Source organism: Amycolatopsis panacis, from assembly GCF_003600245.1.
In the GTDB taxonomy this organism is placed as follows: domain Bacteria; phylum Actinomycetota; class Actinomycetes; order Mycobacteriales; family Pseudonocardiaceae; genus Amycolatopsis; species Amycolatopsis sulphurea.
Map to the genome: position 1 here is coordinate 115,344 of NZ_QZFV01000076.1, position 114,385 is coordinate 229,728.

General features: G+C 68.8%; 105 protein-coding genes, 2 tRNA genes, 1 other RNA gene and 2 pseudogenes (2 of these 110 only partly in view). 63 read left to right on the forward strand and 47 right to left on the reverse strand.

Features of this window, described 5'->3' with window-relative positions; all coding sequences use genetic code 11:
• On the reverse strand, positions 1-485 hold the 5' end (the start) of the coding sequence (locus D5S19_RS12830; protein ID WP_120023579.1) for a CapA family protein. 583 nt of this gene lie to the left of the window's left edge; the window shows 485 of its 1,068 coding nt (coding positions 1-485); its start codon is at positions 483-485; its stop codon lies beyond the left edge, outside the window.
• Positions 486-614: 129 nt separating this feature from the next.
• Between D5S19_RS12830 and D5S19_RS12835 the strand changes: the two genes are divergently transcribed.
• Positions 615-3,122, forward strand: coding sequence for an endonuclease/exonuclease/phosphatase family protein (locus D5S19_RS12835; protein WP_325050264.1), 2,508 nt, complete (start codon positions 615-617; stop codon positions 3,120-3,122).
• A 91-nt stretch (positions 3,123-3,213) separates the two neighbouring features.
• Here the strand turns inward: D5S19_RS12835 and D5S19_RS12840 are convergent, their stop codons facing one another.
• The 4 genes from D5S19_RS12840 to D5S19_RS12855 are packed head-to-tail and all read right to left on the reverse strand — an operon-like array spanning position 3,214 to position 6,861.
• On the reverse strand, positions 3,214-3,585 hold the full coding sequence (locus D5S19_RS12840; protein WP_120023580.1) for a hypothetical protein: 372 nt from the start codon (positions 3,583-3,585) through the stop codon (positions 3,214-3,216).
• A complete protein-coding gene (locus D5S19_RS12845; RefSeq protein ID WP_120023581.1) occupies positions 3,582-6,332 on the reverse strand; it encodes an FtsK/SpoIIIE domain-containing protein in 2,751 nt (916 codons plus the stop codon). The genes D5S19_RS12840 and D5S19_RS12845 overlap by 4 nt, the downstream gene beginning before the upstream one ends.
• A 15-nt stretch (positions 6,333-6,347) precedes the next feature.
• Complete coding sequence (locus D5S19_RS12850; RefSeq protein ID WP_098512720.1) at positions 6,348-6,596, reverse strand: hypothetical protein; 249 nt, start codon at positions 6,594-6,596, stop codon at positions 6,348-6,350.
• Positions 6,597-6,600: 4 nt separating this feature from the next.
• Complete coding sequence (locus tag D5S19_RS12855) at positions 6,601-6,861, reverse strand: hypothetical protein (RefSeq protein WP_098512721.1); 261 nt, start codon at positions 6,859-6,861, stop codon at positions 6,601-6,603.
• Between the two features lie 1,731 nt (positions 6,862-8,592).
• Here D5S19_RS12855 and D5S19_RS32470 point away from each other — a divergent pair.
• The gene (locus tag D5S19_RS32470; protein WP_233573867.1) at positions 8,593-8,832 is read left to right on the forward strand and encodes a hypothetical protein; all 240 of its coding nucleotides are present in this window, start codon (positions 8,593-8,595) and stop codon (positions 8,830-8,832) included.
• A gap of 91 nt (positions 8,833-8,923) precedes the next feature.
• Here D5S19_RS32470 and D5S19_RS12865 read toward each other — a convergent pair.
• Both D5S19_RS12865 and D5S19_RS12870 read right to left on the reverse strand, forming a co-directional pair.
• Positions 8,924-9,008: transfer RNA gene (locus tag D5S19_RS12865), tRNA-Ser, on the reverse strand.
• Between the two features lie 322 nt (positions 9,009-9,330).
• On the reverse strand, positions 9,331-10,086 hold the full coding sequence (locus tag D5S19_RS12870; protein WP_120023582.1) for a PP2C family protein-serine/threonine phosphatase: 756 nt from the start codon (positions 10,084-10,086) through the stop codon (positions 9,331-9,333).
• A 78-nt stretch (positions 10,087-10,164) separates the two neighbouring features.
• Here D5S19_RS12870 and D5S19_RS12875 point away from each other — a divergent pair, with 78 nt between their 5' ends.
• Positions 10,165-11,910, forward strand: coding sequence for an HsdM family class I SAM-dependent methyltransferase (locus D5S19_RS12875; protein WP_120023583.1), 1,746 nt, complete (start codon positions 10,165-10,167; stop codon positions 11,908-11,910).
• 31 nt (positions 11,911-11,941) lie between these two features.
• Positions 11,942-12,831 (forward strand): annotated as a pseudogene (locus tag D5S19_RS12880) (serine/threonine-protein kinase).
• Here D5S19_RS12880 and D5S19_RS33090 read toward each other — a convergent pair.
• Entirely contained in the window at positions 12,828-13,037 is a 210-nt protein-coding gene (locus D5S19_RS33090) for a hypothetical protein (RefSeq protein ID WP_233573868.1), read from the reverse strand. The pseudogene D5S19_RS12880 and the gene D5S19_RS33090 overlap by 4 nt on opposite strands.
• Before the next feature lie 9 nt (positions 13,038-13,046).
• Positions 13,047-13,346 (reverse strand): hypothetical protein, encoded by a 300-nt coding sequence (locus D5S19_RS33095; RefSeq protein ID WP_233573869.1) that lies wholly within the window; start codon positions 13,344-13,346, stop codon positions 13,047-13,049.
• A gap of 215 nt (positions 13,347-13,561) precedes the next feature.
• Between D5S19_RS33095 and D5S19_RS12890 the strand changes: the two genes are divergently transcribed.
• Positions 13,562-14,167, forward strand: coding sequence for a L,D-transpeptidase (locus tag D5S19_RS12890; RefSeq protein WP_120023584.1), 606 nt, complete (start codon positions 13,562-13,564; stop codon positions 14,165-14,167).
• Between the two features lie 91 nt (positions 14,168-14,258).
• Entirely contained in the window at positions 14,259-17,072 is a 2,814-nt protein-coding gene (locus tag D5S19_RS12895) for a PQQ-dependent sugar dehydrogenase (RefSeq protein ID WP_120023585.1), read from the forward strand.
• 156 nt (positions 17,073-17,228) lie between these two features.
• On the opposite strand, the gene D5S19_RS12900 is transcribed toward D5S19_RS12895, so the two are convergent.
• A complete protein-coding gene (locus tag D5S19_RS12900; RefSeq protein WP_120023586.1) occupies positions 17,229-18,746 on the reverse strand; it encodes a 3-hydroxyacyl-CoA dehydrogenase in 1,518 nt (505 codons plus the stop codon).
• Between the two features lie 139 nt (positions 18,747-18,885).
• Positions 18,886-19,449, reverse strand: coding sequence for a hypothetical protein (locus D5S19_RS12905; RefSeq protein ID WP_120023587.1), 564 nt, complete (start codon positions 19,447-19,449; stop codon positions 18,886-18,888).
• A 156-nt stretch (positions 19,450-19,605) separates the two neighbouring features.
• Here D5S19_RS12905 and D5S19_RS12910 point away from each other — a divergent pair, with 156 nt between their 5' ends.
• Together D5S19_RS12910 and D5S19_RS12915 are read left to right on the forward strand one after the other, a co-directional pair.
• Positions 19,606-20,355 carry a response regulator transcription factor gene (locus D5S19_RS12910; protein WP_120023588.1) on the forward strand — a complete coding sequence of 250 codons (750 nt, stop codon included), beginning with the start codon at positions 19,606-19,608 and terminating at the stop codon, positions 20,353-20,355.
• On the forward strand, positions 20,333-21,877 hold the full coding sequence (locus D5S19_RS12915) for a sensor histidine kinase (RefSeq protein WP_120023589.1): 1,545 nt from the start codon (positions 20,333-20,335) through the stop codon (positions 21,875-21,877). Before D5S19_RS12910 ends, D5S19_RS12915 begins: the two co-directional genes overlap by 23 nt.
• Here D5S19_RS12915 and D5S19_RS12920 read toward each other — a convergent pair.
• On the reverse strand, positions 21,868-22,773 hold the full coding sequence (locus D5S19_RS12920; protein ID WP_120023664.1) for a serine/threonine dehydratase: 906 nt from the start codon (positions 22,771-22,773) through the stop codon (positions 21,868-21,870). The two genes, D5S19_RS12915 and D5S19_RS12920, sit on opposite strands and share 10 nt — an antisense overlap.
• A gap of 230 nt (positions 22,774-23,003) precedes the next feature.
• On the opposite strand from D5S19_RS12920, the gene D5S19_RS12925 reads away from it, so the two are divergent.
• The 3 genes from D5S19_RS12925 (at position 23,004) to ffs (ending at position 26,510) form a co-directional block, all read left to right on the forward strand.
• The gene (locus tag D5S19_RS12925; RefSeq protein ID WP_120023590.1) at positions 23,004-25,532 is read left to right on the forward strand and encodes a sensor histidine kinase; all 2,529 of its coding nucleotides are present in this window, start codon (positions 23,004-23,006) and stop codon (positions 25,530-25,532) included.
• On the forward strand, positions 25,529-25,945 hold the full coding sequence (locus tag D5S19_RS12930; protein ID WP_120023591.1) for a roadblock/LC7 domain-containing protein: 417 nt from the start codon (positions 25,529-25,531) through the stop codon (positions 25,943-25,945). The genes D5S19_RS12925 and D5S19_RS12930 overlap by 4 nt, the downstream gene beginning before the upstream one ends.
• 468 nt (positions 25,946-26,413) lie before the next feature.
• Positions 26,414-26,510: signal recognition particle sRNA small type (gene ffs / locus D5S19_RS12940), an RNA gene on the forward strand.
• Positions 26,511-26,520: 10 nt separating this feature from the next.
• Here the strand turns inward: ffs and D5S19_RS12945 are convergent.
• Positions 26,521-27,330, reverse strand: a complete 810-nt coding sequence (locus D5S19_RS12945) for a spermidine synthase (RefSeq protein ID WP_199730472.1) — start codon at positions 27,328-27,330, stop codon at positions 26,521-26,523.
• Positions 27,331-27,464: 134 nt separating this feature from the next.
• On the opposite strand from D5S19_RS12945, the gene D5S19_RS12950 reads away from it, so the two are divergent.
• On the forward strand, positions 27,465-29,540 hold the full coding sequence (locus D5S19_RS12950; protein WP_120023593.1) for a DNA polymerase III subunit gamma and tau: 2,076 nt from the start codon (positions 27,465-27,467) through the stop codon (positions 29,538-29,540).
• Between the two features lie 11 nt (positions 29,541-29,551).
• Here D5S19_RS12950 and D5S19_RS12955 read toward each other — a convergent pair whose 3' ends face one another.
• Positions 29,552-30,394, reverse strand: coding sequence for an N-acetylmuramoyl-L-alanine amidase (locus D5S19_RS12955; protein ID WP_233573876.1), 843 nt, complete (start codon positions 30,392-30,394; stop codon positions 29,552-29,554).
• Between the two features lie 97 nt (positions 30,395-30,491).
• On the opposite strand from D5S19_RS12955, the gene D5S19_RS12960 reads away from it, so the two are divergent.
• Both D5S19_RS12960 and recR read left to right on the forward strand, forming a co-directional pair.
• Positions 30,492-30,854 (forward strand): YbaB/EbfC family nucleoid-associated protein, encoded by a 363-nt coding sequence (locus D5S19_RS12960; protein WP_098512743.1) that lies wholly within the window; start codon positions 30,492-30,494, stop codon positions 30,852-30,854.
• Positions 30,855-30,857: 3 nt separating this feature from the next.
• Positions 30,858-31,454, forward strand: a complete 597-nt coding sequence (recR, locus tag D5S19_RS12965; RefSeq protein ID WP_120023595.1) for a recombination mediator RecR — start codon at positions 30,858-30,860, stop codon at positions 31,452-31,454.
• A gap of 57 nt (positions 31,455-31,511) precedes the next feature.
• Here the strand turns inward: recR and D5S19_RS12970 are convergent, their stop codons facing one another.
• On the reverse strand, positions 31,512-32,609 hold the full coding sequence (locus D5S19_RS12970; protein WP_120023596.1) for a UDP-N-acetylglucosamine 2-epimerase: 1,098 nt from the start codon (positions 32,607-32,609) through the stop codon (positions 31,512-31,514).
• An 83-nt stretch (positions 32,610-32,692) separates the two neighbouring features.
• Here D5S19_RS12970 and D5S19_RS12975 point away from each other — a divergent pair, with 83 nt between their 5' ends.
• The 13 genes from D5S19_RS12975 to D5S19_RS13035 all read left to right on the forward strand — a co-directional run bounded on the left by D5S19_RS12975 (position 32,693) and on the right by D5S19_RS13035 (position 47,433).
• Entirely contained in the window at positions 32,693-33,718 is a 1,026-nt protein-coding gene (locus D5S19_RS12975) for a glycosyltransferase family 2 protein (RefSeq protein ID WP_120023597.1), read from the forward strand.
• Positions 33,715-35,025 carry a polysaccharide biosynthesis protein gene (locus D5S19_RS12980; protein WP_120023598.1) on the forward strand — a complete coding sequence of 437 codons (1,311 nt, stop codon included), beginning with the start codon at positions 33,715-33,717 and terminating at the stop codon, positions 35,023-35,025. Before D5S19_RS12975 ends, D5S19_RS12980 begins: the two co-directional genes overlap by 4 nt.
• A 72-nt stretch (positions 35,026-35,097) precedes the next feature.
• Complete coding sequence (locus D5S19_RS12985) at positions 35,098-37,068, forward strand: DUF6541 family protein (protein WP_120023599.1); 1,971 nt, start codon at positions 35,098-35,100, stop codon at positions 37,066-37,068.
• Positions 37,069-37,128: 60 nt separating this feature from the next.
• Positions 37,129-37,833: a glycosyltransferase family 2 protein gene (locus D5S19_RS12990; RefSeq protein ID WP_120023600.1), complete on the forward strand. Its 705-nt coding sequence runs from the start codon at positions 37,129-37,131 to the stop codon at positions 37,831-37,833.
• An 11-nt stretch (positions 37,834-37,844) separates the two neighbouring features.
• A complete protein-coding gene (locus tag D5S19_RS12995) occupies positions 37,845-38,282 on the forward strand; it encodes a DUF2304 domain-containing protein (RefSeq protein WP_098512749.1) in 438 nt (145 codons plus the stop codon).
• A gap of 29 nt (positions 38,283-38,311) precedes the next feature.
• Positions 38,312-38,836, forward strand: coding sequence for a uridine kinase family protein (locus D5S19_RS13000; RefSeq protein WP_456061906.1), 525 nt, complete (start codon positions 38,312-38,314; stop codon positions 38,834-38,836).
• 387 nt (positions 38,837-39,223) lie between these two features.
• Positions 39,224-39,724 (forward strand): helix-turn-helix domain-containing protein, encoded by a 501-nt coding sequence (locus D5S19_RS13005; protein WP_120023602.1) that lies wholly within the window; start codon positions 39,224-39,226, stop codon positions 39,722-39,724.
• A gap of 1 nt (position 39,725) precedes the next feature.
• Positions 39,726-40,343: a PIN domain-containing protein gene (locus D5S19_RS13010; RefSeq protein ID WP_233573870.1), complete on the forward strand. Its 618-nt coding sequence runs from the start codon at positions 39,726-39,728 to the stop codon at positions 40,341-40,343.
• A gap of 1,243 nt (positions 40,344-41,586) precedes the next feature.
• Complete coding sequence (locus D5S19_RS13015; protein ID WP_199730474.1) at positions 41,587-43,263, forward strand: ABC transporter substrate-binding protein; 1,677 nt, start codon at positions 41,587-41,589, stop codon at positions 43,261-43,263.
• Between the two features lie 98 nt (positions 43,264-43,361).
• Positions 43,362-44,363 carry an ABC transporter permease gene (locus tag D5S19_RS13020; protein ID WP_120023604.1) on the forward strand — a complete coding sequence of 334 codons (1,002 nt, stop codon included), beginning with the start codon at positions 43,362-43,364 and terminating at the stop codon, positions 44,361-44,363.
• Complete coding sequence (locus D5S19_RS13025) at positions 44,360-45,295, forward strand: ABC transporter permease (RefSeq protein ID WP_120023605.1); 936 nt, start codon at positions 44,360-44,362, stop codon at positions 45,293-45,295. The genes D5S19_RS13020 and D5S19_RS13025 overlap by 4 nt, the downstream gene beginning before the upstream one ends.
• Before the next feature lie 6 nt (positions 45,296-45,301).
• Entirely contained in the window at positions 45,302-46,297 is a 996-nt protein-coding gene (locus D5S19_RS13030) for an ABC transporter ATP-binding protein (protein ID WP_120023606.1), read from the forward strand.
• Complete coding sequence (locus D5S19_RS13035) at positions 46,294-47,433, forward strand: ABC transporter ATP-binding protein (RefSeq protein ID WP_120023607.1); 1,140 nt, start codon at positions 46,294-46,296, stop codon at positions 47,431-47,433. The genes D5S19_RS13030 and D5S19_RS13035 overlap by 4 nt, the downstream gene beginning before the upstream one ends.
• 37 nt (positions 47,434-47,470) lie before the next feature.
• Here the strand turns inward: D5S19_RS13035 and D5S19_RS13040 are convergent, their stop codons facing one another.
• Positions 47,471-47,893, reverse strand: coding sequence for a YybH family protein (locus D5S19_RS13040; protein ID WP_120023608.1), 423 nt, complete (start codon positions 47,891-47,893; stop codon positions 47,471-47,473).
• A gap of 200 nt (positions 47,894-48,093) precedes the next feature.
• Between D5S19_RS13040 and D5S19_RS13045 the strand changes: the two genes are divergently transcribed.
• Positions 48,094-48,741: a DedA family protein gene (locus D5S19_RS13045; RefSeq protein ID WP_120023609.1), complete on the forward strand. Its 648-nt coding sequence runs from the start codon at positions 48,094-48,096 to the stop codon at positions 48,739-48,741.
• A gap of 279 nt (positions 48,742-49,020) precedes the next feature.
• Here the strand turns inward: D5S19_RS13045 and D5S19_RS13050 are convergent, their stop codons facing one another.
• Positions 49,021-49,572, reverse strand: coding sequence for a DedA family protein (locus D5S19_RS13050; protein WP_120023610.1), 552 nt, complete (start codon positions 49,570-49,572; stop codon positions 49,021-49,023).
• 179 nt (positions 49,573-49,751) lie between these two features.
• Between D5S19_RS13050 and D5S19_RS13055 the strand changes: the two genes are divergently transcribed.
• A complete protein-coding gene (locus tag D5S19_RS13055; RefSeq protein ID WP_120023611.1) occupies positions 49,752-50,669 on the forward strand; it encodes an SDR family oxidoreductase in 918 nt (305 codons plus the stop codon).
• Between the two features lies 1 nt (position 50,670).
• On the opposite strand, the gene D5S19_RS13060 is transcribed toward D5S19_RS13055, so the two are convergent.
• Together D5S19_RS13060 and leuA are read right to left on the reverse strand one after the other, a co-directional pair.
• A complete protein-coding gene (locus tag D5S19_RS13060) occupies positions 50,671-51,639 on the reverse strand; it encodes a helix-turn-helix transcriptional regulator (protein WP_120023612.1) in 969 nt (322 codons plus the stop codon).
• Between the two features lie 10 nt (positions 51,640-51,649).
• Positions 51,650-53,434, reverse strand: coding sequence for a 2-isopropylmalate synthase (leuA, locus tag D5S19_RS13065; protein ID WP_199730475.1), 1,785 nt, complete (start codon positions 53,432-53,434; stop codon positions 51,650-51,652).
• A gap of 30 nt (positions 53,435-53,464) precedes the next feature.
• On the opposite strand from leuA, the gene D5S19_RS33100 reads away from it, so the two are divergent.
• From D5S19_RS33100 to D5S19_RS13090, 6 genes are all read left to right on the forward strand, one after another.
• A complete protein-coding gene (locus D5S19_RS33100; protein ID WP_233573871.1) occupies positions 53,465-53,608 on the forward strand; it encodes a hypothetical protein in 144 nt (47 codons plus the stop codon).
• A gap of 69 nt (positions 53,609-53,677) precedes the next feature.
• Complete coding sequence (locus tag D5S19_RS13070; protein ID WP_120023613.1) at positions 53,678-54,055, forward strand: hypothetical protein; 378 nt, start codon at positions 53,678-53,680, stop codon at positions 54,053-54,055.
• Between the two features lie 63 nt (positions 54,056-54,118).
• Positions 54,119-54,475: a hypothetical protein gene (locus D5S19_RS13075; RefSeq protein ID WP_147397379.1), complete on the forward strand. Its 357-nt coding sequence runs from the start codon at positions 54,119-54,121 to the stop codon at positions 54,473-54,475.
• A 431-nt stretch (positions 54,476-54,906) separates the two neighbouring features.
• Positions 54,907-55,230: a beta-ketoacyl-[acyl-carrier-protein] synthase family protein gene (locus D5S19_RS13080; RefSeq protein ID WP_120023615.1), complete on the forward strand. Its 324-nt coding sequence runs from the start codon at positions 54,907-54,909 to the stop codon at positions 55,228-55,230.
• A gap of 72 nt (positions 55,231-55,302) precedes the next feature.
• Complete coding sequence (locus tag D5S19_RS13085; protein WP_158605524.1) at positions 55,303-55,992, forward strand: TetR/AcrR family transcriptional regulator; 690 nt, start codon at positions 55,303-55,305, stop codon at positions 55,990-55,992.
• Positions 55,993-56,327: 335 nt separating this feature from the next.
• The gene (locus D5S19_RS13090; RefSeq protein ID WP_158605525.1) at positions 56,328-56,723 is read left to right on the forward strand and encodes an MFS transporter; all 396 of its coding nucleotides are present in this window, start codon (positions 56,328-56,330) and stop codon (positions 56,721-56,723) included.
• 19 nt (positions 56,724-56,742) lie between these two features.
• Here D5S19_RS13090 and D5S19_RS13095 read toward each other — a convergent pair whose 3' ends face one another.
• A complete protein-coding gene (locus tag D5S19_RS13095; RefSeq protein ID WP_120023667.1) occupies positions 56,743-57,333 on the reverse strand; it encodes a nitroreductase family protein in 591 nt (196 codons plus the stop codon).
• A 233-nt stretch (positions 57,334-57,566) separates the two neighbouring features.
• Between D5S19_RS13095 and D5S19_RS13100 the strand changes: the two genes are divergently transcribed.
• Positions 57,567-58,832: an aspartate kinase gene (locus D5S19_RS13100; RefSeq protein ID WP_098512764.1), complete on the forward strand. Its 1,266-nt coding sequence runs from the start codon at positions 57,567-57,569 to the stop codon at positions 58,830-58,832.
• Entirely contained in the window at positions 58,832-59,869 is a 1,038-nt protein-coding gene (locus D5S19_RS13105; RefSeq protein ID WP_199730476.1) for an aspartate-semialdehyde dehydrogenase, read from the forward strand. Before D5S19_RS13100 ends, D5S19_RS13105 begins: the two co-directional genes overlap by 1 nt.
• Positions 59,870-59,917: 48 nt before the next feature.
• Here the strand turns inward: D5S19_RS13105 and D5S19_RS13110 are convergent, their stop codons facing one another.
• Positions 59,918-60,409 (reverse strand): hypothetical protein, encoded by a 492-nt coding sequence (locus tag D5S19_RS13110; RefSeq protein ID WP_147397380.1) that lies wholly within the window; start codon positions 60,407-60,409, stop codon positions 59,918-59,920.
• A 143-nt stretch (positions 60,410-60,552) separates the two neighbouring features.
• Between D5S19_RS13110 and D5S19_RS13115 the strand changes: the two genes are divergently transcribed.
• Both D5S19_RS13115 and D5S19_RS13120 read left to right on the forward strand, forming a co-directional pair.
• Positions 60,553-61,743, forward strand: a complete 1,191-nt coding sequence (locus tag D5S19_RS13115; RefSeq protein ID WP_120023620.1) for an RtcB family protein — start codon at positions 60,553-60,555, stop codon at positions 61,741-61,743.
• Between the two features lie 58 nt (positions 61,744-61,801).
• On the forward strand, positions 61,802-62,179 hold the full coding sequence (locus D5S19_RS13120) for a hypothetical protein (RefSeq protein ID WP_120023621.1): 378 nt from the start codon (positions 61,802-61,804) through the stop codon (positions 62,177-62,179).
• A gap of 11 nt (positions 62,180-62,190) precedes the next feature.
• Here D5S19_RS13120 and D5S19_RS13125 read toward each other — a convergent pair whose 3' ends face one another.
• Positions 62,191-63,402 carry an MFS transporter gene (locus D5S19_RS13125; RefSeq protein WP_233573877.1) on the reverse strand — a complete coding sequence of 404 codons (1,212 nt, stop codon included), beginning with the start codon at positions 63,400-63,402 and terminating at the stop codon, positions 62,191-62,193.
• A 656-nt stretch (positions 63,403-64,058) separates the two neighbouring features.
• Here D5S19_RS13125 and D5S19_RS13130 point away from each other — a divergent pair.
• Complete coding sequence (locus tag D5S19_RS13130) at positions 64,059-64,589, forward strand: hypothetical protein (protein ID WP_120023622.1); 531 nt, start codon at positions 64,059-64,061, stop codon at positions 64,587-64,589.
• Positions 64,590-64,647: 58 nt separating this feature from the next.
• On the opposite strand, the gene D5S19_RS13135 is transcribed toward D5S19_RS13130, so the two are convergent.
• The gene (locus tag D5S19_RS13135) at positions 64,648-65,709 is read right to left on the reverse strand and encodes an alpha/beta hydrolase (RefSeq protein ID WP_120023623.1); all 1,062 of its coding nucleotides are present in this window, start codon (positions 65,707-65,709) and stop codon (positions 64,648-64,650) included.
• Between the two features lie 178 nt (positions 65,710-65,887).
• Between D5S19_RS13135 and D5S19_RS13140 the strand changes: the two genes are divergently transcribed.
• The 3 genes from D5S19_RS13140 to D5S19_RS13150 all read left to right on the forward strand — a co-directional run bounded on the left by D5S19_RS13140 (position 65,888) and on the right by D5S19_RS13150 (position 68,466).
• Positions 65,888-66,460 (forward strand): NADPH-dependent FMN reductase, encoded by a 573-nt coding sequence (locus tag D5S19_RS13140; protein ID WP_233573873.1) that lies wholly within the window; start codon positions 65,888-65,890, stop codon positions 66,458-66,460.
• A gap of 117 nt (positions 66,461-66,577) precedes the next feature.
• Positions 66,578-67,000, forward strand: coding sequence for an organic hydroperoxide resistance protein (locus D5S19_RS13145; protein ID WP_120023624.1), 423 nt, complete (start codon positions 66,578-66,580; stop codon positions 66,998-67,000).
• Positions 67,001-67,074: 74 nt separating this feature from the next.
• A complete protein-coding gene (locus D5S19_RS13150) occupies positions 67,075-68,466 on the forward strand; it encodes a glutamate decarboxylase (protein ID WP_120023625.1) in 1,392 nt (463 codons plus the stop codon).
• A gap of 73 nt (positions 68,467-68,539) precedes the next feature.
• On the opposite strand, the gene D5S19_RS13155 is transcribed toward D5S19_RS13150, so the two are convergent.
• Positions 68,540-70,387 (reverse strand): S9 family peptidase, encoded by a 1,848-nt coding sequence (locus D5S19_RS13155; protein ID WP_120023626.1) that lies wholly within the window; start codon positions 70,385-70,387, stop codon positions 68,540-68,542.
• Positions 70,388-70,426: 39 nt separating this feature from the next.
• Between D5S19_RS13155 and D5S19_RS13160 the strand changes: the two genes are divergently transcribed.
• Positions 70,427-71,170 (forward strand): methyltransferase domain-containing protein, encoded by a 744-nt coding sequence (locus D5S19_RS13160; protein ID WP_120023627.1) that lies wholly within the window; start codon positions 70,427-70,429, stop codon positions 71,168-71,170.
• A gap of 360 nt (positions 71,171-71,530) precedes the next feature.
• Here the strand turns inward: D5S19_RS13160 and D5S19_RS13165 are convergent.
• Positions 71,531-71,604: transfer RNA gene (locus tag D5S19_RS13165), tRNA-Pro, on the reverse strand.
• Positions 71,605-71,636: 32 nt separating this feature from the next.
• Complete coding sequence (locus tag D5S19_RS13170) at positions 71,637-72,617, reverse strand: metallophosphoesterase (RefSeq protein ID WP_233573874.1); 981 nt, start codon at positions 72,615-72,617, stop codon at positions 71,637-71,639.
• 797 nt (positions 72,618-73,414) lie between these two features.
• Between D5S19_RS13170 and D5S19_RS13175 the strand changes: the two genes are divergently transcribed.
• Complete coding sequence (locus D5S19_RS13175) at positions 73,415-77,524, forward strand: golvesin C-terminal-like domain-containing protein (protein WP_147397381.1); 4,110 nt, start codon at positions 73,415-73,417, stop codon at positions 77,522-77,524.
• A gap of 451 nt (positions 77,525-77,975) precedes the next feature.
• Positions 77,976-78,353 (forward strand): hypothetical protein, encoded by a 378-nt coding sequence (locus D5S19_RS31665; protein WP_147397382.1) that lies wholly within the window; start codon positions 77,976-77,978, stop codon positions 78,351-78,353.
• Positions 78,354-78,458: 105 nt separating this feature from the next.
• Here D5S19_RS31665 and D5S19_RS13180 read toward each other — a convergent pair whose 3' ends face one another.
• Positions 78,459-80,606, reverse strand: a complete 2,148-nt coding sequence (locus tag D5S19_RS13180; protein WP_120023629.1) for a transglycosylase domain-containing protein — start codon at positions 80,604-80,606, stop codon at positions 78,459-78,461.
• Positions 80,607-80,956: 350 nt separating this feature from the next.
• Here D5S19_RS13180 and D5S19_RS13185 point away from each other — a divergent pair, with 350 nt between their 5' ends.
• A complete protein-coding gene (locus D5S19_RS13185) occupies positions 80,957-81,250 on the forward strand; it encodes a WhiB family transcriptional regulator (protein WP_098512776.1) in 294 nt (97 codons plus the stop codon).
• Positions 81,251-81,329: 79 nt separating this feature from the next.
• On the opposite strand, the gene D5S19_RS13190 is transcribed toward D5S19_RS13185, so the two are convergent.
• Genes D5S19_RS13190 through D5S19_RS13200 form a run of 3 tightly spaced genes read right to left on the reverse strand, consistent with a single transcriptional unit; the run spans position 81,330 to position 83,720 of the window.
• Positions 81,330-82,445, reverse strand: a complete 1,116-nt coding sequence (locus D5S19_RS13190; protein WP_120023630.1) for an ArsA family ATPase — start codon at positions 82,443-82,445, stop codon at positions 81,330-81,332.
• Entirely contained in the window at positions 82,445-83,449 is a 1,005-nt protein-coding gene (locus D5S19_RS13195) for an ArsA-related P-loop ATPase (protein WP_120023631.1), read from the reverse strand. The genes D5S19_RS13190 and D5S19_RS13195 overlap by 1 nt, the downstream gene beginning before the upstream one ends.
• Before the next feature lie 22 nt (positions 83,450-83,471).
• Complete coding sequence (locus D5S19_RS13200) at positions 83,472-83,720, reverse strand: hypothetical protein (protein ID WP_120023632.1); 249 nt, start codon at positions 83,718-83,720, stop codon at positions 83,472-83,474.
• A 170-nt stretch (positions 83,721-83,890) separates the two neighbouring features.
• Between D5S19_RS13200 and D5S19_RS13205 the strand changes: the two genes are divergently transcribed.
• The 7 genes from D5S19_RS13205 (at position 83,891) to D5S19_RS13235 (ending at position 88,578) form a co-directional block, all read left to right on the forward strand.
• Positions 83,891-84,052: a DUF4177 domain-containing protein gene (locus tag D5S19_RS13205; protein ID WP_098512780.1), complete on the forward strand. Its 162-nt coding sequence runs from the start codon at positions 83,891-83,893 to the stop codon at positions 84,050-84,052.
• Between the two features lie 10 nt (positions 84,053-84,062).
• Entirely contained in the window at positions 84,063-84,518 is a 456-nt protein-coding gene (locus D5S19_RS13210; protein ID WP_120023633.1) for a RidA family protein, read from the forward strand.
• Positions 84,518-85,150 carry a hypothetical protein gene (locus tag D5S19_RS13215; protein ID WP_098512782.1) on the forward strand — a complete coding sequence of 211 codons (633 nt, stop codon included), beginning with the start codon at positions 84,518-84,520 and terminating at the stop codon, positions 85,148-85,150. Before D5S19_RS13210 ends, D5S19_RS13215 begins: the two co-directional genes overlap by 1 nt.
• Before the next feature lie 37 nt (positions 85,151-85,187).
• The gene (locus D5S19_RS13220; RefSeq protein WP_120023634.1) at positions 85,188-86,333 is read left to right on the forward strand and encodes a hypothetical protein; all 1,146 of its coding nucleotides are present in this window, start codon (positions 85,188-85,190) and stop codon (positions 86,331-86,333) included.
• Positions 86,334-86,728: 395 nt separating this feature from the next.
• Positions 86,729-87,553 carry an NUDIX hydrolase gene (locus D5S19_RS13225; RefSeq protein WP_120023635.1) on the forward strand — a complete coding sequence of 275 codons (825 nt, stop codon included), beginning with the start codon at positions 86,729-86,731 and terminating at the stop codon, positions 87,551-87,553.
• Positions 87,554-88,327, forward strand: coding sequence for an MBL fold metallo-hydrolase (locus D5S19_RS13230; RefSeq protein WP_120023636.1), 774 nt, complete (start codon positions 87,554-87,556; stop codon positions 88,325-88,327).
• Entirely contained in the window at positions 88,324-88,578 is a 255-nt protein-coding gene (locus D5S19_RS13235) for a glutaredoxin domain-containing protein (protein WP_120023637.1), read from the forward strand. Before D5S19_RS13230 ends, D5S19_RS13235 begins: the two co-directional genes overlap by 4 nt.
• A gap of 366 nt (positions 88,579-88,944) precedes the next feature.
• Here D5S19_RS13235 and D5S19_RS33105 read toward each other — a convergent pair.
• From D5S19_RS33105 to D5S19_RS13255, 4 genes and pseudogenes are all read right to left on the reverse strand, one after another.
• Positions 88,945-89,208: pseudogene (locus D5S19_RS33105) on the reverse strand (DNA polymerase III subunit beta); the annotation flags it as partial.
• A gap of 105 nt (positions 89,209-89,313) precedes the next feature.
• A complete protein-coding gene (locus D5S19_RS13245; protein ID WP_120023638.1) occupies positions 89,314-90,579 on the reverse strand; it encodes an MFS transporter in 1,266 nt (421 codons plus the stop codon).
• A gap of 1,935 nt (positions 90,580-92,514) precedes the next feature.
• Positions 92,515-93,189, reverse strand: coding sequence for a Crp/Fnr family transcriptional regulator (locus tag D5S19_RS13250; protein WP_003081747.1), 675 nt, complete (start codon positions 93,187-93,189; stop codon positions 92,515-92,517).
• 159 nt (positions 93,190-93,348) lie between these two features.
• The gene (locus tag D5S19_RS13255; RefSeq protein WP_098512788.1) at positions 93,349-93,600 is read right to left on the reverse strand and encodes a hypothetical protein; all 252 of its coding nucleotides are present in this window, start codon (positions 93,598-93,600) and stop codon (positions 93,349-93,351) included.
• Positions 93,601-93,818: 218 nt separating this feature from the next.
• On the opposite strand from D5S19_RS13255, the gene nth reads away from it, so the two are divergent.
• The 4 genes from nth to D5S19_RS13275 are packed head-to-tail and all read left to right on the forward strand — an operon-like array spanning position 93,819 to position 96,995.
• Positions 93,819-94,502 (forward strand): endonuclease III, encoded by a 684-nt coding sequence (gene nth, locus D5S19_RS13260; protein ID WP_120023639.1) that lies wholly within the window; start codon positions 93,819-93,821, stop codon positions 94,500-94,502.
• A complete protein-coding gene (locus D5S19_RS13265) occupies positions 94,499-95,098 on the forward strand; it encodes a TlpA family protein disulfide reductase (protein WP_120023640.1) in 600 nt (199 codons plus the stop codon). The genes nth and D5S19_RS13265 overlap by 4 nt, the downstream gene beginning before the upstream one ends.
• Positions 95,095-95,811 carry an NUDIX hydrolase gene (locus D5S19_RS13270; RefSeq protein ID WP_120023641.1) on the forward strand — a complete coding sequence of 239 codons (717 nt, stop codon included), beginning with the start codon at positions 95,095-95,097 and terminating at the stop codon, positions 95,809-95,811. The genes D5S19_RS13265 and D5S19_RS13270 overlap by 4 nt, the downstream gene beginning before the upstream one ends.
• A complete protein-coding gene (locus tag D5S19_RS13275) occupies positions 95,808-96,995 on the forward strand; it encodes a MarP family serine protease (protein WP_120023642.1) in 1,188 nt (395 codons plus the stop codon). The genes D5S19_RS13270 and D5S19_RS13275 overlap by 4 nt, the downstream gene beginning before the upstream one ends.
• 80 nt (positions 96,996-97,075) lie before the next feature.
• Here D5S19_RS13275 and D5S19_RS13280 read toward each other — a convergent pair whose 3' ends face one another.
• From D5S19_RS13280 to nhaA, 3 genes are read right to left on the reverse strand one after another with little or no spacing between them, the layout of a single operon-like run.
• Positions 97,076-98,008, reverse strand: coding sequence for an alpha/beta fold hydrolase (locus D5S19_RS13280; RefSeq protein WP_120023671.1), 933 nt, complete (start codon positions 98,006-98,008; stop codon positions 97,076-97,078).
• Positions 98,009-98,040: 32 nt separating this feature from the next.
• Complete coding sequence (locus D5S19_RS13285) at positions 98,041-98,538, reverse strand: phage holin family protein (protein ID WP_098512793.1); 498 nt, start codon at positions 98,536-98,538, stop codon at positions 98,041-98,043.
• A gap of 59 nt (positions 98,539-98,597) precedes the next feature.
• Positions 98,598-99,785 carry a Na+/H+ antiporter NhaA gene (gene nhaA, locus D5S19_RS13290; RefSeq protein ID WP_120023643.1) on the reverse strand — a complete coding sequence of 396 codons (1,188 nt, stop codon included), beginning with the start codon at positions 99,783-99,785 and terminating at the stop codon, positions 98,598-98,600.
• A gap of 304 nt (positions 99,786-100,089) precedes the next feature.
• Here nhaA and D5S19_RS13295 point away from each other — a divergent pair, with 304 nt between their 5' ends.
• The gene (locus D5S19_RS13295; RefSeq protein ID WP_120023644.1) at positions 100,090-101,547 is read left to right on the forward strand and encodes a peptide MFS transporter; all 1,458 of its coding nucleotides are present in this window, start codon (positions 100,090-100,092) and stop codon (positions 101,545-101,547) included.
• On the opposite strand, the gene D5S19_RS13300 is transcribed toward D5S19_RS13295, so the two are convergent.
• The 4 genes from D5S19_RS13300 to D5S19_RS13315 form a co-directional block, all read right to left on the reverse strand.
• On the reverse strand, positions 101,544-102,272 hold the full coding sequence (locus D5S19_RS13300; RefSeq protein ID WP_120023645.1) for a VIT1/CCC1 transporter family protein: 729 nt from the start codon (positions 102,270-102,272) through the stop codon (positions 101,544-101,546). The genes D5S19_RS13295 and D5S19_RS13300 overlap by 4 nt on opposite strands.
• A 208-nt stretch (positions 102,273-102,480) precedes the next feature.
• Positions 102,481-102,975, reverse strand: a complete 495-nt coding sequence (locus tag D5S19_RS13305; RefSeq protein WP_120023646.1) for a DUF6319 family protein — start codon at positions 102,973-102,975, stop codon at positions 102,481-102,483.
• A gap of 139 nt (positions 102,976-103,114) precedes the next feature.
• The gene (gene acs / locus D5S19_RS13310; RefSeq protein WP_120023647.1) at positions 103,115-105,100 is read right to left on the reverse strand and encodes an acetate--CoA ligase; all 1,986 of its coding nucleotides are present in this window, start codon (positions 105,098-105,100) and stop codon (positions 103,115-103,117) included.
• Positions 105,101-105,189: 89 nt separating this feature from the next.
• The gene (locus tag D5S19_RS13315) at positions 105,190-105,771 is read right to left on the reverse strand and encodes a GNAT family N-acetyltransferase (RefSeq protein ID WP_120023672.1); all 582 of its coding nucleotides are present in this window, start codon (positions 105,769-105,771) and stop codon (positions 105,190-105,192) included.
• A 113-nt stretch (positions 105,772-105,884) separates the two neighbouring features.
• Here D5S19_RS13315 and D5S19_RS13320 point away from each other — a divergent pair, with 113 nt between their 5' ends.
• Positions 105,885-106,382 carry a phosphoribosyltransferase gene (locus D5S19_RS13320; RefSeq protein ID WP_120023648.1) on the forward strand — a complete coding sequence of 166 codons (498 nt, stop codon included), beginning with the start codon at positions 105,885-105,887 and terminating at the stop codon, positions 106,380-106,382.
• Positions 106,379-107,101 carry a Fic family protein gene (locus D5S19_RS13325; RefSeq protein WP_120023649.1) on the forward strand — a complete coding sequence of 241 codons (723 nt, stop codon included), beginning with the start codon at positions 106,379-106,381 and terminating at the stop codon, positions 107,099-107,101. The genes D5S19_RS13320 and D5S19_RS13325 overlap by 4 nt, the downstream gene beginning before the upstream one ends.
• Positions 107,102-107,104: 3 nt before the next feature.
• Here the strand turns inward: D5S19_RS13325 and D5S19_RS13330 are convergent, their stop codons facing one another.
• The gene (locus tag D5S19_RS13330; protein ID WP_120023650.1) at positions 107,105-107,674 is read right to left on the reverse strand and encodes a TetR/AcrR family transcriptional regulator; all 570 of its coding nucleotides are present in this window, start codon (positions 107,672-107,674) and stop codon (positions 107,105-107,107) included.
• A gap of 92 nt (positions 107,675-107,766) precedes the next feature.
• Between D5S19_RS13330 and D5S19_RS13335 the strand changes: the two genes are divergently transcribed.
• Positions 107,767-108,657, forward strand: a complete 891-nt coding sequence (locus D5S19_RS13335) for an aldo/keto reductase (RefSeq protein ID WP_120023651.1) — start codon at positions 107,767-107,769, stop codon at positions 108,655-108,657.
• On the opposite strand, the gene D5S19_RS13340 is transcribed toward D5S19_RS13335, so the two are convergent.
• Positions 108,654-109,520 carry a sigma-70 family RNA polymerase sigma factor gene (locus tag D5S19_RS13340; protein WP_120023652.1) on the reverse strand — a complete coding sequence of 289 codons (867 nt, stop codon included), beginning with the start codon at positions 109,518-109,520 and terminating at the stop codon, positions 108,654-108,656. The genes D5S19_RS13335 and D5S19_RS13340 overlap by 4 nt on opposite strands.
• A 75-nt stretch (positions 109,521-109,595) precedes the next feature.
• On the opposite strand from D5S19_RS13340, the gene D5S19_RS13345 reads away from it, so the two are divergent.
• Positions 109,596-110,048, forward strand: a complete 453-nt coding sequence (locus D5S19_RS13345) for a carboxymuconolactone decarboxylase family protein (protein WP_120023653.1) — start codon at positions 109,596-109,598, stop codon at positions 110,046-110,048.
• Positions 110,049-110,370: 322 nt separating this feature from the next.
• Here the strand turns inward: D5S19_RS13345 and nicT are convergent, their stop codons facing one another.
• From nicT to D5S19_RS13370, 4 genes are all read right to left on the reverse strand, one after another.
• Entirely contained in the window at positions 110,371-111,477 is a 1,107-nt protein-coding gene (gene nicT / locus D5S19_RS13355; protein WP_120023655.1) for a Nickel transporter NicT, read from the reverse strand.
• 100 nt (positions 111,478-111,577) lie between these two features.
• Positions 111,578-112,507, reverse strand: a complete 930-nt coding sequence (locus D5S19_RS13360) for an N-acetylmuramic acid 6-phosphate etherase (protein WP_120023656.1) — start codon at positions 112,505-112,507, stop codon at positions 111,578-111,580.
• Positions 112,508-112,523: 16 nt separating this feature from the next.
• Positions 112,524-113,525 (reverse strand): MurR/RpiR family transcriptional regulator, encoded by a 1,002-nt coding sequence (locus D5S19_RS13365; protein WP_199730477.1) that lies wholly within the window; start codon positions 113,523-113,525, stop codon positions 112,524-112,526.
• Positions 113,526-113,735: 210 nt separating this feature from the next.
• Positions 113,736-114,385, reverse strand: the final stretch of a protein-coding gene (locus D5S19_RS13370) for a serine hydrolase domain-containing protein (RefSeq protein ID WP_120023673.1). Its footprint extends 1,063 nt past the window's final position; only the last 650 of its 1,713 coding nucleotides appear in the window; the start codon falls outside the window, past its right edge; its stop codon occupies positions 113,736-113,738.

Below are 114,385 nucleotides of genomic sequence, written 5' to 3' on the forward strand. Positions count from 1 at the left end.
GGGTCGGGCTGGTACGCCGTGTACGCGCCGGCTGCGGCGACGCCGGGCGAGTTCTCCAGTGCTTCCTGGCCCACCGGCCAGCACAACGATGTGTACGCGAGGAACGCGATGCGCTGTCCGAACCGTTCGACTACGGCGGGTGCGTGCGCTTCGGCGACGTTCGCTCCCGCGCCACAGTGCGCGATACCCGCGCGGTCCAGCACGGCCAGGCTCGCCAATGCGGCGCGTGGCGGATAGGTGACGTCATTCGCCACCGAAACCACGTCGATTTCGGCCGCGGTCAGCGCGGTGATCATTTCCGGTGGAGAATGCCGCCAGTTCGGCTTGTGCGGAATATCCACTCCCGAAGATCCGGAAAGCGGGCCTTCGAGGTTCACAAACCGCAGGTCGGCGTCGTTCAGCAGCGAGGAAAGCGGGGTGAGGGCTGCTTCCGGCTCGGTTCTGCCCTGCAGATTAACGTCGCCGCCGAGCACGACCGTGATCATTGAGTCAACCTCCAATAGGGGGAAAGAAATTAAGTCGAGCTTGTTACGAATTGTTGCCCTTTTGTCTTCCTGCCCTTCGCTTGTCCGGGGGACGATGCCTCGACTGTTCGCGCCCAGAGGGGACTCACGGTGACCATATCCCGTCGTCGTACCGGGAGAACTACTCCCAGCCGAAGAGCACTGACCAGCGCCGCCGCGCTGACCACCGCGGTGGTGGCCGGCGGCCTCGTCGCTCCCGCCGCGTTCGCCGCACCCAGCGCCGACGCGGTCATCGCCGAGGTTTACGGCGGGGGCGGCAATGCCGGTGCCACGCTGACGAACGACTTCGTCGAACTCGCGAACCGTGGGGGCGCGCCGTTCGCGCTCGACGGCTTCAGCGTGCAATACCTGCCCGGCTCGGCCAGCGCGTCGAGCACTTGGCAGGTCACGAAACTCGGCGGTGCGGTCGCGGCAGGCAGCCGCTACCTCGTCGCCGAGGCGAAGGGCAGTGGCGGGACTGTCGCACTGCCGACGCCCGACGCGACCGGGACCATCGCGATGTCCGCGACCGCCGGCACGGTCGCCCTCGTCTCCGGAACAGACGCGCTCACCTGCAAGACCGCCGCCGACTGTGCAGCTGACCCGCGGGTCAAGGACCTGGCCGGTTTCGGTGGTGCGGTCGTCCGCGAAGGTACTTCCGCCGCCGCACCGTCGAACGGCACGTCGATCGCGCGCGCCGCTTCGCTGGCCGACACCGACGACAACGGTGCCGACTTCACCGTCGGTGACCCGACGCCCACGAACGCGAAGGGCGAGACGACCGGCACCGGGCCGGAGGAACCGCCGACGGCCGCGAAGATCCACGACATCCAGGGCGCCACACGGATTTCCCCGTTCAAGGACAAGAAGGTCGGCGACGTCACCGGTGTCGTGACCGCGGTGCGCACCTTCGGTTCGTCGCGTGGTTTCTGGTTCACCGACCCGAAGCCGGACAGCGATCCGCGTACCAGCGAGGGTTTGTTCGTGTTCACCGGCGCCACCACGCCGTTGGTCGCGGTCGGTGACGCCGTCACCGCGCAGGGCACGGTGAAGGAGTACTACCCGGACGCGCCGACGACCTCGAACTACCAGTCGCTCACCGAACTCTCCAGTGCACAATGGACGGTCGAATCGCACGACAACCCGCTGCCGCCGCCCACCGTGATCACTGCCGACCAGGTGCCGGACGTGCTCGCTCCGAACGCCGGCGGCAACATCGAGTCGCTGCGGCTGGAGCCTTCGAAGTACGCGCTGGACTTCTGGGAGTCGCACGAGAGCGAGATCGTCAGCATCTCGGACGCGCGGGTGGTCGGCCCGAGCAACTCCTACAACGAGTTGTACGTGACCACGAAGCCGAAACAGAACCCGAGTTCGCGCGGTGGCGCCGTGTACCTCGACTACGACAAGATCAACACCAGTGTGCTGAAGGTGCAGTCGCTCATTCCGTTCGACCAGCAGCCTTTCCCGAAGGTCAACACCGGCGACGTCCTCACCGGCACCACCTCCGGCCCGGTGGAGTACAGCAGCTTCGGCGGCTACACGCTGCTCGCTTCGCAGCTCGGTGCGGCGAAGGACAACCACCTGCAGAAGGAGACCACGCGCCGGCAGCGGCCGGGTGAACTCGCCGTGGCGACCTATAACGTGGAGAACCTGTCACCGTCCGATTCGGACACCAAGTTCGCGCAGCTGGCACACGGCATTGTGGACAGTCTGACCTCCCCGGACATCGTTACCCTGGAAGAGATCCAGGACAACAACGGGCCGACGAACGACGGCGTGGTCGCCGCGGACGTCACCCTGGCGAAGTTCACCGACGCGATCGCCGCCGCGGGCGGGCCGCGCTACCAGTGGCGGGAAATCGACCCGGTGAACGACCAGGACGGTGGCCAGCCCGGCGGGAACATCCGGGTGGGCTTCCTGTTCAACCCGTCCCGAGTGTCCTTCGTGGACCGTCCGGGCGGCGGCCCGACCACCGCGGTCGGCGTGCGGACCGTGCACGGCAAGGCGCACCTGACCCAGTCGCCCGGTCGGGTCGACCCGGGCAACGAGGCGTGGACCGACAGCCGCAAGCCGCTGGCCGGTGAGTTCGTCTTCCGCGGCCGCACCGTGTTCGTGCTCGCCAACCACTTCAACTCCAAGGGCGGCGACCAGCCGACGCACGGCCGTTACCAGCCGCCGACGCGCAGCTCCGAAGGGCAGCGCCTGAAGCAGGCCACCGTCGTGCAGGGCTTCATCAAGCAGCTGCTCACCGCCGACCCGCGGGCCAACGTCGTGGTCGCGGGCGACCTGAACGACTACCAGTTCTCGCCCGCGCTGGCGAAGCTGACGGCAGACGGGGCGCTCAAGGACCTGATCGCCACGCTGCCGCCCGCCGAGCGGTACAGCTACGTGTTCGAGGGCCAGTCGCAGGTGCTGGACCACATCCTGACCTCCGCGGCGCCGCGCGGCGTGGACTACGACGTGGTGCACATCAACGCGGAGTTCGCCGATCAGGCCAGCGACCACGATCCGCAGGTGGTGCGGTTCCGGCCGTCGAACGGGAACCCGCCGGCGGACCAGGCCAACGACCTCGCGGACGCCGTGGACCAGCTGCTCGGCCAGCTCGCGCCACCTGTCTAATCCGCGGGTGCGTCGCATTCCGAAGCTGTGAAGGGCACCTTCACGGACCCAGCGTCCGTGAAGGTGCCCTTCACCGGCTTTGGGTCGCCGGTCAGCGCTTCGCGCGCCAGCCCAGCGCCAGCACCGCCTGCACGAGTTCCTGATAGCTCGGCTTCACTTCCTCCAGGTACCGATCCAGGTACTGCGGCCGAGCGGTCGTCACCGGCTGCGGATCGTCGAGGGTTTCGATGAAGTTGAGCCGGGTGATGTTGTGCAGAGCCATTTTCCACCAGCGCGCGGCACGCTCACGGGCCTTCTCCTCGCGATCGACGGCCTCGGCGACCGCGGCGTGCGCATCGGCCAGCCGGCGTTCGATCTCGTCCGCGCGCGCCAGCTCCCAGGCGCGCAGGTTCTCCGCCGAACCGCGGGCGAGCCCGACGATCTCCTTGTACCGCATGGCCGGGCTGACGTTTTCCTCGCTCATGCTGGTCCTCCTGCCGGCAGTTCGGCGTCCGGGCGCTGGAACGGGATGATGACCTCCGGTGCCCCGTGCGTGGTGCGGTCGAAGAACAACGCCCGCCCGGGGCGGGGCGACCAGTGCACGACCTGGCCCGCGGCGAACGGCGTCAGCTCGTTGCCCTGCACGTCGAGCGCGGCCCAGGTGCCGACGTCGTCGGTGCCGTTGAAACCGAGCGTGTCCTTGAGCCGGGCGATGCTGCGCCACCAGCCGATGGTGTGCACGCCGTGGCCGGGCCCGTTCTTCAGCAGCGTGCGAAGGTGGTCGAGCGCGCTCTTCGGCTGCCCGATCTCCTTTGCCTCCAACGCGGGCAGCGCGGCGTCCACCCCGTAGAGCAGCAGGATCCGTGGCGGACCGCCGTCCAGGGACTCGGCCATCGCGGTCAGCTCCGCGGGGAGGTCGTCGGCGAGCGTGGCCCGGTGCCCCTCGGCGACGAGCCGGTCCTTGAGGTCCAATACCGCCGGGGCGCACGCCTCGATCGGGCAGCTGAACAGGAATTCCACTTCGTCCACGGCGAACTGGCGGGCCAGCGAGCGAGCCGAAGAGTCCATAATGGATAGTGCCTCGGCGGTCGCGCCGCCGAGGACCGCGACGTTGCGCCCCGGCGCGCGGGGCAGATCGACCCCGCACGCGGCCTCGGTGACGTCGATGGACTGACCGAGCAGCGCCTTCGGCCGGGAGCCCGGCTTCAGTTCGGTGTAGGCCGGGAACTGTTCCAGCACCGGCGAATGCGCACCGTCGAACAGCCGCGGCCGGGTGAACCGTCCGGAGTAGAGCTCCCACAGCTTGTGCTGCAGATCCACGAACACGTTGCGGCTACTGGCATCGGGCACGTGGACGAGCTGGTTACCGTGCGAGATGCCGGAATCGTGGTTGATCACCGCATGCCACTTCGGCGCCGACACGGCGGCGTTGTTCGTCTCCGATAGCACCCGGCGCGCCTTCGGCATGGCGATCCGCAGCGTGCACTGCTCGAACACGGCCGGCTTGCCCCAGAACGCCTCGATGCCCGCGACGTCCTGGCTCGCCAGCACCATGTGGATACCCTGCGAACGGCCCCGCCGCGCGATGTCCTCCAGTAGCTGGGTGGCCTGCGCGGTGACCTGGTCGCGGCCCGCGAACAGGTACTGGAACTCGTCGACCACCGCGACGATCCGCGGCCAGTGCCCGCCCGGATCCTGCTCGCGCAGATCCGCCAGGTTCGTGACCTCGTGCTCCTTCGCCGCGGTCGACCGGCGACGCAGCTCGTCGGCGAGGAACCGCAGCAGCGCCAGCCCGAATTCGCGGTCGGTGTTCACGTTGACCCCGACCAGCTTCGCGTGTGGCAGCCAGCTGGCGTCCTTGCGGCCGGGGGCGAGGCCCGCGAAGGACACGCCCTCCTTGAAGTCGAGCAGGTACAGCGCCAGCTCGTCCGGGGTGTAACGGGCGGCGAGGCTGCCCAGCAGCGCGTAGAGGAAATTCGTCTTGCCCGAACCGCTGGGCCCGCCGATCAGCGCGTGCGGGCTCGCGTCGCCGATCACCACCTCGACGGCTTCGCCCTCGTAGAACCCGACCGGCGCCCGCAGCTCCCGCGCGGAACTGTCCTTGCCCAGCTCGGTCGGCAGCAGGTCGGCGAACGAACGCGGCCCGCCCTGCTTGGCGATCAGCGCCTCGGCGATCCGGCCCGCGGCGCGGATCACCTGGCCAGAAGGCAGCGGCGGATCGAGGTCGACCGCCAGGTCCGTGCCGGTCATGCTGCTGATCGCGCGCCGCTCGTCGAGCAGGCTGAGCGTCTCCACGGACGCGCTCACCGTGGTCGGCACGTCCACCAGGATCAGGCAGATCCCGGCCGCCAGCGCGCCGCTGGCCACCCGCTTGAGATCACGCGCTCGTTCCGGCTCCAGGGTTTCGCCGTTGCCGTAGAGCACGGCGATCCGGTACGGCTCCAGCCGCTGCCCGGTGGCCTTGCGCAGCTCGCGCAACGACGTGTGCCCGGCCTGCATCCCGGTGGCGTGGATGCGCCGGATGTGCCCGGCCAGCTCGTCGAGCAGATCCTCCAGCCGGGTCGGGTCGTACAGCGACAGCGCGCTGGTGCGGCTGAGCGGATACAGGTCGGGCAGGATCGCGGTCAGCTGCCCGACATCCCACAGGTGGATCTTCACCGCGCCGGGTTCGAACGTGGACAGCACGCGCATCAGCAGCGATTGCACGATCCCGTCGATCACCGGGCGGGTCTTCGGCGCGGAGGTGATGGCCAGGTGCGATTCGTCCAGCAGCGGGAGCGCGACGTCGAACGTGCGGGAGGTGTCGCGCCCGGCCGTGGTCGCCGAGCCGACCCGCCACAACGCGGGCGCGCTGATCCCCCGGTTGTGGCCCACGCGGCCGAGCCAGTCGCCCGGCGGCCGGCCCGCCGGGCCGGGGGCATGCGTGCTGACCAGCTCGCGCAGCGTGCCCGGACCGGCGCTCCAGTCGGTGTAGAACGCGCCGCGCACCCCGCCGAGCGAGGCGAACACCTCGTGCGCGGCGGGGTGGCGGGCCCATTCCGCCTGCTGCCCGGCGTCGGCCTGGTTCATGCCGACCCGCACGATCTCCTGCTCCAGCGTCAGCCGGGCCACCTCGGTCTCCGCGGCTTCGCGGGCGCCGGCGGCGGCACCGAGCACCAGTCCGATCTGGTGCCGGACCCGGTCGAGCGCGGTCTGCACGCGGTTGCGCTGTTCGGCTGCCTTACTGGTCATCGGCGTTGCTCGTTCCTACAGACGGGACCGGTAGCCGCCCACCAGATCGTCGGCGGCGGCCAGTCGGGTGAGCACGTGATCGAGTCCCTCGTCGGCCTGCGCCAGTTGCACCGGCAGCCATGGATCGGCCTTGGCCTGCGCGTCGACGAGCGCGCGCCGGGCGTCGACGAGCAGGGCACGCGCCTGTTCGGCGTGCGCCCGCCCGTCGCCGAGGCCCGCCAGCGCGGCGGTGAGCAACTGGTGGATTTCGGCGAGTCCCGGCATCGGGTTACAGCCGCGCCGAATAGGAGTCGGCGGACGAGATCCCGGCCTGGATGGTGCTCTGCATGCCGGTGATCCCTTGCAGCGCTTCGGCGAGCAGGCCGTGCGCCTGGTTGACTTCGTGCTGGCTGCTGCCCTGTGTTGCCTGGTTGAGCGACAGCTGGGCCTCTTCGAGAGCCTGCGCCGCCTGCTGGAGGGCGGCGATGCTCGCGGACGCCTTTTCGTTCGCGAGCGCGATACCAGCGCGGATCTCTTCCACTCCGGCCATGGGGACGGTACTCCTCCGGTGCGTTGTGGGCTGGGAACGACCACCGACAAACTTAGCGTGATCAGGTGTCTTCGGTAAGTAAGTGAGAACGGGAGAATCGACGAGGCCCCGGACGCGATCGGGGAGTCCGGGGCCTCGCAGGCGGCCGCGCGCCGGTCCCCCTGCCCGCGTCCCAGCCTGGTGACCTGCGGGTTTCGGAGGCACGCGCGCTGCGTCGCGGCCAGGTCAAACCGGTATTCGTGACACCGAGAAACCTCTCCGAAGGGGTACGAACGAGTCTGCGGCGAAGCCTAGCGGGTACGGCCGTTCGGCTGACCCGAGCCCCTGCCGCTGGGGCCGGGTGCCCGGCCGCGCGATGCCGGGGCGGTTGCCGTGGCCCGGCGGGGATCCCGTTGCGGGCACGGGGGTTCTGGCTGGTCCGGTGCCTGCGGCCCGCGGGTGGCCGGACGGGCGGGGGACTGTCCGTTGTGGACTCACGGTGAGTGCCGATGGGGTCGCGGGGTGCCTCGGGCGAGTGGTTTTCGCGGCGGTTCGCGTTCACCGGCGCGTGCTCGGCTGATGCGGGGAACGCTGGTCGTCCCGAAGCCGGGCCTACCGACGTTCGCCTGGCGCGGTAGAAGGTACAGGATTCGAACCTGCGAGGGCGCGAACCCGACATACTTTCCAAGTCTGCACGTGGGTGTTCACCAGGGGTCGCGGTTTGTCACGGGCGGGAGCTCCCAGGCCCCCGCGCGATCTCCTGGGAGTTGCTGATGTGGGGTTTGCGGTGAGGCTAGCACTAGCTGTTGTGGTGCCAGTGGGGGTTGGCGTCTAGATGTGGTGTTGGCGGGTGTGACTGTGGAAGTTGTACGAACTCCCAGGTTGGGAGAAGTTGTGAGTTCGCTGGGAGTTCGCGGCACGACGTGCCGGGTTGCCCGTTCAGTTGCCCCTTGGACGTGAAAGACGGTATTGCATGAGCTCCGTAGTGAATGATCGCCTGTGAAGAGTTGCTGCTCAGGATTCCTACGCTCCTTCCGGAAGCGCTGACGGCGTAAACCGACTCCAGGCCCCCGGGTGTTGCGACAGCCTTGTCTGCTGCCTCAAGTTCGGCAGGAATTAGGTCCTGCTCAACAGCTTCCACTGTGTTGGTTCCGTATTTGGCTGCTTCCTGGAGGATGGCCGGCGGGTCGTCCGTGCCCCGAAGGTCGAAGACGTGGAAGTCGAGCCCTACGACGTCGACGAGGTCCAAAGCATCCTGGAGACCGCGAACAAGAAACGAACAGTGCCAGGTGGGCGATCGCCCTTGCACTTGGGCTTCGGCAGGGTGAGGTACTGGGGCTTCCGGCGTCCGGATGTGAACCGGGACGGTTGGGACCGATCGTGCGATGAACACGGGGCCGCGTTCTGCCCTGACTGTTTCGAGAACCATGCTCCGGAGATTGGGGTGCGGCGGAACCGGCTCCGGCCAAAGTACAAGCGGGTGTTCGGAACCGTGCGGGCGGAACGCCGGTCATTGCCCGCAGCGCGTCTCGGTGCGCAAGGAGACGGCTCCCACGAAGTCCAGGGGCCCGCGAGCGGTGGATCGGGTTGCGAAGGAACTCGCGCTGCTCCTCGTGCGGCACCCAGAAGCTCAGGACCGGGAGCGGGAGTTGTGGGTGGAAACCGGCTACATCTTCACCAAGCCCACAGGTGAGGCACTGGTGCCGAACACCGTCTACCACCACTGGAAAGCTCTGCTGAAGGAAGCGGGGGGTGGAGGAACGTCGACTCCACGATGCGCGGCACACCGCGGCCACGGTCCTGCTGCTCCTGGAAGTCCCGGACTACCCCGTGATGGCCACCACGGGGTACTCCAGCACTGCCCTGGCGGCCCGATACCAGCACGTCACCGACCGCATTCGCCGCGGCGTCGCGCGCCGCGTCAACGGGCTCCTGTGGGCACCTCCGGCCCGACCGGACAACAGGGGAGGCGAGACGCCGAAGGTGGCCTAACCGGGCCAACTGAGACTAAAAATGAGACTAGGACGAGAAACGCCGGTCGCCCCGAGTCTGGGGAGACCGGCGTTTCCGCTGATTACAGCTGCGGAGGATACAGGATTCGAACCTGCGAGGGCGTGAACCCAACACGCTTTCCAAGCGTGCGCCTTAGGCCGCTCGGCCAATCCTCCGTGGAGAAGGATACCGGACGGGTCCCGGCCCTCGGCAGGTGGTCCTGCACTGGGGAAACAGTGCTCGGTCGCGATGGTGGCGACCTGCGCCGGCGACGGATGGCCGCGGGCATCCGTCGCCGGGCGTCGATGTGTGGCCAACGAAGGGCTGTCGGTGCTCGCGGATGTGGCCGCTGAAGCCTGCCGAGATCCCCGTTGCCGGGATGCCGGCGCGCTCCGCTCTGCCAGCGCTCGCCCGCTGCGCTGCCCACCGCGGCAGTACGGCTGCCACCTCGACCCATCCCGTCGGCACACATGCCCCGTGTTCTCCGGTCAGGCTCGTTCAGTCAAAGGCCTGGACCACGTCGGCGACCACGATGGTGATGTTGTCCGGTCCGCCGCCGTCGTTGGCGAGGGTGATCAGGTTGGCGACGGTCTCCTCGGGGGTGCCGCTGGCCAGTACGTCCCGGATGGCCGGTTCGGGCGCGCCTGCGGTGAGGCCGTCGGAGCAGAGCAGGTAGCGGTCGCCGGGTTCCGGGGTGAACTCCCAGACGTCCGGTTCCGCGCAGCCGGTGCTTTGCAGTGCCTTCATCAGCAGCGAGCGGCGCGGGTGGTCGACGGCGTCCTCTTCGGTGATCCGGCCGTCTTCGACCAGGGCCTGTACGAGGGTGTGGTCGCGGGTGATGCGGCGCAGTTCGCCGGCACGCAGGACATAGCCGCGCGAGTCGCCGACGTGTGCGGCGGCGAAGTGGGTGCCGTCGAACAGCAGCACGGTGAGTGTGGTGCCCATGCCGTGCGTCGCCGGGTTCTGCTCGGCCACCTTGGCAAGGCGCGCGCCGACGCGCTGTACGGCGCCGGCGAGAACGGCGCTCAGGTCTTGCGCAGAGAGGTCGAGAGCACGCAGCTCCGCGTCCAGCGAAGCCAGCACTTCGACCGCGGTTGCGCTGGCCACTTCCCCGTGCGGCTGGCCACCGATACCGTCGGCCACGGCGAGCAGCCGCCCGGTGGCGTACACGGAGTCCTCGTTGTTGCTGCGTCGTCGCCCGGGGTGCGAGCCCGCGGCTTGGCGCAGGATGAACCGGGTCTGCTCGGTGGCCATGGGTCCCATGAAACCATTGGTTGACTGAGTTAACAAGAAAAATTCTGGAAGACGCCGTCATCGGCTATCGTGCTGGCCATGGCAGACGACGCGGCGGTGAGCGCGGCCGACATAGCGCGCCTGGCAGGCGTGCGCCGGGCCGCCGTCAGCAACTGGCGACGGCGTTACGACGATTTTCCTCGTCCGGTCGGTGGCACTGCGTCCAGCCCACGGTTTTCGCTCCCGGAGGTGCAGGACTGGCTCCGCCGCCGCGGCCGTCCGTTCGAACTGGCGCCGATCGACCAGGCCTGGCAGCGGCTACGTGCACTCGGCGACGACCTGGGGCTCGGCGCCCGCGTCGCGGCGGCGGGCGCGTATCTGGCCGACCCCGCCGAACAGCCCGACGACCCGGAGCTGCTCACCATGCTCGGCAGGCTGGCCGTGAGCGAAGGCGCGGCCTCGACGTTCGAGCAGCTCTGCGAACGCTACTTCGAGGCACACGCGCGCCGGCTTTCCCCGACCCCGCCGGAGTACGTCGAGCTGATGGCCCGCCTCGCCGGTCCGGATCCCTCCTCCGTGCTGGACCCGGCCTGCGGTTTCGGTTCGCTGCTGCTCGCCAGCGGCGCGGCCCGTGCACAGGGGCAGGACATCGACTCGGACACCGCGCGCATCGCCGGTCTCCGCCTGCGGCTGCGCGGCGTGGCGGCGGAGGTCCACGCCGCAGACGCACTGCTCGAAGACGCCTTCGCCGGGCGACGGGTGGACGTCGTACTTTGCGATCCGCCGTTCAACGAGCGCCGGTGGGGCCAGGAAGACCTGGTCGGCGACGAGCGGTGGAAATACGGCCTGCCATCTCGGGGCGAGCCGGAGCTGGCGTGGGTCCAGCACTGCCTCGCGCACGTCCGGCCCGGCGGACTGGTGGCGATCCTGATGCCCGGCGCGGCGGCCGGCCGACGCAGTGGTAAGCGGATCCGGGCCAACCTCCTGCGCGCCGGTGCCCTGCGGGCCGTGCTCACGCTCGCACCCGGCGCCGACCTCTGGGTGCTCGTGCGGCCCGAGCCCGGTCAACGGCCGCCGGCCACGGTGCTGCTCGCGGAAACGCCTGCCGCCCAAGCCGATCAGCGGTGGCGCGCGTACCTCGCCGATCCCGAGGCGAACGGGGTGCCGGTCATCGAACTGCTCGACGACGACGTGGACCTGACGCCGGCGCAACGGGTCCGCCGGGCCGATCCGGCGGACGCCTTCCTTTCGGCATCCCGGCGTTTCGAACAGATCGGGCTTGAGCTGCCACGGCTGGCGCCGGCCGCGGACGAGCCCGCGCACACCACGGTCGGCGAGCTGGTGAAAGCGGGCGTGTTGCGGATCCGGCACGCTCCTTCGCGGGTCTCCGACGGTGACGAACCGGTGCTGACCACCGACGACGTGTTCCTGGGCAGCAAGCCGACCGGACGGGCCGGGCCCGACGAAGGCGCCGTGTTCGCCCGCGACGGGGATGTCGTCGCCTCGATCACCGGAGCCGTGGTCGTCCACAGTGGACAGCCGGTGCGGCTGGGGCCCGCCCTGTCCTGTTACCGGGCCGACCCGGAGCGGCTGGATCCCGAGTTCCTCGCCGGCTGCCTGCGTGCCGCGGATTTCCCCGTGTACAGCGCGTCCACGCGGATCGACGCGCGCCGGTTGAAGGTGCCGCGGTACCCGCTCGACACACAGCGTGCGTATGGCGCTGCTTTCCGAGCCCTCGCCGACTTCGACCGGTCGATGCGGCAGACGGCGGAAATCGGCCGCGACCTGGTGCGGTTAGGCTTTGCGGCGCTCGCCGAAGGACGGCTGAAGCCCGGTGGCGGGTGAGCGTGGTGACGCCGTGAGGGGGGCTTGGCGGATGCTCATCGCGGATCGTTACGAGGTCGAAGACCTGCCGCTTGGCCGCGGCGGGATGGGCGCGGTGCACCGCGGGCACGACCGGCATCTCGGTCGGCGCGTCGCGATCAAGCTGTTGAGGCTGCCAGGAGGCGACGAAGAACTCGAAGAGCGCTTCGCGCGCGAAGCGCGAATTCTCGCCACGCTCGACCATCCTGGCGCGCCCACGCTGTACGACTTCGGTACATATGACGACCGCTGTTTCAGGTCATGCAGTTCGTCGAAGGCGTCACGGTGGCTGACCTGCTGGCCGAGCACGGTCCGCTACCGGTGCCGTGGGCGGCCGCAATTGCCGCGCAGGCAGCCGCGGTGCTCGCAGCAGCCCACACACGGGCTGTGTGCCATCGTGACCTCAAACCGGCCAACCTGATGCTCTGTCCGGACGGCAGCGTGAAGGTGATGGACTTCGGGCTGGCTGTGTTGCGTGAAGCCGACGTCGCTCGCTTCACGCGCGCCGGACAGCTGCTGGGGACGCCGTCGTACATGGCGCCGGAGCAGATCCAACGTGGACACGTCGGTCCGCGAAGCGACCTGTACGCGTTGGGTTGCGTGCTGCACGAGATGCTCACCGGCCGTCCGGCCTTCACCGGGCCGACTGCGTACGCGGTGTTGGAGAAGCAAGTAAAGGAGCCACCGTCCGCAGTGGTCGGTGCCAGTCGGGAACTCAACGCACTGCTGGCCGAGACCCTGGCGAAGGACCCCGCGGTCCGTCCATCTGGTGCCGAAGCGTTGTACGCGCGACTTGCGCCGTTTGCACGGGAACTGCCGCCGTTGCCTGGATTCCTGCAATCGGCGGCAGTGTCGAGTCCAGTCCGGATGTACGCACGCATAGTGGGTCGAGTCCCGGGTTAGCGGCGGGATCCGAGCGTCCGAGGGGCGTCCGCGACGAGGGGAAGTCCGCGCTGCTGGATGCGGTAGTAGGTGAGCGCGTTCTGCGCGCCGATGCTGACGCCGAGCGTGAGCATGATCGACGCCGAGGACAGTGCTCCGGTGACCCCGAACGAACCGCCGATGAACACGAAGGCGACCCGGGCGCCGATGGTCGCGAGCCAGAGCACGAGGGTGACTCAGGAGCCCTTCTGGAACGTGGTGTCGCCGCCAGCCGTGAGCTTGGTCGAGGCGCTGCGAAGCAGGCCGAGGACGGCGAGTACGACGATGTCGATGCCCACCAGCACCAGCTCGTCCGTGTCCGCCGTACGCAGTGCGTCGAGGGAGGTGAACACGCCGACCGCAACGAGAATGATCGGTATGGTGACGAGGCTCTTGCGAGTGAGCGTGGTGCCCCGCAGTTCCTTGTAGACGACGCGGTAGATGACGAGCACCCCTAGGGCGACGTAGAGCACCGCGTACAGCGGGTTGACGTGCATCGAGACTCCTATGTGGATCGGACTGGCTCAGCCTCGTGCACCTGGGCCGGGCTCGCATCGGCGCCAGGGCGGGCAGCGGGTGGAACTCCGGGTCAACCCGTGGGTGGAGGCCATATCGTGACCATTGCCTGGTAACCCTGCGGGGGGAACATCCGTCTAAACGGGTGATCGGGCACGTGATGAAGCGCGGCCCGCCCGGACTTGGGGGTAGTGGAGTGAAGAGGCTTCTCGCTGGTGCGGTGGTGTTGGCCGCCGGGTTCGCGCTCGCCGCGTGCTCGGGTGGCGCGGCCGGCTCGTCCGGAAACGGTGCGGCGGCCGCGGGCGCGAGCGTCCCGGGGACCTCCGCCACCACGACCCCGCCGAGCAGCACGACGAGCGCGCCGAGCAGCACCACGTCGACGAGCACCCCGGCCAAGCCGAAACCCAAGCCGAAGCCCCAGCCGGTCAGCGTCGCGAACGTGCCCTGCGCGAACGCCGCCGCGGCCTCGGGTACCAGCGCGTGCGTGGACATCTCCGCGCACCAGGCGTGGCTGTTGCAGGACGGCAAGATCAGCTACGGCCCGGTGCCGATGCTCCCCGGCCGCAAGGGAAACCCGACTCCGGTCGGCACGTTCCACGTGCTGTCCAAGGAGAAGCTGCATCTCAGCCGGGAATTTGACAATGCGCCAATGCCCAACTCGGTGTTCTTCTATCCGGGCGATGCTTTCCACACCGGCAGCCTGCGGACCTACTCGCACGGTTGCGTGCATCTGTCCGCGACCGCTTCGCAGCGGTTTTTCACCGCCCTCCGGACGGGTGACGTTGTCCAGGTCGTAGCCTGACAACAGGATCACGTTCGGGTAAACACCTGCTGAAACAGGCAACGATGCTGCCTTTCTGCGCGATCATTTATCGCCCAGAAAGGGGGCCCGAATGGCCTGGAGAAGATTCTGTTCCGTGCTCGTGGCCGCGTTGGCCGCGGCGTTCCTCCCCGTCGTCACCGCCGCGCCCGCGTCGGCTGTCGATGCACCGGTGCTGCCGAGCGGCTTCGTGCTCAGAGACATGCCGACCGGTTTGGGGAATTACCAGTTCACCGATTTCGCCTGGCTGCCGGACGACAGCGTGCTCGCGCTGGGCAAGTCCGGTGCGGTCAACTGGGTCCCGGCGGACGGCAACGGTCCGGTACGGATCGCGAACTTCCAGGTCGAGTCCCAAGGGGACGTTGGCCTCACCAGCGTCGCGCTGGCGCAGGACTACGAAACCTCGCATGAGATCTACCTCAACCGGTCGGTCAGCCAGGGCTCGGGCAAGTACGTCCAGCGCGCCTCCCGGTTCACGGTGACCTTCGACGGCGTGGGGCACCCGAACGGTCTCACCGGGGAGAAGGTGCTCCTCGAACTGCCCGGCAGCGCGTACTACATCCACGGCATCGACACCGTCTACCCCGCGCCGGACGGCACGCTCTGGTACAGCATCGGCGACAACGGGGACGCGGGGAAGACCAATCCGGTCGCGTTCGTCGCGCAGGACCTGGACTCGCCGTTCGGCAAGATCCTGCACATGACCCCGGACGGCAAGGGCCTGCCGGGGAACCCGTACTACAACGCGTCGGCGCCGGAAAGCAACCGCAGCAGGGTGTTCGCCAGCGGGTTCCGCAACCCGTTCCGGTTCACCCTCGACCCCAAGAGCGGGCTGCCGGTGGTCGGTGACGTCGGGTGGTACACCTGGGAGGAACTCGACGTGGTGCAGCCCGGCGCGAACGGCGCCTGGCCGTGCTTCGAGGGCAACCACCCCACACCCGGCTATTCGGCCGACGCGCGGTGCGCCTCCGCGGTGAACACGCCGCCGTTGTGGGAGTACCAGCACGGCACGGGCCCCGCGCAGGGCAACAGCGTGACCGCCGGAATCGTCTACGCCGGGAGCAGCTACCCCGCCGAGTACCAGGGCGCCTTCTTCTTCGGCGACTATGCGGGCCGAAAGATCTGGACCGCGCGGTACGACGAGCAGCGCAAGCTCACCCGGACGCCGAGCAGCCCCGCGCCGTTGCAGAACATCGGCGGGGTGACCCGGATTTCCTCGGCGCCGAACGGGGACATCGTGTTCAGCGATCTCAACTCGGGTCTGCTGCGCCGGTTGACCTACTCGACCGGGAACTCCGCGCCGGTCGCTTCGGCGACGTCCACAACGGACCCGGCCACCCGGACGGTCTCCTTCGACGCCAGTGGTTCCACCGACAACGACGGTGATTCACTCAGCTACGCCTGGGACTTCGGTGACGGCAGCGCCGGCACCGGGGTGAAGACGAGTCACCAGTACGGCGAAGGGACCTCGTTCACCGCCACGCTCACCGTCACCGATCCGCTCGGCGCGAAGGGGACCACCACGGTCGCCGTCGTGCCGGGCAATCACTCACCGGAGCTGACGCTGTCCACACCGGACCAGGAGTTCGCGGTCGGCGAGCAGGTCACCCTGTCCGCCAAGGCGACCGATGCCGAGGACGGCGTGCTGCCGGTCACCTGGACCTCGTTCATCCGGCACTGTCCGGAGGTCGGCGCGTGCCACGTGCATCCGGCGGAGGGCGGGACGGGGCCGGAGTTCACCGTGCCGTTCACCGATCACACGGACTCGCGGATGGAGTTCACCGCGACCGTGACCGACAGCGCCGGTGTGCGGGCGTCACAGTCCTATGTGGCGATGCCGAGACGGCACCGGCTCACCCTGAACAGCACTCAGCCGGCTGCGCTGAGCATTCCCAGCGAGGGCGGGGTCAGCACGTCGATGGTCACCGAAGGTGCGACCTTCGACGTGACCGCGGCGCCGCTGGGCACCGACGGCGCGTCGAAGTTCACCGGCTGGCAGGACGGGCCGTCCACCACCTCGTGGTCGATCAAGGTCGGCGCGGGCGACACCACGCTCACCGCGAACTACAGCACCCCGATCGACCAGCGGTATGACAGCGAACCGGCGTTGCGTACCAAGCTTGGTACACCGAGCGGCCCCGAGGTCGTGGACGGTCCGCTGCATTACCGGTCGTACGGGAGCGGAAGACTGTACTGGTCCGGGCAGACCGGCGTGCACCAGATAGGTGGCGACATTCTCGCCGACTACCTTGCGGCCGGCGGGCATCGGACATACGGCCCGCCGACCACTGATGAGACAGCGACGCCGGACGGTGTCGGCAGGTTCAACCACCTGCTCGGCACCCCGGCTTCGCAGACCGCGTCGATCTACTGGACCCCGTCGACCGGGGCCCATTCGATCCACGGCCTGATCCGGCAGAAGTGGGCTGCGCTCGGTTGGGAGCGCAGCCTGGGGTATCCGACCACCGACGAGTCGGGTACCCCGGATGGCGTCGGCCGGTACAACCACTTCAGCGGCGGGCATTCGATCTATTTCACTCCGGCGAGCGGGGCGCACCAGATCGGCGGTGAGATCCGGCAGAAATGGGCTTCGCTCGGCTGGGAACGCAGTATCGGTTACCCGACGACGGACGAATCGGTGACGCCCAACGGGATCGGCCGGTACAACCATTTCACCGGCAATGCGTCGCTCTATTGGAGTGCGAGCACCAGGGCGCACCTGGTGAAGGGCGAGATTCGGAAACGCTGGGCCGCGATGGGCTGGGAGAAGTCCTACCTGGGCCTGCCGACTTCGGATGAATACACGATCAGCGGCGGGTTCCGGAGCGATTTCCAGGGCGGTTACATTACTTATCTGGGTGGACGGGCAGTGGATCACCGCTGGTGATCGCGTAGTGGCTTTGCTGGGGTGAGGTGAGTCCCGATCCGATATCGGGACTTCACTGGGGGATAATACTGGGGATGAGTGGTCAACTTTTTGAAGATAGGCGCAGCCGGGGAATTTCTTGCCCGGTTCGCGGCTGTCGGCACCGAACCGCCCGGCTCAGCGCAGCTCGGCCGGGCGGGTTCCGATGGTGGTCAGCGGCAGCCCGAGCGCGACCCGTGCGGTGAGCCAGCCGCTCGGCCGGTACCGCGGGTCGCCGGTGGCCTGCCGGAGGCCGGTCAGGATGCGCAATACCTTTTCCGCACCAAGGGTTTCGCCCCATTCCAGCGGGCCACGGGGGTAGCCGAGGCCGAGGCGGACGGCGGTGTCGATGTCGGCGGGGCTGGCCAGTTCCTGGTCGGCCAGGTAGCACGCGGTGTTGACGATCGAGGCGAGTAGCCGCTGGGCGATCGGAGCCGGGCCGTCCCGCACGACCGTGACGGCAATTCCCGTCGCGGCCAGCGCGCCCCACGCCGCTTTGCCGAAGACCGGGTCCAGTCCGGGATGGACGGACAGGGTGAACCGCTTGTCGTAGCTCAGTGCGTCCACTCCGGACACTCGGTCCGAGGGCAGCTCCGCCTGCCGGGCAGCTTCCACAGTGGACTCTCCGCGCAACGGGACCAGTAGCGCGGCGTCCGGGTAGGCCTCCGGCACGATCTGAACGCCGGCGGAGGAGAGCATCCGGGCGAGGCGTTCGTCGGCGGTGTAGACGGGGATGTCCGGCAACGGTGGGGCGGGCGGCTCCGGCGGGACTTCCTGTTTGCCGTCGGGATAACGGTAGAAGCCCTCGCCGGTCTTGCGGCCGTACAGCCCGGCGGCCACCCGCGGGCGGGTCAGCCAGGACGGGCGCAGCCGTGGCTCGGCGTGGAAGCCGCTCCAGATGCTTTCCAGCACCGCGTGCGAAACGTCCAATCCGGTCAGGTCGAGCAGTTCGAACGGGCCGAGCCGCAGCCCCAGCACATCCCGCGCGATGCGGTCGACCTCGGCGGGCTCGGCCAGTGCCTCGGACAGGATCTGCAGTGCCTCGGTGGTCAGCCCGCGTCCGGCGTGGTTGACCAGGAAACCGGGTGCGTCCTTGGCCAGCACCGGTTCGTGGCCCCAGCGCCGGACGAGTTCGAGCGCCTCGGCGGGCAGCCACGGCGCGGTGCGCGCCCCGGGCACCACCTCGACCAGCCGCATCAACGGCACCGGGTTGAAGAAGTGCAGGCCGATCAGCCGCGCCGGATCCGCCAGCCCGGCGGCGATCTCGGTGACCGACAGCGAACTGGTGTTGGTGGCGAAGATCGTTTCCGCGCCGCAGACCCGTTCGAGCCCGGCGAACAGCCCGCGCTTGATCTCCAGGTCCTCCCGCACCGCTTCCAGCACGAGATCCACCCCCTCCGCGGGGGCCAGCGGATCAGCGACCGGGACCAGCCGCTCCTTCGCCGCACGGGCCTGTTCCCCGGTCAGCTTGCCCTTCGCGGCGAGCCGGTCGAGCATCCCGCCGACGTAGCCGATCGCCTCGCCCACCGCGCCTTCCGCCGCGTCCGCGAGTTCCACGACCGTGCCGCCCGCCGCGGCGAGCTGCACGATGCCCCGGCCCATCACCCCGGTGCCGATCACCCGGATCCTGCCAACCCGTCCGGCCCATCCCGTCACGGCGAACCACCTCCACCGGCAACCTACCTTGCGCTACAGCCCGGCGAAGTCGGCCAGCCGGCCGATCAGCTGCTCGAAGTAGGGCTGTGAAGGGACCCTTCACGGACGCAGCGGCTGTGAAGGGACCCTTCACAGCCTTTCAGCCGCGGTAGGGGCGAGGGCCAGCCCGGCCTGGACCGAAGCTCTGCTCCTGGCCGAAGGAGATCGCGGTCGCCGTACCGCCTTCGACCTTGGCGATCACGGTGCTGCTCCGGCCGTCCTGCGGATTGCCGGATTTCTCCGTGTCCGAGTTCAGGGTGTAGGTCTGCTTGTAGCCGTCCTTGCTGGTCAGCGTGACGGAAGTGGCGCTCAGCTCGGAGACGGTCCCGGTCTGCAACCGCTCGGTGACGTAGCTGCCGTTCTGCCCGGCCACTACGAAGTCGCCGTGCAGTGCGCCGCGCAGCGCGCTCATCCCGCCCGCTCCGCCGAAACCGCCGGGACCCATCATCCCGCCGGGGCCACCCTGTCCACCCGGGCCGCGCTGCTGCGCGGACGCGTCGTTCGAGCTGGTGCCCGCCCAGATCGCGATCCCCCCACCGGCCGCGATCACCACCGCGACGCCCGCCGCGATCGCGGTCTTGCGGCCCGACCACGTTTTGCCAGGAGGGGTACCGGGAGCAGGTGGTTCGCCCCACGTGGCGCCCTGTGCTGGATCGGTCGTCATGCTTTCCTCCGGGTCGTCCGCGCTGTCGGAATTCAGCGTTGCCGGGGCCGCTGTGGGGACGCTGTGCCCAGCGTGGGTGGGTCCTGTGCACCGGTACACAGGAAACGCACAGGCGCCGCACAGCTGGACCTGACTACCGCGGCCGAGGATGGCACCATGAGCAGTGTGAATGGCACGCCTGCCGGTCCTGGCAAAGCCGATCTGCGCCGTGCGGACGGCAGTCCGGTCCGGGTACTGGTGGTCGACGACGAATCGACCCTGGCCGAACTCGTCTCCATGGCCCTGCGCATGGAGAGCTGGGACGTGCGCAGCGCCGGTACCGGCGCCGAGGCGGTGCGGGTGGCCCGCGACTTCCGCCCGGACGCGGTCGTGCTGGACGTGATGCTGCCCGATTTCGACGGCCTCGAAGTGCTGCGCCGGATGCGGGCCGAGGTGCCGTACCTGCCGGTGCTGTTCCTCACGGCGAAGGACGCCGTGGAGGACCGCATCGCCGGGCTGACCGCGGGCGGCGACGACTACGTGACCAAGCCCTTCAGCCTGGAAGAGGTCGCATTGCGGCTGCGCGCGCTGCTGCGCCGGGCGAACGGGGTGTCCGGCGCGGTCGGTTCCCAGCTCGTGGTCGGCGATCTGACCCTGGACGAGGACAGCCGGGAGGTGCATCGCGGGGGTGACCTCGTGCCGCTCACCGCGACCGAGTTCGAACTGCTCCGCTACCTGATGCGCAATCCGCGGCGGGTGCTGTCGAAGGCGCAGATCCTCGACCGCGTGTGGAGCTACGACTTCGGCGGCCAGGCGAATATCGTCGAGCTGTACATTTCCTATCTGCGCAAGAAGATCGACGCCGATCGGGAGCCGATGATCCACACCATGCGTGGCGCGGGGTATGTCCTCAAGCCCGCAGGCTGAACCGCGGCGGACCCGCCGTCCGTGGTCCCTGCGCCGTCGGCTGATCATGCAGCTGGCGGCGCTGCTCGCGCTGGTGTGCGTGGTGGTCGGCGTGGTCACCGAGCTGGCGCTGCAGGATTTCCTGGTCCGCCAGCTGGACAGCCGGCTCGTCGCGGCGAGCGAGCGCGGGGTGCGCGGGGGCATCAAGCCGCCGTGGATCTATGGCGACAACCCGCCACCGGACCCGCTGCGGGTGCTCGGCCAGGGCGACGGCACGCTCGCGCTGGTCGCCCAGAACGGCAAAGTCGCGGCGGCCGTGCTCGACTTCGCCAAGAGCCGGCCGCCGCGCGCGCTGGGGAAGCGGCCGCCGCCGGGCACGCCGCCACCGCTGGAGAACGTCACCGCCGATCAGCAGCGCGTACTGCTGGGCCTGCCGCCGGACGGTTCGCGCGGCAGTGTGGATCTCGGCGGCAACCTCGGCAGCTACCGGGTGATGTCCAGCTACGCCCCGTCCGGCACGCTGACCGTGATCGGGCTGCCGCTACGCGAGGTGAACGCGACCTTGTGGCGCGTCGGTTTCATCTTCGGCGGGGTGGCGCTCGGCGGGCTGGTGGTCGCCGGATTCGCCGGCGCGATCACGATCCGCCGCACGATGGCGCCGCTGGACCGGCTCGCCGCCACCGCGGCCAGGGTGTCGGAGCTGCCGCTGGACCGTGGTGAGGTCGCGCTGTCCGAACGAGTGCCCGAGGTGGACACCGACCCGCGCACCGAGGTGGGCAAGGTGGGCGCCGCGCTGAACCGGATGCTCGGCCATATCGCCGGCGCGCTCGCCGCCCGGCACGCCAGCGAAAGCCGGGTGCGCCAGTTCGTCGCGGACGCCAGCCACGAGCTGCGCACTCCGCTGGCGGCCATCCGCGGGTACGCCGAGCTGGTCCGGCGCAGCGGTGAGCAGGTGCCGCCGGACGTCGCGTTCGCCATGCAGCGGGTGGAGTCCGAATCGGCGAGGATGACCACGCTGGTGGAGGATCTGCTGCTGCTCGCGCGGCTCGACTCGGGGCGTCCGGTGGTGCACGAGCCGGTGGATCTGACCCTGCTGGTGGCCGACGCGGTCGCGGATTCGCACGTGGCCGGGCCGCGGCACAAGTGGCTGCTGGAAACCCCCGGCGAACCGCTCACCGTGCTCGGCGACGCCCGGCAGCTGCACCAGGTGGTGCTGAACCTGCTGGGCAACGCGCGCACGCACACCCCGCCGGGCACCACCGTGACCACCATGCTGGCGCAGGACGGCGAGACCGTTCGACTGTCCGTTGTGGACGATGGGCCGGGTATTCCCGGCGAGGTGCTGCCCGAGGTGTTCGAGCGGTTCGCGCGCGCGGATACCTCACGTTCGCGGGAGGCGGGCAGTACCGGGCTCGGGCTGGCCATCGTGGCCGCCGTGGTGGCCGCGCATTCCGGGCAGGTGATGGTGAGCAGCGTGCCGGGAAGGACCGAATTCGTGGTGATTTTCCCGTTCTTGCGCGAGGAGTCCCAGGCTCACGCGTAGCTGACCGCGGTATTCGCGCCGCACAGCACCAGGCACGGGAGTTCGGCCGGAACCCGGCCGGCCAGCCAGGCGGCCAGCGGTGCCGCGGCCGCCGGCTCCACGACCAGCCGGAACTCCTGCCACAGCCGGTCGCGGGCGGCGAGCATCTCCGCGTCCGTCACCAGCACCGACGTGACCGATCGCGAGTCGAGGATCGCGAACGGGAGCGTGCCGATCCGGGTCGCGCCCAGCGCGGAGGCCGCCACCGAGTCGATCGTGACGTCCACCGGCTCGCCCGCTTCCAGCGCGGCGTGCAGGGCTTGGCACTGCTGTGGTTCCACCGCGAAGACCGCCCGCCCGTTCGCGGCGAGCACGGTGCCGGAGGCAAGCCCGCCACCGCCGACAGCGATCGCGATCGCGTCAACGTCCGGGGCTTCCGCGACGATCTCGGCCGTCACGGTGCCCTGCCCGGCGATCACGTCGGGGTCGTCGTAGGCGTGCAGGTAACGCGTGCCCGGCTGCTCGGCGACGGCACGCGCAGCAGCGGCTGCTTCGGCGTACGTCGCGCCATGCCGCACGAGCTTCACGCCGGTCGCCTCGATACCGGTGGCCTTGGCCTCGGGCACGGTCTCGGGCACGTAGACCACCGCAGGCAGGCCCAGCACCTGCGCCGCGGTGGCCACGCCGAGGCCGTGGTTGCCGCCGGACGCGGTCACCACCTGGTCCGGGCGGGGTCCGGCGAGCAACGCGTTCACCGCGCCGCGGAGCTTGAACGAGCCGGACCGCTGCAAGTGCTCGAGCTTCAGGACCAGCGGACGGCCGTCGATTTCGGTGCGTAACAGCGGAGTCCGCCGTACGTGTGGCCGGATACGTTCCGCGGCGGCCTGGACATCGGCAGGAGCAGGCGTGCTGGACATACCGATCATTATCCTCGCGACTGTGCCCCGTCGGCATCGCCAGGTGGAAATTCGCGGTGTGAACTGGGCGTGTTCCGGCGTTGTCGGGACCTTGCGGACCTCGCTAAGCTCGGTGCCAACGGTGGGTGGCGGATCTTGCGCGGACCGCGACGGGTCTTACCAAAAGTAGTGAACTCCGCTCGGCTTCCCCCTGTTCGGTGCTCTCCTCCGGGAACGGAAAGGTGACGTGAATGACCCGGTCGCTCGGACCCGGCGCACGGTGGTCCGGTCGGCTCGGTGTTCGCGGCAGGGTGCTCCTGCTGATCGCCGCTCCGCTCGTGCTGGTGGTGCTGGTGGCCGTGCCGCTGGTGCTCGGGCAGCTTTCGGCGGCCGGTGCCGCGGCAAGCACGAAGGATTCCGTCGCGCAGGCGCGGCGGGTGGGCCACCTCGCCCAGCAGTTGCAGCGGGAAGGCCTGATCACCGTGGCTTTCCTGGCCGATTCCTCGGCGACGACCCAGGAACTCGGCCAGCAGCAGCGAGCCGTCGACGCGGAGCTGAGCAATGTGCGCGGCGAGGCGACTCCGGCGGTGGCGACCGCGCTCGGGCGCGTTGCCTCGCTGACGCAGTTGCGGCAGAACGTGGTGCATCGCGGCGTGGCGATCACCGACGTCGCCGGGAGCTATCAGGCCGTGCTCACGGGGCTCGTCGATGCGCTCGGGCTCGTCTCGCACACGACATCGGACGGTGCGGGTACGCGGGAATTGGGCGCGGTGGACTCGCTGCTGCGTGCGAACGAACAGCGGGCGATCCGGCTGATCGCGCTCATCGCCGCCACCGTCTCACCTGGACAGTCCCTTGTCGACAGTTCGGGTCAGCGTGCCGCGGTCCACGCCGAGCGGTTCGCGCAGCAGGCCGAGCCGGCCGACGCGGCCGCGATCGCCGCTGTCGAGTCGGATGCGCCGGCCCGCCGGGCCGCTCGGTTCTCCGGGAGGGCGGGGTTCACCCCCGAGGTGGTCAGTACTGCCGCCCAGCTCGTCGGGCAGCGCGATACGGCGCAGAACAACGTTCTCGACGCGATCGCCGGCCGCGCGGACGACCGATCGTCCGAAGCGGCCCGCGAGGCCTGGCTGGCCACCGGCGGCTCGATCGTCCTTTTTGGACTCGTAGTGGCGCTCACCGTGGTGGTCGGCCGTTCGATCATCGGCCCGCTGCGCAGGTTGCGCACCCGCGCCGAAGCGACGGTGGTCCGCGTGGAGGCCGAGCTGGCCGAGGCCGCGGCGCTGCCGGGCGGGATGGCGTCGACGTCCGGATCAGGTGTTGCGTCCGGGGCGGCTGGTGAGCCTGGGGTGGTTGAACCGCCGGTTCGCAGGTCGGGCGAGGTCGGGGCGTTCGCGGAAGCCGAGCCGGCAGAGGCACTTCCGGGATCGCCCCTAGACCCCGGCGTGAGCAAGGTGGCCGCGCAACCGCCACGCCCGCCCGGCGGTGTGTGCGCGGAAGCTGCACCGTCGACGCCCGGACCGGCCGTTGACCTCGGTGGGGAAGCGGCCGAGGTGGCCGAGGCGCTCGACCGGCTCCGCGTCTCCGCCGTGGCGGAGGTGTCCCGGCAGGCCGCGGGCCGCCGGGCGGGGGCGCAGCTGCTCGCCGGCGCGGCCCGGCGCACCCGGAACCTGGCCGGCCGTCAACAGGAGCTGGTCGAGGAACTCCGTCGTAGCGCCACCGAACCGGTGCTGGTCGCCGACCTCGGCCGGCTCGGGCGCACGGCCGCCCGGCTGCGCCGGACCGCGGAAGATCTGCTCGTGGTGTCCGGCGAGCCGGACGAATCCCGGGTCGGCGGGCCGATCGAACTGGCCACCGCACTGCACTCGGCGGCCGCGGAGATCGACGACGAGGCCCGGGTGCGGATCGCCGAACCCGCCGAGCTGCTGCTCGCCCCGGAGCTGGGCATGGACCTGGTGCTGCTGTTCGCCGAACTGATGGAGAACGCGGCCGCGTGCTCCCCGCCGGAATCGCCGGTGGACGTGCACTCCCGCTTCCTCTCCGGCGGCGATCTGCTGGTCGGCATCACCGACCACGGCACCGGGCTGCCCGCCGGACGGCTCGCCGAGGAGAACCGGTGCCTGGCCGCGCCGGACGAGCGCGCTCCGGCGCCGCAGCTGGGGCTCGCCGTGGTCGCCCGGCTGGCCCGGCGGCACGCGCTGACCGTGCAACTGCACCCGTCCGTGGCCGGGCCCGGCCTCACCGCGCGGGTCACCGTCCCGGCCGCGCTGTTCACCCGCGACGTGGACTTCCGGCACGAACCCGAACCGGTCGGGTTGTTCGAACCGGGCCAAGTGCCGGATCCGGTGCCGGACCTGCTGCCCGCCCCCGCGATCGCCGCGCTCGGCGGGCACGCCGGGAACGGGTTCGGCTGGTTCGCCGATCCGGAACCGGCCTGGCCGGACGCCGAGAGCGAGCCGATGTATGCCTGGCCGGAGGCCGAGCCCGACTGGCCCGCCGAGGAACCGGACGACGGATTCGGCGCCTCCGTCGAGGACTGCACCGATCGGATGCCGACGCAGCGATTCGCCCCGGTCGCCCCGCAACAGCGCGATGGAGTCATGCGCCGGGTGCCCGGCGCTCAGCTGGCGCCCGAACTGCGGCTGCCGCAGTGCAGCCGTCCGCCCCAGCGCCGCGGGCTGCGCGACCCCGCCGCGGAGCGCGCCACCTTCGACGCGTTCTCCGACGGGGTGGCCAAGGCCAAGCAGGCCACCGTGATCACCGCCGAACAAGGAGGACAATGAGCCCGCCGACCGCGCAGAGCTTTGCCTGGCTGATCGACCGTTTCGCGCTGCACACCGCGGGCGCGCTCGCGGCGATCGCGGTGTCCGCCGACGGCCTGCTGATCGCCGGCTCGCAGGGGCTGGACCGGGCGGACGCGGACCGGCTGGCGGCCACCTGCTCGGCGATGCTGGCGCTCGCGCAGGGCGTGTCCGACAGTCATCCGCTCGGCGATCCGGACAAGGTGGTGGTCGAGCTGGCCCGCGGCTACCTGGTGGTCTGCACCATCAGTATCGGCTGCTCGCTCGGCGTGCTGGCGAACAAGCAGGCGAGCCTCGGCACGATCGCCTACGAGATGGCGATGTTCGCCAACCGGGCGTCCGAGGTGCTCACCCCTGCGCTGGTCGAGGAGCTCAAGAACACCGTTGGCGGGTGAACAATCCCGGCGGGCCGCACGTCCGGTGAAGATCGTGCTTGTCGGCCCGCCCGGGGCGGGCAAGACCACAGCGATCCGCGTGGTCTCGGAGATCGCCCCGCTGCACACTCCTGCGCTCGACTTCGGCCGGGTGACGCTCGATGAGTACACCCGGGTGTACCTGTTCAGTACCCCGGGCAGACGGCCGGACTTCGTGCCGGAGGCGGACTTCTTGCTGGTCGTGCTCGATCCCCGTCACCCGCACGAGGCGTATCCGGTGCTCGACTACGTCGAACGCACGCGGTTGCCGTTCGTGGTGGGCCTGAACCGGTTCGACGGCGTACTCGAACGGTCTGTCGGCGACGTGCGCTGGGCGTTGGCTGTACGCGAGCAGGTGCGGCTGTGTGTCTTCGACGCGCGCGAAGCGGCTTCAGTGCGTGCCGTGCTGCGGGTGGGCATAGGACTCCGGCGGCCGCCCGCTACACTGCATGTGGGATCCCGCGCGGCGTCCATCCTGTGAACCTCCCCAGGGCCGGAAGGCAGCAAGGATAAGCAGGCTCTGACGGGTGTGCGGGATCCCCCTTTTCCTTCAGGGGTCAGAACAGCCCGAGTACGTCCTCCGGTGGCGATGGCGCGGCCACTGCCTCGGCGTCGGTCATCGGCTCCGCTTTTCCCCGCAGTTTGTGCAGCTCTGCGCCGTGTACGCAGCGTGCGGGATAGGCCGACGACGCCGCGCGCCGGGCTAGCTCCGTGGTCGGCAGCTCGGTCCGCGAAGCGGCGAGCACGAGGTTGCCGAATCGCCGTCCGCGCAGCACACCCGGCTCGGCCAGCAGCAGCACGTAGGGGAACACCTCGGCGAGCGTCGCGAGGAACCGGCGGGCGAAGGGGAGGCCCGTCCCGTCCGTGATGTTGGCAAGCAGCGCGCCGCTTGGCCGCAGCACCCGCGCGACGTCGGTGACGAACTCGACGGTCGCCAGCCCGCTGGCGAGCGTCGCGCGTTCGAAGGCGTCGAGGACGACCAGATCCGCGGAGGCGTCGCGTCGGCTGCGTACGCCGACGCGGCCGTCTTCGATGCGTACGCGCAGCTTTGGCACGCTTCGCAGGTCGAGCTGCTCGCGGACCAGCTCGATCAGGGGCTCGTCGGCGTCGAACACCAGCTGTCGCGAACCCGGACGAGTGGCCGCGACGTACCGCGGCAGCGAGCAGCCCGCGCCGCCGACGTGGAGTGCGTCGAGCGGACCAGACGGCAGGAAGTCGACAAGATCACCGAGGCGGCGTACGTAGTTGAATTCGAGGTTCGTCGGGTCGTCGAGGTCCACGTACGACTGCGCGACGCCGCCTACGGACAACAGCCATGCGTTTGCGCGGTCGTCGTCGCGAAGCAGCTCCGCAGTGCCGAACCGCACCGGGTGTTGCCCTGGACGGGGACCACGCGGCGGCCGTCCGCGGCCGGAACGGGCGTGGCTCAACCGGCGTCCTTTCCCTGGATCACGGACAGAGCCTACGACGGCCGCGCTGTACGTCACGGTAGTCTCGGCCCGTGGCTCTAGCGCTGTACCGGAAGTACCGTCCGGCGACCTTCGCCGAGGTTGTCGGCCAGGAGCATGTGACCGACCCGCTGCGCATTGCGCTGGCTGCCGGGCGCATCAACCATGCGTATCTGTTCTCCGGGCCACGCGGCTGCGGCAAGACCTCCAGCGCGCGCATCATGGCGCGCTCGCTGAACTGTGTCGAAGGCCCGACGCCCGACCCGTGCGGCAAGTGCAACTCATGCCTCGCGCTGGCGCCCGAAGGCCCGGGCAGCGTCGACGTGACCGAACTCGACGCGGCCAGTCACGGTGGCGTCGACGACGCTCGCGAGCTGCGTGACAAGGCGTTCTATGCGCCGGCCGAATCGCGCTATCGGGTGTTCATCATCGACGAAGCGCACATGGTCACCACGCAGGGTTTCAACGCCCTGCTGAAGATCGTCGAAGAGCCGCCAGAGCACCTGATCTTCATCTTCGCCACGACCGAGCCGGACAAGGTGCTCACCACCATCCGCTCGCGTACGCACCACTACCCCTTCCGGCTGATCCCGCCGAGTTCGATGCGCGAACTGCTGGAGCGCAACGTCGCAGCCGAAGGCGCCACAGTTGAGCCTGCGGTGTACCCCCTGGTGATCCGTGCCGGTGGCGGTTCTGCGCGGGACACGCAGTCGGTGCTGGACCAACTGCTGGCCGGGTCCGGCCCGGATGGCGTCACGTACGGGCGCGCCGTCGCGTTGCTCGGCGTCACCGACGTCGCGCTCATCGACGACATGGTCGATGCGCTGTCCGCCGAGGACTCCGCGACGGTGTTCTCGACCGTGGAGAAGCTCGCCGAGGCGGGCCACGACCCACGGCGGTTCGCCACCGACCTGCTTGACCGGCTGCGTGATCTCGTGCTGATGCGTTCGGTGCCGGAGGCCGGCGAGCGCGGGCTGGTGTCCGCCCCGGCAGAGGAACTGGCCCGGATGAGCGCGCAGGCCGAACGAATCGGGCTGGGCACGCTGTCCCGCTACGCCGACATCGTCCACAATGGACTGCTGGAGATGCGGGGCGCCACTTCACCCCGGCTGGTGCTCGAACTGCTTTGCGCGCGCATGCTGCTGCCCTCGGTGACCGAGGCGGAGAAAGCGTTGCTGGCCCGGATCGAACGGCTCGAACGCCGCGCGGTGGTCGCCACCGGCGGCGAGGCGGGTGTCGAACCGCCGGTGCGCGCGTTCCAGCGGCCCTCGCAGCGAACCGCGGCGCCTGAGACCGCTCCCGCCCCGGAGCGACCTGCCCCCGCCGCGGAGCGACCCGCACCTGCCCCGGAGCGGCCTGAACCTGCCGCGGAACGGCCCGCGCCCGCCCCGGAGCAGCGGCCGGCCGAGCCCGCGAGCCCCACGCCGGCAGCGGCGGCCCGACCTGCCGAATCGGCTCCGTCACGTCCGGCGGAACCACCGCGTCCGGCCGAATCCGCGTCCCCAGCGCAGGAAAGCCCACCCGCGGCCGGTGAGGTCGACGAGGCGGGCATCCGCGCGATCTGGCCGCAACTGCTGGCCGCACTGCGCAAGTTCACCGGTGGCCGCAGCCTGGAAGCGATGCTCACCCAGGCGACCGTGGTCGAGGTGAGCGGCTCGACTGTCACGCTCACGCACAAATCCGAGCCGCTCTCCCGGCGGCTGAACGACCACGACAACGCCCGCAAGATCGCCGCCGCGCTCGCCGACGTGCTGCCTGGCGAATGGCAGGTCCGTTGCGTGCACGGGGCTGTGCCCGCCGCCCAGCCACGGGCCGCCGCGCCCCGGCCGCAGCAGCAGGCGCCGGCCCCGGAACGGTCCTTCACCCGGCCGTCGTCCGCGACCCCGCCGGCCCCCGCACCCGCCGCTGCACCCCCGCCGCCCGCGCCTGCCGCCCCCGTCGCACCGGCCAAACCCCGGGTCACGACGACCGAGCCGGACATCCCGCTGCCGCCCGAACCGTCGGACGAGGACGACGACATCTACTCCGAGGACTCCAGTCCGGTGCCGCCGCCCCCGCCGGAGGAAGACCCGGAAGTGCTCGCCCGCAAGCTGCTCTCCGACCACCTCGGCGCGCGCCCGCTGGACTGAGGCGCTCGCGGCTACGAAGCGCCGAGGTAGGCCTCGATCGCCTGCGTGATGGCTTCGGCGTACTTGCCGCGCCCGGATGCCGAGGACATCTGCGCGGCTTCCTCGGCGTTGCGCATGTTCCCGCATTCGACCAGCACCGTCGGTCGGGTAGACAGGTTGAGCCCGGCCAGATCCGAGCGTGCGGAAAGCCCGGCGGAGCCTATGTAGGTCGAGGTGGCGAACCCGTCGCCGCGCAGCGTGTCGCGCACCGTGCGGGCCAGTTTCGACGACGGCTCGCCCTGTGCGGCGTTCAACGGCGGTGCGGAATAGGCCACGTGGAAGCCGTGCGCGCTCGCCGAGGTCGAGCCGTCCGCGTGGATGGAGACCACCGCGTCGGCCTCGGCCTCGTTGCCGATCTCCGCCCGCTTGTCCACGCAGGGGCCGACGCCGGTGTCGTCGGAACGCGTGTAAACCACCTTGATTCCCTTGGCGGCCAACGCTTTCCCGACTTCCTGCGCGACCGCGAAGGTGAACGCGTGCTCGGGGTAACCGGCGTTGGTGGAGGTACCGGTGGTATTGCACGGCTTGGTCTGACCCCGCCCGGCAGGCACTTTCCGGTTGATCTCCTGGGGATTCTGCGCGTTCCCGCCGTTGTGCCCCGGATCGAGCACGACCACCTTCCCGGGACTCACCGGCGGGGCTGCCGGCTGCGACGAAGAGGTCGTGACCGGTGGCGGAGCCGGAGCCGAGCTTTGCGCGGCCACCGGTGAAGAGGACGGCGCCGCGGGCGAGGCGGCCTCGCTCCCGCCGGAACACGCGGTGAGCAGTGCCAGACCGGTCAGCAAGGGGAGCGGGTTCGCACGCACGGCGACCACGGTGCCACAGCGCCCGCATGCCGCCCGGACGGACGCGCCGGACACGCGGCTACGCTGGGGGAGCAACACCCTACAGGCGGAAGGACCGAGTGCGATCATGGTGCAACCCGGAGGCGGCGGCTTCGACCTGTCGCAGATCATGCAGCAGGCCCAGCAGATGCAGCAGAAGCTGGTGGAGGCGCAGGCGGAACTCGCGAGCACCGAGGTCACCGGCACCGCGGGCGGCGGGCTGGTCACCGCGACGGTGTCCGGCGACAGCCAGCTCAAGGGCCTCGTCATCGACCCGAAGGTGGTCGACCCCGAGGACGTGGAGACCCTGTCCGACCTGGTGGTCGCGGCGGTCCGGGACGCCTCGGCCAACGCGCAGAAGCTCACCGAACAGAAGCTCGGCCCGCTGGCCGGCGGCCTCGGCGGCGGGGGCGGCATGCCGGACCTCGGCAGCCTCGGGTTCGGCGGCTGAATTGTGTACGAGGGTGTCGTCCAGGATCTGATCGACGAACTCGGGCGGCTGCCCGGGGTCGGTCCCAAGAGTGCCCAGCGGATCGCGTTCCACCTGCTGGCCACCGACCCCGCGGACCTCGCCCGGCTGCAGGACGTGCTGGGCAAGGTCAAGGAAGGCGTGCAGTTCTGCGAGATCTGCGGCAACGTCGCCGAACAGCGGACCTGCCGGATCTGTCGTGACGAACGGCGCGATCTCACCGTGATCTGCGTGGTCGAGGAGCCCAAGGACGTGCTGGCGGTGGAGCGCACGCGCGAGTTCAAGGGCCGCTACCACGTGCTCGGCGGCGCGCTGGACCCGTTGTCCGGCATCGGGCCGGAGCAGCTGCGCATGCGTGAGCTGCTGAAGCGGATCGGCGAGGCCGACATCAGCGAGATCATCATCGCCACCGACCCGAACACCGAGGGCGAGGCGACGGCCACCTACCTGGTCCGCATGCTGCGCGATTTCCCCGGCCTGTCGGTCACCCGGCTGGCCTCGGGCCTGCCGATGGGGGGCGACCTGGAATTCGCCGACGAGCTGACCCTCGGCCGCGCGCTGTCCGGCCGGCGCACGCTGTAACAGCTGTGAAGGGACCCTTCACGGACTCTGCGTCCGTGAAGGGTCCCTTCACAGCTTTCAGCAATAACCCAGCTGTGCGAGGGAGTTCACGATGATCTCGGAGGGGTGGTACTTGTCCATCCAGGACTCTCCGCGCCGGTTCTGGTACGTGTCCAGGAAATTCTGCAGTTTGTCCCCGCGCATCTCGGTGAGCACCACCGTTTCGCCGAGGTGCTGCGGGGTTTCGGTGCGCTCGCGGTGCACCGCGCAGGGCAGGCCGAGGTAGTAGCACTCCGCGGACAGCCCGCCCGAGTCGGTGACGACGTACTCCGCGCGCGCGACCAGCGGCAGGAACTTCAGGTACCGCATCTTCGGCTGCGCGATGAACCTGTCGTCGAACAGGTGGTCCAGGCCCAGCGCGCGGATCTTCTCCCGCTCCGGCGCGCCCGCCATGTACAGGATCGGCATCTGCCTGCTCTGCTCGCGCAGGATCTCCAGCGCCTCGCGGTACTTGTCCGCGCGGGAGACCAGCTCGAAGCGGTGCAGTGTGGCCAGCCCGAAGCGCTCCGGCAGGTTCGGCACGTCCAGCGGCTGGTTGATGGCCAGGCGCATCGCGTCGATGGCGGTGTTCGCCTCGGTGTCCACGACGACGCCGCGGGCGTTGCGCAGGTTGTTCACCTCACGCGCGCTCGGCGCGAAGTGCATGTCCACGACCTTGGCCGCGATCTTGCGGTTCAGCTCCTCCGGCAGCGGCGAGAGGATGCTGCCCGACCGCGCGCCGGCCTCGATGTGCCCGACCCGCGCCTTCAGGATCCGCTTGCCGATCAGCGAGCCGTACGGGGTGGTGAACGTGTCGCCGTGCACCAGCACCAGCGGGGGACGGCCGTCCTCGGTGAGCGCGGCCCGCAGTTCGCCGCGGCGACCCCACGCGGTGCGCAGCACCTGCGCCGCCCAGCCGGGCACCTGCGCGGGGGACTCCAGGTTGTGCGCCTTCTCCTCGGGGACGAGCCACACGTCGGGCTCGGGCAGCTTGAGGTCGGCCAGCACGTCGGCCACCTCGTCCACGTGCTGTGCGGTGAACCAGATCTTCGGCCGCAGGCCGCGCTCGGCGATCCCGTGGTAGACCGGGGCGATCTTGATCAGTTCCGCAGTAGTGCCGAGAATGAAGGAAATCACCGTGGGCCCATTTCTGGTCGGTTGCGGTGAGCGCCAGGATACTGGCCACGTCCGGTTCCCCGGCACAGGGTAGCCTCGCCCTCGTGAGTGCCAACCCGCTCCTCCCGTCGCTCAGCGTCGTGATTCCGGTCCACAACGAGCAGGACTGGATCGAACGCAGCGTCGGCGCACTGGTGACCGCCGCCGAGGCCGCCCGCTGGCCCGCGGAGATCGTGGTGGTCGACGACGGCAGTACCGACGGCACCCCGGAAAAGCTCGCCCGGCTGCAGCGAACACACGGGATCACCGTGCTCACGCAGGCCAACAGCGGCCGGTTCGAGGCCCGCCGCGCCGGGCTCGCCAAGGCTTCCGGCCGTCAGGTGCTGCTGGTGGACAGCCGGGTGATCGTGGACAAGGACACTCTGGTCTTCCTGCGCGATCAGCTCGTCGGCCATCCCGAGCGCACGGTCTGGAACGGGCACATCAACGTCGCTTCCGAGCGCAACCCCTACGCCGGTTTCATGGCCGGGCTGGTCAAGATCCCGTGGCGGCGCTACTGCGCGAATCCGCGGCTGATGTCGTTCGACATCGAGGAATTCGATGTGTTCCCGAAGGGCACGGGATTCTTTTCCGCACCACGCGAAGTTCTCGAACAGGCCAGTGCCGCATTCGAATCGCTGTTCGAGGATTCCCGCTTCGCCAGCGACGACACCGGTGTGCTGCGCTGGATCGCCGAGCGGCACCGGATCTTCCTCGCCCCGCAGTTGTCCGCGACCTATCATGGGCGCGATTCGTTCCGGAAGTTCGCCGCGCAGTCCTACTTCCGCGGCACCACGTTCGTCGACTCCTACCTCGCCTCGCCCGGCCCGGCCCGCACCGGCCTGTTCGCCGCCTTCGGTGTCGGCCTGCTCGGCCTCGGCCTCGCCGCCCGCCGCCCGCGTGCCGCGGTGGCGCTCGCCGCGACCGGTTCCGCCGTCGCGGGCGCCGCGGTGACCCGATTCGGCGCCACGAAGTCCGAAGCCCGCGCGGTCGCCCTGCTCGCCCCGGTCTTCGGCGTCGGCTTCGGCGCGGGCGCGGTCCGCGGCCTGTTCTTCGCCCTGCGTGCCCGCGCACGCCGGAACGCCCGATGAGCACGCCGGTGACCGCAGAGTCCTCGGGGTCCGCAGAGTCCGCCTTGGCCCGGGAGACCGGTCGTTCGGCCGGGAAGATCGGTATCTCGCTGCTGATCGCGATCGGGCTGGGCTACGTCTTCTCCTTCCTCACCCCCCGGTTGCTCGGGCCGGTGGACAACGCCGTCTTCGCGTCGTTCTGGGGCATCCTGATGGGCCTGGGCAGCGCGCTCTCCCCACTGGAACAGGAGCTGTCGCGGCAGTCCGCGGTCGCCGCTGTGGACGGGAAGAAAGCGGGCAAACCGGCCCTGCGTGCGCTCACCGTCGGCGCGATCGGGGTCGCGGTGGTCGCCGCGATCACGCTCGCCGTGCCGGTGCTCAACGAACGGCTGTACGGCGGGCATCTCGAACTCGGCATCATCACGCTGTGCGGCGGGCTCGCCTTCGCCTGCCAGTTCGCCACCCGCGGCCTGCTGGTCGGGCACAACGCGATCCGCCCCTACTCCGGTCTCGTGATCGCCGAAGCCGCGGTACGCGCGGTGCTGCTGGGGCTGGTGGTGGTCGCCGGGGTGACCGGGATGACGTCGCTGGCGATCGCCGCGGCGGCCGGATCGTTCGCCTGGCTGCTCTTCCTGCGCCCTGCCCGGCGGCTGGTGGATCCGCACCTGGACGGCGAGGGCTGGCGTCCGGTCTCCTCCCGCATGCTGTTGCTGCTGCTCGGCGCGGGCCTCACCGCGAGCGTGATCACCGGCTACCCGGCGCTGGTCAACCTGCTCGCCCCGGGCGGCGACGAGACGAAGATGGGCGTGCTCTTCGCGACTCTGCAGGTTTCGCGGGTCCCGTTGCTGCTGCTGTCTCCGTTGCAGGCACTCGCGGTGCCCGTGGTCGTCCGGTTGTCCGGCTCGGCCGAGGGAACCCACCGCCTTCGCCGCCTCCTCGCGCTCGGCACGCTCGGCACGCTCGTGGTCGGGGCGGTCGGCACGGTGGCCGGCCTGTTCCTCGGTCCATGGCTGGTGCAACTGCTCTTCGGTGCGAAGTACGCCGGCGCGGAGGGCTGGTGGGTCGCGGGCATGGTGTGGGGCGCCGTCCTGCTGACCGCGCTGCAGTTGTTGACCGCCGTGCTCGTCGCGCGGACGCAGGCGAATCGCGTGCTGGTCACCTGGGCGGTCGTCGCGGTCACGACGGCGCTGGTCCTGACTCTGGTGCCGGGCGATACCGTGTTGCGCGCGGTGCTCGGGCTCGCCGCCGGTCCGACGGCCGGGCTCGTGGTCGCGCTGGGTTTCGTTCTGCGGAGGCCGGGCAACGTGCCGGCCCGTTCGGGCGTCTGAGTAGGGTGCATCCGGGTCGATCCGCCGAAACGGTCGGTGTGGTGTACCGGTGAGGGTTGGACAGCGAATCCGATGAATGTAGTACTGATCTTGCTCGCCTTCTGGCTGCCTGGCGTCGTCTTCGGCGCCGCGGCCGGTCTTCGCGGCTGGACGCTGGCCGCGTCGGGGCCGTTGCTCAGCTTCGGGATCGTCGCGCTGGGCGTGCCGGTCCTCGGCGGCCTCGGCATCCGCTGGGACCTGCTGAACGTGGCACTGTGGACGGTGGTGCTCTCCGCGGTCGCCTTCGTGCTCGCGTTCGTGGTGCGCCGGTTCACCGCGCGCCGGCACGGCGATTGGACCGAGGGGGAGCCCTCCACGGACCGGTCGGTGCGCGGTCAGGTGCTGATCGGGCTCGGGGTGCTGGTCGGGCTCGGCGTGGGCGCCGCGACCTTCCTGCGCGGTGTTCACTCGGTCGACCGGGTGCAGCAGGGCTGGGACGCGCCGTTCCACGCGAACCTGGTGCGCTGGATCGCCGAGCACGGCGACGCGCGTCCGTCCACTGTGGGCACCATCGCGAACCTGCCGGGGCAGACGGACTACTTCTACCCGGACACCTACCACGCACTGCTCGCGCTCGTGTTCGGCAAGGGCGGCCTCACCATGATGCCGACGCTGAACTTCGCGGCGCTCGCGGTGATCCTCTGCGTGCCGCTCGGCGTCGCCGCGATGTGTCACGCCTGGCGCATGCCCGCCCTCGGAACGGCCGCCGCAGCCGCGGTCTCCACCTGGTTCACCGCATTCCCGTACGACTCGCTGTGGCGCGGTCCGCTGTGGCCGTACGTGGCGGGTGTGGCGATGATCCCGGCGATGCTGGCGATCGCGCGTCACTTGCTGCGGCCGCGGGGAATCGCCGGTCCGGTCGCGATCGGCGTCGGCGTTGCCGGCCTCACCGGTCTGCACACCAGCATCGTATTCGTCATCGCGGTCTACTTCCTCCTGATCCTCCTCGCGGTGGTGTTCCGTTTCGAGAAGATCGAGTGGCGGCGTAGCGCGCCTTCGCTGATCGCCACCGTCGTGCTCGCGGCTGTACTCGGCATACCGCTCGTCTTGCCCTCGCTCTACAACGCGGGCGGCGTGACGAGCGCGTACTGGGCTTCGGAGGCCACGGTCTCCGGTGGGCTCGGCGAGACCCTCACTTTCTCCCCCATGGCGGCGTTCCCGCAGTGGTGGATCGGCGTGCCCGCGTTGATCGGCATCGTGCTGATGGTGCGGCAGCGCCGGATGCTCTGGATGGTCGCCTCGTACGTTGTCTTCGGCGCCCTCTTCGCGGCGACGGTCTCCCTGGAGACGCCGCTGATTCACACGCTCACCGGCATCTTCTACAACGACCACTGGCGGATCGCGGCGCTCGTACCGCTGTCCGGTGCGGTCGCCTTCGGCGTGTTCACCGAGACGACCGCCGGCTGGCTGGCCGGTAAGGTGCAGCCGCGCCTGAAGCTGCAGCCGGTCACGGTCACCCTGCTCGCGGCGGTGCTCATCGGCGCGGTCGTGACCGGGCTGAGCCGGGGCGCCTATCTGGGCCGCAACTCCTCGACCCTCGGCATCAACTACGGCGCGGACGGGCCTGCCGTGTCGCGGGACGAGATCGCCGCCTATGACTGGCTGGCCAAGCACACCGAGCCGGGTGAGCGCGTGATGAACGACAAGTCCGACGGTTCGGTGTGGATGTATGCGCTCGCCGGGGTTACGCCGGTCGAGTGGACCTACTACGGCGCCCCGCCGGACACCAAGGCCGGCTACTTGGGCCTGTGGCTGGACAATATCGACAAGTACCCGCAGGTCCGCAAGGATCTCACCGAGCTGCACGTGCGTTACGTGGTGCAGGGCAAGGGCAGGGTCACCGCGGACGCGAAACCCTCGATCGGGGTATCGCAGCTCACCGCCGGCCCGAATTTCCAGGTCGCGTTCGAGAATGCCGGGGCCACCATTTATCGGATCAAGGGCCAGGAAGACGTGGTCGCGGCCGGCGCCGCCGCCGGGTCCACCAGCCCTCACGGGCAGTGAGAAGATAGAGTGATCGCCGTGTCCACTACCCCTGTGAGCACCCGGAAAGTCCTCATCGTGATGCCGGCGCTGAATGAACAGGCCAGCGTCGGGTCGGTGCTCGCCGAGGTCAGGCGGGTTCTGCCGGAGATCGACATCCTGGTGGTCGACGACGGATCGCAGGATCAGACCGCCCGGATCGCCAGAGAAGCGGGCGCCGAAGTGGCCCGCCTGGCGGTGAACCTCGGCGTCGGCGGCGCGATGCGCACCGGCTTCCGTTACGCGGCAGCCCGCGACTACGACGTGGTGATCCAGGTCGACGCGGACGGGCAGCACGATCCGGAAGAGGTCGCCGCGCTGCTGTCGGCGCTCGACGCGGGCGCCGACATCGCGATCGGCTCCCGGTTCGCGGGCAAGGGCGCCTATCGGGCGGTCGGTCCGCGCAAGTACGCGATGGTCGCGCTCTCCCTGGTGTTCTCGCGGCTGGCCCGGCACAAGCTCACCGACGTCACCTCCGGGTTCAAGGCGATGGGCCCACGGGCGATCAAGTTGTTCGCCGCCTACTACCCGGCGGAGTACCTCGGCGACACGGTGGAGGGCCTGGTGCTGGCGATCCGGGCGAAGCTGACCATCTCCGAGGTCCCGGTGCTGATGCGCGAGCGCGCCGGGGGCACACCCAGCCACTCGCCGGTGAAATCGGCGGTGTATCTCGGCCGAGCCGGGCTGGCACTGCTGCTGGCGCTGATGCGCCGGCGTCCGTCCGTCGATTCCTCCGACGCAGCGTAAGGGGCCCGCACATGCTCGGCTGGCAGATTCTCAGCATCGTCGTCGCGTGCCTGGTGCTGTTCGTCGTCCTGGAGATGATGCGGCGGCGGAAGCTGCGCGAGAAGTACGCGGGCGTGTGGCTCGTGCTCGCGCTGGGTGTGGTGGTGCTCGCGGTGATCCCGCAGGCCGCGTCGTTCATGGCGAAGATCACGGGCGTGCAGACCCCGTCGAACTTCGTGTTCCTGCTGGCCGGCGTGGTGCTGGCACTGGTTTCGCTGCACCTGTCCACCGAGGTCGGCCACCTTGAGGAGGAGGTGCGGACGTCGGTGGAGGAGATCGCGCTGCTGCGCTGCGAGCTGGAGGACGGCAAGCGCGCCCTGGAAGCCCGCATCGCCGAACTCGAAGCCCGCACGTCGGCTCCGGACAACGTCAACGGACTGCCCGAAGTGAGCCACGCACGCGTTCGCTGATCCAGGCGCTGTTCGCCGCGCCGCCTCGCCTGGGCGACGTCCGGGTCCTCGCCATCGACGGCCCGTCCGGTGCCGGTAAGTCGACTTCCGCCCGTGCGGTGCTGGCCGCCTTGAGTACCCTGGACGCCCGCACTGCGATGGTGTCCACCGATGCTTTCGCCACCTGGGACGATCCGGTGTCCTGGTGGCCTCGGTTGGAGCAGGGCGTGCTGGCCCCGCTGGCCGCCGGCCGCCCCGGCTCGTACCGGGCGATGGAGTGGGCCGACGGCTCGCCTCGCCCCGGCCGCCTCGTACCGGTCGATGTTCCCGAGGTGCTGATCCTGGAAGGCGTCTCAAGCGGCCGGCGCGCTGTCCGTTCCCGCCTGTCGTGCCTGTGCTGGATCGATGGCGGCAGCGAAGCCGCCCGCCTGACCCGCACCGTCACCCGCGACGGCGAACACTCCCGCCTCGACCTCCACCGCTGGCAACTCTTCGAACGCGGCTGGTTCCCGGTAGATGGCACCCGAGCTGCTGCGAACATCCACCTACTGCATGCTTTGAACGCCCCCAGATGATCAAGCCATTCCGAACCGATTGAGCCGAACATGGGCACATGGCCACAACATCTGGCCCGGGTGGTGGCCGCATCATTCATCGGCTGTGGCTGTGGCTGTGGCTGTGGGTCGGGAATGGCGATGGGAGGCGGCCGGCGGAATCTGCTGACCTGGGTAGATGCTGCAGTTGGCTGGGTAGGATCCCGTGCCATCTCTTGTGCGTTCCCAGCTGTGGGCGTTGCTGATCTGGATGCGCGGGCCGAGCACAGCCGGGCAGTATGGCGCATCCGACAGTGCACCTTTCGTTTCTTTCGATTATCATCGGTTTGATGATCGTGGTGAGTGTCTCCACCGGGGACAGGTGTCCACCCGATTCAGTCGAACGACCTGACCGCGAGGGAGGCAGTCATGACGTCCGCGATCGAGCAGCACACGGTATTCCCCCCCGTCGAAGGCGAGGCCGTGGCGTCGGTGTTGCACGCTCTACGCGAGCTGCACAATCGCGGCTCCGCCGGCGCGGAGACGCCGGCGACCGCCGTGCTGCTCGGCCCCCAAGGGAAGCGGGTGGAGCTGCCTGCCGAGCTATTGGAGGTGCTCCAGCAGGTGGCCGCGGCCATGGAGCAAGGCCTTGCGATCAACATCGTGCCCAGGCACACCGAGCTGACCACCCAAGAGGCCGCAGACATGCTCAACGTGTCCCGCCCGACCTTGGTGAAACTGCTGGAAGAGGGGAAGATCCAGTTCTCCAGGCCCGGCCGGCACCGCCGCGTGCGACTCGACCATCTGGTTCAGTACCAGGAGCAGACACGTCGGCGGCGCAAGGCGTTGCTGGACGAGATGACTGCGGAGGCGAGCGAGCAGGAGGACCCGTCGGCTGACCATGTCGATCGGTTCGTCCAAACTCGCTGAGGTGCCGTTTCCCGCTCTGCTCGACGCCAACGTCCTGCTGCCGCTCAACACCGCAGACTTGCTGCTTCGCCTGGCTGCGCTCGATACCTTCCAGCCGCTGTGGTCCGCGGGCATTCTCGACGAGGTTCAGCGCAACCTCGTAGAAAGCATCGGGAAGACGCCTGCGCGGGCGCAGCGCCGGATCGGGCAGATGCGCGCCGCCTTCCCTGACGCGATGGTTACCGGCTACGAGCCGCTGACCCGGGCGATGACGAACAACGAGAAGGACCGGCACGTGCTGGCCGCGGCTGTGCGCGGGCACGCGCAGACCATCGTCAGCGACGACGTCGTCGGGTTCCCGCCCGAAAGCCGTGCACCTTACGACATAGAGACCGTTACCGCCGACGGGTTCCTGCTCGACCAGTTGGAGCTTTACCCGGACCGCGTGATGCTCGCCCTCGATCAGATGGTCACCGCACGGCGGAAACCTCCGGTGCGGCTGCGCGAGGTTCTCGAGCGCTTCGACGAACTCGCCCCGGAGTTCGCGACGGCGGTCCGCCGGCACACCGGGGACAGTGTCTCCATCACGTGGCTGCCAGTGCAAAAAGGCGCTCTTGGGCACCTGTCGCCCGACTACTGACACAGATGCGGGCGGGCGCCTGGCAGCGTGGGCGCTGGTGATGCAAGCGGATCCGGCGATGCCATGGTCTTCCCATCTCGATGGACCTGTTGAAGCAGGTACATATGGTCGGAGCGTCTCGATCCCCAAGATCGAGACGCATTCACATGGCCTGAACATCTCGATTCGAGGCGCGAAGCGTGCCCGGATCTGGTCACTGTCAGTGATTTTTGTGCAGGTGGCCCGCTGGTCCCGGTGATCGCATATGACGGCTGAGCGCGGTGGAGGCGAGAATCGTCGGTGAGCCGGCCGATGGGTGTGCCGAGGGTGCGGTGGCGGCTGTTCAGTGCACGTGCGTGCGTGTGTCGACCGTCCGGCCAGCCGGGTCGGACGTGGTTCGGAGTGCTCAGTTTGCACGTGGTTTGAACATCGCCCGACCCGGCCACGGGTGCTTGTGGTCCGGACATCGCTCGGCCCCTGAACTCGTGCGGTCCGGACATCGCCCGGCCTTGCGATCTCGGGTGGTCTGGACACCTTCCCACCCTCGATCCCGTGCGGTCCAGGTGCCCCGGTCCTTGAATTCGTGTGGCCTGGACATTGCCTGGTCACGAGTGCACATGGTCTGGGTGCCGCTTGATGTCTCACGTGGCCTGCGAGACCCGGATCACCTGACGCCTCTTGCGATGCGAGTGGCTGGACTGCTTGACACCTCTCGTGGCCCGTATCGCCCGGATGTCGCCCGTCGCCCTGTGGCATATGGCGTGGGCATCTCCCAGGGCCATCTGCGGAACGAATGGTCCAGACAATGCCCCCATCATCTCCTCAGAGCAGATGGTCCGAACATCCCAGCATGCAGACTCGACTCGCGCATGGTCTGAACCTCCATTCCGCCCGATCGTGCCAGGTCTGGACCAGGCCACGACCAGGTCACGGCCGGACTGTCCAGACCACCTCACCCGAGCGTCGGAACCCCGCCGGGATAGTCACGTTGTGTCCGAACCGCCCCCGCTGCGACGCGCCCGAAATGATCCATTCGTGCGACCACTCCGGCACTCTTCGTGTCAAACCTGCTGATTTGACTACACGCAGTGGAGATTTGCCAACACGTTGCGGTCATTCCCGGTTGTGCGTAGCGCGATCGTGATCTCACGTACTTAAGCGCGGGCCGACTTCCCGCTAGTGTCGGCGAGCACACCGACCTGTGATCAGCTCGATCGGCGGGTGCGGTGCCTTTCACCACCGAACATCTTCCAAGGGGTGCCACATGCAGCAATTGCGGCTGACCCGAACACGTCGTGCGGCCCTCGCCGGGCTCGCCGGGGTGGTCGCGGTCTCGCTGTCCGCGTGCGCGGAGTCCAAGCGTGATGAGGCCGGGGGTGGCGGCTCCGGCGGCACCATGGTCTTCGGCAACACCGGCAACCCGAAGATGTTCGACCCGACCTTCACCGACGAAGGCGAGACGTACCGCATCACCCGCCAGATGCTGGACACGCTGGTCCAGAACAAGCCGGGCACGGCCGACCTCGAGCCCTCGCTGGCCACCAAGTGGGAGCCCAGCAACGACGGCAAGACCTGGACCTTCACCCTCAAACAGGGGGTCAAGTTCAGCGACGGCACGCCCTTCAACGCGGACGCGGTCTGCTACAACTTCGACCGCTGGTTCCACATGAGCGGCGCCGCCGCCCAGAGCCAGATGATCTACTACGCCGACGTCTTCGGTGGCTTCGCGAAGAACGAGGGGTCCGCCACCGGCGACCCGGTGTACAAGAACTGCGAAGCGAAGGACCCGAACACCGCGGTGCTCAATTTGAACAAGGCCAAGGGCGCATTCCCGGCCGCGTTCACGTTGCCGGCGCTGTCCATCCAGAGCCCGTCCGCGCTGAAGCAGTTCGGCGCGGACAAGGTCACCCAGTCCGGCGATTCGTTCACCTACAGCGAGTATGCCTACAAGCACGTGACCGGCACCGGCCCGTTCAAGTTCGAGAGCTGGGACCAGGGTAAGGGCGAGATCACGCTGGTGCGCAACGACACCAGCACGATGCCCGCGCCGGCGAAGCTGGACAAGCTGGTCTTCAAGGTGATCCCGGACGAGAACGCCCGCAAGCAGGCGCTCAAGGCCGGCGACATCGACGGCTACGACTTCCCGGCGCCCGCCGACTACGGCCTGCTGCGCAAGGACGGCGACCAGGTGCTGGTCCGCCCCTCGTTCAACGTGCTGTACCTGGGCATCAACCAGTCCGGCAACCCGAAGCTCAAGGATCCCCGGGTGCGTCAGGCGCTGGCCTACGGCATCAACCGTGAGCAGTTCGTGAAGTCCAAGCTGGCCGAGGGTTCCGAGGTGGCCACCGAGTTCGTGCCGAAGGCCATCTCCGGCTACACCGACGACGTGACCAAGTACCCGTACGACCCGGAGAAGGCCAAGGACCTGCTCAAGCAGGCCGGCGCGAGCGACCTGTCGCTGAAGTTCTACTACCCGACCGAGGTCACCCGGCCCTACATGCCGAACCCGGCGGACACCTTCACCGCGATCTCACAGGACCTGAAGAACATCGGGGTCACCATCCAGCCGGTGGCCGAGCCGTGGAACGGCGGCTACAAGGACGATGTCCAGCAGTTCGGCAAGCAGGACATTCACCTGCTCGGCTGGACCGGGGACTACAACGACGCGGGCAACTTCGTCGGCACGTTCTTCGCCCGGGAGAAGAAGGAATTCGGCTTCAACAACCCCGAGCTGTTCAAGACGCTGGCGCAGGCGGACGCCTCGCCGGCGGGTGACCAGCACGCCAAGGCGTACCAGCAGGCCAACAAGCAGATCATGGACTTCCTGCCGGGCGTCCCGATCGCCTACCCGTCGCCGGCCATCGTGGTCGACGCCAAGATCAAGGGCATCGTGGCCAGCCCGCTGACCGACGAGCGTTTCAACAACGTCACCGCCGGCTGACCTGCTGCACCACCACTGAGCAGCCGGGCCGAAGGGGCAGGCACCACCGCGCCTGCCCCTTCGGCTCACGTTCCCGGGCTGTACCCAAAGGACTACTCGTGCTCCGTTTCATCGTGCGCCGGGTGCTACAAGCGATCCCGACGTTGCTGATCCTGTCCATCCTCGTCTTCGCCTGGCTGCGGTCGCTGCCCGGCGGTCCGGCGGCCGCGCTGCTCGGCGACAAGGCCACCCCGGAGAAAATCGCCGACCTGAACCATGTGCTCGGCCTCGACCAGTCGATTTTCCTGCAGTACTTCAAGTTTCTCGGCCGGGCGATCACCGGTGACTTCGGCAGTTCGCTGGTCTCCGGGCAACCGGTGATGTCCGAGATCGGCACGTTCCTGCCCGCCACCATCGAACTCGGCCTGTCCGCGATCATCATCGCGGTGGCGCTCGGCATTCCGTTCGGCTACCTGGCCGCGCGGTTCAAGGGCGGTATCGCGGACAACGTGATCATCGTGCTGACGCTGGTCGGCGTCGCGGTGCCGATCTTCTTCCTCGGCTACATCATGCAGGACCTGCTCTCCGCGCCGCTCGGGCTGCCCTCCCAGGGCAGGCAGGCGCCGGGGATCGACGCCACGGCGGTCACCAACTTCGCCGTTCTCGACGGCATCCTGACCAGCGAATGGGACGCGGTCTGGGACGCCATCAAGCACCTGATCCTGCCTGCCTTCGCGCTGGCCACGATCCCGCTCGCGGTGATCACCCGGATCACCCGCGCCTCCGTGCTGGACGTCTTCAACGAGGACTTCATCCGTACCGCCAATTCCAAGGGCCTGACCGATTCGGTGGTGCGGCAGCGGCATGTGCTGCGCAATGCGCTGCTGCCGGTGGTCACCACGATCGGCCTGCAGACCGGGGCGCTGCTCGGCGGCGCCGTGCTGACCGAGCGGGTGTTCAACTTCCGCGGCCTCGGTTTCCTGCTGGCCGAAGGGATCGAACGACGGGACTACCCGCGGCTGCAGGCGCTGCTGTTGTTCGGCGCGCTGGTCTACGTGGTGGTGAACATGCTCGTCGACATCTCGTACGGGCTGATCGACCCGAGGGTGCGTGTGCGGTGAACACTCTGCTGAACAAGAAAAAGGAACCGATCGACAAGCTCGCCGCGAGTTCGGTGAGCGGGCGGAGCCTCGGCGCCGAGGCGTTCCGCCGGATGCTGCGCAGCCCGGTGGCCATCACCGGCGGCGTGATCACCCTGCTGTTCCTGCTGCTGGCCATTTTCGCGCCGCTGCTCACCCCGAAGGACCCGCAGACGCGGTATCTGCAGGACCAGGTTCAGCTCGGCCGTGGCATCATTCCCGGCGCACAGTCCGGTTTCCCGCTCGGCGTGGACGATTTCGGCCGCGACTTCCTGTCCCGGCTGCTCGTCGGCGCGCAGCAGACGCTGCTGGTCGGAGTGCTGGCCACGGTGATCGGCGTGCTGCTCGGGGTGATCATCGGTGGTATCGCGGGCGCGTTCGGCGGCTGGGTCGACACCGTCCTCATGCGACTGGTCGACGTGCTGCTCGCGTTTCCCTCGCTGCTGCTGGCGATCTCCATCGCGGCGTTGTTCGCGAAGCCGAGCCAGTGGACGGTGATCCTCGCCGTGTCGATCATCGGCGTGCCGATCTTCGCCCGGCTGCTGCGTGGATCCATGCTGGCGCAACGGGAAGCGGACCACGTGCTGGCCGCGACCTCGCTCGGGGTCAAGCGCGGCACGATCGTGTTCCGGCACATGCTGCCCAACTCGCTCGGCCCGGTGATCGTGCAGGCCACGCTGACCCTGGCCACCGCGATCCTGGAGGCCGCCGCGCTGTCGTTCCTCGGCCTCGGCGATCCGGACCCGACCCGGGCGGAGTGGGGGCTGATGCTGGGCAACGCCTCGCGCCAGTTCCTCGACATCCGCCCGGAGCTGGCGTATTACCCGGCCGTCGCGATCATCGTGGTGGCGCTCGGGTTCACGCTGCTCGGCGAGTCCCTGCGCGAAGCCCTCGACCCGAAGAACCGGCGGTGAATCCCGATGGCACTCCTTGAAGTCCGCGACCTGGAGGTCGTGTTCCAGCGCCGGGGCGAGCAGCCGTTCACCGCGGTGGACGGCGTGAGCTTCGATGTCGAACCCGGTCAGACGGTCGGGCTGGTCGGCGAGTCCGGCTGCGGCAAATCGGTGACGTCGCTGGCGATCATGCGGCTGCTGGCCAAGCGCGGCAACCGGGTCGGCGGCTCGGTCCGGTTCGAGGGCACCGATCTGCTGACCCTGTCCGACCGGCAGATGCGCGATCGCCGTGGCCGCGATCTCGGCATGGTGTTCCAGGACCCGTTGTCCTCGCTGAACCCGGTCATCCCGATCGGGCTGCAGATCACCGAGGTGCTGGAGCGGCACCGGGACATGCCCCGCAAAAAGGCCCGGATCGAGGCCACCGAGCTGCTGGACAAGGTCGGTATCCCGGACCCCTCGCGGCGGCTTTCCGAGTACCCGCACCAGCTTTCCGGCGGGATGCGGCAGCGCGCGCTGATCGCGATCGCGCTCGCCTGCCGTCCGCGGCTGCTCATCGCCGACGAGCCGACCACCGCGCTCGACGTGACCATTCAGGCGCAGATCCTCGCGCTGCTGCGGGAACTGGTGCGCGACACCGGTACCGCGCTGATCATGATCACGCACGATCTCGGCGTGGTGGCCGGGCTGTGCGACGAGGTGAACGTGCTTTACGGCGGCCGGATCGTGGAGCGCAACCAGCGGCACGAGCTGTTCGCGCAGCCGCGGCACCCCTACACGCACGGTCTGCTCGCCTCGATCCCGCGGCTGGACGAGGGGCGCGGCGAGAAGCTGGTGCCGATCCGCGGTTCGGTGGCCGACAACATCCCGTGGCAGGGTGGCTGCGCCTTCGCGCCGCGCTGCCCGAACGCCGTGCCGGCCTGCCGGGAGGGTTCCCCGGAACTCGTTCCGGACCGCACCGGCCTGCTGCGCTGCCACAACCCGGTGGAGCCCGTGGTGGCCGCCGGAGGAGGGACCCGATGACGGTGTCGAATCCGCCGACTCCGGCCGCCCCGGCGCCCGCCGGGGAGGTCCTGCTGGAGGTCACCGACCTCAAGGTGCACTTCCCGATCAAACGCGGGGTGGTCGTCGACCGGACGGTCGGGCACGTGTTCGCGGTGGACGGGGTGGACCTGGCCATCCGGCGTGGCGAGACCTACGGCCTGGTCGGTGAATCCGGCTGTGGCAAGTCCACCCTCGGCCGCGCGATCCTGCGGCTGAACGAACCGACCGGCGGCCAGGTCGTCTTCGACGGCACGGACGTGGCACGGCTCAAGGGCGAGCAGCTGCGCAAGTCCCGGCGCCGGATGCAGATGATCTTCCAGGACCCGATGTCCAGTCTCGATCCGCGCCAGCCGGTCGAGTCGATTCTGCTCGAGGGCATGCACGCGCACGGCCTCGACCGCGACAAGGAAGCCACCGCGCGGCGGTTACGGGAGCTGCTCGCCGCTGTCGGCCTGCCGGAGTCCTCATTGCGGAAATACCCGCACGAGTTCTCCGGCGGCCAGCGCCAGCGCATCGGCATCGCGCGGGCGCTGGCGGTGGAACCGGACCTGATCGTGGCCGACGAGCCGGTGTCCGCATTGGACGTTTCGGTGCAGGCGCAGGTGGTGAACCTGCTGGAGCAGCTGCAGCAGGAGCTGGGCCTGACCTACCTGGTGATCGCGCACGATCTGGCCGTGGTGCGGCACATCTCCGACCGGATCGGCGTGATGTATCTCGGCGCGCTGGTCGAGGAGACCGGCTCGCAGGAGCTGTACGAAAATCCGCTGCACCCCTACACGCGGGCGCTGCTGTCCGCGATCCCGGTGCCGGACCCGGTGATCGAGGACAGCCGCGAGCAGATCCTGCTGGCCGGCGACCTGCCGTCCCCGGCCAACCCGCCCAGCGGCTGCCGCTTCCACACCCGGTGCCCGTGGCGGCAGGCCACCCTGTGTGACACCGACCGTCCGCAGCTGCGCGAGATCGGGGGCGGGCACCGAGTGGCCTGTCACTACGCCGAGGACGTCCGTGACGGCCTGATTCAGCCGCACAAGGTCGAACCGGAGCTGGTCGAAGCCGCTTCGGTGAACCCGGACGCCGCCGCGCCGGATGTGGGGTCGGTGACCGAGATCCTCTGATGCCGGGTGCGGGAGCCGTCCGTGCGACGGCTCCCGCTCAGGGCTGGAGGTCGACCGCGGCGCGCATCGTGCCGTCCATGTAGAACGGCGTCGAGTTGTGCTCGTGCACGATGCGCCAGCCGTCGTCACCGTGGCGCAGGACCAGTGTGCTGCGGAACCACAGCGTGAACGGTTCGCTCGCGCCCTGCGGCACGGCCGACATCTTCGCCAGCGCGGTCACCACAGCCAGCTCGCCCGAGGTGGTGATGGCTTCGTCGTGATAGGTGTAGGAAACCGGGCTCGCGAACGAGCCGAACCACTGCGTGAGGTACTCCGCCGAGGTACCGGTGTTGCGCAGCGGCGGCGCGAGGTCGAACTTCACCGCGCCGGGGTCGTAGCCGGCCACCAGCCGTGCCGGGTCCTTCGCCTGCATCGCGGCGGTGCGCTCGGCCAGCAGCTCACGGATCTCTTGCTCGGACATCCCTCTGCTCTCCTCGTGCTCGGACGGCGTTGGCTTCCGCAAGACATCCTACAAACGCCGATTTTGGGTGTTATGTCCGGAAATATCTGTCTCAAGGTGGACCCCACCCCCGACTGAAGGGTGACGCCGGTCGGTGGCGATCCCCGGTACGCTGCTCAGTACCGGCATGTAACAGGCGAAAAGCAGGGAGTTTGGCGCACGTGAGTATCGAGCACTGGCTGGAGGCGATTCCGCCCATCTCGGTCTACCTGCTGGTCGGCCTCGTGGTGATGATCGAGAGCCTCGGCGTCCCGCTGCCCGGCGAGATCGTGCTGGTGAGCGCGGCGCTGCTGGCGTCCTCGCACGCCGGCCTGAACCCGCTGTGGATCGGCGGACTGGCCACCGCGGGCGCGATCATCGGCGACAGCATCGGCTACATCATCGGGCGCAAGGGCGGCAAGCGGCTCTTCGCCTGGGCGGGCCGCAAGTTCCCCAAGCATTTCGGCCCCTCCCATATCGCGAACGCCGAACGGATGTTCCAGAAGCGCGGGATGTGGGCGGTGTTCTTCGGCCGCTTCGTCGCGGTCCTGCGCATCCTGGCCGGTCCGCTCGCCGGTTCGCTGAACATGCACTACCCGCGCTTCTTCATTGCGAACGCGCTGGGCGGGATCGTCTGGGCGGGTGGCACCACGGCGTTGATCTACTACCTCGGCGTGGTCGCCGACCAGTGGCTGAAGGGCTTCCAGTGGGCCGCGCTCGGCGTGGCGCTGGTGATCGGCGTGGTGGTCACCATCGTGCTGAAGAAGCGCATGAGCCGCGCGCACCCGGAGGAGCCCGAGACCGCGGAGAAGAACGACGTGGTCGCCTGAGTCGCAAAACTGTGAAGGGCACCTTCACGGACGCTGAGTCCAGGGTGTCGGCAAAGTCGGTGTGGAGGTCCGTGAAGGGTCCCTTCACAGACTCAGAGTCCGTGAAGGGTCCCTTCACGGACCCGAAACCGGTCCGGCGCACGCCACGAGGTGGTCGCACACACACCTCCGCATCGCCCGCTGCCGGGCCCCCGACCAACTTTGCCGGGGCCCTGGACTCTGAGTCCGTGAAGAGTTAGGTTCCCCTCACAGCATTGCCCCGGGAAAGCGGTGAAGGGGCTAGTGCGCGTGCACGCCCCGTCGGATGCCGAAGGTGATCGCCGTGCTGAGGATCGTCGCGACGCCCAGGGAGATCAGCAGGCTGTAGCCGGGTTCGGTGATCAGTTCCCCGCCTGCGTAGCCGAGGAAAGCCGCGTACGACGTCCAGAGCGTGACACCGACGGCGGACGCGGTGCGGAATACTCCGGCGGGCCAGCGCATCGAGCCTGCGAGCAGTGCGCCGATCGTGCCGCCGGAAGGTAGCCAGCGGGCGGCGACGAGCACCTGGCGCGGGTGCTGCTGTACGTGGTCGCTGAGCCAGTCGAGGCCGGTGGCGAATTTGCGGCGGCCCCGCAGCCTGGTCAGTATCCGGGCGCCGCCGAACCGGCCGAGTGCGTACAGCGCCTGATCCGACAGCACGCCCCCGGCCGCCCCGACGGCGATGACCAGAGCCAGCGAAGTGCCGCCTTGCGCCGCGGTCACGCCCATGGACAGCACGGTCGCCTCCGTGGGCAGTACGGGAACCAGCGACACGACGAACAACAGCACCAGCCCCGCGTTCGTCAGGTCCATCGCTCCGCCTTCCCTCGACCCTCTGTCTCCATTAACGGCTGAAACCAGCCGGACGAAGCCCGTTCACCGGCTTCTCACAGCAAGGCACAGCCGGGACACAGCAAGTCCGGAAACCCGGACGTAAACTGTCCGGGTTTCCGGGGAAGCTGGTGTTTCAGCCGACGAAGGGAAGCACTGAGATGAGCGGGGAACTGTCCGGCAAGGTCGCACTGGTGGCCGGTGGCACACGCGGGGCGAGCCGGGCGATCGCGGTTGAGCTCGGCCGGGCCGGGGCGCAGGTTTACGTGACCGGCCGCAGCAGCCGGGCCGGGAAGTCCGAAGTGGACCGTCCGGAGACGATCGAGGGCACGGTGGAGCTGATCGAGGCGGCCGGCGGCAAGGGCACCGCGGTGCGGGTCGATCACCTCGACAGCGCCGAGGTGGCCGCGCTCGCGGCGCGGATCGAGGCCGAGCAGGGCCGGCTGGATCTGCTCGTCAACGGGATCTGGGGCGGTGATCCCCAGCTGGAATGGGGCAAACCGGTCTGGGCGCATTCGCTGGACAAGAGCCTGCGGATGATCCGGCTGGCGATCGACGCGCACCTGATCACCAGCCACCACCTGCTGCCGCTGCTGATCCGCCGCCCGGGTGGGCTGGTGGTCGAGCTGACCGACGGCACCGCCGAGTACAACGCCGCCTACCGCAAGGGCACCGCACTTGCGTACTACCTGGCCAAAGCGGCCGCGCATCCGCTGGCGGCCGGGGAGGCGGCGGAGCTGGCGGAGTACGGCTGCCACGCGGTCGCGTTCACGCCGGGCTGGCTGCGTTCGGAAGCGATGCTCGACATTTACGGTGTCACCGAAGAGAACTGGCGGGACGCGACCGCCCGTGAGCCGCACTTCGCGATCTCCGAGACACCGACCTTCGCGGGGCGTGCGGTTGCCGCGCTGGCCGCTGATCCGGATCGTGGCCGCTGGAGTGGCCAGACTGTCTCAAGTGGACAGTTGGCGGCGGTGTACGGGATTGACGACGTGGACGGCAGCCGCCCGGATGCGTGGCGGTATGTGGTGGAGGTGCAGGACACCGGAAAGCCCGCGGACGTGACGGGCTACCGCTGAGTCACCGGTTCCGATTGGCCAGCGCCCGGCCCACCGCGGCGACCGCCGCACGGATCTCCGCGGGCGCCCGCACGATCACGCCGGGGCCGAGCGAGGTCAGCTGGCCGACCGCGATTTCCTTGTTCTCCAAGGCCAATTCGGCCTCCGTCCAGCCCTCGGAGTCCGGGCGGCCAAGGGAGACCACGACCTCGGCCAGGTATTCCTCGCCGAACACCCGGCGCAGTGCGGAAACCGCGGCGCGGTCGAGCCGGGCGGTGACGCGCAGCGGATACGACACCTTCTCGAACGCCGCCGAAGACGTGCGCCACCAATCGGCGAGCGAGAACTCCGCCGGACGCTCGAAAGCATCGCCGGTCTCGGCCACCGCCATCATCCGGGAGACGCGGTAGGTGCGGATCCCGCCCTTGCCGGCCCGGGCGACGAGGTACCAGACCCCGGCCTTCAGCACCAACCCCAGCGGGTCGAGCACGCGCTGGGCCACCGTGTCCCGCCGCCGGTACCGCACGTCGAGACGGCGCTGGGTCCAGACCGCCTTGGCCACGGCGGGCAAAGCGTCGGCCTCGTCCGGGGAACGGAACCAGGCGGTGGCGTCCAGGTGGAAGCGCCCGGCCACCATCTGCGCCTGTTCCTGCAGCTGCGCGGGCAGGCTCGCGGACACCTTCGCATGCGCCGCGGCGACCGCGGTGCCAAGGCCGAGCCCGGCCAGCGCGTCCGGCACATCGAGCGCGAGCAGCGCGACGGCCTCCCGTGAAGTGAGGCCGTCGAGCTGCGAACGCCAGCCGTCCACCAGCCGGACCCCGCCGTGGCGCCCCGGCTCGCTCCAGAGCGGTACGCCGGCCTCGCGCAGCGCGGCGAGGTCACGGCGCATCGTCCGCTCGGTCACGCCCAGCTCGCCGGCCAGCTCACCCACCGTGCCCGCGCGTTTGCGGTGCAGGATGAACAGGAGGGCCACCAGCCGTTCGGCGCGCATCGGGCGTGGGTCAGCGGTGTGCCCGGTTGACCGCGCTGACCACCGCGCGCAGCGAAGCGGCGACGATCGACGGGTCCACGCCCACGCCCCAGAACACGCGGTCGGAGATCGCGCATTCGATGTAGGACGCGGCCCGCGAGTCGTCGCCGGGGCTGAGCGTGTGCTCGCTGTAGTCCAGCAGCCGCAGGTCGTAGCCCACAGTGGACAGTGCGTCGAAGAACGCCGCGATCGGGCCGTTGCCGCGGCCGGTGATCTCGTGTTCGTCGCCCTCGACCCGCACCGTGGCCTCGATGTCGTACTCGCCGCCGCCGTTGTCGGTGACCCGCTGCTTGACCAGCTCCAGCGGGGTGGCGGGCTCCAGGTACTCGGCGGAGAACGCGTTCCACATCGTCGCCGGGGCGACCTCGCCGCCCTCGGTGTCGGTGTAGGCCTGCACCACCTTGGAGAACTCGATCTGCAGGCGCCGCGGCAGGTCCAGCTGGTGCTCGGCCTTCATGATGTAGGCCACGCCGCCCTTGCCGGACTGCGAGTTCACCCGGATCACGGCCTCGTAGCTGCGGCCGACGTCCTTCGGGTCGATCGGCAGGTACGGCACCTCCCAGGCGAACTCCTCGACCGGCGTGCCCGCCTTGCCCGCGGCGTCCTTCAGCGCGTCCAGGCCCTTGTTGATCGCGTCCTGGTGGCTGCCGGAGAACGCGGTGAACACCAGGTCCCCGCCCCACGGCGAACGCTCGTGCACCGGCAGCTGGTTGCAGTATTCGACGGTCCGCTTGATCTCGTCCATGTCGGAGAAGTCGATCTGCGGGTCGATGCCCTGGCTGTAGAGGTTCATGCCCAGCGCGACCAGGTCCACGTTGCCGGTGCGCTCGCCGTTGCCGAACAGGCAGCCCTCGATCCGGTCCGCGCCCGCCTGGTATCCCAGTTCGGCCGCGGCGATGCCGGTGCCGCGGTCGTTGTGCGGGTGCAGCGAGAGGATCACCGAATCACGGCGGGCCAGGTTTCGGCTCATCCACTCGATCGAGTCGGCGTACACGTTCGGGGTGGCCATCTCGACGGTGGCCGGCAGGTTGAGGATCACCGGCTTTTCCGGCGTGGGCTGCCAGATCCCGGTGACCGCGTCGCAGACCTCGACCGCGTAGGACAGCTCGGTGCCGGTGTAGGACTCCGGCGAGTACTGGAAGCGGAAGTCCGTGTCCGGCTGCTTCGCCGCCAGCTCGGCCACCATTTCCGCGCCCTGCGTGGCGATCTTCTTGATCCCTTCGCGCTCCTCGCGGAAGACCACGCGGCGCTGCAGGATCGAGGTCGAGTTGTAGATGTGCACGATCGCCCGTGGCGCGCTTTCGAGGGCTTGGAACGTGCGCTCGATCAGCTCCGGACGGCACTGGGACAGCACCTGGATGTGCACGTCGTCCGGGATCGCGCCCTCTTCGATGATCTCGCGGACGAAGTCGAAGTCGGTCTGCGAGGCGGCCGGGAAGCCGACCTCGATCTCCTTGTAGCCCATGCGGACCAGCAGGTCGAAGAACTTGCGCTTGCGCGCGGGCGACATCGGGTCGATCAGCGCCTGGTTGCCGTCGCGCAGGTCGACCGCGCACCACAGTGGGGCACGCTCGATGCGCTTGGCCGGCCAGGTGCGGTCGGGCAGGTCGATGTTCTCCACCAGCTGGTGCCACGGCCGGTAGCGGTGCACCGGCATCGACGTGCCGCGCTGGGAGTTCCAGGACGGCTGCCCGGCGGGCGCGGGACGGGAGGGCTTGCGAATACGGCTGGTGGACGTGCGGGGATCGGTGCTCATTGCTGGGAATTCTCCTGAGGAGGGGTGCGGTTGACCGGCACCACGAAGCCCCGCGACGAGGAGCCGGTCGGATCAGGCCCCGTCGCGGCAGCGAAGCAGGAGAGCGCAAGCCACGGGCACACCATAACCATGAGCAGGGCCGATTGGGAAGCCGGTGGTGCGATCGAACTGTGACCTCCCGGTGCACGTCCGGGGGTTACCCGCGGGTAGCAGCAGGCTCGGCGACGTGCCATGCTTCCCGGCATGGGTGAGCACACGGAGGCGGAGCAGAAGGAGGAAACCGAGGCGCGTGCGAAGCGCGCTCCGGTGAACTGGCGCCGCATCCGGGAGCAGGCGTGCGGCTTCCTCGCCTCGCTCGTGCGCTGGGCCGGCCTGGTCTTCGCCGCGATCCTGGTGCTGCACGTGATCTTCGTGATCGGCTCGGCCAACACGGCCAACGGCATCGTGTCGTTCGTCTCCAGCTGGGCCGGTGGGCTGTCGCTCGGTTTCCGCGACCTGTTCACCCCGAGCGACGAGAAGCTGCGCGTCCTGGTGAACTTCGGGATCGCGGCGATCTTCTGGCTGATCGCGAGCGGCCTGCTGGCGAGAATCCTCCGCCGCATCGGTGGCGCGGGCGCCTGAACCGGCCCGGCGATTACTTCATCGGTGCCCCGTCACCAGGGCACGCCTGTCCCTTGAACCGCCGTGCGGATTCGCGTGTTTCCCTTGGGGGACAAGGAGATCAGGTCGCCTCAGCCGTCGTGCCGCATCCGGGCGATGGCCTCGTCGCGCATCTGGAGGCGGCTGGCCCACTCGAACCGGGTCACCGAGATTCTCGACACCGCGCATCGCGCCCTCAACCAGTACGGCGCATCGCCGGACAGGGTCGGTGAACAGGTGCTGGGCGCGGTCGGGACCAATGCGCCCTACCTCGCGACCCGTGACCAGCTCGCAGACCATCTCCGCGAGCGCACCGTGGAAATCGCCGCCGCGATGACCCACGCGGAGCGCTTTCTGTCCGGAGTGGACGGATCGGACGGAGTGAAGGAGCCGGCTCAATGACCCAGCGCGTCGCGATCGTCAGTGCGGTGCGGACCCCGATCGGCCGCGCGGGCCGGTCCTACGCGGACGTGCATCGAGCAGGCGCTGGTCGGCTCCGTCTACCAGTCCGGCGACCAATCGGAGAACATCGGGCGCAGCGGATGGCTGGCCTCCGGGCTGCCGTACACGACACCAGCGTCCCACAATCGACACCCAGTGCGGATCTTCCCAGCAGGCGTTCAACCTCGGTGCGGCGCTCATCATGTCGGGTCAGGCCGATCTCAGCGCCGTCACGGCATGGGAAGCGGGCGTTTTCGACGGCCACGTCGTCCCGTTCGAAGGGACGGGCGGCCCGCTGTTCACCCGGGACGAGGGCATTCGCGGCGACAGCACGGCGGAGAAGATGGCCGGGCTGAAGACGCCGTTCGACCCCGAGGGCATCACACCGCGGGATCGGCGAGCCAGCTGGAAGGCCCGCTCGTCGCGACCAGCAGGCTCCTGGCGCCGGAGGGCTCGCGATCGGCGACCTTTCGCTGGTCGAGGTGCGCGAGGCGTTCGCCGCGGTGGTCTGTGCCTGGCAGAAGACCTACGGCGAGGCGTGGGACCGGCTCAACCTGCACGGCGGCGCGATCAGCATGGGTCACCCCTTCGGGGCATCCGGGGTCCGCCAGCTCGCCGACCTCGCGCACCATCTGCGGACGCAGCCGGGGCTGGGTCTGTCGGTGATGTGCTGCGCCGGCGGGATCGGGACCGGCACCCTGTTGGAGGCGGCTTGACGCCGTGAGCTGGTGATCGGGTAGCGCTACGGTATGCGGAGGGGAAGGAGGTGCCCGGCTAGGATGGCGAGCGTGGGTTCTCCAGGGCGGCGCCGGATCGACGAGATCGGCGACGAGAGTCGTCGGCGGATCCTTGATGCTGCCGAGGAGCTGTTCGCGGAGCGCGGGTTCGACCGCACGTCGTTCATCGACATCTCCGAGCGTTCCGGCATCAGCCGGGGCAGTATCCCGTGGCATTTCAAGAACAAGGACGGCCTGATGGTGGCCGTCGTCGAACGCGCCATGGACCGGTTCCGGGAGTCGGTGCGCTACGACGACGCGCTGCCGGAGCTGGCCGAGGTCTTCCAGGACTACGCGAAGTGGGTGCGGGGCGGCCGGCCGACGCTGCTGTTCATGATGCTGACCGAGGCACTGAGCAGCACCGGTGGCGTCCGTAACCAGTACCAGGAGTTCTTCGCACGCGGTCGCAAGGGCCTCGAACTGTGGTTGCGGGTTCAGCGGCCCAAGGGTGTCGATCCCGCGTTCGCGGCCAAGCAGGAGCAGGACTTCGCGGCCGCGGTCCAGGGGGCGACCCTGGGCATCCACCTCGGGGCGCTGATCGACCCCGACGGGGTGGACCTCGACGCATCGTTGCGCGCGATGGCAGGCCTGCTGGGCAAGAACGTCGCGGATGTGTGGCGGGATCAGCCCGCGCCCGCCAAGAGGCGCGCAGGCGCCGCGAGCAAGCGCAACGGTACGGGCTCGCGCGAACGCCGCTCCTGAGCCTTTCCGTTGGTAGCGGCGCCATTCAAGCGCGTCCGCCGGCGCTTCGGCGCGCCATTCCACCCCGGTTGCGGTACCGGGTCGGGTTGACAGCGCCACTATGTCGATCCGTTGTGTCTATGTTATTCAGCATAATACTGTCCGGTGGCATCTCAGGGCAGGCCAAGAAGAGCGGCCACTCGATGACTGAGCATCGCCAGCAGACGGAAAGAGCCGTCTCATGACCAATGACGATCACCTGACCGCAGCCGATCAGCGAAACTCGGCCTCCGTGCCCGGAGGACGGCGTCGCCCGAGAAGCCGGAGCCGTTCTCGAAACCCAGTCCACGCAGTCGGTGACCTTCAAGGAAGTGCTGACGATCGGCGGCCGGAGGACCATCGGGCTGGCACTACTCGACAGCGTGGACAACGCGCTGTTCGCCTTCTTCGCACCGGAGATCCGAGACTCGCTGCGCCTCGGCTCGACGGCCATCGCCGTCATCGGTGCCCTCGCCGGAGTCATGGTTTCGCTCGGGGCGGTTCCGCTGGGTGCCTGGGGTGACCGCTACCGACGGACCAGGATCGCCGGCCTCTGCACCCTCGCCTGGGGGTTCGCGACCCTCGCGCTCGGTGCCGTCCAGAGCCTGTGGCAGGTCGTCGTGGTCCGGATCGTCGCCGGCGTCGGCAAGGCGAAGGAGGGGCCGGTTCAAGGCTCGATCCTGACCGATGCCTATCCACCGGCCGGGCGGTGATTTCGCCGTGTGGGTGGCGTCACAACGCCGGGGTCCCCCACCCGTCCCCGAAGGCGAACTCCGCCAGCGGCAGCCGCCGCCGGGGCGCCAGCTCCCGTTCCACCCGCTTCGGGTCGTCCAGCACCGATGCGTCCGCCGCGGACCCCACCGCGATCGCGACCCGCGGTATGGCGTCCTCGGGCAGGCCGAACGACGTGCGCACCGCGTCCGGGGAGAAGCCCGCCATCTGGTGCCCGATCAGACCGAGGTCGACCGCCTGCAGCACGAGGTTTTCGCTGGCCAGGCCCAGTCCGTACTCGGCGTAGGGCACCTCGCCCTTCTCGTTCGTGGTCACCATCACCCCGACCAGCAGGGCGCTCGCGCGAAACGCCCAGGCCTGGTTGCCGGAGTTGAGCGCCGCCAGGATGCGGGCGAAGGCCTGGTCGCCGCGGCGGCCCACGAGGTAGCGCGCGGGCTGGGTGTTGCCGAAGGACGGCGCCCAGCGCGCGGCCTCCAGCAACGCGGTCAGCTGCGCGTCGGTGATCGTGGCGGTCTCGTCGTAGGCACGGGGGCTCCAGCGCTCGGCGATGGCAGTCGCGACGGGGACGCTCGTCTCGGCAGGTTTACGCACGCTGCGCACGGTAGTCCCCCGGTAGTGCTCTCTATCACTCCGGCGGAAGCTCTCCGAGTATTCCGCTGGCGTCAAGGAAGATTTACTTCCGAATGGCGCCGGCCGGGCGGCCTGCGTCACTCGATGGGGTGGCGGGTGGATGCCGCGCCGGTAGGCTTTGTCCAAATGAAGGGACGCGGGGGCTCCTCGGTGCCCGCCAAGGAGCAGACCCGGCCCGTCAAGGAGGTTCGGGCGTGGCCCTCGTGGTCCAGAAGTACGGCGGATCGTCGCTGGAAAGTGCCGACCGGATCAAGCGCGTGGCAGAACGCATCGTCGCCACCAAGAAAGCCGGCAACGACGTGGTGGTCGTCTGCTCCGCGATGGGTGACACCACCGACGAGCTGCTCGATCTGGCCCAGCAGGTGAATCCGGCGCCACCGGAACGGGAAATGGACATGCTGCTCACCGCCGGTGAGCGCATTTCGAACGCGCTGGTCGCGATGGCCATTTCCGCGCAAGGCGCGCAGGCCTGGTCGTTCACCGGTTCGCAGGCGGGCGTGGTCACCACGTCGGTGCACGGCAACGCGCGCATCATCGACGTCACGCCGAGCCGCGTCACCGAGGCGCTGGAACAGGGTTACGTCGCGCTGGTCGCCGGTTTCCAGGGCGTGGCACAGGACACCAAGGACATCACCACCCTCGGCCGCGGTGGCTCGGACACCACCGCGGTGGCGCTCGCCGCCGCGCTGAACGCGGACGCCTGCGAGATCTATTCCGATGTGGACGGTGTGTACACCGCCGATCCGCGCATCGTGCCGGACGCGCGGAAACTCGACACCATCCCGTACGAGGAGATGCTCGAACTGGCGGCGAGCGGGTCGAAGATCCTGCACCTGCGTTCGGTCGAGTACGCGCGCCGTTACGGTGTGCCGATCCGAGTCCGTTCTTCCTACAGTGACAAGCCGGGCACCACGGTGGCCGGATCGATCGAGGAGATCCCCGTGGAACAAGCGCTGATCACCGGTGTGGCACACGATCGCTCGGAAGCCAAGATCACGGTCACCGGGGTGCCGGATCACGCGGGCGCCGCGGGCAAGATCTTCCGCGTGGTCGCGGACGCCGAAATCGACATCGACATGGTGCTGCAGAACGTGTCCAGCACGTCCTCGGGCCGCACCGACATCACCTTCACGCTGTCGAAGGCCAACGGGGCCAAGGCGGTCAAGGAACTGGAGCGAACCAAGGCGGAGATCGGCTTCGACTCGGTGCTCTACGACGATCACGTCGGCAAGGTCTCGCTGGTCGGCGCGGGCATGCGGTCGCACCCCGGGGTCACCGCGACGTTCTGCGAGGCGCTGGCCACCGCGGGCGTGAACATCGAGATCATCAACACCTCGGAGATCCGCATCTCGGTGCTGATCCGGGACGCGCAGCTGGACGAAGCGGTGCGGGCGATCCACGAGGCATTCGAACTCGGCGGCGATGAAGAGGCCGTCGTCTACGCGGGGAGTGGTCGCTGATGGCCGGGCTGCGGATCGGCGTGGTCGGGGCCACCGGCCAGGTCGGCGGCGTGATGCGCAAGCTGCTCGCCGAGCGGGATTTCCCGGTCGAGCAGATCCGGTACTTCGCCTCGGCCCGCTCGGCCGGGAAGGTGCTGCCCTGGCGCGGGCAGGAGATCACGGTGGAGGACACCGAGACCGCCGATCCGTCCGGTGTGGACATTGCGCTGTTCTCCGCCGGTGGCGCCACCGCGCGGGCACAGGCACCGCGGTTCGCCGCGGCGGGCGCGCTGGTGATCGACAATTCCTCGGCTTTCCGCGGGGATCCGGATGTGCCGCTGGTGGTCAGCGAGGTCAACCCGGAGGCGATCAAGGAGGCGCGCAAGGGGATCGTCGCGAACCCCAACTGCACCACCATGGCCGCGATGCCGGTGCTCAAGCCATTGCACGACGAGGCGGGCCTGCGGCGGCTGATCGCGAGCACCTACCAGGCGGTGTCCGGCAGCGGGCTGGCCGGCGTGGACGAACTGGCCGCGCAGGTGAACGCGGTCGCCTCGCGGGCGGCCGGGCTCACCCACGACGGGTCCGCTGTGGACTTTCCGGCGCCGGCCAAATACGTCGCGCCGATCGCGTTCAACGTGCTGCCGATGGCGGGCTCGGTGGTCGGCGACGGGACCGCGGAGACCGACGAGGAACAGAAGCTGCGCAACGAAAGCCGCAAGATCCTCGGTATTGCGGACCTGCTGGTGTCCGGTACCTGCGTGCGGGTCCCGGTGTTCACCGGGCACGCGTTGTCGGTGAACGTGGAATTCGCCCGGCCGATCTCGCCGGAACGAGCCACCGAACTGCTCGCGCACGCGCCGGGCGTGCAGCTGACCGACGTGCCGACGCCGTTGCAGGCCGCCGGTGCCGACCCGAGTTTCGTCGGCCGTATCCGTGCCGATGCGAGCGTGCCGGACGGCCGGGGCCTGGCGTTGTTCCTGGCCGCGGACAACCTTCGCAAGGGCGCCGCGCTGAACGCGGTGCAGATCGCCGAACTGGTCGCCCAGAACCGTTGAGCTGAAAGCAGAACCGCCCGGCCCCGAGCGCAGAGGCCGGGCGGTTGCTCACTTCCGCGGTTTCGGCTGCCGGGGCCGGATCGGCCGCATCCCGAACGCCACCCGCATTTCCGGCTTCTGCCATGGCTTCAGCACGCTCTGCATCAGGAAGCCCCACAGGATCAGCCCGACCGGCGCACCAGCGGCACCTCCGGAGCCCTTGCTGAGGGTCAAGGACAGGATCGTGCCGATCAGCAACACCGCCATGAAGGCGCATTCCAGCCAGATGATCGCCATCGCGATCGCGCGTTCGCGCCTGCCGAGCAGCACACCGCACACCACCAGCGTGATGAGCAGCACCGTGTTCACCGAGATGATCACCAGCGGCCAGACGACGCTGCCGTCGTCCGTGCGCGTGGCCAGGTACCCGACCAGGACGGCGAGCGCGAGATAGAGCACGGCCTGGCCGGTGATGGCCAGGCGGATCGTCCGGATTCCGCGGTGCACTTCCTGTTCCGCGTCCTCACCGGACATCGGCGTGGGCTGGTTCGGCTGGACCACGACGGGGACCACCTCTCTCGGCTGTGACCGGCCAAGGGAACCACAGATGCCACGGGAGGGGTCCCGTATGCGGAAAACCCGTTGTCGCCCTCGCTCCGTCCCGGAATGCTGAGGGGGAGAATCCTAGTCAGGAAAGGGAAGTCATGTACACGGCAGTGGGCGGTGCGCGGGTCGAGATCCGGATGTGGGCGGACCCCGCGTCGGTAGAGGATCAGGCGATGCGCCAGCTCCGGAATGTGGCGAATCTGCCGTGGGTGCACGGTGTCGCGGTGATGCCGGACGTGCACTACGGGAAGGGTGCCACGGTCGGCAGCGTGATCGCGATGCGCGACGCGGTGTCCCCGGCCGCGGTCGGCGTGGACATCGGCTGCGGGATGAGCGCGGTACGCACCTCGCTGACGGCGGCCGACCTGCCCGAAGACCTCGGCAAGCTGCGTCGGCGGATCGAATCGGCCGTGCCGGTCGGATTCAGCCTGCACGAGACGCCGGTGGACCCGGCCAAGGTGCACGGCGTGGGCGGCTGGGAGCGGTTCTGGAGTGCGTTCGGGGAGCTGCACGAGGGGGTGCAGGGCCTGCACAGCAGGGCCGCGCGGCAGATCGGCAGCCTCGGCGGCGGCAACCACTTCATCGAGGTCTGCCTGGAGCAGGGCGGCGCCGACGAGGGCCGGGTCTGGCTGATGCTGCACTCCGGTTCGCGCAATATCGGCAAGGAGCTGGCGGAGCGGCACATGGCGGTCGCGCGGAAGCTGCCGCACAACCGTGATCTGCCGGACCCGGATCTGGCGGTGTTCGTCGCGGACACCCCGGAGATGACCGCCTACCGGCGAGACCTGTTCTGGGCGCAGGACTACGCGGCCCGGAACCGCGCGACCATGGTCGCGCTGGTGAAGCTCGCGGTGTCCGAAGCACTGCCGGGCACCATGTTCGACGACGCGATCAGCTGCCATCACAACTACGTCGCCGAGGAGCGATACGAAGGGGTCGACCTGCTGGTCACCCGCAAGGGCGCGATCCGGGCAGGCTCGGGGGACCTCGGCATCATCCCGGGCAGCATGGGCACCGGCTCGTACATCGTGCGCGGGCTCGGCAACACCGCGTCGTTCGAGTCGGCTTCGCACGGCGCCGGCCGGCGGATGTCCCGGACCAAGGCGCGCAAGACCTTCACCGCGGATGATCTCGCCGCGCAGACCGCGGGAGTGGAATGCCGGAAGGACGCCGGGGTGGTGGACGAGATCCCGACCGCGTACAAGGACATCGACTCGGTGTTGCGGGCGCAGACGGATCTGGTCGAGGTGGTCGCACACCTCAAGCAGGTGGTGTGCGTGAAGGGGTGAGCACGTCCTGCGGGCGAACCGGTGCCGGTTCGTCCGCAGGACCGCTACCCTTCCCCGTATGAAAAGGTGGGGAGCAGTCGCTGTAGTGGCGATCGGGGGGATGCTGCCGGCCGGGTGCGCGGAAGTGGACTCGGCGATCGATCAGGCGAATTCGGCCGTGGACAAGGTGTCCGCGTGCACCGAGGCACTGGGCCTGACGGACCTGAACCCGCTCGTGGATCCGGCGAAGCTGAAGGCCCGCGCGGAGGACAAGGAACGCCGCCTCCGCACCCTGGCCAGTGATGTAGGGGACCAGGACGTGAAGAACGCGCTGGCCGGGATGGCGGACTCGTACCTGCAGGTCCAGAAGGAACGCATCGAGGACGCCGGTGTGGTGGCCCAGTGGGCCAAGCACAGCCTGGCGAGGCTGGACACCCTGCGCAAGGTCTGCACCTGAGGGTGCCCGGATCAGCGCCGGGCGCGCACACTCGCGGCCAGCGCAGGGAACTTCACGGGGCGGTCGCGCAAGGTCCACAGCATGCCCAGCGCCGCCAGCAGCAGCCCACCCAGGCCGGCCGCGGCGAAGCCCCACGCAGGGCTTGCGTGGTCGATCGCGAAGCCGACCACCGGGCTGCCCGCGGCGAGACCGAGCCGGGTGGACGCGTCCTGCAGGCCCATCGCCTCGCCGCGCACAGCGGGCGGGGCGAGCGAGCTGACGGTCTCCGTGGTGGCGGCCAGGGTCGGCGCGCACGCCAGGTTCGTCGGGATCAACGCGAGCATCAGCAGCCACCACGGCTGTTCCAGCAGCCCGACCGGGATCACCAGCACCGTCAGCAGCAGCACCAGCACGCCTTGGGGCAGCGAGCGCCGGACCCCGCCGTGCACGATGCCGCCGAGCATCGAGGCCGCGCACATCACCACGATGACCAGGCCGGTCCAGCCGCCGTCACCGTGTGAGCGCAGGGAGGCCAGCGTTGCGACCTCCGTGCCGACCAGGCAGAACATCGCGCCCGCGGCGACCAGCAGGGTGGCCGCCAGCCGTCCGGACAGCCAGGACCGCAGCGGAGGCCGCGTCACGCCGGCCGGGGCCGGTTCGCCTTCGTCGCGGATCGGCGGGTTCTGCAGGTAGGTCAGCAGCGAGGTGAGCCCGAACAGGACGCCGAGCCCGCTCAGCACGAGTGTCGCGGGCAACGCGGTGATGGCCGCGATGCCGGCCGCCGGGCCGATCATGAAGGTGGCCTCGACCAGGATCGTGTCCAGGGAATAGGCCGTCCGCCGCTGCTGCGCGGGCACCAGCGCGGTCAGGATCTGCCGGGCCAGCGAACCGGCGGGCATGCACAGCAATCCCTCGGGCAACGCACACGCGACCAGCACCGGATACGACAGATGCGGCGCGGCGAACCAGAACGCGGCCGAGGCCGCCCCGCAGGCGGCCACGACCGGACGCAGCCCGTAGCGATCGATGCACCGCCCGAGCACCGGCGCCCCGAGCGCGGTACCGAGCGTGGAAGCCGCTCCGACGATGCCCGCTTCGCCGTAGCCGCGGCCGAGATCGCTGACCACGTACAAGGTCAGCGTGACACCGGTCATGGTCAACGGCAGCCGGGCGAAGAACATCAGGATGACGGAGGAACGGACCCCTGGCACGGCCAGGACCCGGCGGTAGGGCTGGAACGGCACGTGCCCCATGAGAGCAAGAGTTGGTACGATCGTGCAACTTATTTTCGCCGTGCGCCGGGCGCGTGACCCACTCGGCGCAGTCCGGCGGCCGGGCCTCTCGGCGAAATGCCGGCCTTCACTTCGAGGTGCACATCCGGCGGACTGCGTGTCCCGGCCGGAATGCGATCTGAAATACTCCCGTTCCGAACCGGACTTTCCCAGCTCGCCGTGGAAATCCGGAGGCCGGGAATCCGAGCCGGATCACCCGAATGTCTGCTGCGTTTCCACTCCGCCAGGTCAGCGCGGGTCGCGGTCGCGGTTTCCGGGATCGGTCCCCCGGTGGCGGTGCGTGCGTGGGGGACACCCCCACTCGGCCCAGTGGCGACACGCGGTTCTCCGGAGTGACGGGGGTTATCGGGGGCGAACTTGCCCTATGTGGGTGAGTTGGCCGGTTTATTCGGGGCTCTCGGCTACTACCAGTCAGCTTCGGCATCGATCCCGATGATCTCCGGGGGGATGCGCAAGTGATCTGCGTTCATCCCTTGCGGGCCTATTCCCGGCAGCCGGATTCGGCACGTAAGGGTTAGGAAAGCTCACTAACCGGTGATCGGGTGGTGCCGGGTCGACACGGCGGGTATCGATTTATCCGTCAGGTCCCCAGAAGCCAGGAGGTAGGAATGAAAGGCAAGATCGGGCGGATTCTCGCCGTAGTAGCCGCCGGCAGTCTGCTTGCGGTGAGTTCCTCGGGGATCGCTTCCGCGAGCCCGGCGGGCGGCAAGGGCACTTCGTCCACCCAGGCCGTCGCCGCGCAGGTGCTGCAGCTGCGCGACGACCTGACCAAGGTGGCGTACGCCGGCAACGTCGGGTTGACCAGGGGCGATCTGGAGAAACTGAGTCCGGTGCTCGGGGATCTCGCGTCCGGCAAGCGTTACCAGATCCAGTCGGAGACCCAGCAGCTCTCGTCGGCGGCCAAGGAGCGCGCGGACGAGTCCAACCGGCTGCTGGCCGACCCGACGGCCACCCCACGGCAGCTGCCGCCGCTGCCCCTGCCGCCGGTCCCGGACCTGCCCGGTCCGCTGAAGATCGTGAGCGACCTGCTCAAAGCCGTGCTCGGTGCGGTGACCGGAATCCTGGGCGGCCTGCTCGGCTCGCTGCCGGTGCCGCCGCTGCCGGTGCCCGCGCTGCCCGTGCCGGTTCCGGGCAAGTAACCCGCGAGCAGCCGAAGAACACCCCGTGGACGGTGCCGCCGGAAATCCGGCGCACTGTTCACGGGGTGTTCTTCGGTCCCGCCAAAGCCTGGCGCAGCGCGCCGGCCAGCTCGGCCACGGCCTCACGGGAACGGGTGCCGATCCCGGTGAAGCTCAGGTACCCGTGGATGAGGTCGGATTGCCTGCTCAAGGCCACCGGAACGCCCGCGCCGCGCAGCTTTTCCGCGTACGCCTCGCCTTCGTCGCGCAGCGGGTCGAACCCTGCCGTGGCCACGTAGGCGGGCGGCAGCCCGCTGTGATCGGGCGCGAGGAGCGGCGAAAGCCGCGGGTCCGCCCTGTCGACGCCTTCGGGCACGTAGTGCGCCTGGAACCAGCTGATCGATGAGTCGGTCAGAAGCAGGTCCTTGCCGAACAGCGTGCGCGACCGCCTTCGCGTGGTGAAATCGACAGCCGGGTAGATCAGCATCTGGAAGACCGGCGCCGGACCGCCGCGGCGGGTCGTCTCCAACGCGACGACCGCCGCCAGGTTCCCACCCGCGCTGTCACCGCCGACGGCGATGCGGTCCGGGTCGGCGCCGAGATCGGCGGCCTTGGCATGGGCGAAGTCGAACGCGGCTATCGCGTCGTTCACCGGCGTCGGGAAGGGGTGCTCCGGCGCCTGCCGATACTCGACCGAAAGCACCCGCACGCCGGCGTGTTTTGCGAGGTAGCGCACCGCGTTGTCGTGTGTCTCCCGGCTGCCGGCCACCCAGCCGCCGCCGTGGTAGAAGACAAGCAGTCCGGACGGTTCGGCCAGCCCGGCCGGGGTGTAAAGGGTGGCCGGCAGGGCAGCGCCGTCGGAGGGGATCGACACCTCACGGGTCACGACTCCGTCGAGCCGCTTGCCGTTGATCACCTGCTGCCCGTGTTCCATCTCGGCCCTGGCTGCCTCGATCTCGCGTTCGCCGAGCCGGGTCCCGGACAGCTTCTGCAACTTCAGCAGCACCTGCGCGTCGAGTGCGAGCTCTTGGCCGTCGAGGCGCACCGCCTGCCCGGCGAACAGCCTGCGCAACGGCCGGGGCAGGGCATACGCGAGCTGTGCGGCTGCAGCCTGGGCACGGACGAGGGGCGAGGTTGCCATGGGTCCTCCTGGAGGCCGGAACGCCGAGGTTACTACGAGTAGGTTTCCGCCCCGCGGCCCGTGTGATCCAGGACTCCGTCTCGGATACTGGTCCTCCACTTAACTAGAGCAGTTAGCCTGGGAAGGTCAGGCAGCGAGACCACTTTCGGGTGGTTGTGGCAGGAAGGAACGGTGGGCCGTGACCTCAGCCAGCCCGGTCCGGGTGCTCGGTATCGGTGGTTCGCTGCGCGACGGCTCGCAGTCGGAGCGGGCGTTGCGGATCGCGCTCGGCGCGGCCGGGGAACTCGGGGTCGAGACCGAGCTGATCCCGGGCCCGCAGCTGGTGCTCCCCTTCTACGACGCGGCCGTTTCCGAGCGGACCGAGCAGGCGGTGCGGCTGGTCGAAGCGGTGAGCCGGGCGGATGGGGTGATTGTGGTTTCGCCCGGTTACCACGGCGCACTGTCGGGGCTGGTCAAGAACGCTCTCGACTACATCGAGGACCTGCGCGAGGACACCCGCCCTTACCTCGACGGCCGCGCGGTCGGCGTGGTCGCCGTCGCCCACGGCTGGCAGGCCGCGGTCACCACGCTCGAACAGCTGCGCACGATCACGCACGCGCTGCGTGGCTGGGCCACCCCGCTGGGCGGCTCGATCAACGCGGCGGAGACCAAGTTCGACGAGGCCGGCGGCGCATCCGACGAGAAGGCCCTGCGCACGCTGCGGCTCATCGGCACGCAGGTCGCCGAGCACGCGTTGCTGCGCTCACGCTGAGGGGACCCGCCGTTCGTAGTGAGAACTGCCATGCCCGGCACTGAATCGTAGGTATGGGGCGTTGCTCTCGTTGAGACGCTTCGCAGCGAGGCGTTCCGACGAGGAGGTAGGCAACGGATGGCTGACGCGATTTACACCGCAGCGGCGACCGCACGCGGAGAAGGCCGCAACGGCGAGGTGACCTCGTCCGACGGGGTGATCGACGAGTCGCTGGCGATCCCGAAGGAGATGGGTGGTCCCGGCGGGGACAAGACCAACCCGGAGCAGCTGTTCGCGGCCGGCTACTCGGCCTGTTTCCTCAGCGCGCTGCAGGCCGTCGCCCGGCAGGCGAAGGTCCAGCTGCCCGCGGCCTCGGTGACCGGTGAGGTCAGCGTGTACAAGCAGGAGGTGGGCTTCCAGCTCGGCGTCCGGCTGAACGTGTCGCTGCCCGGACTGGCCCAGGCCGACGCGGACCAGCTCGTGGCGCAGGCGCACCAGGTCTGCCCGTACTCGAACGCGACCCGCGACAACATCGAGGTGGCGCTGAGCACCACCGTCTGACCGGGTTCGGTCCGCGGCACCCCGCACCCGTCTGCGGGGTGCCGCCCGCGGCGAGTCGCAGTACATTCACAGCCATGGTGCTGCATCACGGGAAAGCGCAACGGGCGGACCGGAAACCGGGCACGAATCCGATGTACACGGGCGCGAATCCGGCGCTCGCCGCGGAGTTCACCATGCCGCATGACAAGCTGCTCGACGATTCGCTGCCGCCGGACACCGCACTGCAGCTGGTGCGTGACGAGCTGATGCTCGACGGCAACGCGCGGCTCAACCTCGCCACCTTCGTCACCACGTGGATGGAGCCACAGGCCCGCGAGCTGATGGCTGACTGCGTCGACAAGAACATGATCGACAAGGACGAGTACCCGCAGACCGCCGAGCTGGAGCGGCGCTGCGTGAACATCCTGGCCGATCTCTGGCACGCGCCCGATCCGGCGAACATCATGGGCTGCTCGACCACCGGCTCGTCGGAGGCCTGCATGCTGGCCGGGCTGGCGCTCAAGCGTCGCTGGTCCAAACTCGGCCGCACCGGCAAGCCGAACCTGGTGATGGGCGTGAACGTCCAGGTGTGCTGGGAAAAGTTCTGCGAATACTGGGAAGTCGAGCCGCGCCTGGTGCCGATGTCGGGCGACCGCTACCACCTTTCCGCCGAGGAAGCGGTGCAGCGCTGCGACGAGAACACCATCGGCGTAGTGGCGATCCTCGGTTCTACCTTCGACGGCAGCTACGAGCCGGTGGCCGGGATCGCCGCCGCGCTCGACGAGCTGCAGCAGCGTACCGGGTGGGACATCCCGATGCACGTGGACGGTGCGTCCGGCGCGATGATCGCCCCGTTCGTGGACGAGGACCTGGCGTGGGACTTCCGGCTGCCGCGGGTCGCTTCGATCAACACCTCCGGGCACAAGTTCGGCCTGGTCTACCCCGGCGTCGGCTGGGTGGTGTGGCGGGATCGCGCGGCGCTGCCCGGGGAACTGGTGTTCAACGTCAACTACCTCGGTGGCGACATGCCGACTTTCGCGCTGAACTTCTCTCGTCCCGGCGCCGAGGTGGCCGCGCAGTACTACACCTTCGTCCGGCTGGGCCGGGAAGGTTTTCGTGCGGTGCAACAGGCTTCGCGAGATGTGGCCACGTATCTGTCCGCGGCGATCGCCGAGCTGGGGCCGTTCGAGCTGCTCACCCGTGGCGACCAGCTACCGGTCTTCGCGTGCACCACGCGGCCGGAAGTGACCGCGTTCGACGTGTTCGACGTTTCCCGCAAGCTGCGTGAGCGTGGCTGGCTGGTGCCCGCCTACACGTTCCCCGAGGACCGGACCGATCTGGCGGTGCTCCGCATCGTGGTGCGCAACGGATTCAGCCACGATCTGGCGGATCTGCTGCTCGCCGATCTCGCCCGGGTGCTGCCCGAACTGCAGAAGCAGGACGGACCGCAGCACGACCGTTCCATCTCCACGGCGTTTCATCACTGACCGTTTCGCCGGTTTTCGATCGCCGCACCGGGCCTGGGCCGTCCGGGCCGGGAAGACCCGGACGGCCCAGCGCTCAGCGCAGGCCGAGCGCCCGAAGGGCGAAGTAGACCTCGATCGAGGTCTGCTTGATCGTTTCGGCGATCACCAGCGAGCCGTGGCCCGCGTCGTAGCGGTAGAACTCATGTGGAGCGCCTCGCGCGCCGAGGCGGTCCAGGTAGTTCTCGATCTGGCGGATCGGGCAGCGGGGGTCGTTGTCCCCGGCCAGTACCAGCACCGGGGCGGCCACCGCGTCGACGTAGGTCAGCGGCGAGCAGTCCCGGTACACCGCCGGTACCTCGGCAGGGGAGCCGCCGAACAGGGCGCGGTCGAACGAGCGCAGCTGCTCCATCTCGTCCTCGTAGGCGGCCACGTAGTCGGCCACCGGCACGCCGGCCACTCCGGCCGCCCAGCGGGTGGGCTGGGTGCCCAGCGCAAGCAGGGTGAGATAGCCGCCCCAGGAGGCGCCGTTCACCACACATTTGTCCTTATTGGACAGTCCGCTGGAGACGGCCCAGTCGTGCACCGCGGCGACGTCGTCCAGTTCGGTCAGGCCGGGGCGCCCTTCGATCGCGTCGCGCCAGGCCGAGCCGTAGCCGGTGGAGCCGCGGTAGTTCACCTCGACCACGGCGAACCCGGCGTCGAGCCAGATCGAGCGATAGGCGGAGAACCGGTCCTCGTCCGCCGCGTGCGGTCCGCCGTGCAGGGAGAACACCGTGGGCAGCGGCCCGTCCGGCGCCCCGGCCGGGCGGGAGACCAGTGCGTGGATCCGGCCGCCGACGCCCTCCACGAACGCGTCGGTGACCGGCGAGGAGCCCGGGGCCGGTTCGCCGGGTGGCTTCAGCAGTACCGAATCGGCACCATCGGTGGTCCGCACCCGCACCGCGGCCGGCTCGGCGGCACTGGACCAGGAGTACTCGATGCTGCCGTCCGGACGCACCCCCGCGCCGCCGATCCGGCCCGGCGGAGTGTCTACAGAGGACAGCTCGCCGGTGTCGAGGTCGTAGCGGTACAGCGAGCTGCGGGCCTCGTGGAAATGCACCACCAGCAGTGCGCGGGCGTCCGGGTACCAGTCGGCGACGACCTCGCCGGGCAGGTCGATCTCCAGCTCGGTCTCGGTGTCCGTCCGCACGTCCCAGACAAGCAGCTCCTCGCGGCCGTGGCGTTCGTGCAGGACCAGCAGCCGCTGGTCGCCGGGCACCGGGGAGAACTCGAGCGCCTGCAGGCCCTTGCCCTCGCCATCCCACTTGTCCGCGACGGTGGTGAAACCTTCTGTGGACAGCACCCGCAGCGCCGGGTGCCGGGAGTCGCCGTGTTCGGAGTGCGTGATCGCCAGCAGGCTCTCGTCGCGCGAGAGCGAGGCGATGCCCGCGTCGTCCGTGTGCTGGTAGAAACGCTCGGTGCGGCCGTCGATCGTCGCGAACAGTGCGCTGCCGTCGTCTGTGGAGACGCCCGCCGCGATCACCCGGGTGCCGATCTCCAGCCCGGCAGGGTAGCCGTCGTGGACGTCTGGCAGCGCCTTGACCGCGGCCGAGCTGTCCCCGTCGAAGGGCTGGCTCCGCCAGGAGCCGAACTCGTCGCCGTCGGTGTCGTCGAACCACCAGATCTGCGAGCCGTCCGGCGAGGGGGTGGCGTGCAGGGTGCCGTTGGGGCGGTCGGTGACGCGGCGGTGACCGTCGGTGGCGCGATCCCACGCGTAGACCTCCCACACGCCGCTGGCGTTGGAGACGTAGATGTTCGCGCCAGGGGCGTCGCGGGCCCACTCGGGTACCGAAATGCGGGGTGCGTGGAAACGGGCTCGCCAGCGGTTTTCGGGTTCGGCCTCGTCGAACAGGCGGTCCGGGACCACCGCGGACGGATACTGGTTGCCTGACTGCGTGCTCACCCCTCGATCCTGCCACCTTCTGGCCGTACTGTGTGCGGAGTGCTGGAGGGTTACATGCCGGGTCACGGTGAGGACGCGTGGTCGATGATGGCCGCGCGCACCGCTGCGGAACGAGCGGCGTTCGCCCGTCCGCTGTTCGCCCCCGGGATGCGCGTGCTGGATCTGGGCTGCGGCCCCGGCTCGATCACCGAGGACCTGGCCCCGGACGCGCACGTCATCGGACTGGACACCTACCCCGCCGTGCTCCCCATCTCGTCCACAGTGGACTACATCGCAGCCAGCGCATACGCCCTGCCTTTCCCCGACGAGTCCGTCGACGCGGTCTTCTCCCACGCCCTCTTCGAACACCTGGCCCAACCACTGGCCGCCCTGACCGAAATCCGTCGCGTCCTCCGCCCCGGCGGCAGACTCGCACTGTCCACTTCAGACTGGAGCCGGGCCAGAGTCCACCCCCGCAGCGCCAACGTCGACGCCGCCCTGCGTGGCCACTACCTGATCCGCCGCCGAGCCGGCGGAAACCCCTTCGCCGGCCGCACCATCGGCACCCTGGTCGCCGAAGCAGGCTTCACCACCATCACCGAACGCACCCGCTTCCGCGAAGACCTGCCCTACCGCTCTTTGGCCACCTACATCGAATCCCGCCTGGCCGCCGCCCTCGCCACCCCCACCCACCCCGACCACGTCCAGCTCACCTACGCCGCCCGCTCCGCCTGGTCCTGGACCCGCACCGCCGGACCCGGCGATTTCCTCCAATGCTGGCAAGAACTCACCGCCACCCGCTAACCCACCCACACACAAGCCGTGAAGGGTCCCTTCACGGCCTCTGGGGCCAGGGTGTCGGCAAAGTTGGTCGGGGACCCGGCAGTGGGCGATGCGGAGGTGTGTGCGACCACCTCGTGGCGTGCGCCGGACCGGTTTCGGGTCTGTGAAGGGACCCTTCACGGACTCAGAGGCTGTGAAGGGTCCCTTCACAGCCTCAAGCAGCCCCCCACACACCGCAACCGACCTCACCACCCCGCCCACCACCGGGGGTCCAGGGGGCTCGCCCCCTGGCGGGGGTTCGGGGGTTCGACCCCCGAAAAACACCGAGGGGCCCGCACAATCGGCGCTTTCGGCCGATATGCGGACCCCACGGGCCACTCGTCGGGGTGGCGGGATTTGAACCCACGACCTCCTCGACCCGAACGAGGCACGCTACCAAGCTGCGCCACACCCCGAGGTACTGCTGTTCAACGGGTCGTGGAGAAGTCTAGCGGACGGGTTTTGTGGTCGTGCGGCGGGCTGGTTTCCGGGGGTCGGTGGTCCCGGATCCGCGGGGGACCAGCGTCAACAGGCTGGCTTCGGGTGGGCAGGCGAAGGGGGGGGGAGCGTAGGGGGAGGTGCCGAGTCCGGCGGAGACGTGCAGCCACATGTCGGCTCCCCAGCGGGAGGCGCCGCGGGCGCGGCTGCGGTCGAGTTCGCAGTTGGTGACGAGTGCGCCGTAGCCGGGGAGGCGGAGCTGGCCGCCGTGGGTGTGCCCGGCGAGGACGAGGTCGTATCCGTCGGCCGCGAAGGTGTCGAGCACGCGGGGTTCGGGCGAGTGTGTGACGCCGAGCCGGACGGCCGCGGTCGCGTCGGCCGGGCCGGCGATGTCGGAGTAGCGGTCGCGGTGCAGGTGCGGGTCGTCGACGCCGGCTGCGAATACTGCCCGTCCGCCGACGTCGACGGTGCGGCGGACGTGGGTGAGGTCGGTCCAGCCGTGTTCGAGGAAGGCGGCGCGCAGGTCGCGCCAGGGCAGTTGGTTGCCGTGGATGCGCTTTTTCTTGCCGAGGGGCATGAGGTAGCGCGCCGGGTTCTTGGGTTTCGGCGCGTAGTAGTCGTTGCTGCCGAAGACGAACAGTCCCGGCCGGTTGAGCAGCGGCCCGAGCGCGCGCAGCACGGAGGGCACCGCGGTCCGGTGCGAGAGGTTGTCCCCGGTGTTCACGACGAGGTCGGGCTCGAGTTCGCCGAGCGCGGCGACCCAGCGTTGCTTGCTCTGGTGTCCGGGCAGCATGTGCAGGTCGGATACGTGCAGGATGGTGAACGGCCGGGTGCCGGGGGCGAGTACGGGCAGTTCGGCGGTCCGCAGCGTCCAGCGCCGCCGCTCGATTCCGACGGCGTAACCGAGGGTGGCGGTTCCTAGGGCGATGGTCCCTACGGCCAACCGCTTCGCGTTGTCTCCGGACGTCCTGGCATTACCGAGCGTACTCACGACTGCGAGGATACGTGTTCGAACGGGTCGCCCGCTGCGGCCGGTGGTTCACGGTTTGACCTGCCCCGGCGGTGCGTCCACCCCGCTCTGGTGGAAGCGGCCAGGAGCAAGGCTCGACGCGGAGGCCGGACGGTGCCGGCCGCAGGGTGGAATGAACTTGTATGACGGTCGTCACCCGCAGGCTGTGACTTTTGTTCGTTATGTCGTAATAAGGTAAAGGCGCCTGTCTGTGATTACATTGCGTAGACGGCTTGCAAGCTGGGCATTTCTGGGTTCTTGGCGGCCGATGTGATGCAGTCTCGGCAGTCCGCGAATTTTTGGGCTCGTTGTCCTCTTTCGGCCAAACGGCCGATTGTCTCGCATGTGAACACTCGCTAGCCTTGAGCTAGCTGTAGGTCGGCAGACGAAGTGCCAATTTTTCGGCTCTTAAGAGGGGCTCTTATGTCTTTGATAGCGACTCCTGCCTGTGTGGGTAGGGGGAAATGTAGCTATTGGCACCATTACTGCCTTTCATTTTCTCATGTTGACGTTAGTCAATTATCGGGCTGACGTGACGTTGCTCGTGCATGATGAGTGGTTGACGGTGCAGTGGTCAGTTTCGGTTAATGCTCGTATATATTGGTGACGCCATTGTTTCCGTCTAGGCAAATCTAAGATTTGAATTGTTGAATGGTTTTTGCATGCGAAGATATGGAATTCCAATGCGATCGCGGTTGACATGGAGGCGCTGGACGGCCGCCTTTCTGGTGATGGCTGCGGTCTCGGCTGTGCCGGCCGTAGCTGGCGCGCAGCCGAGTGTGGCGGTTCCGGATGTCGCGGCAGACTCGCCGAAACCCGTCGCGGAATCCGATGTTGTACCCGAGGCGCAACGCGATGCGGTGCTCGGAGGTGATTGGAGGAGTACGCGAGACGTCGTTTGGACGACTGCCGGTGATGGTGACGGTTTTCACTTTCTTGTGGCCGATTCGTTGCGGGGTTATGAGTGGAAGACGATGGCTACGCTGTCCGAGCCTGGGGTTGAGACCGATGCGTGGATCGGCAACGCGTGCGTGACCGGCTCGGGCAGGCGGGCGGTGGTTGTCTACGCTCCAAGGACGTTCACGAACAAGGTGGACCTCGCTGCGCGCGGAGCGTTCACGGCTGTTGTCGACTTGACTGATGGGAACGTGACGAAGCTGCCGATTCGCAGTAGTCTCGCCTATTTCAATCCCTCCTGTGGTGCCGACGAGGATGCGCTTGTCACGCAAGAAGGTGTCGAAGATCTTGGGCGTACGCGTCTGGTGCGGGTCGATGCTGCGGCTGCCAAGATCGGGTCGATGACCGAGGTGCCCGGCCAGTTGACGTCGGCTGTGCTGACGCCGGCTGGGATCGTTGCTGCTGACTCGGGAGCGCTGGTCAGCGTCGATCCGGCAGGTACCCGTCGTCGGATCGTCTCGACGGAGGGGATGCCGTTCAAGCTCACCGCCGATGCAGATGGAGGTCTCGTCTATCTGGAGAGGTCCGGCACAGACCGGGTTGCGGTTCGACGATTGCCGCAGAGCGGGTCGGCTGCGGCGGCGCCGACCACGATCGCCACAGGCACCTTGGCCGGTGTGGACGCGGTGAGTCCGAGGGGTGGCAAAGTGTTCGTCACCGGGGACGCGGTGCCCGCGTCGAAGACGGCATCGGTCGCGAGTGTTTCGGTGGTAAGAGTCCCAAAAGGCTCACAGTTGTCGATGCGGGGCAAGGTTGCGTTAACAGCAGTAACCGCTACGCAGCCCGATCCGCGCGCTGTAGCCCCTACAACCGTGCCACGGCAGTTGCGGATTACTGCGTCTGTCTTGGGTACTGGCAAGCAGTTCGCGTTCGCCGTGACACCGCGAGATGGCGCTGCAGTGGATTCAGGTCGAGCACTCAGCCCATCGTTGTCTAAGAAGGCACCGCAGCCCGCGCCGGACAGTGATCCGCATGACCCGACGGACATGGGACAGAGGTATTGCGCTGTCCCGCGCGGCGATCCGGCCAATCAGGCAATGCAGCCGAGGCCTCGGCAGGTGGAGTGGGCAGTCGACCAAGCGGTCCGCAACGCCCTGACGGTGGCGAGACCGGCGAATTGGAAGAACCTCGGGATGCCGGCCTACAGCCCGCAAGGCTTGTTCCCAGGTATCCCGCTCAATGGCGGTGGTTTCGTGCCTGCGCAGGTGATGCTCGGTATCACCGCGCAGGAGTCGAACATGTGGCAGGCCGCCCGATTCGCAGTTCCCGGCGTCACGGCCAACCCGTTGATCGGAAACTATTACGGGCTCAACCTGTACAACGGTGACCCGACCGACGACTGGGACATTCACTGGGACAAGGCCGACTGTGGGTACGGGATCACCCAGATCACCGACGGCATGCGGCTCGCGGGGCACGAGAAGCCCGGAGAGAAGGCCTTGCCGTACCAGACACAACGTGCTGTCGCTTTGGACTTCTCTGCAAATGTCGCGGCGGGCGTTCGCATCTTGGCGACCAAGTGGAACGAGACGCGGGCCGCTGGCATGCAGATCAACAACGGTGACTCGGCCAAACTGGAGAACTGGTTCTTCGCAATCTGGGACTACAACTCTGGGTTCCACCCCAGCGGCAGCGGTCCGTGGGGGCTTGGCTGGGCCAACAACCCGGTCAACCCGCACTACCCGGCGAACCGGACCTCATTCCTGGACACCACGTATCAGGACGCGGCACACCCCCAGGATTGGCCCTACCCGGAGAAGGTGCTCGGGTGGGCTGGCCACCCGGTCGAGATCCTGGACTCGCCCGGCAACTTGGTTTCCGGGTTCAGGCCCGCCTGGTGGAATGGCGACGGTGTGGACGGGCCGAGGAACCGCACTAACGTGCGGCCGCCTGTCACACAGTTCTGTGACGCTTCGAATAGTTGCCAGCAAGGCGCTAAGTATCCGCCCAACGCTCCAGACGTGATCGGGGAGCCAGCGGGGCCTTGCGCGAACAAGAACTCGAGCGGTCAGTACGACTTGCGCTGCTGGTATCACCAGGCGTCTACGTGGAAGCCGGACTGTGCCACGACATGCGGCAACGAATTGCTCCGCTTCGATCCCGGATACGCATACCAGGACGATGGCACGGCTTACCCTCCACGATGTGATCTTTCCGGGCTGCCTGCGAACTCGCTGCTCGTCGACGATGTGCCTGACTCCGCTGTGTCGATCCGGCCGGGCTGCCTGAAAACCTGGCCGAACGCAGGAGTTTTCAGCTTCACGTTCAAACAGGACGCCCCTGGCCAGTATCCGGGCAAGATTGACACACATCAGATCGGCGGTGGCTTTGGTGGACACTTCTGGTTCACCCATACCCGCTCGAAGGCTGACAACGGTGGCAAACTCGAAGTCGACGGCAATTGGCGACTGAACCAATCCCACAACGGGCCTATGAAGGTGTTCGTCGCGTTGCCCGACCACGGCGCTCAAACCAACGCCGCGACCTACGTGGTCAAGACCGCCTCAGGCGACCGGACGAGGGTCGTGCAGCAACCGGGAGACGGCAACCGCTGGGTATCGCTTGGCGCGTTCATGTTCAACAATGTTCCGGAAGTGAACCTGACATCGGTCACCCCGCAAGGAGACGGCAGCCAGGACATCGCTTTCGATGCGGTCGCGTTCGTGCCCATCAATGGGAAGTACCACGAGAATTCAGTCGAAGCCGACGCACTGTTCGACGAAAACCAGAACATCGACACGGCGGCCCCGGAATCGTGGGTGGGCGGGAACCTATCAGGCCGGCAGACGCTCTATGACTGGGCGACGGGTTCTGCCGACGGTGTCATGTCCATGCCCGACTGCCGATCGGAGGCGGCTGGCGACTGCCTCCCGTCACATCTCAAGCAGACGATCGGAGCCTGGCGAGCCCAGGTTAAGGCTGCCGGTACTGACCCCGTAAACCATCCGACGGGAAATTCGATCGCTCGTTGGATCGGATTCGCCAATTCGTATCAAGACCGTCCAGTCAACGATCGTCGACCAAGCTCGTTCGACGACGACGGTCGGCACAAGATTCGCGTAAAGGCGACGGTCACGTTCGTCACCGATCCAGGCGGGAAGATAATACCCGGAAGTGAGGATGCCATTTACGAACATCGAACTGGGAACACACACATTCCCAAGTTCGCCCTGGATTTCATCCAGGCAGTCTCGGTCGACTACGGGGTAGCTCGGCCTGATCTCCGCTATCGGATGCCCAATCTCAACCATCATGACGGCGAATGGGCGGCCGTCAACCCCTACGAAAATGGAGGCTTCTTTCCTGGTCGCGCTTACGTCGCGCGCGGCAAAGATCCCGTTTCCGTTGACGTGTCCGGCGCCCCTTCCGAAACGGCAGCCGTGTGTGTGAAAGCCGGTGGCAATGCTGGCGGGTCCATCGGCTACCGCCCGATGCTCAGCCAGCCCGGCCCAGTTGGTGCAGTGTCCGACTGGGTGGACAAGCTAAAGGCTAACCCTCGGGTTCCAGCGCAGATCAGGGGCATCGCCGGTGATCTGAAGTCCATGTTTTTCGAGAACGGGATAGTCCCGACCGTCAACAAGAGCCTCTTTGCTCTAGCGCCACCCATCTGGCAGGAGCTGAACTTCAAAGTGTGCGCCGACGACACAGTCCATGCAAATCCGCTATCTCCGATCTTGTTGTCATCCTGGATGCCTGACCAGTATCTTTACTTCAATGGGAAAGCTATCGACAGCAGCGGTGCATACACCAACAACGGCAAGGCAATTGTCGCCGGAGACTTCAACACCTTCAGTAAACTTGGTCAGCTACACGGCGACACTGCAAACGGCGACTGTGGTGTCGACAAAGGCAGGAATGGAAATCCTTGGGGGATCGGACCCCTTAGCGGCGCCGGAACGGATCCCGATACATCCCACTTATGCGGCAGGTGAATAGAAACAAGTCAACCGTTGTGCGGTATTGAAGGAATTTGAGATTGGAATGGCGGGACCAGGATTCTTGTTCATGCTCGCAGTGCTTTCTCTATCGGTGTTTCTGGCTGTACTCCCCTGGGGCCGACGGGTAAAGCCTTGGATTCTGAGCGTAATCCCGTTGTTCTCACTGGCATTTGCTGTTTACGGCCACTGGTATGCCGGAATGTCTCGGTTTTGGCCACTGCTCGTATGGCTGGCCACGCTGGGTCCTGGTTCCCTGATTGCTATCGTCCGCATACTACGGATGGGGCGTGCGTCAAGGCGATAAGTTTTCCTTATTGCGAAGTAATCTTCGGCAACGGTCAAACAAGAAAGGGGCTGGCAGCCGAACCTGAATATTATGGGAAAGTAGTGGCGGGTTCCGGATTGAAGCAGAGTAGCTTTTGTAAGCTGATTAAGACGGGAAATAATGCGCAAAATCGGCATCGTCGCAGCTATTGTAACGGTTCTTTCGATTATCATTGGTACTGCTGGAGTTGCGTCAGCTGCGACGAGATATCATACCTGGGCCCACGGTGTGAGTGTGCGAAGCGGGGATGAATTGCACTGGGCTGATTGCGACAACAGTCCGTCGGTTGCAAATTGCAGCAAGGTTCAAAAAGTAATAAACCCTGATTGGGGAGTGGTTCCGACCTGCCAAAAGGCTGGACAGGTGGTTGGCGGGAATCCAAACTGGCTGCGCGTTGAAATCTACTACCCGGGGAGTTCCGGCTTGTCAACGGTCGGCTGGATGGCTAGCTACTATATCGACTATCCGAAAAATGTACTACCCATTCCCTGGTGCTGATTGAAATATCAGCTTACTAAATCGATTAAAGAGCGGGGTCCGTCGCTTTTCTGACGAGGGAGCCCGCTCTTTATCTACACTATTTTTGGGTATTTCGAAGCGAAACTAGTGGCCCGTGTACTTCGGATCCTCCGGCGGTAACGGCACGATCGGCTGGTCGCCCAGAATGTTCTTCATCGCCCCGAACCAGGTCTGTGCCGGGGTCACGCCACCGAACATGTTGGCGTTGCTACCACACGTCGTGACATTGCCGATGCCGTTGTAGCAGAGGCCGCCGATGCCGGTGGTGCGGAAGACCATGGCCGCGCCGGCCAATTGCGGAGTGCCGGCGACGAACGTGGCCGAGCCGTTGTTCTGCGAGGTTCCCGTCTTGCCGATCAGGGGGCGGTTCCAGCCTACGGCGGCGGCTGCCTTCGCCGAGGTGCCGCCGGGCTGGTCGTCCTTGCCCATGCCGACCGCGAGGGTGTTCGCGAGGCCTTCCGGGACGACCTGCTGGCAGGCCTCCTCCTTGACCGGCACGGGTTTTCCGTCGCGGCCGGTCACCGATGCCAGTGGCGTCGGCGGGCACCAGACGCCGCCGCTGAGCAAGGTCGCCGCCACATTGCCGAGTTCCAGCCCGCTGGTCGGGCTGAAGCCGAGGGTGAACGCGCCGTAACCGGGGGTCTTGTCGGTCGGTCCGTAGGCCTTCGACTGCGGCACGCTCTTCGGGTCCTTCGGATCCACCTCGGCACCGTTGGTGTCGCTGGCCATCGTGTTGCGCATGCCCAGCTTGGTCGCCATGTCGATGACCGGTGCGGTGCTGCCGAGCCGGTCTTCCAACGCGACGAACGCGGTGTTCGGCGAAGTCGCCAGTGCCTCCTGCAGCGAACTCGAACCGGGTGAGTTCTTGCTCGCGTTGCTCACGCAGTACCACTTGGAGTTCAGCGGCGGTCCGGTCGGCGGGCAATGCGAGCCGCCACCGGTGAACACGTGTGAGGTGTAACTGCTGCCCACCGGGATGTTGCTGTAGATCCCGGCGATTCCGCGGTCCAGGATCGCCGCCGAGGTGAAGATCTTGTAGCTCGAACCCGCGCCACCGGTGTTGTAGACCCCGGACGGCAGGGAATAGATCGTCTGCCCCTGATCCTGGTCGATGCCGTAATCCCGGTTGGCCGCCAGCGCGACCACCTCGTGCCGGTCTTTTCCGGGTTTGACCAGCGAAAGCGTGTTCGCCACATTCTTCTGTGTCTTGGACACCTGGGTCTCCGCGGAGACCTTGGCCTCGTGGTTGGCCTTCTCGTCCAGCGTGGTCTTGATCGTGTACCCGCCGGTGTAGAGCTGGTCCTTCGACATTCCCGATTTGATCAGGTAATCCTCGACGTATTGGCAGAAGAACCCGTTCTCCGGCCCGGCGCCGGTGCAGTTCGCCGCGGGCTTGGCCGGGGTGTCCGGGGTCACGCCGAGCGGTTCGGTCTTGAACCGCTCCGCGTCCGCCTTGGCCAGCTTCTGGTTGCTGACCATCCGGTCGAGCACCAGGTTGCGCCGCTTGGTGGCCTTGTCCGGGTGGTTCCACGGGTCGTTGACGATCGGGTTGTTCACCAGCCCGGCCAGCAGCGCGGCCTGCGGCACGGTGAGCTTCTCCGGCGTGGTGCCGAAGTAGGCGTGCGCGGCGGCCCCGATGCCGTAGATCTGCCGGGAGAACTCGACCACGTTGAGGTAGCCGGTGAGGATCTGGTCCTTCGACAGCTTCGTCTCGAGGTTGATCGCGATGCGGGCCTCTTTGAGCTTGCGCGAGAGGCTCTGCTCCCGCGCGGTGTCCTGGCCCGCCTTGTCGTCGCGGTAGACGACGTTGATCAGGTAGTTCTTCACGTACTGCTGGGTGATCGTGGACGCGCCCTGGGTCTCACCGCCGGCGGTGTTGGACACCGCGGCGCGCAGCGTACGGGCCCAGTTCACGCCGTGATGCTCGTAGAACGCCTTGTCCTCCGCGGACAGCAGCGCCCAGCGCAGGGAGTCGTTGATCTCTCTGGGCGCGACCGGGATGCGGTACTGCTTGTACAGCGTCGCGATCGGCTTGCCCCCGGAGTCGGTGACCGTCGTCACCAAGGGCGGCGGCACGTCGGCAAGATCGGACGAAGTCTGCTCGACTGTCTCGCTTGCCTGGTTCGAGATCACGCCGGCGGCGCCCACCACCGGGAAGAGGATTCCCGCGGTCAGCACCCCCGCGAGCAGGCAGAGGCCGAGGAGCTTGAACAAACCGTCCCTTTTGCGCACAGGGGCCAGGGTACTGAAGGCCCGTGGCGGTTTCGTGACCTCACACCCGCTACTGGCCGGTAAGCAGGGCGAACCGGGCGTCATTCGGGTGTGATCCGGTCGCGTACGGGAAGAGAATTCAAGTTTGGGCTTGGCGAAGGGAACCGTCGACCCCTACAGTCCGTCAACGTCTCACGTACATGCCGACAGACGGACCAGCACGGGTGGGAGCCGTGGTGGTCCGGACGGCGGCAGCGGCACCGGGGAGGTGCCGTCACCGACGTGCGGCGCAGTGGGAAAACGCTCGCGGGGGTGGGAGCGGGGAGCTTCGCCTTCGCTGGTGCCATACACCAGATGAGGGAGCTGGGGGTATGCAGACCAAAGAGTCGAGCTGGCGGGTCAACGCTTCGTGCCGGGACGCCGATCCGGATGGATTGTTCGTCCGCGGCGCGGAGCAGAACCGGGCCAAATCCGTGTGCATGGGCTGTCCGGTCCGCACGGAATGCCTGGGGGAAGCGCTCGATGGCCGGATCAATTTCGGTGTCTGGGGCGGCATGACGGAACGGGAACGGCGGGCATTGCTGCGCCGTCGCCCGGACGTCGAAAGCTGGACCGGACTGCTCGAAGCGGCCAAACGGGACGCGCTCGCCGCCGCGGCGGGCTAAACCGCGCGTTGCCGACCTCCTCGGATCCCCGTCGCACCCGCGGCGGGGATCCGAGTTGTGTGCGGTAATCGAGCGTGAGTTATGCCGTCGTGCCCAGTGTCCCGCCGATGTCGCGCAGTCCTGCCAGGTCGTGCACGTCGCCGGCGAGGGCGGGCACGCGGACCAGCGGCACCTCCGGATGCGCGCGGGTGAACCGGGCGAGCAGCCGGTTCTCGCGTTCGGCCAGAGCCACGCGATCCGCGTGCAGGCGCAGTACGGCCTCGGCGAGCGGGGCGTTGCGCACCGATTCCGCCGCGGTCAGCGCTTCCGTCGCGGACAGCGGCGCGAGCACCGGATGCGTGCGGTTGGCCACCAGCCCGGCCAGCGGCATCGCCTCAGCGGCGAGGCGCTCCACGAAATAGGAGGCCTCGCGCAGCGCGTCCGGTTCCGGCGCGGCGACCACCAGGAACGATGTACCGGACGAGCGCAGCAGCTCGGCGGTCTTGCGGGCGCGCTCGCGGAACCCGCCGAACATGCTGTCGAAGGCCTGCATGAACGCCGAGGCGTCGGCGAGCAGCTGGCCGCCGATGATCGTGGACACCGCCTTCGCGAACATCGAGAACCCGGCGCTGACCACCTTGCGCAGCCCCCAGCCACCGGCCTTGGCCGGCCCGGTGAGCAGCCGGATCATCCGGCCGTCGAGTGCGGTGGACAACCGGGTCGGCGCGTCCAGGAAGTCGAGCGCGGACCGGCTCGGCGGCGTGTCGACGATGATCAGGTCCCACTCGTCGGTGGCCGCGAGCTGGCCCAGCTTCTCCATCGCCATGTACTCCTGCGTCCCGGAGAACGAGGTGGAAATGGTCTGGTAGAAGGGGTTCTGCAGCAGCTGCTCGGCGCGTTCCGGGCCGGCGTGCACGCGCACCATGTCGTCGAAGGTGCGCCGCATGTCGAGCATCATGGCCCACAGCTCGCCCTTCGGCTCGAAGCCTTCGACCTGCACCTGCTTCGGGTGATTGCCCAGCTCCCGCAGGCCGAGTGCCTGCGCCAGCCGCCGGGCCGGATCGATGGTCAGCACCACCGTCTGCCGTCCGCGTTCGGCCGCGCGCAGGGCCAGCGCCGCGGCGGTGGTGGTCTTGCCGACCCCGCCGGACCCGCAGCACACGATCACCCGGCTCGCCGGGTCGTCGAGCAGGGCGTCCACCTCCAGTTCCGGCATCAGCGCACCCCCTGTTCCCGCAAGGCGTCGGCGAGTTCGTAGAGCGCGCCGACGTCGATCCCGTCGGTCAGATCCGGCAGCTCCAGCGTCGGCAGATCGGCCTCCGTGAGCTGCTCGCGGGCGCGCTGCTCGGCGGCCACCCGCACGGCGTGTTCCACGGTCTCCTCGACGAGCGCGTCCAGCGTCTCCTCCGGCAGGTTCAAGCCTGCCGACGCGAGCCCGGACCGCACCCGCACCGCGTCCACCCGGCCGTCCGCGGCCGCGGTCACCGAACGGGCCGGCAGCCGCGGCGGGCGGACCCGGTTGACCAGGACCGCGCCCGGGCGGAGATCGGCGCCGTCCAGCTCGGCCACCGCTTCCACGGCCTCCCGGACCGGCATCTCCTCCAGCAGCGTGGTCAGGTGCACTGCGGTCTCCCCGGAGTGCAGCAGCCGGACGACGCCGTCGGCCTGGCCGCGGATCGGGCCGGTCTTGGCGAGATCGGTGAGAGCCTTGGTGACGTCGAGGAACTTCACCACGCGGCCGGTCGGCGGCGCGTCCACCACCACCGCGTCGTAGCTGTGCCGGCCGTCGGATTCGGTGCGGCCGACGCACTCCTTGATCTTCCCGGTGAGCAGGACGTCCCGCAGCCCCGGCGCGAGCGTGGTGGCGAACTCGATCGCGCCCATCCGGCGCAGCGTGCGGCCGGCGAAACCCAGGTTGTAGAACATCTCGAAGTATTCGAGAAGCGCCGCTTCGACGTCGATGTGCAGCGCCCGCACCTCGCCGCCGCCGGGGACCGCGGCGATGCGCTGTTCCGCGTACGGCAAGGGTTCGGTGTCGAACAGCTGTGCGATGCCCTGCCTGCCCTCGACCTCGATCAGCAGCACCCGGCGGCCGTCCCTGGCCAGCGCGAGGCCCAGCGCCGCGGCGAGCGTGGTCTTGCCGGTGCCGCCCTTCCCGGTGACGAAATGCAGCCGGGCCCGGGTGAGCTCATCAGTCCAGCCGGCGGGGAGTGTGGTCACACTGTCAACAGTAAACCGGCGTTCAGCTGGCCAGCATCATGACGCCGACCGCAGCCACGACCGCCGCGACGAGGCTCCAGGTCACCACGCCCGGCAGCACGGTGAGGGTGAGCACGGCCACCACGACCAGCGCGGTGGCGGTGACCGTCCCGACGATCGCGACCCGGCCCGAGTCGTTCACGCGATCGCGGCTCTTCGCCATGATCGCGAGCGTCAACGGCAGCCCCGCTACCGCGAGCGCCACCGTCGCGACGATCCGCCAAGTCTCCACGGCACCACGTTAGCGACCTTCGCCCGGCCCCTCCGGCCCGCGCCCGGATCGGGGTGAATGTGAGGTGACCCACACCTGCCACGGTCCGTCACTCGTTCACCTGGTCGGGTGGCCGGCTTCGACGGCGGCGGTCCGGACCGGGCTTGCTCGTTTGGTTACGCTCCCGGGTCATGAGCGCGACCAAATGGGAGTACGCCACCATCCCGCTGCTGATCCACGCGACGAAACAGATCCTCGACCAGTGGGGCGAGGACGGTTGGGAGCTGGTCACCGTGCTGCCCAACTCGAGCGGCGAACAGCACGTCGCCTACCTCAAGCGGCCGAAGAGCTGAGGGGGCGGCTGTGACCTGGAGCGAACGGCTCGCCGAACTCGGTCTCGAACTGCCCGGAGTCGCCGCACCGCTGGCCGCGTACGTGCCGGCCGTGCGTAGTGGCTCGCACGTCTACACCTCCGGCCAGCTGCCGTTCGTGGACGGCGTGCTCGCCGCGACCGGCAAGGTCGGCGCGGAGGTCAGCCCCGAGGAAGCCAAGGGATACGCCCGGACCTCGGCCCTCAACGCGCTGGCCGCGGTGCACGCCCTGGTCGGCATCGATTCGGTGACCCGGATCGTCAAGGTGGTCGGCTTCGTGGCGTCCGCGGACGGCTTCACCGGCCAGCCCGCGGTGGTCAACGGCGCCTCCGAACTGTTCGGCGAGGTGTTCGGCGACGCCGGGGTGCACGCGCGTTCCGCGGTCGGTGTCGCGGAGCTTCCGATCGGATCGCCGGTGGAGGTCGAACTGATCGTGGAGGTGCAGTGATGGACCCCGATATAGAACAGTCTCTGCACGAACTGCTGCTCCGGCTGGCCGGCCGGACGCCCGACCAGCTGCTGTGGCGGTTCCGGGACTGGCTCGGCGAGGGTGCCATGGGCACCCTCGCGCGGACCCTGCCCAGGTCTTTGCTCAAGCACAGGATCGATCTGGACCAGACGGAGTACCGGCTGCTCGTGGCCGGTCTGATTCCGCACGGTGCGGACTGGCACCAGGTGAGTTCCACCCTGGGGGTAGACGACGTCGCCGAGACCCGGTACACATTCACGCGGAGTGCACCCGAATGGGTGAACTCCGTCGATTCCGTGTCCGTGCTGCTCCACGCGACCCTGCGTGGGCGCCCGGACGTGGGGGAAGTGCGGCAGAGCTGGCGGCGCCTGGGTGGCGCGGCCGGCGAGGACGGGGCCAAGCGGGTCCTGCTGGTCACCGCGACCGCGGGCCGGCCGAGGCTCACCGGGGAACTGCAGCGGGTGCTGCGGGTCCTGGGTGACGAAGAGCCCAGCGTCGAGGTCCTTCCGCCGCGTTTCGACCCTCCCGGGTACCACCGGGCCGCGCTCGCCGAAGCCGAGCTGGTCTGCGTCGGCGCCGCGGGTGCCGGTCATCGACTAGTCGCCGCGTAACGCTCGAGCCGCCAGGCGAGCTGGGAGGAGCAGAGCAATGGTGGAGGTTCACGAAGGCCCGCCGATGGACGGGTTCTCGGTGCCCCTGCGTCTGCACAACTTGTTGCTGGCCGTGGCGGGCCGCATCGACGACAGCGCGCTCACCGAGGCTCGCGAGCTGATCGCCCGCGCGCACATCGACGAGGCCGTGGAACTCACCACGGGCACGTTGATCGCGGGCCGGATCCCGGTGACCTCGGACGAGCAGACCGAGCTCGCACTCGTGCTGGAAATGAGCCGGTCGGACGCGACGCTGGCCAACGACCTGCTGGTCGAGGACGCGGAGGCGCTGCAGACGCACCGGTTCACCGGTGATCACCAGCCCGAGTTCGGTCTCGCCGAGGCACTCGATCGGACCCTCCAGGTGCTGCCGGACGTCCGTTCGGTGCACGCGGTGTGGCGCAACACTCCGGCCGGCAGCGTGCCTGGCGCGCTGCCGCAACGTGTGGTGCTGGTGGAACTGGGCCCGGAGGGCAACCCGCCCGCCGTCGCCTTCCGCGTGGACACCGCGTTGCGCCGGGCGGGCATCCGCTCGGTGGTCGAGGTGAGCGGGCCCGGCGTCCCGAAGTCCGACTACCACCAGGCCGCAAGCGCCGTTGCGACTCCCGTGTGGGTCACCGGCAGCACGCACTCGGCCCCGGACTACCGCCCGGAACCGAGCACCCCGCCGCGGGCGCCGGTCTCCCCACCGCCGGTCGCCGAACCGGTGGCGGAAACGCCGAGCAGGCACGGCATCCGCCCGGCCGCGGAAGCACCCGCCCCGCCTGCGCCGGTCCCCATCGCCCCGGTGGTGCCGATCGTGCAGAACCCGCCGCCCGCCGAGCCCGACCGCCCGGCGGTGCGCCCGGAGACCCGCGCCGAGCGCACCTCGGACCTGACCTCTGCCGAGGTCGCCCAGCTGCGGCAGGCACTGGCCGAGGACCCGGAGAAGGGCCGCGAGATCGCCGCGGGCAAGCCGAGCATGCACGAGGTCGTGGAGCTGCCCGCGCTGGACCTGGACGACCCCAGCTTGTCCGAACGGGATCGCGCACTGCTGCGGGAACTCCACGAGGAACTGGCCGAACGCGAACGAGCCGAAGCCGCCCGCCTCCGCCTCAACGGCGCATCCCGCTCCGGCGGCGACCAGCGGTGGTCGGGTTCCTGAACCGCCGACTGCGGGCTGAACCGGCTGCTGCGTGTTCGGGCCTGAACTGGGGTCTTTGCGCGGGTTTCACGGTTGAAAGCTGGATGGCGGACCAGGGTGCCTGGTCCGCCGTTCTGCGTCTTGGGCTGTTTCTGGGCTGGTCCTTCGGTGGTTGGGCCTGGTTTGGGCGAGTCTCGCTTGGTTACGCGGATTGTGCCTGTGCCGCCCGGCCGCGGCCTCTAACTCCGCGGCCATGCCTGTGGCCTCTGACCCCGTGACCCTGCCTCCAGCCCGTGGCCTGTGGCTCGTTCGGTCCGTAGGCCGGTGTGGTGCTGCGCGGCCGTTTGTCCGGTGCCGGGCCGTGATGTGCGTCCGGTGGTCGGCGTTGCGCACTGGTCGCGAGGTATGTTGCCCGGGTGGATCGGCCGCGTGAGTTCGTCTTCGACATCCCTGCCCGCCCGGGCATCGCGATCCGGGACAACGCTGATGGCCCGCCGGTGCGGCCGAAGGATGCCGCGACGGTGATTCTGCTCCGCGACGCCGCGGACGGGCTGGAGGTTTTCCTGCAGCACCGCGTGCGCGGGATGGCGTTCGCCGGCGGGATGACCGTGTTCCCCGGCGGTGGTGTCGATCCGCGGGATGCCGACGCGTCCGTCGCTTGGGCCGGGCCATCGCCGTCGTGGTGGGGCGAGCAGTTCGCGTGCGACGAGGGGCTCGCCCGTGCGCTGGTGTGCGGCGCGGTGCGCGAGACGTTCGAGGAGACCGGTGTGCTGCTGGCGGGGACCGAGGACGCCGTGGTCGCCGACGTCATTCCGTATCGCGAAGCGCGGAAAGCCTTGGAGCGTAGGGAAATCTCGCTAGCCGGGTTTCTCGCGGGGGCGAGCCTTACGCTGCGTGCGGACCTGCTGCGCCCATACGCGCACTGGGTTACGCCGCGGGAAGAGCCGCGTCGCTACGACACCCGATTCTTCGTTGCGAAGCTCCCGGAAGGCCAAGGCGCGGACGGCGCGACGTCCGAGGCCGACGCCGTGGGCTGGCAGCGTCCGTCCGCCGCGATCGCGGACGCGCGCGAAGGGCGCCGCGGGCTGATGCCGCCGACCTGGCTCACCCTGAACGAGCTGAAGGAGTTCGCCACCGCGGACGCCGCGCTCGCACAGGCGCGCGAGATCGTGAAGACGGTCCCGAAACTGGTCCCCGACGGGGACCTGATCCGCGTCATCCTCGATCCGACGGAGGACTGAATGACCGCCCCCGCCTACGGCGTGCTGCGCCGGGTTTCCGAGACGGCGTCGGTGCTGCTGGAGAACAACCCGTCCACCATGACGCTGGAGGGCACGAACAGCTGGGTGCTGCGTGCCCCGGAGGCGTCCGCGGCGGTGGTCGTCGACCCGGGCTATCACGACCTGGACCACCTGGAGCGGCTGGCGGGTATCGGCGCGGTCGAGCTGATCCTGCTCACGCACCACCACCCCGACCACATCGAGGGCGCACCCTGGCTGGCCGCGCGGACCGGCGCGCCGGTCCGCGCGTTCGACGCGTCCCTGTGCCTCGGCGCGGACCCCTTCGCCGACGGCGACGTGGTGTCCGGCGGCGGCCTGGAATTCCGCGTAGTGCATACCCCCGGGCACACCGACGATTCGGTCTCCTTGCACGTCGCGAACCAGATCCTGACCGGTGACACCATCCTCGGCCGCGGCACGACGGTTCTGCACGACCTCGGCGATTACCTCCATTCGCTACGCCGTCTGATCGACCTGCCCGCGGGTACCCCCGGCCTGCCCGGGCACGGCCCGGAGCTGCCGGATCTGCCGGCCACCGCCCGGGAGTACCTAGCCCACCGGGAACAGCGGCTGGACCAGGTGCGTTCGGCCTTGCAGGTGCTTGGCACGAACGCGACGCCACGACAGGTCGTGGAGATCGTCTACGCGGACGTCGACCAGTCGCTTTGGCCCCCCGCCGAGGCGAGTGTGCAAGCCCAGCTGGCATACCTGCGTGCTTCGGAGGACGGACGATGAACAACGTCGAGGTCGAGTTCTACTGGCGGCCGGGCTGCCCGTTCAGCGAAGCACTGCACTCGCAACTCGTGGAGAGCGGCCTGTCCTTGCGGGAGATCAACATCTGGGAAGAGCCCGGTGCCGCCGAACGAGTCCGCGAAGTGGCCAACGGCAACGAAACCGTACCGACCGTGATCGTCGGCTCGTCGGCCCTGGTGAACCCGACCGTCGCTGAGGTGCACGCCGCGGTCCGCGAGGAATCCGCAGCCTGACCACCCGTTCCTGATCACCCCTTCCGGACTACGGGCACCCAGCCACTGTGCGCCTGAATATCCGTGACCCGGCAACGGTCGGCGGCGCCAGCGGCGTCGGACCGGCCGGAGGATCGGACTGGCGTGCCGCACAGACCGGGCCGCACCATCCCGCTGCGTCCATCCAGGCCGCACCAACCGGCCGCGAGCCAATCCGGCCCCGCTCCGATCGGTCGGCCCGCGCGGCGGTGCCCGCCACCGTGCGCACGCGGAGGCCGGCACTGCACTATCCACTTCGGACAGTTTGGGCGGTGGGCCGGTGTCCTGGTAGCGATCCCGGTCCTGCAGCGGCAACGCGAATCGCCCGCCCTCCGTCCGGATCGCCAGCCGGCTGCCTTCGACGACCAGCCGGGCCCGGTCAACGTCGAGCATCCGCAGCGTTTCGGCGACCGGCGCGGCCGGTACCAGCACCTCGCCGTCGGTGTGCGCGGTCGCGGGACTGGTGAATCGTACGGCCAGCTCGTGGTCTCCGCCGGAGACCACGAGACCGCTTGTGCTCGCCCGCAAGCGCAGCCGAGCCTGCCGGGAGAGGAGTCGTACCGCGGCGTTCGCGACCGCTGCCAGCGGCCGCACGAGGGAGGTCAGATCCATGTCGGCCAAGCTAGCGGCGGCCACCGACAAAAGCTCGCGCCCGTTTCCGGAAATGCGTGCTGACCTGTGGAAAATTGACCGGAGCGAAAGGGACCAATACTCCGCTCAGCCTCCGGCGGCGACCAGTTCGCCGCTGGGCGAACCGGCTGGGACCGGCGCTGGCCGCACCGTCCCGCGCAGCAGCCACACGAGCACGGACAAGGCCACCCCGGCCACCCCGCCGGCAAGGAACGCGGCACCGATCCCGAGGTGCTCGACCAGATATCCGCTCATCGACTGCCCGGCAGCGAGCCCCAACGTGACCGCGGTCAGTACCCAGCCGAACGCTTCGGCCGCCGTGCCCGGCGGTGCCACGGCCTCGATCACCGCGGAGTGCGTAGTCGACTGCGGCGTGATCATCGCCCCCGCCAGAAGCATCACCAACGCCAGCGCCCACAACGACGACGGCAACGCGAGTAACGCCACTAACGCACCGAAGCCGCTCAGCAGGACCGGCAGTCGCAAGTTGAGTGCCCGTGGCCATGGGCGCAAGCTGTACGCCACACCGAAGGCGACTGAGCTGATTGACCACGCGGACAGCAGTAGTCCGCTGAAAGACGTATGCCCGGCTTCTGTCGCTGCGGCCGGTACGGCGACCTCGACGAAGCCGATCACGAGGCCGAAGCCCAACGCCGCCAGCGCGAGCGTGCGCATGCCCGACCCTGCCAGCGCGCCGAGCAAGGGCTTCTTCACGTGCGGAGCGGGACCCCACCCGCGTACGGCAGGGCTCAACGCGAACAGTATCGCCCCGATGACCATCGTCGCGGCCCCGACGATCATGCCGGTGCCCGGCCACGGAGCGGTGATCAACAGGCCCGCGATGCCCGGCCCCAGGATGAAGAAGACCTCCATGCTGATCGCTTCGTAGGACAGTGCGGCGTTACGCGCTTGTCCTGCCGGTAGCAGCTTCGTCCAGAGCGCGCGCGACGCGGAGCCGACCATTGGTTCCGACAGTCCCGTCGCGGCAGACAGTGCTACCAATGCGAAGGTGGACGCGTGCGCATCGATCGCGACGGCGAGCGCAGTCATCGACAGCGTCAGCAACGCGGCTACAACCAGCAGGGGGCGCGTCGGCCCGAAGCGATCGATCAGTCGTCCCTGGATCACCGCGCCGAGCGAGACGCCTGCGAGGGCGCTGGCGGAAACCAGCCCTGCGTCGGCGAACGAGCCGGTCTCGCGCTGTACGTAAAGCAGAGCCGAGATGCCGACCATCGCGATCGGCAGCCGGGCCAGCGCCGAGGCTACGGCCGGACCTCGCGCGCCGGGTGCGGTCAGAGCGGCACGGTAGTCAGCGAGCGTGGTGCGGCCTTCTAGGTGAGCAGACTGGGACACACGTACCAGTCTGCCATAAACTGGTACGTTGGTACCAGTAAGGCGCCGGTCACGTGCGTCACCTTTGTGCCTGACGTGTGACGGCTGCGCGCGACTCGTGGCCTGTCGCGCAGGAGGAAATGGCGTCGGTGCTGCGAGGCGAATCACTGTGGCGACCGTCGGGTGTGGCGGTGATCGCTGTCGATTCGGAACTCGGCCGGACCGTGTGCCGATTGGGGATTTTGTTCGGTAAGAACAGCTTTTGGCATAGGCGGATGTGACGATCGAGGTGGCTGCGCGCACATCCGGCGCTCGGCTCGTTGTCGTTCTGTCGGCGGAAAAACTCGTGACGGGCCCGCTGTCGCGGAGTACCGTGAAGGTGCTCGGACGTAGTCCAGCCGCATCGTCGGCCGGCGATGCTCGGCCCTCTCCGCGGGGCTTGAAACGCCGGTTGTAGGGGGCGGCTGGGTCTCGATCCGGTAACGGCAGATGGATTTTCGATGAACTGGTGCAACTAATCCGCGGAGTCGGCGTCCTTGAGGGTGAATGGCCTTGAATTCGTGGGTAGTGGCCATGATGGTTGTACAACAACACAGCACCCAGCTCCCTCCGGCATAAGGGTCGGGGCCTGGTCCGGAGGGCGGGGAGCGCGGGTCGTCGGGGGATGATCCGCGCACAGGCAAGGAGCCGGTGCGCCACGTCGGGGGTGGCGCCCGGCTCCTTGTCATTTTCCGGTCGCGGAGCCGGAGTGCGGGGAGGACACGGTGGGGTCGGGTGGATGCCGCACGTGTGGGGGACGAGGTCTCCGCGATCGGGGAAATCTCGGGTGGGGTTGTCACTGTGCGGGTTCGGCGGGGTGTCGGTGGGAGAAGGCGCAGGTCGTAGGGGAAATGTCGGGGCTGGGGTTCGGGATGTGTGTGGGCTGGGGATGTGGGGGCGCGGAATCCGGCTGAAGGCAGCGGCCGGCCGAGGAGAGTTCCTGGCGGGCTCATTCGGGCAGTGGGGCTGGCCGCTCCACCTACAAGGATCCGGACCGGGACTTGATGGGTACGGGCGGCTGACCAGGATGGCGTGGACAGGGCGAGACCGGTAGGTCTGGCAGCACGAGGCTGCGCGGCAGTACTGAGTGCCGGCCGACGCCGAGACGTGGCTGTGCGCCGTTGGCGAGTGGACCGTCTGCAGGGAAGACGCGGCCTGTGTTGACGGCTGAGCGCGTTGGCTGGTCAGGGGAATGGTGCCTGGCTGTGTCGAGCGCAGTGCCGTCGACACGGGGAGGAAGCCCGGAGTTGGCGGCTGAGCGCAGTGCGCTCGGCTGGTGGAAGTGGTCCGAGTTGGCATAGGCCGAGCCTGGTGCCGTGGGAGGAAGCGTCCAAAGTCGACGGCCGAGTACGGCGTCCTCCGCATGATTCGCCGACGGGATCGCAGGGCGAAACCTCGAAGATCACTGATGGTTACCGCCAAGATGGCGAGCGGCCCGGTGATGTCCAGGGTGACCGGCATGGTGAGTACGCAACGTGACGGTTGCCGCCGGTCAATGCCGGAGTGGCCGGGAATCCCGCCCAGTACGGGCAGTTTTGCCTTTGCCCGCGCGAACATTCCGCCGGGCAAACGTCGCGCTGTGCAGCCTCGCTCCGGGCAAACTCCGCGCCGGGCAGACGCCCGCCAGGCAAACGCTGTGCCAGTCAAGTCCGTCAGGTCTCCGCGGGAGACCTCGCCCCCGGACCTCAGGATCCCTGCCGGGCACGCTTCCAACGGGAGCCCTGCTGGGCGGAAGACGCCGGGAACCCAGGCCCCCCGGCATCGGGGGAAACCCAGCGGGGCACCGGGAAGCCCAGCCGGGAACATCCACAGGAGACCCGGTCAGGCACCCCGCCGGACCCCCGAAGGACCCGCCCCAGACAAGCCAAAAGCCACTCCCACCAGCACGAGACGGTGGGAGTGGCCTTCGGGACTACGTCAGCGGGCGCGGCGGGCCAGCCGCTCCGGGTCCAGGATCAGCACGCTCTTGCCTTCCAGCCGGAGCCAGCCGCGGTGGGCGAAGTCGGCGAGTGCCTTGTTCACGGTCTCGCGGGAGGCGCCCACGTACTGGGCGATCTCCTCCTGGGTGAGGTCGTGCGTCACGCGCAGCAGGCCGGCTTCCTGGCTGCCGAAGCGCTGGGCCAGCTGCAGCAGCGCGCGGGCCACCCGGCCGGGCACGTCGGTGAAGATCAGCTCGGCGACCATGTTGTTCGTGCGGCGCAGGCGGCGGGCCACCACGCGCAGCAGCTGCTCGGCGATCTCCGGGCGGGTCGAGATCCACTGGCGCAGCGCCGGGCGGTCCATCGTGACCGCGCGGACCTCGGTGACCGTCGTCGCGCTCGAGGTGCGGGGGCCGGGGTCGAAAATGGACAGCTCGCCGAACATGTCGGACGGGCCGAAGATGCCGAGCAGGTTCTCCCGGCCGTCCGGCGACTTGCGGCCGATCTTCACCTTGCCGGACTGGATGATGTACAGCTTGTCGCCCGGTTCGCCCTCGTTGAAGATGACGTGGCCGCGGGGGAACTCCACGGATTCCAAGGTCTGGGCCAGCGCCTCCGCCGCTGCCGGCTCCACACCCTGGAAAATGCCCGCACGGGCCAGGGTTTCGTCCACCTCGGGTGCCTCCTCGTCGAGAAACGAGCACTGCCTCCGCAAGCCGGAGGCAGTGTCGCCGATCACTTTCGCGTCAGTCTAGGGTCTACCGGCAAGATCGCCCGTCGGCTCGCCGAGCGAAGCCGGCGGCCGGGGGATGACCTCGTCCGACTGAGCAGCCTAACTCCGCACGCGCCGCGCGCGTAGCCTGGCTGCCCGTCCGCCCAGCCGACGTAGCCTGAACAGCTCCAGCGCCCGGCCGATCCCGTGCCCGTAGAGCGCCCGCACCTCGTTCGGCTGAGCCTTCTCCAGGAACTCCTCGACCTCGTTCTCCTGCACCGCGACATGCTTGAGCCGGGTCTCCACCCGCTCCATGAAAAGCGCGAAGAACATGATCACCAGGGGGACCAAGATCACGAACCAGACGGTCATGCGACACATCCGTCAAACACAGTCATGGACTCCAGATCCTCGCTCATGGCGGACGTGCGCCAAGGTGGTGTTCTGGCGGGTCGGCCGCCCACCGTCGGGTGCTCCGACCGGCTCGTCCGACTCGCCCGTAGGCTATCGGGGTGCCACCAGCTGCCCCGAACGCCCCCCGCAAGGGTGGCGCCGAAAGCCGGCTAGCCCTCGTAAGACGCGCCCGGCGGATGAAACGTTGCCTGGACGAGGTATATCCGGACGCGAAAGCCGAGCTGGATTTCACGAATCCGCTGGAACTGCTGGTCGCGGTGGTGCTGTCCGCGCAGACCACGGACGTGCGGGTGAACCTGGTCACGCCGGCGTTGTTCGCGAAGTACCGCACCGCCGCCGACTACGCCGCGGCCGACCGCGCCGAGCTGGAGGAGTTCCTGCGCCCGACCGGGTTCTTCCGGGCCAAGGCCAACTCGCTGCTGGGGCTCGGCGCGGCGCTCGTCGAGCGGTTCGACGGCGAGGTGCCGCGCAGACTGGAGCAGCTGGTCACCCTCCCGGGCGTGGGCCGCAAGACCGCGAACGTGGTGCTCGGCAACGCCTTCGACGTGCCGGGCATCACAGTGGACACCCACTTCGGCCGGCTCGTGCGCCGATGGGGCTGGACCGCCGAGGAGGACCCGGTCAAGGTCGAGCACGCGGTCGGCGAGCTGATTCCGCGCAAGGAGTGGACGATGCTGTCCCACCGTGTGATCTTCCACGGCCGCCGGGTCTGCCACGCACGCAAGCCGGCCTGCGGGGCCTGTCCGCTGCGCAAGGACTGCCCGTCGTTCGGCGCCGGGCCGACCGAGTTCGAGATCGCCGCGAAGCTGGTCAAGGGCGAGGAGCGCGACCACATTCTCGAGCTGGCGGCGCGAGGGTGACCACTGCCACGAAGTGGGCCCTGGGCGTCGCGGTACTCGTCGCCGCTGCGTTGGCCGCGGTGCTGACCCTGCGTGGCGACGACAAGTCCGCGCCTGCCGCGACCGGGGATCTCGCGGCGGTACGGGCGCAAGCGAGGCTGAGTCCTTGCCCGCCTCCCAGCGGAAAGCCGGTCGCTCAGGCCGAGGGCATCCAGGCCGACTGCCTCGGCGACGGCGCGCGCGTCGACGTCGCCAAGGTGCTCGGCGGTGCGCCCACGCTGGTCAACGTGTGGGCTTCGTGGTGCCAGCCGTGCCGGACGGAGCTGCCGGTGTTGCAGCGCTACGCGGACGAGCCGGGCGCGGTACGAGTACTCGGCGTACAGGTCGCGAGTCCCGCTGAAGACGGACTAGGCCTTCTCACGCGGCTTGGCGTACACCTGCCGTCGCTCTATGACGGCGGTGGCCAGACCGGTCCGATCCGCGCAGCGTTGAAGGTGCCGTCGTCGTTGCCCGCTTCGTACCTCGTCACCGCGGACGGGCAAGTTCGGTTCATCGCCACCCCACGGTTGTTCGACAGCACCGAGCAGGTGCGTGCCGCTGTGAAGGACTTCTCATGACCGGACCGCTCGTCGAACCCGAGGCTGTTCCGGCATGGCTGCGGCCCCTGGTGAAGGTGTCAGCGGAAGTGGACAGCCGCGCGTTCACCAGGTTCAGCCCGCCCGAGGACCTGCTCACCCGGGCCGCCGCGGTGCTCATCCTGTTCGGCGAACGGGCGGACGGGCCGGACGTGCTGCTCACCCGCCGGGCCGAGACCCTCGGTTCGCACGCTGGTCAGGTGGCCTTCCCCGGCGGCGGCGCCGAAGACGGCGACGGCGGACCGGTCGGTACGGCGCTGCGTGAGGCGGAGGAGGAGACCGGCGTCGATCCGTCCGGCGTGCTGCCGGTCGCGGTGCTGCCGGAGCTGTACGTGCCGGTCTCGCGCTTCGCCGTCACGCCGGTGCTGGCGTATTGGCACGAGCCTTCGCCGGTACGCGCGGTCGATCCGGGCGAGACCGCCGCGGTCGCCCGGGTGTCGCTGGCCGATCTGGCCGACCCGGCCAACCGGTTCCGCGTGAGCCGGGAGGGTACGTCGTGGAAGGGGCCTGCCTTCAACGTCGACGGCCTGTTCGTGTGGGGCTTTACCGCTGGGCTGCTCTCGGTGTTGCTTTCCCTCGGCGGTTGGGAACGGGAGTGGGAGACCGGCGACGTGCGGGACCTTGACGTAGCGTGGGCCGAACACCAGGCCCGGAACGCGGCACTGGGCGGCTCGGGCGAGGAGGGACGCCGGTGAACTGGGTCGACGTCGTGGTGCTGGTGCTCGCACTGATGGCGGCCGTGTCCGGGGCGTTCCAGGGCGTGGTCGTGGCGCTGCCCGCGCTGATCGGTGTCGGGCTGGGCGCGGTGGGCGGGGTGAAGCTCGCGCCGTTCGTGATCGAACTGTTCGACAACCCGGTGGCGAAGGTCGCGTTCGCGTTCGCCGTGGTGGTGTTCCTGATCGTGCTGGGCGAGACGCTCGGTGTGTGGGCCGGCCGGAAGCTGCGGAACAAGATCAACCCGGACCGGCTGTCCGCGATCGACAAGACGCTCGGCGCGATTGTGCAGGGAGCGGCGGTGTTCATCGTGGCGTGGCTGGTGGCGAACCCGCTCACCACGGTGTCCGCGGTGCCGGGGCTGGCGAAGTCGATCAACTCCTCGGTGGTGCTCGGCAAGGTCAACGACCTGATGCCGTCGGAAGCGCAAGGGTTGCCGAGCGATCTGCGCAAGCTGCTGGACGCGTCCGGGTTCCCGTCCGTGCTGGCGCCGTTCGAGAAGGCGCCCGCAGTGGACACGCCGCCGCCGGACACCTCGTCCGCCAACGTCTCCGCGGTCGCGCGCCGGGTGCACCCGAGTGTGGTCAAGATCCGCGGCAGCGCGCCGTCGTGCTCGCGTTCGCTGGAAGGCAGTGGCTTCGTGATCGCGCCGCAGCGCGTGATGACGAACGCGCACGTGGTCGCCGGTACCGACGAAGTCGGCATCGAGTCCACTGCGGGCGATTACCGGGCACGGGTCGTGTACTTCGATCCTGAGGTGGACATCGCGGTGCTGGCGGTACCCGGGTTGAGCGCGCCGGTGCTGCCGTTCGCTCCGGAGACCGCGAAGGCGGGCGACAACGCCGTAGTGCTCGGTTACCCGCTCGACGGCCCGTACACCTCGACTGCGGCCCGGATCCGGCAGCGGATCAACCTGCGTGGTCCGGACATCTATGACGCCAACACCGTGCAACGCGACGTGTTCACCGTCCGCGGCACCGTACGCAGCGGAAACTCCGGCGGCCCGATGATCACGCCGGACGGAGAGGTGATCGGGGTCGTGTTCGGCGCGGCCGTCGAGGATCAGGACACCGGGTTCACGCTGACCGCCGAACAGGTCCGCGCGGAGGTCGACGCGGCCCCGTCGCAGACCAGCCGGGTGGCCACCGGCGCCTGCGCTGCTTGAGTCCCGGGAAGGGCTGTGAAGGGTCCCTTCACGGCCGCTGAGGCTGTGAAGGGACCCTTCACAGCTTTGCGGCCCAGCGGTCAGCGCACGAAGTCGATGAGGGATTCGGTGACCCGCTCCGGGACTTCCAGGTGCGGGAAGTGCCCCACCTCCGGCCAGATCCGCGGGGCCTGGTGCGGCCCCGCCCAGTGCACCGACGTCAGCGCGGTTTCCGGGAGGATGCAGGTGTCCTCAGCGCCGTGCAGTTGCAGCAACGGGGCGGTCACCCGCCGCCCGACCGCCTCGGTGAACCGGCGGCCGTCGCCGCGGAACTGCGCGCGGAACGCCCAGCGGTAGTACTCCAGCGCGGAATGCGCGACCCCGGGTACGAGCATCGCCTGCCGGAACGCAGGCACGGTCTCGGCGAACGCCCGCGTGCCGCGCCAGCGTGCGCCGGACCAGTCGGAGAAGAGTGTCTCGACGTTGGCCGCGCTGTCTCGGACCAGCCATTTCTCCGGCGCCATCGGGACCTGGAAACGGAATAGGTGCCCGGTCGCCCGTGCTTGTCCGCGCGCGGGGCGCAAGGCCGAGCGTTTCACCGCGGACTTGAGTGCCAGCGGATGCGCGCCGCCCACGGACGTCACCGAGGCGACCAGCCGCGGGTGCAACGCCGCGACGGTCCACGCGAGCATTCCGCCCCAGGCGTGCCCGACGAGGTGTGCCCGGCGGGCGCCGAGGGCCTTGATGAGGCCACCGACGTCGCCTGCCAGCGTCCACGCGTCGTAGCCGCGCGGTGGTTTGTCCGAGTCGCCGTAGCCGCGCAGGTCCACCGCGACCGCGCGGAAGCCCGCTTCGGCCATCGCGGGCAGCTGGTGGTGCCAGGCCCACCAGTACTCGGCGAATCCGTGCAGGAACAGCACCAGCGGCCCCTCGCCGCACTCGGCGACGTGCAGCCGGATGCCGTTGGCCGAGATGTCGCGGTGTATCCATGGGCCTTCGGCCCGCACGATCGACGGGTCCGGGGTCAGCTCCAGCACCTGCTCCGCCTCAGCCCGCCCGGCCGCGGTCAGGCTTGGGTGGCGGGCAGGTCGTCTTCGGCGGCCTTACGCGGCTTGAGTGCCGCGGCGGTCTCCTTGACACTGCCGATGGTGCGTTCCGGGGCGCGTAGCTTTTTCACCTTGCGCCAGCCGAGGAACGCGGTCAGCGCCGTGGTCAGCAGCATCAGGCCGAACACGGTGAGGAACGCCGGCCAGCGGACACCCCACCAGTCGGACAGGATCTCCGCGACGAACAGGAACAGGAAGTAGGAACTGTAGAGCCCCACCGCGAGCGCGATGAGGAAGAAGACCGCGCCTTTGAGCGCCTTCTTCATCTCGGCGACCAGCTCCGACTTCGCCAGTTCCACCTCGGCCCGGACCAGCGTCGACAGGTGCTGGGTGGCGTCGCCGACCAGCCTGCCGATGGATTGCTCGCTCGCCGCGGCCTCCTCATCGCTGGACAGGGGCAGGTACGGCACGGCCCCCACGCCGTCGGGGCTGGTGCGCTCGTGTTTGGGGCTGCTCACCGGGTCATCGTGCCACGTGGCCGTTCTCCGGGCGCGACGGACCGGCGGGAGTGTCGTGATCAGTCCACCGGCGCGTGTGCCCGGCTGCGCCGCAGCAGCAGCGCGGCCGAGCCCAGCGAGGCCACCGCGGATCCGATCAGCACCGCCGCCTTGGCCAGCTCGCTGGTTTCTTCGGGCAGCGCCAGTTCGGCGATCAGCAGGCTCACCGTGAACCCGACGCCGCCCAGCAGCGCCAGCGCGCTCAGGTCGCGCCAGCCCATGCCGCGGGGCTTCTCCGCTATCCGCAGCTTCACCGCCAGTATGCTCGCGCCGAGGATGCCCACGAACTTCCCGCCGACGAGTCCGAAAAGGACGGCCAGCGGCAACGCCGTGGTGAACACCTGCGCCAGCGCGTCGCCGTTCACCGCGATCCCCGCGGCGAACAAGGCGAACATCGGCACCGCGACCGCGGCCGACCACGGCTGCAGCCGGTGTTCCAGCCGGATCGCGGGAGCTTCGTCCTCGCCCTCGTCCGGGCGGACCCGGGTGAGCAGGCCGAGCAGGACGCCGGCGATCGTCGCGTGCACCCCGGCGGAATGCACCGCGACCCAGGTGACCAGCGCGAGCGGGACGTACAGCCAGGACGTGCGCACGCGTTTGTGCTGGAGGAACGCGTACAGCGCGAGCGCGAGCACCGCGACTCCGGCGGCGATCAGGTCGAACCCGCTGGTGAAGACGATCGCGATGATCAGGATGGCACCGAGATCGTCCACCACGGCCAGGGAAAGCAGGAACACCCGCGCGCTGCTGGGCAGGTTCGACGCGGTCAGCGCGAGTACGCCGAGCGCGAACGCGATGTCGGTGGCCACCGGGATCGCCCAGGCCCGGTCCATGCCCGGCGTGCCTGCCCCGATCGTGAGCGCGACCAGCGCGGGCACCAGCATTCCGCCGGCCGCGGCGAGGACCGGCAGGATCGCCTGCTTGACCCGGGACAGCTCGCCCACCACGAGTTCCCGCTTGAGTTCCAGCCCGGCGACGAAGAAGAACAGCGCGAGCAGCCCGTCCTTCGCCCAGTCGCCGACGGTGAGGTTCAAGTGCAGGAACTCCGGGCCGAGCCGGAAGTCGCGCAGCGCTTCGTAAGTACCGCGCAGCGGTGAGTTCGCCCAGACGAGCGCCACCGCGGTCGCGGCGAGCAGGATCAGCCCGCCGGTGGTCTCGGTGCGCAGGTAACGGGTGAACTCGGCGACGGCGCGGCGCGGTGCGATCACGGGCAAACCTCCGGGAGGGGTCGACGAAACCTGTTGCCGACCAGGCTTCCCGGCACACCGATAAGCCAGTCTACCGGCCGGTACACCGGAGCGCAGTGGCCTGCGTTACCGAACGTGAAACGGATAGGTCAGCCACCAGGACGAGCTGAAGGACTTCCTGTTCCCCCTGCCCATGCTGCTCGACGGTCTGCGCCGAACGACCGAGCGAGTCACCTATCGACGCCGGTTTCTCGTTCACCTGTTCTCCTCCTAGCATGCGAAACAAGCACGACAACGTTGTCCCAGCGCAAGGAACGAGACAGTTGTGAGCAGCTCTACCGAGGTCCAGCAGGACACGAGGTTCTTCGGTCACCCGCGGGGACTGGCGAACCTCTTCGGCGTGGAGATGTGGGAGCGCTTCTCCTACTACGGGATGCAGGGCATCCTCGCCATCTACCTCTACTACCAGGCGAGCCAGGGTGGGCTCGGAATCAACCAGAGTGCCGCGGTCGGCATCGTCGGCGCCTACGGCGGCACCGTGTATCTGTCCACTGTGGTCGGTGCCTGGATCGCGGACCGGCTGCTCGGCTCCGAACGGACCTTGTTCTACAGCGCGATCATCGTGATGATCGGGCACATCGCGCTGGCGGTGCTGCCCGGAATGGCCGGGGTCGGAGTCGGCCTCGCCTGCGTGGCGCTCGGTTCCGGTGGGCTGAAGGGCAACGCCACCTCGGTGGTCGGCACGCTCTACGCCGAAGGCGACGAACGGCGCGACGCCGGCTTCACGATCTTCTACATGGGCGTCAACCTCGGCGGGTTCCTCGGCCCGCTGCTGACCGGGCTCGCCCAGCAGAACCTCGGATTCCACTTCGGCTTCGGGCTTGCCGCGATCGGCATGGCGCTCGGCCTGATCCAGTACACGCTCGGCCGCAAGAACCTCGGCGAGAAGGCCTCCGAGGTGCCGAACCCGCTGCCCTCCTCGCAGCGGATGGTCCCGATCGTGGTCGCCGTGGTGCTCGTAGTCGCGATCGCCGTGCTGATCACCTCCGGGGTGATCACCGCGGAGAACCTCGCCGATGTGGTGATCTACCTCGTGGTGGTGATCTCGGTGGTGTACTTCGTGGTCATCCTGACCAGCAGGAAGATCACCGCCGACGAGCGCAGCCGGGTGTTCTCGTTCATCCCGATGTACCTCGCCAGTGCCGCGTTCTTCTCCCTCTACCAGCAGCAGTCGACGGTCGTGGCGATCTACAGCGACCAGCGGCTGGACCGGAACCTGTTCGGCTGGGAGATGCCGGTGTCCTGGGTCAACTCGATCAATCCGGTGTTCGTCATCGTGCTCGCCCCGATCGTCGCGGCGATCTGGACCAAGCTCGGCCCGCGGCAGCCGTCCACGCCGATGAAGTTCGTGTTCGGCACGGTGCTGATGGGCTTGGCGTTCCTGCTGTTCCTGCCGATGACCGGGACGGGGGAGAACGGCAGTCCGCTGATCGCGCTGGCCGGCATCCTGTTCGTGTTCACCGCCGGTGAGCTGATGCTCTCGCCGGTCGGGCTGTCGTTGTCCACGAAGCTCGCGCCGGAGAAGTTCCGCACGCAGATGGTGGCGCTGAACTTTCTGTCCGTGTCACTGGGTACGGCGCTGTCGGGCAAGCTCGCGGAGTCCTACGACGTGCACAACGAAACGCCGTACTTCAGCATCATCGGCGGTGTCGCGGTCGCGGTCGGGCTGCTGTTGTTCGCCTGCCTTCCGTTCGTGCGCAAGCTGATGAAGGGCGTGCACTAACCGATGGTGGTGCCGAAGGCCACGCCGACGAAGTAGGTGACGAGCATGGTGAGGGCGCCGACGCCCACGTTGCGGACGATCGCCCGCCCTGCCTTCGCGTTGCCGAGCCTCGCGCTGACGAACCCGGTCAGCGCGAGGCCTGCCGCCACCGCCAGCGCACAGGCCCACACGCGCACGCTGACCGTCGTCCAGGCGATCGCCAGCAACGGCAGCAGCGCGCCGGCCGTGAACGCGACGAGCGAAGCCCACGCGGCCTGCCATGGGCTGGTCAGGTTGTCCGGATCGATGCCGAGTTCCGCCTCGGCGTGCGCCTGCAGGGCATCCTTGCGGGTCAGTTCCCGCGCCACCTGTCCGGCCAGCTCGGGGGAGAGGCCCTTCTCCTGGTAGATCTGCGCCAGCTCGCGTTCCTCGGCCTCGGGCATGGTTTTCAGTTCGTGCTTCTCCAGGCGCAGCTGCGCCTGTTCGGTGTCCCGCTGGGTACTCACGCTCACGTATTCCCCGCCGGCCATGGAAAACGCGCCGGCGACCAGCCCGGCAATTCCCGCGGTGAGGATCGCGGTACTGCTCGTGGTCGCCCCGGCGACCCCGACCACGATGCCGGCCACCGACACGATCCCGTCGTTCGCCCCGAGAACTCCGGCGCGCAACCAGTTCAGCTTGCCGCCGAGGTCCTCGTGCGGTTCGTGGGGATCGTGCTCGCCGAGCTGCCGCTGCGTTTCGGTCACAATGGCCAGTGAAGCACGAAGATTGTGCGCACGCGATACTCGGCGGAATTATTGCCGGCCGGGGAGTTAAGAAAGGCAAACCTCACTGTGTCATGCCTTTGCTGAGGTGATCTTATTGTGGCGAGTGGAATTGTGGCTTCGGCTCGCCGATGGTATGAGAAACGCCCGGCGGTACGCGGACCACCGGGCGTTTCCTTCGTCGGATGGTTCAGACGTCCAGCTCGGCGAGCGCCGCCTTGGCCGCTTCGAGCTCGGCCTCCAGCTGCGCCACCTTCGCCGCCTGCGCCTCACGGGCGGCGTTGATGACCTCGTCGATCGGGCCGGACAGGTCCTCGTGCAGCTCCTTCGCCGCCCGCGACACCGCGGCGGCCGGGATTTCCAGGCCCTTCGCGACCCACTTGCTGCCGTTCTTCAGCTCGGCCTGCCACTCCCCGTCGGCGGTGCCGGTGACGGTGAGCGTGAGTTCCACGGTGCGGGTCTTCTTCGCCGTCGACGGCGTGGCCTTCGGGCGGCCACGCTTCGGCTTGGGCGATTCGACGACGGGCTGGTCGGGCGGGGTGTCCCCGGACTCGCCGGTGGAGTCCTGCTCTGCGGGCGACGGTGCGGCGACCGGCTCGGTGACCTGCGGAGCTTCGGCGGCCGGCGACTCCGCCGCCGTCCCGGCCGCAGCGGTTTCGTCCTGCGTCACGGCTTCCACGGACATTCGTGTCGTCTCCTTGCCCGAATCTGGGGTGGGTACGCGGGCATCGTAGAACATGCGTTCGATGGCCGTGCACGGGGGTGCGGACGCGAGGAAGGGGCGCTCCCGGCCGGGCGCGCCCCTTCCTCGCGGGAAGAACCTACTACTCCTCCTTGCCGGTGTTCAGGCCTGCGGAGATGAGGTCCATGACGCTGGAGTCGGCGAGGGTGGTGACGTCGCCGATGGTGCGGTTTTCGGCGATGTCGCGCAGGAGGCGGCGCATGATTTTGCCGGAGCGGGTTTTGGGGAGTTCGGGGACGATGAGGATTTGGCGGGGTTTGGCGATGGGGCCGATTTCTTTGGCGACGTGGTTGCGGAGTTCCTGCACCGCGTCCTCCCCACCGCTGTCGGTGGTGTGGGCGGCGCGGAGGATGACGAACGCGACGATGCCTTGCCCGGTGGTGGGGTCGGACGCGCCGACCACGGCGGCTTCGGCGACAGCGGGATGCGACACCAGCGCGGACTCGACCTCGGTGGTGGAGATGCGGTGCCCGGACACGTTCATCACGTCATCGACCCGGCCCAACAGCCAGATGTCGCCGTCGGTGTCGTATTTCGCGCCGTCCCCGGCGAAGTAGAAGCCCTGTTCGGCGAACCGGGACCAGTAGGTGTCCCGGAACCGCTCGTCGTCGCCCCACACCCCCCGCAGCATCGAGGGCCACGGCTTGTCCAGCACCAGGTAGCCGCCACCGCCGGGCGGGACCTCGGTGCCGGTGTCGTCCACGACCTTCGCCGAGATCCCCGGCAGCGCCCGCTGCGCCGACCCGGGTTTCGTCGCGGTCACCCCCGGTAACGGCGAGATCATGATCGCGCCGGTCTCGGTCTGCCACCACGTGTCCACAATCGGGGTCTTCGACGCGCCGATCGTGTCCCGGTACCAGATCCACGCCTCCGGGTTGATCGGCTCACCCACACTCCCCAGCACCCGCAGGCTCGACAGGTCGTATTTCGCGGGGATGTCGGCACCCCACTTCATGAACGTCCGGATCAACGTCGGCGCCGTGTAATAGATCGACACCTTGTATTTCTGGATGATCTCCCAGTGCCGGCCCTCGTGCGGCGTGTTCGGGGTCCCCTCATACACCACCTGCGTGACCCGGTTCGCCAACGGCCCGTACACGATATAGGAATGCCCGGTGATCCACCCGATATCCGCCGTGCACCAATACACATCCACGCCCGGCTTGTGATCGAACACCACATGATGCGTATACGCCGCCTGCGTCAAATACCCACCCGAGGTGTGCAGAATCCCCTTCGGCCGCCCTGTCGTCCCCGACGTATACAAAATGAACAACGGATGCTCACTGTCAAACGCCTCCGGCCGATGCTCCGCCGGCTGCGCGTCGACCAGGTCGTGCCACCACACATCCCGCCCCGCCACCCACGGCGTCGCCCCCTCCAGTGCGTCTCCCGTGCGGCGGACCACGATCACCTTCTCCACCGACTCCGCACCCGCCAGCGCCTCATCCACATTCGCCTTCATCGGCGCCGCCTTACCCCGCCGATACTGCCCATCCGAGGTGATCACCACCTTCGCGGCCGCGTCATCCACCCGGGCCCGCAACGCCGTCGGCGAAAACCCCCCGAACACCACACTGTGCAGCGCGCCGATGCGGGCGCACGCCAGCATCGCGACAATCGCCTCCGGCACCATCTGCAACTGGATCGCGACCACATCCCCCGCGACCACCCCCACCGACACCAACGCATTCGCCGCCCGCGACACATCATCCTTCAACTGCGCATACGTGATATCCCGCGTATCACCCGGCTCCCCCACCCAATGAATCGCGACCTGATCCCCGAACCCCGCCTCCACATGCCGATCCACACAATTATACGCCACATTCAACCGGCCCCCCGCGAACCACTTCGCGAACGGCGCCCCCGACCAATCCAGCACCCGCGACCACCCGGTGTCCCACGACAGCCGCCGCGCCTGCTCCGCCCAGAACTCTTCCCGGTCCTCCTCGGCCGCCCCATACACATCCGGCCCCACATTCGCCGCACCCGCGAACTCCGCACCCGGCGGAAAAGAACGACTCTCCGTCAACAAGTTATCCAACGCTGGGGACTGCTCGGTCATGATGAAAGGCCTCCTGTAGTGCGAACCCCGCGGCTCACGGCACGTTAGCGACGTTAGCCCGCCTACGACAAGGTTGCAGCGACGTTGCCTCAGCCGAGCCGGGCCAGCAGGCGAGCGCGCACACCGGGCCACTCGGCGTCGGTCAGCGAGTACACGACGGTGTCGCGTGAGGTGCCGTCCGGCCGGAGCCGGTGTGCCCGGAGCAGCCCTTCGCGCTGGGCGCCGAGCCGTTCGATGGCCCGCTGCGAGCGCAGGTTGCGCACGTCGGTCTCCCAGGCCGCCCGCTGGGCGCCCCAGCTCTCGAAAGCGTTGCGCAGCAAGAGGAACTTGGCCTCGGTGTTGAGCGCAGTGCGCTGGAAGGCCGCGCCGAGCCAGGTGTGCCCGATGGCCAGGATGCGGTGTTTCGCCGCGACCTGGTAGTACGAAGTGGTGCCGGCGACGCGGCCGGAGGCGAGGTCGATCTGCGCCATCGGGAGCCGGTCCGGATCGGCCAGCGCGGCCCGCACCATTGCCTCGGATTCGGCGAGATCGGTCGGTCGCGCCACGCTCAGCCAGGTCCAGATGCCCGGGTCGGCGCCGGCTTCGAGCAGGCCGGCGGCGTGGCCGGCGGCCAGCGGTGCCAGCCGGACATGGCGGCCGGTCAGGGTCGGGGGTTCGGTCCAGGTGCTCACCAGGCTCACGCTACGAGGCCAAGTGGCTGTGCAGGATATCCATTTTCACCTTAGTTCACCAGTCCACTTCGCCGTTGCCTATGCTCGCGGGAAGAACCGGAAAGAGGGCGCGCATGGCCGAGGAACGGGAAGAGCTGACCTGGGAGCTGTTCGGGTCGGCGGGCCGGGAACTGGCCCGGACCGTCGCCGACGACGGGTACGCGCCCGACCTGATCCTGTCCATCGCCCGTGGCGGGCTGTTCGTGGCCGGTTCGCTCGGCTACGCGCTCGACGTGAAGAACCTGCACGTGATGAACGTCGAGTTCTACACCGGTGTGGACCAGCGGCTGGACCTGCCGGTGATGCTGCCGCCGGTGCCCAACGTGGTCGACCTGACGAGCAAGAAGGTGCTGATCGCCGACGACGTGGCGGACACCGGCGCCACGCTCAAGCTGGTCCGCGACTACTGCCTGGACCACGTGGCCGAAGTGCGCTGCGCGGTGATCTACGAAAAGCCACAGTCCACAGTGAAGTGTGAGTACGTGTGGCGCCGGACCGATCGGTGGATCAACTTTCCGTGGTCGGTGCTGCCGCCGGTCGTGCAGCGGAGCGGGCAGGTGCTCGACGCGTGAGTGACCCACTGAAGCCCTTGCTGGAGCTCGACGGCGTCGCGACCGCGGCCAAGGCCGCACAGGACGCGGTGTTCGCCGTGCACCGGTTGCCGGCGAACCTCCGTGGCGGCGCGGAAACGGCTGCCGAAGCGTCCGTGCGCGCGGCGCGGGCCTCGGCCGGGATCGCCGGGGCCAACCCCGAGCTGCCCGCTGACGGTTCGGTGACCGATCCACTGCTGGCCGGTGCGCTCCGGGTGGCCGAGACGCTGGAGCGGCTGCTGCCGACATGGCGGCGGGCTCCGTTGCAAGCGCTGGCGCGGCTCCACCTGCTCGCCGCTTCCGACCTGGTCGACGATCCGGACGCGCTCGGCCGTCCCCGTAGCGGTGGGGAACGGCTGGAGCTGCTCGCCCAGCTCGTCACCGGGGCGACGAAGGTGCCTGGTGCGGTGCTGACCGCGGTCGTGCACGGCGAGCTGCTGGCGTTGTCGCCGTTCGGTTCGGCAGACGGCGTGGTCGCTCGCGGCGCGGCGCGGCTGGCGATGGTCTCGACGGGTCTCGACCCGAAGGCGCTGACGGTGCCCGAAGTGGCGTTCTTCCGGCGTGTGCCGAAGTACGTCGAGCTGGCCGAGGGTTTCGCCGGCGGAACTCCGGAAGGCGTGCGCGCCTGGCTGCTGTTCTGCTGTGAAGCTTTCGAGACCGGTGCCAAAGAGGCCCGCAGCATCTCCTCCGCGGCGGGCTGAGGTTCAGCGGCGGACGCCGTCCAGGAGCAGGTCGAACATTCGGTCCAGTTGCTCTCGTCCGCCGTCGACGGCGGTGGCGGAAGTCATCCCGACCACGCTCACCACGATGTCCTCGGCGCGCACGTCGGCGCGCAATGTGCCGTCCGAGATCCCTGCGTCGAGGATGGTCTGGACTGCCGCGGTGAGGTCCTCGCGCACGTCCGTGATCGCCACTGCGCCGGACGACAGCAGCACTCGCAAGGAATCGGCCATCTCCCGTTTCGCGGTCGCGTATTCGGCGAAGCGATCCATCCAGCGGCGTAGCGCGTGCACCGGGTTCTCGGCGGCCAGCAGGACCTCCGCGCTGGCGCAGAGCTGTGCCACCTCTTCCCGGTACAGCGCCTCGACGAATGCTTCCCTGGTCGGGAAGTGCCGGTAGAGCGTGCCGATGCCGACTCCGGCGTCGCGGGCGATCCGTTCGAGCGTCACCGGTTCCCGGCCGGACGCGAAGGCGGCGCGGCCCGCTTCCAGCAGCCGGGTGCGGTTGCGTTCGGCGTCGGCGCGGCGACGGCGCGGCGGTCCTTCTTCCGACATGATGCGGAGGATCCTCCGTTTCTGCTACCGTGGGGATACGGAGGAGCCTCCGCATCAACCCTGCTCACTATGCCAGAGCTGGAGTCGCACCCATGACGGAACTTGAGTCCCCAGGCGGTACCGCCGGTCTCGCCGGACGGCAGGTCGCCCGGATCGGCTTCGGGGCCATGCAGCTGGAGCGTTCGTCCGCCTCGCACGAGGACCGCCTCGCGGTCTTGCGGCAGGCGATCGAGGGCGGCGTCAACCATGTCGACACCGCGCAGTTCTACGGTGCGGGTCTGGCCAATTCCCTTATCCGCCAGGCGCTTTCGCCCTATCCGGACGACCTGGTCATCGTCACGAAGGTCGGCGCGGACAACCTGCCGGATGGCCAACTCGCCCTGCGACAGCGGCCGGCGGAGCTGCGTACGCAGGTCGAAGCCAACCTCGCCGCTCTCGGCGTGGAGAGGTTGGAGGTCGTCAACCTGCGCCGCGGCGACACTCCACCCGGGCTGGTCGCCGAGGGCGAGCAGGTCGTCGACATCGACAGCCAGCTCGCCGAGCTGATCGCGCTGCGTGAGGAAGGCAAGATCGGCGGCATCGGGCTCAGCCACGTGTCCGCCGACCAGCTGCGGCACGCCCAGCCTGCCGGGATCGTCTGCGTCCAGAACGCCTACAGCGTGCTGGACCGCTCCAGCGAACCGGTCCTGGAGCTGTGCCGGGAGCACGGTCTCGCGTGGGTGCCGTACTTCCCGCTCGGGTCGGCCCTCGAACTCGGCTGGGACGTCACCGGCAATCCGGTGGTCACCGGCATTGCCGCGGACCTCGGCGTGACTCCGGCGCAGGTGGCGCTGGCCTGGCTGCTTGTGCATTACGAGGGCACGCTGTTGATCCCGGGAACGGCGAATCCCGCGCATCTGGCGGAGAATCTGGCTGTCGGTGCGGTTCGGCTGCCTGCCGAGGCGATTGCCGCGCTGGACCTGGCCGCCTCTGCCGCACGTTAAAGCGTTAGCTCCAATGTGGACAATCGCGTTGCGTCGGCAAGGATGTCGATCTCCACGATCAGCCCGTCGCGCAAGGTGAACGCCAGCACCGACAAGGCGCGGCCGTCCCGCACGGCCACGATGCCGGGTCCGCCGTTGACCAGCGCGAGCCGGGCCAGCCTGCCGCCGGCCCGGAACAGCACGGCCTGCCCGGCGATCTCGGCCGGACCGCGGACCAGCTTCGACCCGGCACCACCCGTGTCGACCCGCAGTACTGCGTCCGGGTGCAGCAGCTCGACCAGCGCGGCGAAATCCCCGCCTCGCGCGGCGGCGAGCCAGGCCTCCACCATCCGGCGCTGCTGCCGCCGGTCGGGTGAGCCGGTGAGCGGCAGGCCCTGCACCCGGCGGCGGGCCCGGCTCGCCAGCTGCCGCGCCCCGGCGGGGGTCCGGTCCACGATCGGCGCGATCTCGTCGAACGGCACCGCGAACATGTCGTGCAGCACGAAGGTGAGCCGTTCCGCCGGCGCGAGCGCGTCGAGCACCACGAGCAGCGCCAGTCCCACCGAATCGGCGAGTACCTCCTGCTCAGCAGGATCGGCACCGTCGCCGGATGCCACCACCGGATCGGGCACCCGCGTGTCCAGCGGGTCCTCCCGCCGCGTCGAACGCGCGCGCAGCATGTTGAGGCACTGCCGCGACACCACCGTGGTCAGCCAGCTGCCGGCGTCGCGTACGTCCTCGCCGGACGCGCGGGAGACCCGCAACCAGGCTTCCTGCACCGCGTCGTCGGCCTCGGTGAACGAGCCGAGCATCCGGTAGGCCACCGCGCGCAACCGGCCGCGGTGCCGTTCGAACTGTGCCGCCCAGAAATTCTCGTCCTGCACTGTCACATCCTCTCTCCCCGCCGGGTCCTACCGTCAAGACCCGCCGAACGCGGGCGCTGTGACAGGAGGAGACCCATGCAGGCGCGGATGAACCACCCGGTCCAGGTACACCCGGAAGCGATGCAGGCGCTGCTGGCGCTGAACAAGGCGGCGCACGCGAGCACGTTGCCCGAGACCACCCACCAGCTGGTGCACCTGCGGGTGAGTCAGATCAACGGATGCAGCGTCTGCGTGGACATGCACGCCAGGGAACTGAAGGAATCGGGCGAGAAGGACGAGCGGATCTGGGCGGTCGGCGCGTGGCGGGAATCGCCGTACTTCACCGACGCGGAGCGGGCCGCACTGGCGCTGGCCGAATGCGTGACCAGGATCGCGGACCGGCCGGACGCGGTGCCGGACGCCGTCTGGGACGAGGCCGCGGACAACTTCGACGAGAAGGAGCTTTCGTCGCTGCTGCTGACCATCGCCGGGATCAACGTGTGGAACCGCTTGAACGGCGCGATCCGGCAGCCTGTCGGTTCGTGGTGACCGGGGGTGTCCGGCTCCGGGGCATACGTCCCGGAGCCGGACCCGGGTCAGCTCTTCGGAGCCCAGTCCGCCGGCCGCCCGACCAAGGCCAGCAGGCGCTCCAGCGCCGAAGCGTCCGCGCTCACCGGAAGCTCCGGCGCGAACGCATACCCTCGCCACCCCGGTACTCCGGCTGGATCGCGGCCGAGAGGGTCGCTTGCACCAGCTCCGCCGCGGCCGGCGGACTTGTGCTGGTTGAAATGGTATAGACCGGATTCTACGCAGGTACGCGGCGAACTGTAGCGATGCCCGTTCGACCCCGCTTTGACGGCCCGATCGAAGGTCACTCAGGTCCTTGCCGTTCTTGCCGAGCTGGTTCAGGTCCCGCATTCGAGGCCGGCTGGGCACTCCACTTCTGTTCGATCCGCCCAAACCGCCACACTGCCAACGCAATCAGCCACACGAGCGCGAACAGCCCGACGATGCCGAACCCGACATAATCCAGGTCCAGCCCGGCGATCGCGGCCAGCGGACCGTCGGTGATGTCGAGCTTGTCGGCCAGCAGCGAGACGAGTTCGATGGTGCCGATGCCGAGCGCGACCGCCACGGACAACGCGGTGACCGTGAGGTTGTAGTAGATCTTGCGGATCGGCCGGGCTGCCGCCCAGCCGTAGGCGTAGTTCATCAGCACGCCGTCGGCCGCGTCGAACAGGCACATTCCGGCTGCGAACAGCACCGGCAGGATCAGGATCGCGTACCAGGGCAGGGAAAACGCGGCCGCGCCGGCGGCGAGCACGAGCAGGCCGACCTCCGTCGCGGTATCGAACCCGAGTCCGAAAAGGACACCCACGGGGTAGATGTGCCACGGTTTGCGCACCGCTTTCGTGGTACCGCGCAGCAGCCGGTTCAGCAGGCCGCGCTGATCGAGCCGCTGCTCCAGCGCCGCCTCGTCCAGTTCGCCGCGGCGCATTCCGGCGAACACCTTGGCGAGGCCGGTCAGCACCACCAGGTTCATGATCGCGATCAGGTACAGGAAAACAGCGGACACCGACGTGCCGATGAGCCCGGCCGTTTCGTGCAGGGCCGAGGAACCGTCCTCAAGCTGGCCGGCCAGCGCCCGCACCCCGAACGAGAGCAGCAGGCACAACACGAACACGATCGTCGAGTGCCCGAGCGAGAACCAGAACCCGACCGACAGCGGGCGTTGCCCGTCGGCGATCAGCTTGCGCGTGGTGTTGTCGATCGCGGCGATGTGATCGGCGTCGAAGGCGTGCCGCATGCCGAGGGTGAACGCGGTGACCCCGAGTCCGATGCCGAAGCCGCCGGTGCCGAGCTGGTAGTGCCGTGGTGCCACGACCAGCACGAGCAGGCCCCAGCCGAGAAGGTTGAGCAGCAGGATGACCATGGCCATCGCGCCGATCACCCAGCGGTCACCGCTCGGCTTGGTCATGGATGCCCTCCCGCTCAGCCTGACCGCGAAAAGGCTATGCAGGTGAACGGATCAACCGCAACGGCCGCTCGTGGGACGTCCACGAGCGGCCGAGCCGGACTCAGCCGGCGCGCAGGTGCAGGGAAGTGAGTGCCTTCCGTACGTGCCCGCCGGACGCTTCGAGCGCTTCGGCGGCGTGAGCGACGTTGCTGCCCGACAGCAGGTGTACGAGCGCCACCTTGAGATCGCCGCCGGCTTCGGTGAGTGCGTCCGAGCAGTCGGCCATGGTCATGCCCGTGGCCTCCTGAAGGATGCGTACGGTGCGTCCGCGCAGCTTCGCGTTCGTCGCGCGCATGCTGACCATCAGGTTCGAGTACGTCTTGCCCATCTTGATCATCGTCGCGGTGGAGAACGCGGTGAGGATCATCTTCTGCGCGGTGCCCGCCTTCATCCGGGTGGAGCCGGCGATGGCCTCCGGCCCGGTCGCGACGGCGATCAGCACGTCGACGCCCATCGGCTTGGCCGCACGCGGGTTGGCCGAGACCAGGCCCGTACGCGCGTCGGCCCGGCTTGCCGCCGCCAGCGCACCGAGCACGAACGGCGTCCGTCCCGACGCGGCGAGCCCGAGTACGAAGTCACCGGGACGGACAGCCGCGGCCAGCGCCGCTTCGCCCGCTTCGGCGTCGTCCTCGGCGTTCTCCACGGCTTCGCGCAGCGCCTGCGTGCCGCCCGCGTGATGCGCGATGAACCAGTCGGACGGCACGTTGAAGGTGGGCACGAGCTCGGCCGCGTCCAACGTGGCCAGCCGCCCCGACGTGCCCGCACCGACGTAGTGCACCCGGCCGCCGCCGCGCAGCGCATCGACCGCGTAGTCCACCGCGAGAGCCAGCCGGGGGAGCACTGCGGCCACCGCGTCGGGCACCTTGCGGTCCTCGGCGTTGATGGCGCCGAGGATCGCTTGCGTGGACATCAGGTCGATGTCGACCGTGTGGGGGTTGCGTTGCTCGGTCGGCGAATCGACGTGCACCGCTTGACACGGGACGGTCATCATGCGCCTCACTTTTCCCTCACTTACCGGTTTCCCGCGGACGGCGGCGGCCGTCGGGCCTGACCCCGAGCCGGTGCGAGCCGACCGCGTCCCTGGTCGCGTCGAGCGCGCTGACCGACGCCTCCATGTGCCGTTGCGCGACCCCGATGAACAGGCAGTCGATCACGGTCAGCTGGGCGATCCGGCTCGCTGTCGCGCCGGAGCGGAAGGTGGTCTCCCGGGCCGCCGTGGTCAGCACGTGGTCGGCGACCTCAGTGATCGGGGACCGTGGGAAGTTGGTGACCGCCACGGTCACCGCGCCGCGCTCGCGGGCCACGCGCAGCGCCTCCACGGAGTCCGTGGTGGCGCCGGTGTGCGAGACGGCGATGGCGACGTCGCCCGGCTGCAGTACCGCGGCCGAGGTGAGCATGATGTGCGTGTCCGACCACGCGAAGCTGACGCGTCCGATGCGGTGCAGCTTCTGCTGCAGGTCCGCGGCGACGAACGCGCTGGCGCCCACCCCGTACACGTCCACCCGCCCGGCGTTCGCGACGAGATCGATCACGTTCTGCAGCTCGGCCACGTCGAGTTGCTCCGCGGTCTCCTCGACGGCGCGCGCGTCGGCGAAGCTGACCTTGCCGATCACGGAGGCCAGGTCGTCGCCCGGGCCGATCTCGCCGCCGAGGTTGCGCGTGGTGCGCGCTTCGGTGCGTGCGGTGTCCGCGGCGAGCGCGATGCGCAGCTGCGGGTAGCCGCCGACGCCGACGGCCTTGCAGAAGCGGGTCACGGTGGTTTCGGAGGTGCTCGCGGCGAGGGCGACTTCGGTGATGCTGCGACGGGCGACCGAGGCCGGATCGTCGAGCACGACCTTGGCGACGCGCTGCTCGGCACGGGCGAGCCCGGGCAACAGCGACCGGATGCGGACCAACGGGCTCGCGTCAGCGTCCCGGGCAGGCGGCTGACCTGCGAGGTCCTCGGACGGTGCGGCGACGACTACGGATCCGGCATCAACCGCCGTCGGAAAGTTACTAACCGTTGGCATTTGCGACAAGACTACCCACATCCTTCGGCAGGATCACAACCCGTCCGTGTCTGCGGACTTCGGTTTGCGATTAATCGTCGTAAAGAAAGTCGCTAACCGGGTCCGCCTTGTTAACGAGCTCAAGCTAACGACTTGGCAACTTAGTGTCGTGGGCGAACGAGGTCAGATCACCGGAACGGGCAGAATCCCTGACAACGGGCGACGAGCTGCTTACCGTGTGCTCAATCGCCACCCGGATGAGGACAGTTCGCCGGGGTTTCGCTCACCATCGAGAACGGTTCGGCCGCGTTCAGTGACTTTCACACCATCGAGTGAAATCCCGCGTCCGGTGTAATTCGAGTCGGTGGTGTAACGCCAGCGGAGCGTCATGGCTGAGGGTGCCGGGACGGTGGCGGACACGTGCCACCAGGCACGGTGCCCGTGTCCGGAGAGAGACGACACGGTTCCAGCGGGTGCACCCGGCCCGGTCGCCCGCAGGGGAACTGGTTGCCAATTGACGCCGTCGGTGCTCGCTTCGAGCTGGAATGGATCATTCGGTCCTTCGGTGTCGACGAAGGCGTGAAAGGACGCTTGCAGTGATCCACTCCGTGCGTCCAGCGGCGGTGTACTGAGCGTCGCTGTGGCGCTGTCGCCGGGGTCGGCGTACCACTCGTCCTTGCCGACCACCGGGCGGACGGCCATCGCCTTCGCGAGCGAAGTCGCCCAGACCTGCCGCGCGGCGTTGATGGACCCCCAGCCGCGCGTGGGGTGCACACGGTTGGTCAGAAGCAGTGCAAAGGAGCGTGACTCAGGGTCGATGACCAGCGTGGTGCCAGTGAACCCGGTGTGTCCCGCGCTCGTCGGCGACGACAGCGCGCCCA

Coding starts and splice junctions, on each gene's coding strand:
- D5S19_RS12840 (WP_120023580.1), bottom strand. CDS start 3,585: ATGAGCGAGGAAAACGTCAGCCCGGCCATGCGGTACAAGGAGATCGTC.
- D5S19_RS12845 (WP_120023581.1), bottom strand. CDS start 6,332: ATGACCAGTAAGGCAGCCGAACAGCGCAACCGCGTGCAGACCGCGCTC.
- D5S19_RS12850 (WP_098512720.1), bottom strand. CDS start 6,596: ATGCCGGGACTCGCCGAAATCCACCAGTTGCTCACCGCCGCGCTGGCG.
- D5S19_RS12855 (WP_098512721.1), bottom strand. CDS start 6,861: ATGGCCGGAGTGGAAGAGATCCGCGCTGGTATCGCGCTCGCGAACGAA.
- D5S19_RS12870 (WP_120023582.1), bottom strand. CDS start 10,086: ATGGCCACCGAGCAGACCCGGTTCATCCTGCGCCAAGCCGCGGGCTCG.
- D5S19_RS12875 (WP_120023583.1), top strand. CDS start 10,165: ATGGCAGACGACGCGGCGGTGAGCGCGGCCGACATAGCGCGCCTGGCA.
- D5S19_RS33095 (WP_233573869.1), bottom strand. CDS start 13,346: ATGCACGTCAACCCGCTGTACGCGGTGCTCTACGTCGCCCTAGGGGTG.
- D5S19_RS12895 (WP_120023585.1), top strand. CDS start 14,259: ATGGCCTGGAGAAGATTCTGTTCCGTGCTCGTGGCCGCGTTGGCCGCG.
- D5S19_RS12905 (WP_120023587.1), bottom strand. CDS start 19,449: ATGACGACCGATCCAGCACAGGGCGCCACGTGGGGCGAACCACCTGCT.
- D5S19_RS12910 (WP_120023588.1), top strand. CDS start 19,606: ATGAGCAGTGTGAATGGCACGCCTGCCGGTCCTGGCAAAGCCGATCTG.
- D5S19_RS12915 (WP_120023589.1), top strand. CDS start 20,333: ATGTCCTCAAGCCCGCAGGCTGAACCGCGGCGGACCCGCCGTCCGTGG.
- D5S19_RS12920 (WP_120023664.1), bottom strand. CDS start 22,773: ATGTCCAGCACGCCTGCTCCTGCCGATGTCCAGGCCGCCGCGGAACGT.
- D5S19_RS12925 (WP_120023590.1), top strand. CDS start 23,004: ATGACCCGGTCGCTCGGACCCGGCGCACGGTGGTCCGGTCGGCTCGGT.
- D5S19_RS12930 (WP_120023591.1), top strand. CDS start 25,529: ATGAGCCCGCCGACCGCGCAGAGCTTTGCCTGGCTGATCGACCGTTTC.
- D5S19_RS12960 (WP_098512743.1), top strand. CDS start 30,492: ATGGTGCAACCCGGAGGCGGCGGCTTCGACCTGTCGCAGATCATGCAG.
- D5S19_RS12980 (WP_120023598.1), top strand. CDS start 33,715: ATGAGCACGCCGGTGACCGCAGAGTCCTCGGGGTCCGCAGAGTCCGCC.
- D5S19_RS12985 (WP_120023599.1), top strand. CDS start 35,098: ATGAATGTAGTACTGATCTTGCTCGCCTTCTGGCTGCCTGGCGTCGTC.
- D5S19_RS12990 (WP_120023600.1), top strand. CDS start 37,129: ATGCCGGCGCTGAATGAACAGGCCAGCGTCGGGTCGGTGCTCGCCGAG.
- D5S19_RS12995 (WP_098512749.1), top strand. CDS start 37,845: ATGCTCGGCTGGCAGATTCTCAGCATCGTCGTCGCGTGCCTGGTGCTG.
- D5S19_RS13005 (WP_120023602.1), top strand. CDS start 39,224: ATGACGTCCGCGATCGAGCAGCACACGGTATTCCCCCCCGTCGAAGGC.
- D5S19_RS13015 (WP_199730474.1), top strand. CDS start 41,587: ATGCAGCAATTGCGGCTGACCCGAACACGTCGTGCGGCCCTCGCCGGG.
- D5S19_RS13030 (WP_120023606.1), top strand. CDS start 45,302: ATGGCACTCCTTGAAGTCCGCGACCTGGAGGTCGTGTTCCAGCGCCGG.
- D5S19_RS13035 (WP_120023607.1), top strand. CDS start 46,294: ATGACGGTGTCGAATCCGCCGACTCCGGCCGCCCCGGCGCCCGCCGGG.
- D5S19_RS13040 (WP_120023608.1), bottom strand. CDS start 47,893: ATGTCCGAGCAAGAGATCCGTGAGCTGCTGGCCGAGCGCACCGCCGCG.
- D5S19_RS13050 (WP_120023610.1), bottom strand. CDS start 49,572: ATGGACCTGACGAACGCGGGGCTGGTGCTGTTGTTCGTCGTGTCGCTG.
- D5S19_RS13055 (WP_120023611.1), top strand. CDS start 49,752: ATGAGCGGGGAACTGTCCGGCAAGGTCGCACTGGTGGCCGGTGGCACA.
- D5S19_RS13060 (WP_120023612.1), bottom strand. CDS start 51,639: ATGCGCGCCGAACGGCTGGTGGCCCTCCTGTTCATCCTGCACCGCAAA.
- leuA (WP_199730475.1), bottom strand. CDS start 53,434: ATGAGCACCGATCCCCGCACGTCCACCAGCCGTATTCGCAAGCCCTCC.
- D5S19_RS13070 (WP_120023613.1), top strand. CDS start 53,678: ATGGGTGAGCACACGGAGGCGGAGCAGAAGGAGGAAACCGAGGCGCGT.
- D5S19_RS13105 (WP_199730476.1), top strand. CDS start 58,832: ATGGCCGGGCTGCGGATCGGCGTGGTCGGGGCCACCGGCCAGGTCGGC.
- D5S19_RS13115 (WP_120023620.1), top strand. CDS start 60,553: ATGTACACGGCAGTGGGCGGTGCGCGGGTCGAGATCCGGATGTGGGCG.
- D5S19_RS13120 (WP_120023621.1), top strand. CDS start 61,802: ATGAAAAGGTGGGGAGCAGTCGCTGTAGTGGCGATCGGGGGGATGCTG.
- D5S19_RS13130 (WP_120023622.1), top strand. CDS start 64,059: ATGAAAGGCAAGATCGGGCGGATTCTCGCCGTAGTAGCCGCCGGCAGT.
- D5S19_RS13135 (WP_120023623.1), bottom strand. CDS start 65,709: ATGGCAACCTCGCCCCTCGTCCGTGCCCAGGCTGCAGCCGCACAGCTC.
- D5S19_RS13145 (WP_120023624.1), top strand. CDS start 66,578: ATGGCTGACGCGATTTACACCGCAGCGGCGACCGCACGCGGAGAAGGC.
- D5S19_RS13150 (WP_120023625.1), top strand. CDS start 67,075: ATGGTGCTGCATCACGGGAAAGCGCAACGGGCGGACCGGAAACCGGGC.
- D5S19_RS31665 (WP_147397382.1), top strand. CDS start 77,976: ATGCGCAAAATCGGCATCGTCGCAGCTATTGTAACGGTTCTTTCGATT.
- D5S19_RS13185 (WP_098512776.1), top strand. CDS start 80,957: ATGCAGACCAAAGAGTCGAGCTGGCGGGTCAACGCTTCGTGCCGGGAC.
- D5S19_RS13190 (WP_120023630.1), bottom strand. CDS start 82,445: ATGCCGGAACTGGAGGTGGACGCCCTGCTCGACGACCCGGCGAGCCGG.
- D5S19_RS13205 (WP_098512780.1), top strand. CDS start 83,891: ATGAGCGCGACCAAATGGGAGTACGCCACCATCCCGCTGCTGATCCAC.
- D5S19_RS13215 (WP_098512782.1), top strand. CDS start 84,518: ATGGACCCCGATATAGAACAGTCTCTGCACGAACTGCTGCTCCGGCTG.
- D5S19_RS13220 (WP_120023634.1), top strand. CDS start 85,188: ATGGTGGAGGTTCACGAAGGCCCGCCGATGGACGGGTTCTCGGTGCCC.
- D5S19_RS13230 (WP_120023636.1), top strand. CDS start 87,554: ATGACCGCCCCCGCCTACGGCGTGCTGCGCCGGGTTTCCGAGACGGCG.
- D5S19_RS13235 (WP_120023637.1), top strand. CDS start 88,324: ATGAACAACGTCGAGGTCGAGTTCTACTGGCGGCCGGGCTGCCCGTTC.
- D5S19_RS13255 (WP_098512788.1), bottom strand. CDS start 93,600: ATGACCGTCTGGTTCGTGATCTTGGTCCCCCTGGTGATCATGTTCTTC.
- nth (WP_120023639.1), top strand. CDS start 93,819: ATGAAACGTTGCCTGGACGAGGTATATCCGGACGCGAAAGCCGAGCTG.
- D5S19_RS13270 (WP_120023641.1), top strand. CDS start 95,095: ATGACCGGACCGCTCGTCGAACCCGAGGCTGTTCCGGCATGGCTGCGG.
- D5S19_RS13305 (WP_120023646.1), bottom strand. CDS start 102,975: ATGTCCGTGGAAGCCGTGACGCAGGACGAAACCGCTGCGGCCGGGACG.
- acs (WP_120023647.1), bottom strand. CDS start 105,100: ATGACCGAGCAGTCCCCAGCGTTGGATAACTTGTTGACGGAGAGTCGT.
- D5S19_RS13320 (WP_120023648.1), top strand. CDS start 105,885: ATGGCCGAGGAACGGGAAGAGCTGACCTGGGAGCTGTTCGGGTCGGCG.
- D5S19_RS13330 (WP_120023650.1), bottom strand. CDS start 107,674: ATGTCGGAAGAAGGACCGCCGCGCCGTCGCCGCGCCGACGCCGAACGC.
- D5S19_RS13335 (WP_120023651.1), top strand. CDS start 107,767: ATGACGGAACTTGAGTCCCCAGGCGGTACCGCCGGTCTCGCCGGACGG.
- D5S19_RS13345 (WP_120023653.1), top strand. CDS start 109,596: ATGCAGGCGCGGATGAACCACCCGGTCCAGGTACACCCGGAAGCGATG.
- nicT (WP_120023655.1), bottom strand. CDS start 111,477: ATGACCAAGCCGAGCGGTGACCGCTGGGTGATCGGCGCGATGGCCATG.
- D5S19_RS13360 (WP_120023656.1), bottom strand. CDS start 112,507: ATGATGACCGTCCCGTGTCAAGCGGTGCACGTCGATTCGCCGACCGAG.
- D5S19_RS13365 (WP_199730477.1), bottom strand. CDS start 113,525: ATGCCAACGGTTAGTAACTTTCCGACGGCGGTTGATGCCGGATCCGTA.